The sequence below is a fragment of the Peptoniphilus sp. Marseille-Q6390 genome (assembly GCF_965119475.1).
On sequence record NZ_CBCPLS010000001.1, the window covers coordinates 1 to 113,776 of the forward strand.

At 35.8% G+C, this 113,776-nt stretch carries 117 protein-coding genes, 1 tRNA gene, 1 other RNA gene and 2 other annotated features; of the genes, 88 read left to right on the forward strand and 31 right to left on the reverse strand.

Translation table 11 applies throughout. The features are described from left to right. The 14 genes from dnaA to ACWPVO_RS00070 all read left to right on the forward strand — a co-directional run. Positions 1-1,350: chromosomal replication initiator protein DnaA (gene dnaA, locus ACWPVO_RS00005; RefSeq protein WP_454205703.1), on the forward strand; the 1,350-nt coding region annotated here is incomplete at its 5' end. Positions 1,351-1,498: 148 nt separating this feature from the next. Then, a complete protein-coding gene (dnaN, locus tag ACWPVO_RS00010; RefSeq protein WP_005955101.1) occupies positions 1,499-2,593 on the forward strand; it encodes a DNA polymerase III subunit beta in 1,095 nt (364 codons plus the stop codon). Between the two features lie 2 nt (positions 2,594-2,595). Then, a complete protein-coding gene (gene yaaA / locus ACWPVO_RS00015) occupies positions 2,596-2,808 on the forward strand; it encodes a S4 domain-containing protein YaaA (RefSeq protein ID WP_005955359.1) in 213 nt (70 codons plus the stop codon). Further along, positions 2,805-3,878 (forward strand): DNA replication/repair protein RecF, encoded by a 1,074-nt coding sequence (recF, locus tag ACWPVO_RS00020; RefSeq protein WP_454205706.1) that lies wholly within the window; start codon positions 2,805-2,807, stop codon positions 3,876-3,878. The genes yaaA and recF overlap by 4 nt, the downstream gene beginning before the upstream one ends. Before the next feature lie 16 nt (positions 3,879-3,894). Continuing rightward, a complete protein-coding gene (gene gyrB, locus ACWPVO_RS00025; RefSeq protein ID WP_148464937.1) occupies positions 3,895-5,808 on the forward strand; it encodes a DNA topoisomerase (ATP-hydrolyzing) subunit B in 1,914 nt (637 codons plus the stop codon). A 9-nt stretch (positions 5,809-5,817) separates the two neighbouring features. Beyond that, positions 5,818-8,247 (forward strand): DNA gyrase subunit A, encoded by a 2,430-nt coding sequence (gyrA, locus tag ACWPVO_RS00030; protein ID WP_148464936.1) that lies wholly within the window; start codon positions 5,818-5,820, stop codon positions 8,245-8,247. An 8-nt stretch (positions 8,248-8,255) separates the two neighbouring features. Further along, complete coding sequence (locus tag ACWPVO_RS00035) at positions 8,256-8,567, forward strand: STAS domain-containing protein (RefSeq protein WP_454205708.1); 312 nt, start codon at positions 8,256-8,258, stop codon at positions 8,565-8,567. 1 nt (position 8,568) lies between these two features. Next, complete coding sequence (locus ACWPVO_RS00040) at positions 8,569-8,919, forward strand: ATP-binding protein (RefSeq protein ID WP_005955138.1); 351 nt, start codon at positions 8,569-8,571, stop codon at positions 8,917-8,919. A 9-nt stretch (positions 8,920-8,928) separates the two neighbouring features. Continuing rightward, positions 8,929-9,714, forward strand: coding sequence for a SigB/SigF/SigG family RNA polymerase sigma factor (locus tag ACWPVO_RS00045; protein WP_005955284.1), 786 nt, complete (start codon positions 8,929-8,931; stop codon positions 9,712-9,714). Then, the gene (locus ACWPVO_RS00050; protein WP_250342614.1) at positions 9,714-10,385 is read left to right on the forward strand and encodes a transporter associated domain-containing protein; all 672 of its coding nucleotides are present in this window, start codon (positions 9,714-9,716) and stop codon (positions 10,383-10,385) included. Before ACWPVO_RS00045 ends, ACWPVO_RS00050 begins: the two co-directional genes overlap by 1 nt. 200 nt (positions 10,386-10,585) lie before the next feature. Next, positions 10,586-12,073: a glycerol kinase GlpK gene (glpK, locus tag ACWPVO_RS00055; RefSeq protein ID WP_454205712.1), complete on the forward strand. Its 1,488-nt coding sequence runs from the start codon at positions 10,586-10,588 to the stop codon at positions 12,071-12,073. A 367-nt stretch (positions 12,074-12,440) separates the two neighbouring features. Beyond that, positions 12,441-12,665: a binding site (T-box leader), on the forward strand. A gap of 48 nt (positions 12,666-12,713) precedes the next feature. Further along, positions 12,714-13,865, forward strand: a complete 1,152-nt coding sequence (locus tag ACWPVO_RS00060; protein WP_454205714.1) for a YkvI family membrane protein — start codon at positions 12,714-12,716, stop codon at positions 13,863-13,865. A 16-nt stretch (positions 13,866-13,881) separates the two neighbouring features. Continuing rightward, the gene (locus tag ACWPVO_RS00065; RefSeq protein ID WP_412428194.1) at positions 13,882-14,973 is read left to right on the forward strand and encodes an iron-containing alcohol dehydrogenase family protein; all 1,092 of its coding nucleotides are present in this window, start codon (positions 13,882-13,884) and stop codon (positions 14,971-14,973) included. 196 nt (positions 14,974-15,169) lie between these two features. Further along, positions 15,170-15,392 (forward strand) — a binding site (T-box leader). A gap of 42 nt (positions 15,393-15,434) precedes the next feature. Then, positions 15,435-16,529, forward strand: coding sequence for an iron-containing alcohol dehydrogenase family protein (locus tag ACWPVO_RS00070; protein ID WP_454205716.1), 1,095 nt, complete (start codon positions 15,435-15,437; stop codon positions 16,527-16,529). Between the two features lie 78 nt (positions 16,530-16,607). Here ACWPVO_RS00070 and ACWPVO_RS00075 read toward each other — a convergent pair whose 3' ends face one another. Genes ACWPVO_RS00075 through ACWPVO_RS00085 form a run of 3 tightly spaced genes read right to left on the reverse strand, consistent with a single transcriptional unit; the run spans position 16,608 to position 18,670 of the window. Further along, positions 16,608-17,549, reverse strand: a complete 942-nt coding sequence (locus tag ACWPVO_RS00075) for a DUF4234 domain-containing protein (protein ID WP_454205718.1) — start codon at positions 17,547-17,549, stop codon at positions 16,608-16,610. Between the two features lie 53 nt (positions 17,550-17,602). Next, positions 17,603-18,259 carry a zinc ribbon domain-containing protein gene (locus ACWPVO_RS00080; protein ID WP_270675831.1) on the reverse strand — a complete coding sequence of 219 codons (657 nt, stop codon included), beginning with the start codon at positions 18,257-18,259 and terminating at the stop codon, positions 17,603-17,605. 3 nt (positions 18,260-18,262) lie between these two features. Further along, complete coding sequence (locus ACWPVO_RS00085; protein ID WP_005955180.1) at positions 18,263-18,670, reverse strand: DUF2752 domain-containing protein; 408 nt, start codon at positions 18,668-18,670, stop codon at positions 18,263-18,265. Positions 18,671-18,842: 172 nt separating this feature from the next. On the opposite strand from ACWPVO_RS00085, the gene ACWPVO_RS00090 reads away from it, so the two are divergent. Together ACWPVO_RS00090 and ACWPVO_RS00095 are read left to right on the forward strand one after the other, a co-directional pair. After that, positions 18,843-20,087, forward strand: coding sequence for an L-cysteine desulfidase family protein (locus tag ACWPVO_RS00090; RefSeq protein ID WP_454205721.1), 1,245 nt, complete (start codon positions 18,843-18,845; stop codon positions 20,085-20,087). Between the two features lie 53 nt (positions 20,088-20,140). Continuing rightward, complete coding sequence (locus ACWPVO_RS00095; protein WP_454205723.1) at positions 20,141-20,419, forward strand: hypothetical protein; 279 nt, start codon at positions 20,141-20,143, stop codon at positions 20,417-20,419. A 70-nt stretch (positions 20,420-20,489) separates the two neighbouring features. Here the strand turns inward: ACWPVO_RS00095 and ACWPVO_RS00100 are convergent, their stop codons facing one another. Further along, on the reverse strand, positions 20,490-21,923 hold the full coding sequence (locus ACWPVO_RS00100) for a TraB/GumN family protein (RefSeq protein WP_454205725.1): 1,434 nt from the start codon (positions 21,921-21,923) through the stop codon (positions 20,490-20,492). Beyond that, a complete protein-coding gene (locus ACWPVO_RS00105) occupies positions 21,924-23,003 on the reverse strand; it encodes a pyridoxal phosphate-dependent aminotransferase (RefSeq protein WP_454205727.1) in 1,080 nt (359 codons plus the stop codon). 87 nt (positions 23,004-23,090) lie between these two features. On the opposite strand from ACWPVO_RS00105, the gene ACWPVO_RS00110 reads away from it, so the two are divergent. The 6 genes from ACWPVO_RS00110 (at position 23,091) to ACWPVO_RS00135 (ending at position 29,695) form a co-directional block, all read left to right on the forward strand. Then, positions 23,091-24,089 carry a threonine aldolase family protein gene (locus tag ACWPVO_RS00110; RefSeq protein WP_454205729.1) on the forward strand — a complete coding sequence of 333 codons (999 nt, stop codon included), beginning with the start codon at positions 23,091-23,093 and terminating at the stop codon, positions 24,087-24,089. An 8-nt stretch (positions 24,090-24,097) separates the two neighbouring features. Further along, positions 24,098-24,733, forward strand: coding sequence for a hemerythrin domain-containing protein (locus ACWPVO_RS00115; protein WP_412277070.1), 636 nt, complete (start codon positions 24,098-24,100; stop codon positions 24,731-24,733). Between the two features lie 228 nt (positions 24,734-24,961). Further along, a complete protein-coding gene (locus tag ACWPVO_RS00120) occupies positions 24,962-26,005 on the forward strand; it encodes a Fic family protein (protein ID WP_454205731.1) in 1,044 nt (347 codons plus the stop codon). 202 nt (positions 26,006-26,207) lie between these two features. Further along, a complete protein-coding gene (locus tag ACWPVO_RS00125) occupies positions 26,208-28,961 on the forward strand; it encodes a heavy metal translocating P-type ATPase (RefSeq protein ID WP_454205733.1) in 2,754 nt (917 codons plus the stop codon). Further along, positions 28,958-29,227, forward strand: a complete 270-nt coding sequence (locus ACWPVO_RS00130; RefSeq protein ID WP_005955077.1) for a metal-sensing transcriptional repressor — start codon at positions 28,958-28,960, stop codon at positions 29,225-29,227. The genes ACWPVO_RS00125 and ACWPVO_RS00130 overlap by 4 nt, the downstream gene beginning before the upstream one ends. A 6-nt stretch (positions 29,228-29,233) precedes the next feature. Next, complete coding sequence (locus ACWPVO_RS00135) at positions 29,234-29,695, forward strand: hypothetical protein (RefSeq protein ID WP_454205736.1); 462 nt, start codon at positions 29,234-29,236, stop codon at positions 29,693-29,695. A gap of 50 nt (positions 29,696-29,745) precedes the next feature. Here the strand turns inward: ACWPVO_RS00135 and ACWPVO_RS00140 are convergent, their stop codons facing one another. Both ACWPVO_RS00140 and ACWPVO_RS00145 read right to left on the reverse strand, forming a co-directional pair. Further along, complete coding sequence (locus tag ACWPVO_RS00140; protein ID WP_454205738.1) at positions 29,746-31,146, reverse strand: phospholipase D family protein; 1,401 nt, start codon at positions 31,144-31,146, stop codon at positions 29,746-29,748. A gap of 21 nt (positions 31,147-31,167) precedes the next feature. Next, positions 31,168-31,584 (reverse strand): hypothetical protein, encoded by a 417-nt coding sequence (locus tag ACWPVO_RS00145; protein ID WP_454205740.1) that lies wholly within the window; start codon positions 31,582-31,584, stop codon positions 31,168-31,170. Between the two features lie 108 nt (positions 31,585-31,692). On the opposite strand from ACWPVO_RS00145, the gene ACWPVO_RS00150 reads away from it, so the two are divergent. The 3 genes from ACWPVO_RS00150 to ACWPVO_RS00160 are packed head-to-tail and all read left to right on the forward strand — an operon-like array spanning position 31,693 to position 33,561. Further along, entirely contained in the window at positions 31,693-32,082 is a 390-nt protein-coding gene (locus ACWPVO_RS00150; protein WP_057257277.1) for a GntR family transcriptional regulator, read from the forward strand. Further along, a complete protein-coding gene (locus ACWPVO_RS00155; protein ID WP_005955407.1) occupies positions 32,072-32,914 on the forward strand; it encodes an ABC transporter ATP-binding protein in 843 nt (280 codons plus the stop codon). The genes ACWPVO_RS00150 and ACWPVO_RS00155 overlap by 11 nt, the downstream gene beginning before the upstream one ends. Then, positions 32,911-33,561, forward strand: a complete 651-nt coding sequence (locus ACWPVO_RS00160) for an ABC-2 transporter permease (protein WP_454205742.1) — start codon at positions 32,911-32,913, stop codon at positions 33,559-33,561. Before ACWPVO_RS00155 ends, ACWPVO_RS00160 begins: the two co-directional genes overlap by 4 nt. A 51-nt stretch (positions 33,562-33,612) precedes the next feature. On the opposite strand, the gene ACWPVO_RS00165 is transcribed toward ACWPVO_RS00160, so the two are convergent. After that, on the reverse strand, positions 33,613-35,457 hold the full coding sequence (locus ACWPVO_RS00165; RefSeq protein ID WP_454205744.1) for an ABC transporter ATP-binding protein: 1,845 nt from the start codon (positions 35,455-35,457) through the stop codon (positions 33,613-33,615). After that, positions 35,444-37,180: an ABC transporter ATP-binding protein gene (locus tag ACWPVO_RS00170; RefSeq protein ID WP_454205746.1), complete on the reverse strand. Its 1,737-nt coding sequence runs from the start codon at positions 37,178-37,180 to the stop codon at positions 35,444-35,446. Before ACWPVO_RS00170 ends, ACWPVO_RS00165 begins: the two co-directional genes overlap by 14 nt. A 163-nt stretch (positions 37,181-37,343) precedes the next feature. Between ACWPVO_RS00170 and ACWPVO_RS00175 the strand changes: the two genes are divergently transcribed. Both ACWPVO_RS00175 and ACWPVO_RS00180 read left to right on the forward strand, forming a co-directional pair. Continuing rightward, positions 37,344-37,583 (forward strand): CDIF630_02480 family spore surface protein, encoded by a 240-nt coding sequence (locus ACWPVO_RS00175; RefSeq protein ID WP_454205748.1) that lies wholly within the window; start codon positions 37,344-37,346, stop codon positions 37,581-37,583. Positions 37,584-37,634: 51 nt separating this feature from the next. Continuing rightward, positions 37,635-38,186 carry a phosphatase PAP2 family protein gene (locus ACWPVO_RS00180; protein ID WP_250342592.1) on the forward strand — a complete coding sequence of 184 codons (552 nt, stop codon included), beginning with the start codon at positions 37,635-37,637 and terminating at the stop codon, positions 38,184-38,186. Here the strand turns inward: ACWPVO_RS00180 and ACWPVO_RS00185 are convergent. Further along, entirely contained in the window at positions 38,160-38,612 is a 453-nt protein-coding gene (locus ACWPVO_RS00185) for a nucleoside deaminase (RefSeq protein ID WP_005955110.1), read from the reverse strand. The two genes, ACWPVO_RS00180 and ACWPVO_RS00185, sit on opposite strands and share 27 nt — an antisense overlap. A 237-nt stretch (positions 38,613-38,849) precedes the next feature. Here ACWPVO_RS00185 and ACWPVO_RS00190 point away from each other — a divergent pair, with 237 nt between their 5' ends. Further along, a complete protein-coding gene (locus tag ACWPVO_RS00190; protein WP_454205751.1) occupies positions 38,850-39,728 on the forward strand; it encodes a DegV family protein in 879 nt (292 codons plus the stop codon). 85 nt (positions 39,729-39,813) lie between these two features. Here ACWPVO_RS00190 and ACWPVO_RS00195 read toward each other — a convergent pair whose 3' ends face one another. After that, positions 39,814-41,148 carry an MATE family efflux transporter gene (locus tag ACWPVO_RS00195; protein WP_454205753.1) on the reverse strand — a complete coding sequence of 445 codons (1,335 nt, stop codon included), beginning with the start codon at positions 41,146-41,148 and terminating at the stop codon, positions 39,814-39,816. Positions 41,149-41,279: 131 nt separating this feature from the next. Between ACWPVO_RS00195 and ACWPVO_RS00200 the strand changes: the two genes are divergently transcribed. Continuing rightward, positions 41,280-42,014: a gamma-glutamyl-gamma-aminobutyrate hydrolase family protein gene (locus ACWPVO_RS00200; RefSeq protein WP_412428227.1), complete on the forward strand. Its 735-nt coding sequence runs from the start codon at positions 41,280-41,282 to the stop codon at positions 42,012-42,014. 478 nt (positions 42,015-42,492) lie between these two features. On the opposite strand, the gene ACWPVO_RS00205 is transcribed toward ACWPVO_RS00200, so the two are convergent. Then, positions 42,493-43,587: a hypothetical protein gene (locus ACWPVO_RS00205; protein ID WP_454205755.1), complete on the reverse strand. Its 1,095-nt coding sequence runs from the start codon at positions 43,585-43,587 to the stop codon at positions 42,493-42,495. 115 nt (positions 43,588-43,702) lie between these two features. On the opposite strand from ACWPVO_RS00205, the gene ACWPVO_RS00210 reads away from it, so the two are divergent. The 12 genes from ACWPVO_RS00210 (at position 43,703) to ACWPVO_RS00265 (ending at position 53,607) form a co-directional block, all read left to right on the forward strand. Next, positions 43,703-43,972, forward strand: a complete 270-nt coding sequence (locus ACWPVO_RS00210) for an ACT domain-containing protein (protein WP_060799906.1) — start codon at positions 43,703-43,705, stop codon at positions 43,970-43,972. Positions 43,973-43,981: 9 nt separating this feature from the next. Continuing rightward, on the forward strand, positions 43,982-45,337 hold the full coding sequence (locus ACWPVO_RS00215; RefSeq protein ID WP_454205757.1) for a DUF711 family protein: 1,356 nt from the start codon (positions 43,982-43,984) through the stop codon (positions 45,335-45,337). A gap of 36 nt (positions 45,338-45,373) precedes the next feature. Continuing rightward, positions 45,374-46,771: an APC family permease gene (locus ACWPVO_RS00220; protein WP_454205759.1), complete on the forward strand. Its 1,398-nt coding sequence runs from the start codon at positions 45,374-45,376 to the stop codon at positions 46,769-46,771. 1 nt (position 46,772) lies between these two features. Next, entirely contained in the window at positions 46,773-48,398 is a 1,626-nt protein-coding gene (locus tag ACWPVO_RS00225) for an amidohydrolase (protein WP_454205761.1), read from the forward strand. Between the two features lie 6 nt (positions 48,399-48,404). Further along, the gene (locus tag ACWPVO_RS00230) at positions 48,405-48,893 is read left to right on the forward strand and encodes a GAF domain-containing protein (RefSeq protein ID WP_454205763.1); all 489 of its coding nucleotides are present in this window, start codon (positions 48,405-48,407) and stop codon (positions 48,891-48,893) included. A 142-nt stretch (positions 48,894-49,035) separates the two neighbouring features. Further along, on the forward strand, positions 49,036-49,521 hold the full coding sequence (locus ACWPVO_RS00235) for a hypothetical protein (protein WP_060799901.1): 486 nt from the start codon (positions 49,036-49,038) through the stop codon (positions 49,519-49,521). Between the two features lie 169 nt (positions 49,522-49,690). Beyond that, positions 49,691-49,837, forward strand: a complete 147-nt coding sequence (locus tag ACWPVO_RS00240; RefSeq protein WP_454205765.1) for a hypothetical protein — start codon at positions 49,691-49,693, stop codon at positions 49,835-49,837. 64 nt (positions 49,838-49,901) lie between these two features. After that, positions 49,902-50,561 carry an ABC transporter ATP-binding protein gene (locus tag ACWPVO_RS00245; RefSeq protein WP_412594196.1) on the forward strand — a complete coding sequence of 220 codons (660 nt, stop codon included), beginning with the start codon at positions 49,902-49,904 and terminating at the stop codon, positions 50,559-50,561. Continuing rightward, complete coding sequence (locus ACWPVO_RS00250; protein WP_454205768.1) at positions 50,558-51,259, forward strand: hypothetical protein; 702 nt, start codon at positions 50,558-50,560, stop codon at positions 51,257-51,259. The genes ACWPVO_RS00245 and ACWPVO_RS00250 overlap by 4 nt, the downstream gene beginning before the upstream one ends. After that, the gene (locus ACWPVO_RS00255) at positions 51,250-51,882 is read left to right on the forward strand and encodes a hypothetical protein (protein ID WP_454205770.1); all 633 of its coding nucleotides are present in this window, start codon (positions 51,250-51,252) and stop codon (positions 51,880-51,882) included. The genes ACWPVO_RS00250 and ACWPVO_RS00255 overlap by 10 nt, the downstream gene beginning before the upstream one ends. Further along, positions 51,882-53,042, forward strand: a complete 1,161-nt coding sequence (locus ACWPVO_RS00260) for a hypothetical protein (protein ID WP_454205772.1) — start codon at positions 51,882-51,884, stop codon at positions 53,040-53,042. The genes ACWPVO_RS00255 and ACWPVO_RS00260 overlap by 1 nt, the downstream gene beginning before the upstream one ends. Beyond that, positions 53,020-53,607, forward strand: a complete 588-nt coding sequence (locus ACWPVO_RS00265; RefSeq protein WP_195444566.1) for a response regulator transcription factor — start codon at positions 53,020-53,022, stop codon at positions 53,605-53,607. The genes ACWPVO_RS00260 and ACWPVO_RS00265 overlap by 23 nt, the downstream gene beginning before the upstream one ends. Positions 53,608-53,645: 38 nt before the next feature. On the opposite strand, the gene ACWPVO_RS00270 is transcribed toward ACWPVO_RS00265, so the two are convergent. After that, complete coding sequence (locus tag ACWPVO_RS00270; protein WP_454205774.1) at positions 53,646-54,191, reverse strand: nitroreductase family protein; 546 nt, start codon at positions 54,189-54,191, stop codon at positions 53,646-53,648. Position 54,192: 1 nt separating this feature from the next. Beyond that, a complete protein-coding gene (locus ACWPVO_RS00275) occupies positions 54,193-54,882 on the reverse strand; it encodes a DUF188 domain-containing protein (protein WP_454205776.1) in 690 nt (229 codons plus the stop codon). Positions 54,883-54,979: 97 nt separating this feature from the next. Between ACWPVO_RS00275 and ACWPVO_RS00280 the strand changes: the two genes are divergently transcribed. Beyond that, positions 54,980-56,131 (forward strand): LCP family protein, encoded by a 1,152-nt coding sequence (locus ACWPVO_RS00280; protein ID WP_454205778.1) that lies wholly within the window; start codon positions 54,980-54,982, stop codon positions 56,129-56,131. 26 nt (positions 56,132-56,157) lie between these two features. Continuing rightward, positions 56,158-56,301 carry a hypothetical protein gene (locus tag ACWPVO_RS00285; protein ID WP_454205780.1) on the forward strand — a complete coding sequence of 48 codons (144 nt, stop codon included), beginning with the start codon at positions 56,158-56,160 and terminating at the stop codon, positions 56,299-56,301. Between the two features lie 57 nt (positions 56,302-56,358). Here ACWPVO_RS00285 and pepT read toward each other — a convergent pair whose 3' ends face one another. Together pepT and ACWPVO_RS00295 are read right to left on the reverse strand one after the other, a co-directional pair. Further along, entirely contained in the window at positions 56,359-57,567 is a 1,209-nt protein-coding gene (pepT, locus tag ACWPVO_RS00290; protein ID WP_454205782.1) for a peptidase T, read from the reverse strand. 63 nt (positions 57,568-57,630) lie between these two features. Then, the gene (locus ACWPVO_RS00295) at positions 57,631-58,104 is read right to left on the reverse strand and encodes a methylglyoxal synthase (RefSeq protein ID WP_454205784.1); all 474 of its coding nucleotides are present in this window, start codon (positions 58,102-58,104) and stop codon (positions 57,631-57,633) included. 114 nt (positions 58,105-58,218) lie between these two features. Here ACWPVO_RS00295 and rpsF point away from each other — a divergent pair, with 114 nt between their 5' ends. The 7 genes from rpsF to ACWPVO_RS00330 all read left to right on the forward strand — a co-directional run bounded on the left by rpsF (position 58,219) and on the right by ACWPVO_RS00330 (position 62,463). After that, positions 58,219-58,503: a 30S ribosomal protein S6 gene (rpsF, locus tag ACWPVO_RS00300; protein ID WP_195444575.1), complete on the forward strand. Its 285-nt coding sequence runs from the start codon at positions 58,219-58,221 to the stop codon at positions 58,501-58,503. Positions 58,504-58,512: 9 nt separating this feature from the next. Continuing rightward, complete coding sequence (locus tag ACWPVO_RS00305) at positions 58,513-59,049, forward strand: single-stranded DNA-binding protein (protein ID WP_060799888.1); 537 nt, start codon at positions 58,513-58,515, stop codon at positions 59,047-59,049. A gap of 11 nt (positions 59,050-59,060) precedes the next feature. Continuing rightward, positions 59,061-59,285: a 30S ribosomal protein S18 gene (gene rpsR / locus ACWPVO_RS00310; protein ID WP_005957053.1), complete on the forward strand. Its 225-nt coding sequence runs from the start codon at positions 59,061-59,063 to the stop codon at positions 59,283-59,285. A gap of 170 nt (positions 59,286-59,455) precedes the next feature. Then, positions 59,456-60,475, forward strand: coding sequence for a copper amine oxidase N-terminal domain-containing protein (locus tag ACWPVO_RS00315; protein WP_454205786.1), 1,020 nt, complete (start codon positions 59,456-59,458; stop codon positions 60,473-60,475). A gap of 135 nt (positions 60,476-60,610) precedes the next feature. Beyond that, positions 60,611-60,931 carry an ArsR/SmtB family transcription factor gene (locus ACWPVO_RS00320; protein WP_250342572.1) on the forward strand — a complete coding sequence of 107 codons (321 nt, stop codon included), beginning with the start codon at positions 60,611-60,613 and terminating at the stop codon, positions 60,929-60,931. 26 nt (positions 60,932-60,957) lie between these two features. Further along, a complete protein-coding gene (arsB, locus tag ACWPVO_RS00325; RefSeq protein ID WP_195444581.1) occupies positions 60,958-61,998 on the forward strand; it encodes an ACR3 family arsenite efflux transporter in 1,041 nt (346 codons plus the stop codon). Between the two features lie 51 nt (positions 61,999-62,049). Next, positions 62,050-62,463: an arsenate reductase ArsC gene (locus ACWPVO_RS00330; protein ID WP_454205789.1), complete on the forward strand. Its 414-nt coding sequence runs from the start codon at positions 62,050-62,052 to the stop codon at positions 62,461-62,463. Between the two features lie 17 nt (positions 62,464-62,480). On the opposite strand, the gene ACWPVO_RS00335 is transcribed toward ACWPVO_RS00330, so the two are convergent. The 4 genes from ACWPVO_RS00335 to ACWPVO_RS00350 all read right to left on the reverse strand — a co-directional run bounded on the left by ACWPVO_RS00335 (position 62,481) and on the right by ACWPVO_RS00350 (position 66,976). Next, positions 62,481-62,726 carry a hypothetical protein gene (locus ACWPVO_RS00335; protein WP_454205791.1) on the reverse strand — a complete coding sequence of 82 codons (246 nt, stop codon included), beginning with the start codon at positions 62,724-62,726 and terminating at the stop codon, positions 62,481-62,483. Positions 62,727-62,829: 103 nt separating this feature from the next. Next, complete coding sequence (locus ACWPVO_RS00340) at positions 62,830-64,137, reverse strand: YjiH family protein (RefSeq protein ID WP_454205793.1); 1,308 nt, start codon at positions 64,135-64,137, stop codon at positions 62,830-62,832. 221 nt (positions 64,138-64,358) lie between these two features. After that, positions 64,359-66,068, reverse strand: coding sequence for a hypothetical protein (locus ACWPVO_RS00345; protein ID WP_454205795.1), 1,710 nt, complete (start codon positions 66,066-66,068; stop codon positions 64,359-64,361). Further along, positions 66,068-66,976: an FUSC family protein gene (locus tag ACWPVO_RS00350; protein WP_454205797.1), complete on the reverse strand. Its 909-nt coding sequence runs from the start codon at positions 66,974-66,976 to the stop codon at positions 66,068-66,070. The genes ACWPVO_RS00345 and ACWPVO_RS00350 overlap by 1 nt, the downstream gene beginning before the upstream one ends. Before the next feature lie 172 nt (positions 66,977-67,148). Here ACWPVO_RS00350 and hpf point away from each other — a divergent pair, with 172 nt between their 5' ends. Continuing rightward, positions 67,149-67,676, forward strand: coding sequence for a ribosome hibernation-promoting factor, HPF/YfiA family (gene hpf, locus ACWPVO_RS00355; RefSeq protein WP_412621985.1), 528 nt, complete (start codon positions 67,149-67,151; stop codon positions 67,674-67,676). Positions 67,677-67,782: 106 nt separating this feature from the next. Here hpf and ACWPVO_RS00360 read toward each other — a convergent pair whose 3' ends face one another. The 3 genes from ACWPVO_RS00360 to ACWPVO_RS00370 form a co-directional block, all read right to left on the reverse strand. Continuing rightward, positions 67,783-69,237: a carbon starvation CstA family protein gene (locus ACWPVO_RS00360; protein ID WP_454205799.1), complete on the reverse strand. Its 1,455-nt coding sequence runs from the start codon at positions 69,235-69,237 to the stop codon at positions 67,783-67,785. Positions 69,238-69,847: 610 nt separating this feature from the next. Then, complete coding sequence (locus ACWPVO_RS00365) at positions 69,848-70,168, reverse strand: hypothetical protein (RefSeq protein WP_413013068.1); 321 nt, start codon at positions 70,166-70,168, stop codon at positions 69,848-69,850. Positions 70,169-70,353: 185 nt separating this feature from the next. Then, positions 70,354-70,430 (reverse strand) — tRNA-Pro (locus ACWPVO_RS00370). 188 nt (positions 70,431-70,618) lie between these two features. On the opposite strand from ACWPVO_RS00370, the gene ACWPVO_RS00375 reads away from it, so the two are divergent. From ACWPVO_RS00375 to ssrA, 3 genes are all read left to right on the forward strand, one after another. Then, positions 70,619-71,257: an HAD family hydrolase gene (locus ACWPVO_RS00375; protein WP_285071915.1), complete on the forward strand. Its 639-nt coding sequence runs from the start codon at positions 70,619-70,621 to the stop codon at positions 71,255-71,257. Next, a complete protein-coding gene (locus tag ACWPVO_RS00380) occupies positions 71,254-71,904 on the forward strand; it encodes a VanZ family protein (protein ID WP_285071914.1) in 651 nt (216 codons plus the stop codon). Before ACWPVO_RS00375 ends, ACWPVO_RS00380 begins: the two co-directional genes overlap by 4 nt. 24 nt (positions 71,905-71,928) lie before the next feature. Then, positions 71,929-72,272: a transfer-messenger RNA gene (gene ssrA, locus ACWPVO_RS00385) on the forward strand. Between the two features lie 176 nt (positions 72,273-72,448). Here ssrA and ACWPVO_RS00390 read toward each other — a convergent pair. Beyond that, the gene (locus ACWPVO_RS00390; RefSeq protein WP_454205802.1) at positions 72,449-72,865 is read right to left on the reverse strand and encodes a hypothetical protein; all 417 of its coding nucleotides are present in this window, start codon (positions 72,863-72,865) and stop codon (positions 72,449-72,451) included. Positions 72,866-72,912: 47 nt separating this feature from the next. On the opposite strand from ACWPVO_RS00390, the gene ACWPVO_RS00395 reads away from it, so the two are divergent. The 7 genes from ACWPVO_RS00395 to ACWPVO_RS00425 all read left to right on the forward strand — a co-directional run bounded on the left by ACWPVO_RS00395 (position 72,913) and on the right by ACWPVO_RS00425 (position 78,785). After that, entirely contained in the window at positions 72,913-73,908 is a 996-nt protein-coding gene (locus ACWPVO_RS00395; protein ID WP_082705769.1) for an MBL fold metallo-hydrolase, read from the forward strand. Between the two features lie 95 nt (positions 73,909-74,003). Beyond that, entirely contained in the window at positions 74,004-74,978 is a 975-nt protein-coding gene (gene folP / locus ACWPVO_RS00400; RefSeq protein WP_454205804.1) for a dihydropteroate synthase, read from the forward strand. A 55-nt stretch (positions 74,979-75,033) separates the two neighbouring features. Beyond that, positions 75,034-76,005 carry a phosphate acetyltransferase gene (gene pta, locus ACWPVO_RS00405; protein ID WP_454205806.1) on the forward strand — a complete coding sequence of 324 codons (972 nt, stop codon included), beginning with the start codon at positions 75,034-75,036 and terminating at the stop codon, positions 76,003-76,005. Positions 76,006-76,089: 84 nt separating this feature from the next. Next, positions 76,090-77,349: an erythromycin esterase family protein gene (locus ACWPVO_RS00410; protein ID WP_454205808.1), complete on the forward strand. Its 1,260-nt coding sequence runs from the start codon at positions 76,090-76,092 to the stop codon at positions 77,347-77,349. A gap of 74 nt (positions 77,350-77,423) precedes the next feature. Then, positions 77,424-77,648, forward strand: a complete 225-nt coding sequence (gene relB / locus ACWPVO_RS00415) for a type II toxin-antitoxin system RelB family antitoxin (RefSeq protein WP_412594220.1) — start codon at positions 77,424-77,426, stop codon at positions 77,646-77,648. Between the two features lies 1 nt (position 77,649). Next, positions 77,650-77,913: a type II toxin-antitoxin system RelE family toxin gene (locus ACWPVO_RS00420; RefSeq protein WP_454205810.1), complete on the forward strand. Its 264-nt coding sequence runs from the start codon at positions 77,650-77,652 to the stop codon at positions 77,911-77,913. An 89-nt stretch (positions 77,914-78,002) separates the two neighbouring features. Further along, complete coding sequence (locus tag ACWPVO_RS00425; protein ID WP_454205812.1) at positions 78,003-78,785, forward strand: ADP-ribosylglycohydrolase family protein; 783 nt, start codon at positions 78,003-78,005, stop codon at positions 78,783-78,785. Positions 78,786-78,875: 90 nt separating this feature from the next. Here the strand turns inward: ACWPVO_RS00425 and ACWPVO_RS00430 are convergent, their stop codons facing one another. Both ACWPVO_RS00430 and ACWPVO_RS00435 read right to left on the reverse strand, forming a co-directional pair. Next, complete coding sequence (locus tag ACWPVO_RS00430) at positions 78,876-79,433, reverse strand: chromate transporter (RefSeq protein ID WP_285073606.1); 558 nt, start codon at positions 79,431-79,433, stop codon at positions 78,876-78,878. Beyond that, positions 79,426-79,986 (reverse strand): chromate transporter, encoded by a 561-nt coding sequence (locus tag ACWPVO_RS00435; RefSeq protein WP_060799868.1) that lies wholly within the window; start codon positions 79,984-79,986, stop codon positions 79,426-79,428. Before ACWPVO_RS00435 ends, ACWPVO_RS00430 begins: the two co-directional genes overlap by 8 nt. A 78-nt stretch (positions 79,987-80,064) precedes the next feature. Here ACWPVO_RS00435 and proC point away from each other — a divergent pair, with 78 nt between their 5' ends. The 8 genes from proC to ACWPVO_RS00475 all read left to right on the forward strand — a co-directional run bounded on the left by proC (position 80,065) and on the right by ACWPVO_RS00475 (position 88,524). After that, entirely contained in the window at positions 80,065-80,829 is a 765-nt protein-coding gene (gene proC, locus ACWPVO_RS00440; RefSeq protein ID WP_060799867.1) for a pyrroline-5-carboxylate reductase, read from the forward strand. A 9-nt stretch (positions 80,830-80,838) separates the two neighbouring features. After that, entirely contained in the window at positions 80,839-81,405 is a 567-nt protein-coding gene (locus ACWPVO_RS00445; protein ID WP_005957083.1) for a DJ-1 family glyoxalase III, read from the forward strand. Positions 81,406-81,598: 193 nt separating this feature from the next. Further along, positions 81,599-82,747 (forward strand): cation diffusion facilitator family transporter, encoded by a 1,149-nt coding sequence (locus ACWPVO_RS00450; protein ID WP_454205816.1) that lies wholly within the window; start codon positions 81,599-81,601, stop codon positions 82,745-82,747. A gap of 9 nt (positions 82,748-82,756) precedes the next feature. After that, positions 82,757-84,157: a Trk system potassium transporter TrkA gene (gene trkA / locus ACWPVO_RS00455; RefSeq protein WP_454205818.1), complete on the forward strand. Its 1,401-nt coding sequence runs from the start codon at positions 82,757-82,759 to the stop codon at positions 84,155-84,157. Then, a complete protein-coding gene (locus ACWPVO_RS00460) occupies positions 84,147-85,601 on the forward strand; it encodes a TrkH family potassium uptake protein (protein ID WP_060799864.1) in 1,455 nt (484 codons plus the stop codon). The genes trkA and ACWPVO_RS00460 overlap by 11 nt, the downstream gene beginning before the upstream one ends. Further along, positions 85,601-86,968 (forward strand): NAD-binding protein, encoded by a 1,368-nt coding sequence (locus ACWPVO_RS00465; protein WP_282924854.1) that lies wholly within the window; start codon positions 85,601-85,603, stop codon positions 86,966-86,968. The genes ACWPVO_RS00460 and ACWPVO_RS00465 overlap by 1 nt, the downstream gene beginning before the upstream one ends. Before the next feature lie 3 nt (positions 86,969-86,971). Further along, complete coding sequence (locus tag ACWPVO_RS00470; RefSeq protein WP_454205821.1) at positions 86,972-87,643, forward strand: uracil-DNA glycosylase; 672 nt, start codon at positions 86,972-86,974, stop codon at positions 87,641-87,643. A 107-nt stretch (positions 87,644-87,750) separates the two neighbouring features. After that, complete coding sequence (locus ACWPVO_RS00475) at positions 87,751-88,524, forward strand: prolyl oligopeptidase family serine peptidase (RefSeq protein WP_454205823.1); 774 nt, start codon at positions 87,751-87,753, stop codon at positions 88,522-88,524. Positions 88,525-88,773: 249 nt separating this feature from the next. Here the strand turns inward: ACWPVO_RS00475 and rd are convergent, their stop codons facing one another. Further along, positions 88,774-88,935, reverse strand: a complete 162-nt coding sequence (rd, locus tag ACWPVO_RS00480) for a rubredoxin (RefSeq protein ID WP_005957017.1) — start codon at positions 88,933-88,935, stop codon at positions 88,774-88,776. A 164-nt stretch (positions 88,936-89,099) separates the two neighbouring features. Here rd and ACWPVO_RS00485 point away from each other — a divergent pair, with 164 nt between their 5' ends. Continuing rightward, entirely contained in the window at positions 89,100-89,492 is a 393-nt protein-coding gene (locus ACWPVO_RS00485; protein WP_040541653.1) for an ATP-binding protein, read from the forward strand. A 178-nt stretch (positions 89,493-89,670) separates the two neighbouring features. Here ACWPVO_RS00485 and pepD read toward each other — a convergent pair whose 3' ends face one another. Together pepD and tyrS are read right to left on the reverse strand one after the other, a co-directional pair. Then, positions 89,671-91,065: a beta-Ala-His dipeptidase gene (gene pepD / locus ACWPVO_RS00490; protein WP_454205826.1), complete on the reverse strand. Its 1,395-nt coding sequence runs from the start codon at positions 91,063-91,065 to the stop codon at positions 89,671-89,673. Positions 91,066-91,072: 7 nt separating this feature from the next. Next, on the reverse strand, positions 91,073-92,299 hold the full coding sequence (tyrS, locus tag ACWPVO_RS00495) for a tyrosine--tRNA ligase (protein ID WP_282924849.1): 1,227 nt from the start codon (positions 92,297-92,299) through the stop codon (positions 91,073-91,075). A gap of 200 nt (positions 92,300-92,499) precedes the next feature. Here tyrS and ACWPVO_RS00500 point away from each other — a divergent pair, with 200 nt between their 5' ends. The 12 genes from ACWPVO_RS00500 to citX all read left to right on the forward strand — a co-directional run bounded on the left by ACWPVO_RS00500 (position 92,500) and on the right by citX (position 104,088). Further along, positions 92,500-93,690, forward strand: a complete 1,191-nt coding sequence (locus ACWPVO_RS00500) for an NAD(P)H-hydrate dehydratase (protein ID WP_454205828.1) — start codon at positions 92,500-92,502, stop codon at positions 93,688-93,690. A 133-nt stretch (positions 93,691-93,823) separates the two neighbouring features. Next, positions 93,824-94,168 (forward strand): type II toxin-antitoxin system PemK/MazF family toxin, encoded by a 345-nt coding sequence (locus ACWPVO_RS00505; protein ID WP_005956990.1) that lies wholly within the window; start codon positions 93,824-93,826, stop codon positions 94,166-94,168. A 168-nt stretch (positions 94,169-94,336) separates the two neighbouring features. Next, positions 94,337-95,089 (forward strand): WecB/TagA/CpsF family glycosyltransferase, encoded by a 753-nt coding sequence (locus ACWPVO_RS00510; RefSeq protein WP_454205831.1) that lies wholly within the window; start codon positions 94,337-94,339, stop codon positions 95,087-95,089. A gap of 11 nt (positions 95,090-95,100) precedes the next feature. Further along, complete coding sequence (tkt, locus tag ACWPVO_RS00515; RefSeq protein WP_454205833.1) at positions 95,101-97,050, forward strand: transketolase; 1,950 nt, start codon at positions 95,101-95,103, stop codon at positions 97,048-97,050. A gap of 167 nt (positions 97,051-97,217) precedes the next feature. Then, positions 97,218-98,117, forward strand: coding sequence for a DMT family transporter (locus ACWPVO_RS00520; protein ID WP_454205835.1), 900 nt, complete (start codon positions 97,218-97,220; stop codon positions 98,115-98,117). An 89-nt stretch (positions 98,118-98,206) separates the two neighbouring features. Next, positions 98,207-99,286, forward strand: coding sequence for a hypothetical protein (locus ACWPVO_RS00525; protein ID WP_454205837.1), 1,080 nt, complete (start codon positions 98,207-98,209; stop codon positions 99,284-99,286). A gap of 2 nt (positions 99,287-99,288) precedes the next feature. After that, the gene (locus ACWPVO_RS00530) at positions 99,289-100,167 is read left to right on the forward strand and encodes a mechanosensitive ion channel family protein (RefSeq protein ID WP_454205839.1); all 879 of its coding nucleotides are present in this window, start codon (positions 99,289-99,291) and stop codon (positions 100,165-100,167) included. Further along, positions 100,154-100,378 (forward strand): DUF951 domain-containing protein, encoded by a 225-nt coding sequence (locus tag ACWPVO_RS00535; protein WP_195444746.1) that lies wholly within the window; start codon positions 100,154-100,156, stop codon positions 100,376-100,378. Before ACWPVO_RS00530 ends, ACWPVO_RS00535 begins: the two co-directional genes overlap by 14 nt. A gap of 1 nt (position 100,379) precedes the next feature. After that, on the forward strand, positions 100,380-101,588 hold the full coding sequence (gene ilvA, locus ACWPVO_RS00540) for a threonine ammonia-lyase (RefSeq protein WP_454205841.1): 1,209 nt from the start codon (positions 100,380-100,382) through the stop codon (positions 101,586-101,588). A 182-nt stretch (positions 101,589-101,770) separates the two neighbouring features. After that, entirely contained in the window at positions 101,771-102,595 is an 825-nt protein-coding gene (locus ACWPVO_RS00545; protein WP_454205843.1) for a triphosphoribosyl-dephospho-CoA synthase, read from the forward strand. After that, on the forward strand, positions 102,588-103,580 hold the full coding sequence (citC, locus tag ACWPVO_RS00550; RefSeq protein ID WP_454205845.1) for a [citrate (pro-3S)-lyase] ligase: 993 nt from the start codon (positions 102,588-102,590) through the stop codon (positions 103,578-103,580). Before ACWPVO_RS00545 ends, citC begins: the two co-directional genes overlap by 8 nt. After that, positions 103,567-104,088: a citrate lyase holo-[acyl-carrier protein] synthase gene (citX, locus tag ACWPVO_RS00555; RefSeq protein WP_454205847.1), complete on the forward strand. Its 522-nt coding sequence runs from the start codon at positions 103,567-103,569 to the stop codon at positions 104,086-104,088. Before citC ends, citX begins: the two co-directional genes overlap by 14 nt. A gap of 90 nt (positions 104,089-104,178) precedes the next feature. Here citX and ACWPVO_RS00560 read toward each other — a convergent pair whose 3' ends face one another. Continuing rightward, positions 104,179-105,429, reverse strand: coding sequence for a CAP and S-layer homology domain-containing protein (locus tag ACWPVO_RS00560; RefSeq protein ID WP_454205849.1), 1,251 nt, complete (start codon positions 105,427-105,429; stop codon positions 104,179-104,181). 276 nt (positions 105,430-105,705) lie between these two features. On the opposite strand from ACWPVO_RS00560, the gene ACWPVO_RS00565 reads away from it, so the two are divergent. Continuing rightward, positions 105,706-106,893, forward strand: a complete 1,188-nt coding sequence (locus ACWPVO_RS00565; RefSeq protein WP_454205851.1) for an NADP-dependent isocitrate dehydrogenase — start codon at positions 105,706-105,708, stop codon at positions 106,891-106,893. A 223-nt stretch (positions 106,894-107,116) separates the two neighbouring features. Here the strand turns inward: ACWPVO_RS00565 and ACWPVO_RS00570 are convergent, their stop codons facing one another. Then, positions 107,117-108,415, reverse strand: coding sequence for a CitMHS family transporter (locus ACWPVO_RS00570; RefSeq protein WP_454205853.1), 1,299 nt, complete (start codon positions 108,413-108,415; stop codon positions 107,117-107,119). Positions 108,416-108,542: 127 nt separating this feature from the next. On the opposite strand from ACWPVO_RS00570, the gene ACWPVO_RS00575 reads away from it, so the two are divergent. The 5 genes from ACWPVO_RS00575 (at position 108,543) to citF (ending at position 113,710) form a co-directional block, all read left to right on the forward strand. Then, positions 108,543-109,478, forward strand: coding sequence for a LysR family transcriptional regulator (locus ACWPVO_RS00575; protein ID WP_454205855.1), 936 nt, complete (start codon positions 108,543-108,545; stop codon positions 109,476-109,478). 203 nt (positions 109,479-109,681) lie between these two features. Then, the gene (locus ACWPVO_RS00580) at positions 109,682-110,971 is read left to right on the forward strand and encodes a 2-hydroxycarboxylate transporter family protein (protein ID WP_005957015.1); all 1,290 of its coding nucleotides are present in this window, start codon (positions 109,682-109,684) and stop codon (positions 110,969-110,971) included. 16 nt (positions 110,972-110,987) lie between these two features. Continuing rightward, positions 110,988-111,269 (forward strand): citrate lyase acyl carrier protein, encoded by a 282-nt coding sequence (citD, locus tag ACWPVO_RS00585; protein ID WP_282924836.1) that lies wholly within the window; start codon positions 110,988-110,990, stop codon positions 111,267-111,269. A 4-nt stretch (positions 111,270-111,273) separates the two neighbouring features. Continuing rightward, positions 111,274-112,173 carry a citrate (pro-3S)-lyase subunit beta gene (citE, locus tag ACWPVO_RS00590; RefSeq protein ID WP_412446034.1) on the forward strand — a complete coding sequence of 300 codons (900 nt, stop codon included), beginning with the start codon at positions 111,274-111,276 and terminating at the stop codon, positions 112,171-112,173. Continuing rightward, complete coding sequence (gene citF / locus ACWPVO_RS00595; RefSeq protein WP_285044035.1) at positions 112,163-113,710, forward strand: citrate lyase subunit alpha; 1,548 nt, start codon at positions 112,163-112,165, stop codon at positions 113,708-113,710. Before citE ends, citF begins: the two co-directional genes overlap by 11 nt. Positions 113,711-113,776: the final 66 nt, after the last annotated feature.

Genomic DNA, 113,776 nt, shown 5'->3' on the forward strand with positions numbered 1-113,776 from the left:
ATGGACAAGGAACTTTCCACTATGTGGGAGTCTTTCTTAAAAGAACTTGAAAAGAAATCAATGTCTCAAGTTACATACTCCACTTGGTTTTCCAGAATGCTTCCAAAATCAATTGATTATGATGAAAAGAAAATCATCATAACAGTTCCTTCACCCTTCATTAGGGACTATCTCGTAAATAACAAGAGGCACTTCGATCTTGTAGGCGAAGCTCTAAGAGAAATTACGGGAATTGATTTTAATATAAGCATAATTTCAGAAGACGAGGCAACAGATCAGAACCCTGCAGGCCTTATAAATAAGAATTTTTTAAGCATCTCGAGGTTAAATCCAAAGTACACCTTTGAAACCTTTGTAGTAGGCAAAAGCAACGAATTTGCCCATGCAGCAGCTCTGGCAGTCTCTGAAAACTACGAAAATCCGCAAAATGCCTTTTCAAATCCACTCTTCATCTATGGAGGAGTAGGACTTGGAAAAACCCATTTAATGCATGCAATTGGACATTTTGTACTAGAACAAGATCCTACTAAGAAGATTTTATACGTGACAAGTGAGCAATTTACCAACGAGCTCATAAATTCAATCCAAACTAATAAAAATGAAGAATTTAGAAACAAGTACAGGAAGGTTGACCTTCTACTAATTGACGATATCCAGTTTATAGCTGATAAGGACAGGACTCAGGAAGAATTTTTCCATACCTTTAATGAGCTCCACGAGCAAAATAAGCAAATTGTCCTAACATCTGATAAACCACCTAAGGATATTAAGAGTCTCGAAGAAAGGCTTATTTCTAGGTTTGCCTGGGGTCTTGTAGTAGATATTGGACCACCAGACCTTGAAACTAGGATTGCAATTTTGAGAAAAAAGGCAGATTCTGAAGGTTTTGAGGTATCTCAAGAGGTAATGACCTTTATAGCAGAGAATGTAAGGAGTAACATTAGGGAGCTAGAAGGGGCATTATCCAGAGTTATGGCCTATTCTAAGCTTACAGATTCAGATATTTCCGTTGAATCTGCTGCCATAGTCCTTAGGGATATCTACGAAACTAAGGCAAAAAAACAAATTACTGCAGAATATATTAAGGCAGAAGTTGCTAAAAAATACGGACTAAATCTTGATGATTTTAATTCTAGAAAAAGGACCAAGGCCATAGCCTATCCAAGACAAATAGCCATGTATATAACAAGAGAATTAACAGATCTTAGTCTTCCTAAGATAGGTGATGTCTTTGGAGGCCGTGACCACTCTACTGTTATTCATGCTTACGATAAAATAAGCAAAGATTTGGAAGAGGATCCTATATTTAAAATTGAGATTACTAATTTAATAAAAGAAATTAAATCTTAGCTGTTGATAAGTTTTTATAAGTGCCAATCTTATCCACAACTTATCAAGAATAAATTTTATTGAAACTCATAAGTTTAGGGGACTTATTAACAAATCCACAGGCTCTACTACTATTACTAATTAATATACTAATTTCTAGGAGGAAAAAATGCTAATAAAGGTTAACAGAAAAGAACTGACAAAACATATTTCCATAGTTCAAAAAGCAATTTCTCAAAGAACGACTATGCAAATACTTGAAGGTATAAAAATATCAGCTAAAAATAATAGCTTAACTCTTACTGCAACTGATACAGAAATAAGCATAAAGACAGAACTTAATGCCATTGTTGAAAGAGAAGGCGATATAGTAATAAATTCAAGACTCTTTGGCGATATTATAAGAAAACTTGAAAATGACATTATAAATATAAATGTAGAAAATTACATGATGAACCTTAAATGTGGGGATTCAATATTTAACTTATCCACACAAAAGGCTGATGAATACCCTGACCTACCTAAGGTAGAAGAAAATATTTCTATAGATATATCTGCAAAGGACTTAAAAAATATTGTAAAGAAGACTACTTTTGCGGTTTCTAATGATGAATCTAGAATTGTCTTTACAGGTGTCCTAATGGATATAAAGAAAAGCTACATTAATTTTGTTGCATTAGATGGTTTTAGGATGGCAATTCAAAGACTTGAAAAGGAAACTGGAATAGAAAATTCTATTATTATCCCTTCAAGATCCTTAAATGAACTTGTAAAGATTATTGATGATGAAGAAGATCTTAAGTTAAATATTTCAAGAAATAATATTGTCTTTAAATTCAATAATACTGTATTTTATTCAACTTTATTAAGTGGAGACTTCTTTAGCTACAGTGCTCTTCTAAGAGATGAACACAAGATTTCTACATCTGTATCAAAAAGAGAATTCCAACTTGCAGTGGAAAGGGCATCTCTTCTTGCAAGAGAAGACAGGGCTAACCTAATAAAGTTAAATGTTAAGGAAAATTACATTGATATAAAGAGTAATTCCGAAATTGGAGATGTTTTTGAAAAGGTTAAGACATCAGAACACGATGAAAGTTTAGATATTGCTTTTAATTCAAGATATATTTTAGATGGAGTTAAGATTCTTGAATCAGAAGAAATTGTCCTTAATTTCACTGACTCAGTAAACCCACTAATAATTACAGAAGCAGAAAATGATTCCTATATATATCTTGTCCTACCAGTAAGACTTGCGGGGTAATTATGGAAACTATAAAAATAAACACTGAGTTTATAAAACTAGACTCCTTCCTTAAGTTAACAAACCTTTGTGAATCAGGTGGACTTGCCAAGACCCTAATTCAAGAAGGGGAAGTTATGGTTAATGGAGAAGTAGAAACTAGGAGAGGAAAAAAATTATACAAGGGAGATAAAATTTCTTTCCAAGGAAATGACTTTATAATTGGTGAAAAATGAAACTCAAGCATCTAAGACTTTTTAATTTTAGAAATTACAAGGGTTTAGATTTTGTTCCAGGTGAAAATATAAATGTCCTTTACGGCCTTAATGCTTCGGGAAAGACCAACTTATTGGAATCTATTTACATGTCTATAAGGGCGACTTCCTTTAGGAGCTTAAAGGATTTTGATCTTATTAATATAGATGAAAATTCCTCAAGCATCATTACAAGATATATGACAGAAGACTACAAGGACGATTATAGGATTGAAATTTCAAAGTTTGAAAACAAAAAACTTTTTATAAATGACGACAAGGTAAATACTAAAGAATACAGAAAATCAAGATTCGTGGTACTTTTCAATCCTGAAGATCTAAATATAATAAAATATTCACCTAAGGAAAGAAGAAAATTCTTAGACGATTTGCTTTCAAATATTGACCTGAATTACGATTTTTATATGTACAAGTACAGGAGGCTACTCTTCGAGAGAAACAAAATTCTCAAGATGAACATGGACAGAAACCTATTAGATGTCTATGACAGAGAAATCGTAAGAAATGGGACAAAAATAATTATAATGAGGCTAAAGACTATCAAGAAGTTAAATGAAATTGCCAAAAAACATTATAAAAATTTATCGGGAGACGACTTAAATATAACCTACCTATCCACAGTCCCTGTCTTTGTTGACGAGGAAGAATTCATGGAAAATTATTTTAGAATATTAAAAGAATCTCTCCCAAAGGACCTTGAGAAAAGATATACAACAATTGGACCCCACAGGGATGACTTAGATTTTAAAATAAATAAATTTTCATCTAAGTCCTATGGGTCTCAAGGAGAACAAAGATCTATAGTCTTGAGTTTAAAATTAGCTGAAGCAGATCTCATAAGAGATTTATATAAAACAAAGCCTCTACTTTTACTTGACGATGTCTTTTCAGAAATTGACTCAAAGAGAAGTAGATACTTATTACATTCACTAAAAGATTTACAGACCTTTATCACCACAACTGAGGCAGACGAATTTTTAAAATCTGTTGATGCCAATTTTTATAGGGTGAGCCAAGGTAGAATTTTGTAAAAGAATAGGAGAAAAAATGGCAAAGGATAAAAGACACTATGACGCGTCGGATATACAGGTCTTAGAAGGACTAGATCCCGTTAGAAAAAGACCGGGTATGTATATTGGATCTACTGGACCAAGAGGTCTACACCACTTAGTTTATGAGATTGTAGACAACTCTATTGACGAGGCTCTTGCCGGTATATGTGATCATATTATTATTAAAATAAACAAGAATGGAAGCGTTGAAATAACTGATAATGGTTCAGGTATACCAGTTGATATTCATCCACAAACAGGAAAGTCTACAGTAGAAACTGTACTTACAATCCTTCACGCAGGTGGTAAGTTTGACAACTCTGCCTACAAGGTTTCTGGTGGACTTCACGGTGTTGGTGTATCTGTAGTTAACGCCCTTTCCAACAAATTAGTTGCAACTGTAAAAAGAAATGGAAAAATCTACAGACAAGAATTCGCAAGGGGAATTAGAAAAAGTGACCTTGAAGTTATTGGGGAAACTAACACAGATGAAACTGGTACAACAATTTACTTTGAACCAGATGATACAATCTTTGAAACAGTAGAATTTTCTGATGAAGTTTTAGCTAAGAGATTTAGGGAGATGGCCTTCCTAAATAAGGGAATAAAAATTGAATTTATAGATGAGAGAAAAGACCTAAAGGAAGTCTTCCATTATGAAGGCGGAATCAAATCCTTTGTTGAATTTATAAATGCAAAGAAAAAGCCAGTACATGATGAAATCATCTACATAGATGAAATTAGGGAAGAGACAGCAGTTGAAATTGCTATTCAATACACAGACTCTTATTCAGAAGTTGTGCTTTCTTTCGCAAACAATATTAATACTGAAGAAGGTGGAACCCACCTATCAGGTTTTAGGTCAGCCCTAACAAGAACCCTAAATGATTATGGTAGAAAAAATAACATTATAAAGGAAAAGGAAGAAAACCTATCTGGTGAAGACGTAAGAGAAGGTATTTCTGCAGTTATAAGTGTAAAACTACCTGATCCACAATTTGAAGGACAAACTAAGGGAAAACTTGGAAATTCAGAAACTAGAGGAATTGTAGACTCAGTTTTATCTGAAGACCTAGCAGTTTTCTTGGAAGAAAATCCAAGAGTTGGAAAACAAATCCTAGATAAGGCCCTATCTGCAAGACGTGCAAGAGAAGCAGCTAGAAAGGCAAGAGACTTAACAAGAAAGAAAAATAATCTTGAGTCTATGACTCTACCTGGTAAGCTTGCAGATTGTCAAAACGACGATCCAAAGAGAAATGAAATCTTCCTAGTCGAAGGTAATTCCGCTGGTGGTTCTGCCAAAGACGGCAGGGACTCAGCCTACCAAGCAATCCTACCTCTTAGGGGTAAGATTATGAACGTTGAAAAGGCAAGACTTGATAGGATGCTAAATTCTTCAGAAATTCGTGCCATGATAACAGCCTTTGGAACAGGTATTGGGGAAGAATTTGATTTAGAAAAATTAAGATATGACAAGATCATAATCATGACCGATGCCGACGTTGACGGTGCTCACATTATGACTCTTTTACTCACATTCTTCTTTAGATACATGAAGCCACTTATAGAAGAGGGCCACGTTTATGTTGCTCAAGCTCCACTTTATGGAATTGAAAAGGGAACTAAGATTTTAAGATATTGTCACAATGAAAAGGAACTTAGACTTGCCCTAAAGGAATACAAGGACTCTAAGGTAAACATAAAGAGGTACAAGGGTCTTGGAGAAATGGACCCAGAACAACTTTGGGAAACAACAATGAACCCAGACAACAGACTTCTTTTAAAGGTAAATATTGACGACTTAGCAGAAGCTGATGACACCTTCTCAATCCTAATGGGAACAGAAGTTGAACCAAGAAGAGACTTTATAACAGAAAATGCAGTTTACGCTGATTATATAGATGCATAGGAGTAAACCATGAGTGAAAATAATATTATAGAATCAGGAATACTTGATGTAGATATTAATAAAAAGATGAGGTCTTCTTATCTTGATTATTCAATGTCTGTAATTGTTGCAAGGGCACTTCCTGATGTACGTGATGGACTAAAACCAGTCCACAGAAGAATTTTATATGGAATGCAGGGACTTAATCTTGCATCCAATGGACCTTACAGAAAGTCAGCAAGACTTGTTGGGGATGTAATGGGTAAGTATCACCCTCATGGTGACTCATCTATTTACGAAGCAACAGTTAGACTTGCTCAAGATTTTAACACAAGATATACTCTAGTTGATGGCCAAGGTAACTTTGGTAATATTGACGGTGACGGGGCTGCGGCTATGCGTTATACAGAAGTTAGGATGACTAAGCTTGCAGAAGAAATGCTAAGGGATATAAATAAGGAAACTGTTGATTTTGTTCCAAACTTTGATGAAAACGAAAAGGAACCTACTATACTTCCAGCAAGATTCCCAAATCTTTTGGTAAATGGATCATCTGGTATTGCCGTAGGTATGGCGACAAATATGGCTCCTCACAATATGAATGAGTCCATTGACGGAATCATTGCCTACATTGACAACGATGAAATTTCAATTTCTGAACTTAACCAAATAATCAAGGGACCAGACTTTCCTACAGGTGCCCAAATTATGGGAACTGAAGGGATAAAGGAAGCCTACGAAACTGGAAGGGGAAAGATAACTGTAAGGGCAGTTGCTGAAATCAAATCCTTTAAGAACAATCGTGAAAAAATTGTAATAACAGAACTTCCTTACCAAGTTAACAAGTCTGCACTTATTATGAAAATTGCAGAACTTGCAAAGAACAAGGATATTGATGGAATTTCAAATATAACTGATGCTTCAAATAGAAAGGGCATCAACATAATTGTTGAACTAAAAAGAGATGCTAATGCAGAAGTTGTTTTAAATAAGCTTTACAAAAACACTCAAATGCAAACAACTTTTGGAATCATAAATCTTGCCTTAGTAAATGGAAGACCAGAAATCCTAAACCTAAAGCAAATTATTAGATATTATGTAGACCACCAAGTTGAAGTTGTAACTAGAAGAACAAAGTTTGACTTAGACAAGGCAGAAAAGAGAGCCCACATAGTTGAAGGTCTATTTATAGCTCTTGACAATATTGATAGGATTATAAAAATTGTTAGGGGATCTAAGGACGACAAGGAAGCAAAGGAAAAGTTCTACGAAGAATTTAAATTAACAGAAGAACAATCTCAAGCTATCTTGGACATGAGAATTAGAAGACTTACAGGACTTGAAAGAGATAGACTTGAAGCTGAATATGAAAAACTTCAAGCTGATATCAAGTGGTTTAAGGAGATCTTAGAAAATAATGATGTTCTTATGAACCTAATCAAGGAAGAACTTCTTGAAATAAAAGAAAAATATGGTGACTTAAGAAGAACTGTCATTTCACATGCTAGAACTGACATAGAGATCGAAGATATTATAAAGAAAGAGGATGTTGTTATAACTCTTACTCAATTTGGTTATATCAAGAGAATGAGTGAGGGAACTTATAAGCCACAAAAAAGAGGTGGCAGGGGAGTTTCTTCTGGCAATATGAGGGACAAGGACTTTGTCAAAGAATTATTTGTCACATCTACTCATGATATGATTTTATTCTTCACATCTCTTGGAAATGTCTTCAAGTTAAAGGCTTATGAAATTCCAGAAGACTCTAGGACATCAAGGGGTACAGCTATAATTAACCTACTTGACTTAGATGAAGATGAAAGGGTAACTTCCATAATACCTGTTAAGGAATATGACCCAGACCTTAACTTCTTAATGGTAACTGAAAAGGGACTTATTAAGAGGACACCATTTAAGGATTATAAAAATATTAGAAAATCTGGCATCATTGCTATAAAATTAAATGAAGGCGACAAATTAATCGACGTTCATTTGACTAAAGATGATGAAGATGTAATACTTGTAACTAAAAAAGGTCTATCAATTAGATTTAATGAAGAACAAGTTAGAAAATCTGGAAGAAACTCCATGGGAGTTAAGTCCATGGACCTTGATAAGGATGACATTGTAGTTTCATCTGATCTTGTAGTAGATGACAAGTACCTTCTTGTTATATCAGAAAATGGTTATGGAAAATTAACTGAAATAGATAAATACAGACCACAAAACAGGGGTGGAAAGGGACTTCTAACTTACAAGATTACTAAGAAAACTGGAGATGTTGCATCAGCTGCTGTTGTGGAAAAAGAAGACGACGTTATGATAATTGCAAATTCTGGAATTATTATAAGAATTCTAACTGAAGATATCTCAGTCCAAGGAAGAAACACATCTGGTGTTAAACTTATGAATTTGACAGATGCAAAAGTTGTAGCTGTTGCAAATTATATTGGAGACTAGGAGGCCTTATGGAATTTAAATTAGAGGCAAAAAATACTGATGAATTTTTAGTATTGTATCCAAAGGGAGAACTTGACGTTTATAATACAAAAAATTTCAAGGAAAAAACTATAAAGTTTTATGAAAAGGATAAAAAGGATATTTTATTTGATTGTAAAGAGCTAGAATACCTAGACTCAACAGGTCTTGGTTCTCTTATCTACATCCTAAAGGAAGTGGAAAAAGAAGACTATAAAATTGTAATTGAAAACCTAAATCCTTCAATAATGAAACTCTTTAAGATAACAAAACTTGAAGATATGTTTGAAATTAGGGGGTAATATGGATACTTTAAAATATCAAATACCCAATGACGCCAAATATTTTTCTACAGTTAGGCTTATGCTTTCTGGCATTTTAAATATCCTAAATAGGGACATTGAAGAAATAGAAGATATAAAAATGGCTGTGACAGAAAGTTTAAATATTTGTCACGAGTTAACTGAAGATGACCACATAGACTTGGTCTTTGAAATAGAAGAAGATAAAAACATAAGAATTTGTGTAAGTGAAATTAGCAAGGAAAAATTAGAAGCATCTGAAGACCTATCTCTTGCAAAGACTATTATAGATTGTCTTGTAGATGAATCTCATTTTGATGGAAGTAAATTTATTTTATCTAAAAAATTATAAGGGTCTGTTATGAATTTAAAAGAATACAACAATTTAGATAGAAGACTAACAAAGGAAGAGAGAAAGGACCTCTTTAAGGAATATCACGAGACAAAAGATCAAGAAATAAGAGATATCCTTATAGAGGAACACCTCTACATTGCAGAAATCCTATCTAAAAAATATACAGGCAGGGGAATAGATTATGACGACATCTACCAGGTGGCATCAATTGGTCTAATCTATGCCATTGAAAGATACGACCCTGAAAAGGGATTTGAATTTTCTTCCTTTGCCACTCCAACAATAATTGGAGAAATAAAAAAATATTTTAGGGACAATGGTTGGACTATTAGGGTCCCAAGGAGAATCCAAGAACTTTCAAAGAAAATTTCCAATGCAACTGTGAGCCTTTCACAAAAGTATCAAAAGACACCTACTATAGACGAGATTGCAGAGTATTTGGACTCAACACCAGAAGAAGTCATGGAGGCCATGGAAGCATCCAAGGTTTACACACCACAATCTCTCGATGTAACTTATGAATCTGGAGATGAAAGTGAAGTCAACCTATCTGACTTAATTGGAGTGGAAGAAGCCTACTTTGACAAGATAGAATCCAATGACTTCTTTAAGAAGGCTATGGAGAACTTAGACGAAGTTGAGAGGACTATTCTAATTGACAGATACTTTAACAAGAAGACCCAAGTTGTAATTGCAAAGAAATTAAATATTTCTCAAATGACAGTTTCAAGGATCGAGAAGAAGGTCTTGGAAAAGATGAGAAAAGAAGTCGCTAAGACTATGGAGGTATAATGAATAGAAATAGATACCTGGTTACACTTTTAAAATTAGTGAATACCTTTGAAATAGTTGTATCAGTTCTGCTAATAGCTGGCGTAATAGTTTCAGTGCCAGATATTATGAAGTATTATTTCAAGATACTTACAAGTGATGCTGGCCTATCCTATGAAATATTTCAAAATTTCCTATCCCACGTCCTCTTGCTAGTAATAGCTATAGAGTTTGTGGTACTTATGATTGCACATACAGACACCAACATCATTCACTTGATCTTACTTGTAATTTCTAGAAAGATGTTAGTTTACTCTGACAATATGCTTGATTTACTTATAGCAACTATAGCCATAGCAGTACTCTTCGCTGTTAGGAAGTTCTTGTTGACAGGGGTAAATATGGACGCAGAAGGAGAAGATAATGAATACTCTGCATCAACTCCTGTGAAGATCCTAAACAAGAGGTATGGATTTGATATTGAGGCAGGCGAGACTACAACAATTGGTGGTTACGTAGCTGGTCTTCTTATTAAGAATGCAGAAGAAGCAGAAGTTGGAGTTATTGTCGACGATGGCGAATACATCTTCCAAATTGTCAAGATGGCAAGCGGTGGCGTTATAGAAACTGTTTCTGTTGAGAGAATCGACGAAAAAGCTAAAGAAGAAGACAAAGAAAAAGAAAATAAATAAAGATAAAAGGTGTCGGCTAATCCGGCACTTTTTTTGTAGATTTTAAAAATCAAAAAAAAATAATAATTTATTAGTTAGTGTTTTTTCACTAATTAGAAATAAAAAATTGTAAATTAAAAATTGCAAGCCTATGATTCTCACATAATTTGTAAAAAGAAAGAAAAAAATATTAAAAATGTTATAATTAAATTGGTGATAAGATGAAATACATAATGGCATTTGATGCAGGTACAACATCTGCTAGAACTATAATTTTTGATAAAAAGGGAAATCCAGTTTCTGTTGCCCAAAAGGACCTTATCAAGCACTTTCCAAAACCTGGCTATGTAGAAGAAGAGCCAGACGACTTGTGGTCCAAGCAAATTGGTACAGCAGTGGAAGCCATGTCCAGGAAGGAAATCGACCCCAAGGACATAGCAGCAATTGGGATAACAAACCAAAGAGAAACAACAATTGTATGGAACAAGAAGACCATGGAGCCAGTTTACAATGCAATTGTCTGGCAGTGTAAGAGGACTTCAAAATATTGTGAAGAATTAAAGAAAAGAGGCCTGGAAGAAACTATAAGGGAAAAGACAGGTCTTGTTATTGACCCCTATTTTTCTGCCACAAAAATCAGGTGGATTTTGGAAAATGTGGAAGGAGCAAGGGAGATGGCTGAAAGGGGAGACCTCCTCTTTGGTACAGTTGAGACTTACCTCATTTATAAACTAACAGATGGAGAAGTCCACATTACTGACTACACCAATGCCTCAAGGACTATGCTCTTTAACATAAAAGAGAAGAAGTGGGACGATGAGCTTCTTGAGATTTTTGACATACCAAGGTCCATGCTTCCAGAAATAAAAAATTCTAGCCAAGTCTATGGCAAGTGCAAGTCTAAGTATCTTGGTTGCGAAATTCCTATAGCAGGGGCAATTGGCGACCAACAGTCATCACTTTTTGGTACAGCATCCTTTGAAAAGGGAATGGCAAAGTCTACCTTTGGGACAGGTGCCTTTATCCTAATGAATACAGGAGATGAACTAATTAGGTCACAAAATGGACTTGTAACAACTATAGCCTGGGCTATGGATGGGCAAATTAAATATGCTCTTGAAGGATCTATCTTTGAAGCAGGTTCATGTATAGACTTTATGCGTGACAACTTAAGGATAATTGATCAGGCAGATGACTCTGAATACATGGCAAATAAGGTGGAGGACACCAATGACTGCTATTTTATACCAGCCTTCACAGGTCTAGGTGCACCTTATTGGGATCAATATGCAAGGGGGTCTATAGTTGGCCTCACAGGGTCTGTAAATAAGTATCACATAGTAAGAGCTGCTTTAGAAGCAATAGCCTACTTATCTTGCGATGTAATAAGGGCAATGCAGGAGGATTCAAATACAAAAATCAGGTCCCTAACAGTTGACGGTGGAGTCAGCAAGAACAACTTCCTGATGAAATTTTTGTCTGACATAGTTGACGTTCACATTGAAAGGCCAAAGGTTGTAGAGTTAACTGCCCTAGGAGCCTGCTACATGGCAGGACTTGCCGTGGGATTTTGGAAGGATATTGACGAAATAAGAGAAAATAATGCCATAGATAAGTGCTTCGACCCAGAAATGGATGAGTATGAGAGAAATAAAAAAATGGCAAGATGGCACGAAGCTGTAAAATATTCTATGAATTGGGCAAAATAGTTTTGCGATTTTAAAATTAATATTTATAAGCCAGTTTTACTTTAAAAGTAGATCTGGCTTTTTGTTATTTAAATACAAAATTTTTGTATTTCTATTTGTGAACTTAGGAGTTTAAATTAATTTGAAGCAAATACTTTTATGATTTTAAAATTAAATTTATAAAATTTTTAGAAAATTAGCCTCTATACTTAGACCTTACAAAATAAAGATTTTACAGCTTTCCAGCAATGTAAACTTGTATTTATTTTAAACAATAATTTATAATATTAAAAAATTATTTAAAAATACTGTTGACTTTTTATTTTGTATTATTTAAAATACCATTTAAATTAAAAAATTCTTTTGAATCAAGAATTTAATTTTTATTTCAAATGTTTTGAAGTGGAAAAGTAAGTAAAGAATGTTTTTACAGAGAATTGCCATTAGCTGAGAGGCAAGAAATTGAATTTACCGAAAAATCCCCACTGAGCTAAAATGCTGAAATAAGTAAGTATTTTCGGGATCTCCCGTTACAGAGAAATTCATTATTGGATAAGTGCATCATTAAGATGAATTAGAGTGGTACCGCGAGTTTATTAACCTCGTCTCTTTGTATATAAAGAGACGAGGTTTTTTTATTAGGTGCCCAAGGAGGAAAAAAATGAAAAAGAAGTTAGTAAGAATGTCGCCCGCTATGTCAATAGCATTTGTACTTTTTGCATCACACGCTGGTGGTGGTTTTGCAACAGGTAACCAAGCAAATACATATTTTGTAAAGCTTGGTTGGTCTGGACTTGTGTCAGCCGTGGTTGCAATGGTCCTTTTGACTTGGACCCTCAAAGAAGCAATTGTAATGTACAACTCAAGGGGTCTAAAGTCCTACAAGGAACTTTTCGAAACCCTCTACCATCCCTTTGACAAGTTAGAACTTGTTTTTGAAGGATTTTACTACATCATGGTAGTGATGGTAATAGCAAGTACAATATCAGGATCTGCTTCAGCCCTAAAGGAATTTTTTAATTTCAATTACGGCTTGTCAGTCCTGGGAGTTAGTGTATTAACTCTTATGTTAGCAATATTTGGCGAAAGACTTGTTAGAAATGTGGGAACACTAATGGGAATGATGATACTTGTTACTTCAGTTTTAATCTATCTAGTTGGATCCTTTAAGGGAGACCTAGTTGGGGTTGTAACAAGTAACTTTGCAAAGACAGGTTTTTCAAACCTAGACAAGGCGATATTTAACGGATTTATCTATGCAGGATTTCAATGTGTGCAAATACCTTCCATGATTTCCTGTTCAAGAGTTTTAAATAGTGAGAGAGAAGTTTCAAAATCAATGAAACTATCTTGCCTAATAAACTCCTTGGCACTGGGACTTTCAGTTCTTATGCTCTTGGTTTGGAGAGGTTACTACACAGGCTTAGAAGGAGGAGAAGTTATACCAACCCTTACATCTACAAATGCCATGGGCTTTAAGTGGATGACTGCATTTTATGTGATATCTCTTGTACTTTGTCTATTGTCTTCTGGAGTTTCAATAATCTTTGGCTTTGTTTCAAGATTTGAAAATTCAAAGGCCCTAAGAAAAGTTGAATCCCTAGAACTTAGAAGATTTGGACTTGCAGTGGGAATACTTGTCCTATCAATGGCAATATCAATGGCAGGCCTTACAAATATAATAAAATATGGCTACGGTTATTGTGGCTATATAGCAATATTATTTATAGTCCTTCCTTTTACAACAGTAGGATATTACAAAAACAAAAAATATTTACAACCAGAAGTTAGAAGAGAATTTGTATTAGATTAATCAGAGGAGAAAAAAGATGAGAACAGTTAAGATGACAAATTACAGCGTATCACAAAGGGGATATGAAGGACTAGGCAAGTTAGTAGAAGAATACGGCTTCAAAAAAGTTGTCCTAGTTGGAGGTAAAAGAGCCCTTGGGGCAGTTTCACAAAAAATTAGAGATGGCTTAAAGGGTTCAAGCGTAGAAATCCTTGGCGAATTCGTTTATGGACATGAATGCACCCTAAACAACATCAATGCCCTAATGGAAAAGGAAGAAGTCCAAAAAGCAGATGTAATTTTTGCAGTAGGAGGAGGAAAGGCACTAGACACAGGAAAAGTTCTTGCAGGTTTCTTAAATAAACCTTCCATGTCCTTCCCAACAATTTGCTCCAACTGTGCAGGGGGTACTGCCATTGCAGTAGTTTATAATGATGACGGATCCTTCCTAAGATATGAATTAATCCCAGCACCAGTTCACATGTTTGTTGAAGTTGAAACAATTGCTGAAGCGCCAGAAAAATACTTCTGGGCAGGCATTGGCGATGGACTTAGCAAACAGCCAGAAGTTCTCTTTGCGACAAAGGGACTAGAGGACCTAGACTTCGTAGCTAACATGGGAGTTAGCATTGCCAAGACTTGCCAAGAGCCCTTCCTAAAATATGGCGAAGAAGGACTTAAGGACGTAAGAGAAAACAAGGCATCAAAGGCAGTAGAAGAAGTTGCAACAGATATCCTAGTTAACACTGGCTATGTATCAAACTTAACAAATGGAGATAAGTATTATTATAATTCATCTCTTGCTCATGTATTTTACAATGTATCAACATCAGTAAAAAGAGAGGGAGAATACCTTCACGGAGTTCTAGTATCCTATGGAGTTTTAGTCCTTCATGCCTACGACCACAACTATGAAGAGTTTGAAAAACTTGCAAGATTTAACAAGAAGTTAGGTCTACCAGTAACTCTTGAAGAAATTGGCTTAACAAGGGATGACGTAAGAGAAATGGCAAAGAAAGTTTATGACACAACAGAATGGCAGAAATCAGAAAAAGCTCTAAGTGAAGAAAAATTTGTAGAAGCAGCCTTCTACGCAGATGATTTTGGAAAAAAATTATTAGCAGAATAATAATTTTTAAAAATTGAAAAAGATGATGAAAAAAGACCTAGATTATGTGAAGTCTAGGTCTAATTTTTTATAAAATTTACATTCTTATATTTATGAAAAATTGTATAAAAGTCTTGTGTTTTAAAAACAATTATTATAGAATGTTTTTCATAGAAAATTAAAAAAACTTTGAAAAAGTTTAATACTTCCACAATTGTCAAAAGTTGTGAAGTGGAGTAGTAGGTGGAGAATTTTTTTACAGAGAATTGCCGTAAGCTGAGAGGCAAGAAAATGAATTTACTGAAAATGCCCACAGAACTAAGACGCTGAAATTAGTAAGTGCCTTCGGGATCTCCCGTTACAGAGAAGTTCATTATTGGATAAGTGCATCATTAAGATGAATTAGAGTGGTACCGCGAGTTTATAATCCCGTCTCTTTTTATAGAGATGGGTTTTTTTATTGGTACAAAAGGAGGAAAAAGATGAAGACAGTTAGATTACCAAATTATAGTATTTCAAGAAGAGGATATGAGGGTCTAGGACAAATAGTAGAGTCCTATGGATTTAAAAAAGTTGTCCTAGTTGGAGGTAAAAGAGCCCTTGCAGCAGTTTCACAAAAGATAAGAGATGGCCTAAAGGGTTCAAGTGTAGAAGTCCTTGGTGAATTTATTTATGGAAAGGAATGCACACTTAAAAACATTGAAGCCCTTAAAAATAAAAAAGAAGTGTTAGAGGCAGATGTAATTTTTGGAATTGGTGGGGGCAAGGCCCTTGATACAGTAAAAGTCCTCTCCTATTATCTTGGAAAATCCTGTATCTCATTTCCTACAATTTGTTCCAACTGCGCAGGTGGAACAGCCATAGCAGTTGTTTATAATGACAATGGGTCCTTTTTAAAGTACGAACCAACACCAGCTGCAGTCCATATTTTTGTGGAAACAGAAACTATAGCCCAGGCACCAGAAGAATATTTTTGGGCAGGAATTGGGGATGGAATTAGCAAGAAGGCTGAGGTCTTATTTGCATCACAAAATGATGATCCCATTGATTTTGTAGCCACAATGGGCCTTAGTTTAGCAGGTTCATCCCAAGATACCCTAATAAAATATGGTGAAGAAGGTCTAAGGGATGTTAGGAATAAGGAAGTTTCAAGGTCTATTGAATCTATTGCAAGTGAAATTTTAATAAACACAGGCTATATTTCCAACTTAACTAATGGGGAAGATTATTATTATAATTCTTCTCTTGCTCATGTATTTTTTAATCTCTCAACCCTAATAGAAAGAGAAGGAGAATACCTTCATGGTTACCTGGTTTCCTTTGGAGTCTTAGTCCTCCATGCTTACGACAAAAACTATGAAGAATTAGAAAAAATTGCTAGATTTAACAAAAAACTTGACCTTGCATTGTGCTTGGAAGACTTGGGTCTTAAGAGAGAAGATGTTTTTACTATGGGAGACCACATTGAAGAAACCCTTGAATGGAAGAGGTCTAGTGTAGCCTTGACTAGAGATAAGTTTATAGAAGCCTGCTTCTATGCAGATGAATTTGGCAAAAAAATAAAAGAAGAAAATTAATTTATTTTATAAATTTATTAGCCTCATAAAAAAAGACCTAGAATTTAATCTAGGTCTAATTTTTTATTAACTTATAAATTAATTGGCATTAGCATATTCCATGTTGTAAGCCTTACAAATTAGGTTTAAATTTTTGATGAAAATATACCAAGCAACAAAGAAACCTAAACCGCAGAAGATTGATCCAATGAGAAGCCATAATAAGAAGGAAGATCCGTTGTCTTGGGTGTACCTATTGTATCTTGGGGCATTGGATTGAATCCTATTCATTACATTAAAATCCCAGAATAAACAATAGATGTTACAAGTTATTATTCCCAAGAAAAAGAATTTCATAAGGCCACTTGTTTCTTCTCCGTCACCATTACAAACTATATTTAAGCTATCTGAAATCTTGTAGACAAAATACAATTGATAAAATCCACAAGTTATAAAGGATAGTAGTACATATAATGGAAAAGACCAGTCGTCTTTTACATAGCCCCTAAAGGGAGCTGGACCAAGATTTCCTCCATAATTATTGTAAGCATTGTAGGAGCCTGCATTATTATAGTTGTTATAGTTATTATTAAACTTGTTGCTATTATTGTTGTTATAAGTATTTTGATTTTTATAACTTTCAAACTTTTGAGCCTTTTTGGCTTCAGATTTTTCTTGGAAATCACTCTTGCTCTTGTCAAATATTGAAATAAAAACATTAATAGAATCGTTAAGTTCTCTTTTTAAAAATTCTACATTAGAAATATTTGAAAAATAATTATCAGGATAAATTTTTTCCTTGCTGTTTCCAATAAAATAAATAAGACCTATAACTATAAGTGCAACAATAACTAGGTAAAAATTACCATAGAAGCCACCGTAATAGAAAATCTTGGAAATTATGAATAAAAATACATTTGTAATTAATAAAAATATACCTGAAATTAAAAGGCCGTTAAATAATTCCTTGTTCCTGCCAGTGTTCCAATTTTTAAAAATTGAAAAGAGGGAGAAGGTCATAAAAACTAAGGATATAGCCATGCCTCCTAGGAAGGGCAGACTAAATAAAAAATATAAAAAATTTAGAAATCTCATTATAAAATACCTCCTATAAATGAGAATAAAAATCCAAAGAAAGCAAGGATTGTTGTTACAGAGGCAATACCTGTTACAATCATAAAGACTAGAGCAATTATTTTTACAGGACTTAAGCCTGCCTCTGGCTTATAATTTTCTTTTTTATTATAAGTGAAGTCTTCCTTATAAGTTTTTTCTTCCTTTACTCTTTGCTTTTGTGAAGAATCTTCTTTTAAATCTTCACTTGGTCTTATTATCTCCTTATGAACTTCAAGCTTTGGAGGATTCTTGTCCTCTTCTCTATCTAAGATCTCTGGAACTTTTACAGTTTCATCAAGAGGGGCATCTAAGATTTTTGGAGCCTCAACTATTTCAACTTTTTCAACTTTTTCTTCCTTAAATAATTCTTCTTTTTGCGATTCTCTTGAAAGACTCAAGTCTTCCTTAATCTCTTCAGCAATTTCTTCTTTAACTTTCTCGCTTTCAGAAGGCTTTTCTTCAAATTCCTCAGGTACTAGGTCCATGGGATCCTCATCAATTATTGGAGGCTTAAACTCCTTTAAATTTTCCTTTTTGGCCTCAAGTTTGTCGGGATCTACTGGGACAGGAGCACCGCATTGGTCGCAGAACTTCATATGCTCGTCCAGCCTGTTGCCACACTTAATACAAAACATAAGTCACCTCATCAATTCTTTCAAAAAATTAAAAATCTTGTAGAAGATGGATTCATAGGGTCTAAAAACAACGATGGTGTCATTTGGGTCCATCATCCTAAAAACATAAACAATTAAAAACACAAGAACAAAGAAAATCTCTAGTCCTCTTAAAAATTTTTTTGAGAACTTGTCCCTAAATATATAAATAATAAGTCCAAGGGCTGGGAGAACAAATAGGGGATGATAATAATAGGCAGACTTGAAGTCCAATCTTAGGAGACTAAGATAAGCCCTAGTCATACCACAACCTGGGCAAGACACTCCAGTTATAAATTTAATTGGGCAAGTTATGCCAAAAACTTGTAGAATTCCATATATAAGAATTACCAGTATTATGAAAACAAGTAAGCTATTTTTATTTCTCTTCACTGCGATATTTCCTTTGTATAAAATGTTTTCCTAATTGATATTATACACAAATAAAATTATAAAATCTATTTCTTAGTATTATAGGTAAAAATTTAAAAGTATATATTTAATAATAGGAAAAGCTTATTTCATTTTGTTATAATGAATATAGAGAAAAAATAAGGAGATTTTTATGGACTATAATAAATATTTAAGGGAAAAAATGGTACCAGCCTTTGGCTGTACTGAGCCCATAGCCTTGGCTTTTGCAGCAAGTCGTGCAAGATTCATCCTAGGAGAAGACCCAGAGAGAATCACAGCCAGGTTATCGGGCAATATTATAAAAAATGTAAATAGCGTCAAGGTACCAGGTACTGATGGGAGAAAGGGGATTGAAATTTCTCTTGCAGCTGGAGCCTTCTTAGGGGATTATACAAAAAAACTTGAAGTCTTATCTGATGTAGACAAGTCAAAGCTTGAATACTTAGACGATTTAATAAAAAAAGGACTATGCGACATAGAACTTCTTCATGAGAAGAAGGGTCTTTATATTGACGTATCCATGGAAAAAGGAGAAAAAACTTCTCATGTAGTGATCAAGGACTTCCACACAAATATTATTTTTGAAAGTCTAAATGATGAAATTCTTTTTGAAAAAAAGGAAGAAGAGCTTGAGGAAGAAGATAAGATTGACCTATCTTTTGACAAGATTTATGACTTTGCAAAAAATGGAAATTATGATGACATTATTGATGTTTTGGACAAGGAAATTGAGTACAACTACGCCATTGCCAAGGAGGGAATCGAAAATCCTTGGGGTGCAAATATTGGCAAGATGGTCCTTGAAGAAGCAGGAGACAAGTATTCTGAAAAGCTTGTAGCTTACGCAGCTGCAGGGTCAGATGCCCGTATGTCTGGCTGTGAAAAGCCTGTTGTCATCAATTCTGGATCAGGCAACCAAGGTATTACAGTTTCTGTCCCAATAATTATTTATGCCAAAGACCACGACATTCCAAAAGACAAACTTTACAGGGCGCTAATCTTTGCTAACCTAATTGGTCTTTATATCAAGGAAGGAATTGGCGAACTTTCTGCCTACTGCGGAGTTGTGTCTGCAGGCTGTGCTTCAGTTTGTGGTCTTGCCTTTATGAAAGATGAGGACAAGGATATAATCAAGGAAACTTTAACCAATGCTCTTGCAACAAATTCTGGCCTAATTTGTGACGGTGCCAAAGAATCCTGTGCCATAAAAATTGCATCAAGTCTAAAGATGGGCTTCTTGGCATATAAACAAGCCAAGGAAGGCAATTCTTTTAAGGCAGGCGACGGAATCGTCAAGGGCGACATAGACGAGATGATAAAAACTGTGGGCCACATTGCCATGGAAGGGATGAGGGAGACAGACGAAGTTATCTTGAGAGAGATGATTGGCAAATAAATTTTTATAAGATAATAAAAACTTATTTTATACTATGAAGGGATGACTAGGTTATGGCTACTGCCATTGATAATTTTTTAATGGAAATAGAAGAAGATTTAAAAAACTTTAGGAATGGTGATGCAGTTAGAAGCACAGGAAGAGCTGAGAATTTTCTTTTGGATCATGCTGATGAGATTGAAAAAGAAAGTGAGGAGATTTTCGATCTTGCTTTTGATGTTCAAACAGAATTTGCTGAACTAGAGTCAGGTGCAGATAATAGAAAAAGACTGGCTGAGATAAGAAGGCTCTATAAAAAGATAAAAAGCATCCAAGAATCAATTGAAGATTAAGATTAAATTTTATAAAAATTCACACAAAAAGACGAAGTCTCATGACCTCGTCTTATTTTTTTAGAAATTTTTATTTTTCAATTACTTCATAGCCCATATTTTTCAAAATTCCTGTCACAGAATTTTCTGGTACAAGGTGGGCTGATCCAACTAGGATGAAGTAGGTGTTTTTGCCATCTTTCTTTAACATGGCGTCAATTTTTTTGGCCATATTTTTGTCCCTTTCACTTAAGAGGGCCTCGTTAAACTTTTCTGAAGCTTCATCACCAGACCTTGAAAGGATTTTTTTCATCTTGTCCCTGTCGCCAGCTGACCACGCAAGGAGCATCTTGTCCACTCCCTCATTTATATTCTTGTAACCATTTCGTTCAATCTCGCTAGTCACAGATTCAATCATCTTTATATAGGCATCTTGGTCAAAGTTTGCAAGGAGATTTGCTTGAAACTCCATGGACTCAAGCTCCCCAATTTCAATTTTATTTAAGAGACTCATGGCAACAAAGTAGGATTCAACTCCAAAGGAAGCCTTAGGAGCATCAAGCCTTGGGTCAAGAGATAGGGTGTTGTAAACTGCCCATGGCTTAAGCTTAATTAGCTTGTCTTCAGTTAAGCCAAAGCCCTTGAAGATTCTTAGGACTCTTGCGTAGAGTTCATCGCCTAGGTCATCTTTTAGGTTTTTTCCATCCTTGTAATAGAGTTTTTCTTCCATCTTCTTAGCTTCTTTTTTGTTTGTAGTGTCAATTTCCATAAAGAGCTTGTCGGAAGACTTTAGGGCATTTAAAATTTCATCATCAATAGGATAAATCCAGTCTCTGCCCACGTGGATAGATCCCAGCATGTAAATTTTATTCCCCTTGTTGTTAACTTCATAGAAGAAGCCCTTAGAAGTCTTGCCCTCATCTTGGAGGACCTTATTAACAGCCCTCTTGTAGAGGCAAATCATCTCCTGGAAGGGGATTTTTTCCTTTAAGTATTTTTCGTCAGCTGGGCCCAAGAATATTTTAGAATCTCTCAGGTCCTTTATATCAAAGGCATTTTTATTTAAAAGTTTTGAAATTGAATTTAAGACTTCAAGGCGACTTAGGTCCTTGAAGGCAAAGTCTCCACCAGTTTTTAGTCCACTTTTTTCAAGCTTATCTTTAGAAAGCTTGTAAGTTTCTCTTGCATCTTCAAGAGCCACAGCTTTTCTAAAGTCCCTTCCTTCATAAAAGGTCTTGGCAGGTAGGATTCCCATAAATTGGGCATCGCTAAGGTCCTTAACAGCCCAAGATGAGTAGGAAGGCGATGGATTTTTCTTGGAATCTGATTTTGATTTGACCTCGTGGGCCTCCTCAATTTTTTTGTCCAAGGTATTTTGTGGATTTTTATCTTCTGCATTTGCCTTAACTTCTTCCACCTTTATCTCAACTACTTGAGGAGCAAGTTTCTCATCAGCTGCAAGGGTTGGACTTATTAAAAGTGGTATAAGACCAAGGCTTAAAAGTAGATTTTTTATTTTTTTCATTTATTTCACCTCTTGGTAAATTTCCCTTAGGTTTTCTATTAGTCTTTCATTGGCATCATCATCTAAGATGCAAAATCTAAAATATGATTTGTCTAAATTTTTAAAAGTTTCGCAGTTTCTAACTACAAGACCCTTTTTCATGAGTTTCTCACGAAGGATCCTTGCGTCAGGTCCCCTTAAAATCTTTACCAAAATAAAATTGCCATAGGATTCGAAGGGCCTTAGGCCTTTGATCTCTGCAAGTTCTTTATAAAGACCTTCCCTGCGAGTCCTTATAAAGTCGTGGACTTCTCTCATATAGGCTTCATCGGAGAACATGACCTTGCCGCAGATTTCTGCCACAGAATTAATCTGCCAGAGGACTTCCTTGTCCTTGAAAAACTTCAAAAGTCCATGATTTGATGTGAGTCCATAGCCAAGTCTTATGCCAGGAAGGGCAAAGAACTTAGAAGTCCCCCTCACGACGATTAACTTGTCGTAGGACTTTGTCAAAGATGATGAGGAAAAAGTCTCCATGTCTGTGAACTCAATATAAGTTTCGTCCACCAAGACGGTGGCTTCAGTTTCCTTCAAAATTCTTTCTATTTCAGATCTTTTTAAGATTGTTCCCGTAGGATTGTTGGGATTAGCGAAAATTAAAAACTCAATATTTTTTTGATTTATTGTTTTTATAAGTTCATCAAGATCTATTCTAAAATCATTTTTTTCTTCTAAATTGTATTCAATTATGTAGGAAGAAATTTTCCTTAACTCACTCTCATACTCAGAGTAACAAGGCGATAGGATCATAGAAGTTTTTGGAGCAAAATAGTGAATTGCATCCCTTAAAATCTCTGTAGACCCAAGTCCCAGTACAATATTTTTATCATCACAAGATGCGTAAGAAGAAATAGCTCTTCTTAAGTCCACATAGTCCACATCGGGATAAGTTGAAAGTAAATTTAAGTTTTCTTTAAGACTTTCAAGGGCCCTCTTAGATGGTCCCAGTGGATTTATATTGGAAGAAAAATCCCTAATGTCTTCAATTTTTATGCCTTCGACCTTCGCAATTTCAAAAACATTTGCGCCGTGACTATTCATTATAACACCTCATTTCCTATTGTACCCTATTTGGTAAAAAATTACATATATTATATAATAAGGGGTAAGAAGAGGGTGAGGTGGCTTATGAATAATTTTAGAAATGACTACAGTGATTTTGGATCCAAGGAAATCTACCAAGAGATAGAGAGGATTTTTGATAAAAAAGTTTCGGGCTATGGGACTGATGAAATATCAAATGAAGCTAGAGACTTAATTTTAAGAGAAATTGGAAGAGAAGCAGACATTGAGTTTGTGTCTGGAGGGACTGCTACAAATATTTTGGCAACGACCTTTGGTCTAAGACCCTATGAGGCAGTTTTATCTGCATCGACTGGCCACATAACCCACCACGAGACTGGGTCTATCGAAGCCACAGGACACAAGGTTGTGACGCTAGAGACATCTGATGGCAAGTTAAGGGCTGATGAAATTAGACAAATTATCGATGACCAGCCAGGAGAAATTGATGTAAGGATAAAAGTTGTCTACATTTCTCAAACTACTGAAGTGGGAACAGTTTATACAATAGATGAAATCAAAGAAATTTATGAAGTCTGCCAGGAAAAAAATTTGTATCTTTATATTGATGGGGCAAGAATTGCCCATGCCATGGCTGTAAATTCTAGTAGCTTATCTGACTACGCCAAGTATTCTCATATTTTTTCCATTGGTGGAACAAAAAACGGGGCAATCTTTGGTGAAGCCCTAGTGATTTTAGATGAAAACTTGAAAAAAGATTTTAGGTATTACTTGAAACAAAGGGGAGCCATGATGGCAAAGTCCTTCTTAATTGGCTTGTCCTTCAAGGTTTTATTCCAAGATGGACTTTATTATGAAAATGCCAAGAGGGCCTATGACATGTCAAGACTTTTAGTTGAAGGTCTAAAGGACCTGGGAAGGGACCCAGTCTTTGCTGAATCCAACCAAGTTTTTATAAAATTTAGCCCAGAAGAAATTGAAAAATTGAAAGAAGAAAATATTTTTGAAATAGAAAATGCCAAGGAGTCTATTATTAGACTTGTGACAAATTACAGGACAAGTGAAGAGGAAGTAAGAGGATTTTTAAATTCTATAAATAATTAGGAGGAATTATGTTAGAAAGAAATATGACAGTTGAAGCTGCAGTAATGGAAAACCCAAAAGTCTTAAAGGAAATCCAAAAGCTTGGGGGAGAATACGACTTTATAGCTATGGAAAGCCTTGAAGATGCCCTAAAGTCTCTAGGAGAAAACTATGACCTATTTATCAAAAAAGTTGAAGGTCAAGCTGACTTCAAGGACATGGACAGGGTTAGGAAGATGTCTAAGGAAGAGATAATCAACTACATTGTAGAAGAAATTCATCCACAAGAACTTGCTACAACAGAAAAAATTGACGAAATCTTTAGGGGAGCAATTAAAAAATACTACAGGGAAAGAGGAGAGCAACTCTTCGTAATATATGAAGTCCTTCTTCTTATCAAGGCAGAACTCGTTTCACACTTTTCCAGCGAAGAAGAGTATGAATTCAAAGATGCCCTTGCAGGCAAGAAGGTTGACTTTGAAAACCTACTTGCAGAACACGAAAAGACTATTGGTCTCTTTGACAGGCTCAAGTACCTAACTCGTGACTACAAGATGAACGCAGAAGAGCCAGAAATCAAGGAGCTCAACAAGCTTATGGGAGAACTTGACGAGGATATGAGAAGACACATCTATATAGAAAACGAAATTCTATTTAAGATGTAAGTCTTGGGAAGTATAAGATTTAAAAAAATAAATAGGAGTAGCACTGGGGAGTGTAAAAATATTTAAAAGTAAAATGGTTTAGCTTTGGCTAGACCATTTTTTATTGTTCCGATGAAGGCTTTATATTATTCCTTTTGCATTGATATCCTTCCGTAGGATAAAATTTCCCCATAAAAAAATTTTTTTCGCATAAAACATGGTATAATTTATGCGAATGGAGAGGTTTTTATGCGTAAATTTGATTACAGTTTATTGAAAGAAAAAAAATGGGATGCCGAAATCTTAAATTATATTTCACAAATTAGCGAGTATAAGGGAAGGCAAGAATTATACTTAAGTCAGAAGCCCACAGTTCTCGATAATCTAGTAGAACTTGCTATTATACAGAGTACCCAAAGTTCTAATGAAATTGAGGGAATAAGAACTACTGATTCCAGAATAAAGGACTTAGTTAAGAAAAAAGTTGCTCCCCAAAATAGAGATGAAGAAGAAATACTAGGTTACAAGGAAGTTCTCTCTACAATTCATGAATCTTTTGATTATATCCCAATAAATTCAAAAATAATTTTGCAACTTCATAGAGACCTCTACAAATTTTCAAATAAATCAATTGGTGGAAAATATAAAAATTCGCAAAATTATATTTCAGAAACAAAAAAAGATGGGGAGACTATAGTTAGGTTTAAGCCTCTTGACCCTTTTGAAACTCCACAAGCAATTGAAAAAATATGTCAAGAGTACAATAGAGAAATTGACGAGGGAGAAATAAGCCCTCTCATATTAATTCCAATTTTCATCCACGACTTCTTGTGCATTCACCCCTTCAACGATGGGAATGGAAGGATGTCAAGGCTTTTAACAACTTTGTTGTTATACAAATTAGGATATGTTGTAGGGAGATATATAAGTCTTGAAGAAAAAATAGAAAAAACTAAGACAAATTACTATCTTGCCCTGGAAAAAAGTGGTGTAAATTGGTATGAAAATAGTGAAGATACAACATATTTTATAAAATATATTTTGGCTATTATACTTGCTGCCTATAGAGATTTTGAAGACAGAGTAAATATTTTCGACACAAAGCTATCAGCACTTGATCAAGTTTTAAATGCTATTGATAAAAAAATTGGAAAATTTACCAAGAGTGAAATAATGGAGCTTGCTCCAGAAATTAGTAAGTCCTCTGTAGAAAAATCTCTAAAAGAATTATTAGAAAAAGATATAATTGAGAGACATGGTATTGGAAAGGCAACCTATTATACAAAAAAATAATTTATTTAGGATAAGATTAAACTCTTATCCTTTTTTTATTTATTAGAAAACTTATCCCATAAAAATAAATTTTGCTCATAAAAAGAAGAAAAATTATGTGATTTTTAAGTATATTAAGAAGTCATATCAAAAACTTGTAAAAAAATTCTCTTAGTGTTAAGATAAAAATAGAGAACACCCCTAGGGGGGTATGGGAGGTAATATGGAAAAGAAATTTGATGTCAGGGGGATGACTTGTTCTGCTTGCGTCGCCAATGTAACCAAGGCTGTAGAAAAGCTTGATGGCGTAAGCAATGCCAACGTCAACCTCATGACCAACTCAATGAAGGTTAATTTTGATGAAAATAAAATAAATGATGAAGAAATTATAAGAGCTGTGGAAAAAATTGGCTATGGTGCAAGTCCAGCTGGAGAAAAAATAAAAAGCCAGGATGGACCAGTGGATGACAGGGAGAGAGCTCTTAAGAATAGGCTAATCTCTTCTAGCATCTTTATGCTAATCCTCATGTATATTGCCATGGGTCACATGGTCCACTTGCCAACTCCAGGGGTCTTTCATGGAAGAGAAGGGGCAGTAATTTTTGCCTTTTCGCAATTTCTCTTGGCCCTTCCAGTTGTTTACATCAACAGGGACTTTTACATCTCTGGATTTAAGGGCCTCAAGAACAGGGCACCCAACATGGACAGCCTTGTTGCCATTGGGTCCTTGGCAGCCCTTGTCTATGGAATCTTTGCCATTTACATGATGGCTTATGGATTTGGCCAAGGAGACATGGAGCTTGTAGATGCCTACAGGCACAATCTCTACTTTGAGTCATCAGCCATGATCTTGACCCTTATAACTGTTGGGAAATACTTGGAAGAAAAATCTAAGAACAAGACAAGGTCATCTCTTGCAAAGTTAATGGACCTTGCCCCAAAGATGGCAACAGTTATAGAAGATGGCAAGGAAGTCGTAAAAAATATTGAAGATGTAAGGGTTGGAGATATTTTACTAGTAAGGCCTGGAGAATCTGTGGCAGTTGATGGCAAGGTCATAGAAGGTGCATCGTCCCTTGATGAATCGGCAGTTACTGGCGAGTCTATCCCAGTCCAAAAGTCTGTGGGCGACAGGGTAATCTCGGCTTCCATTAACACAACGGGATCCTTTAAGTTCCAAGCAGAAAAAGTCGGCGAGGACACAACAATATCTCAAATTATAAAGTTGGTGGACGAGGCTAACCAGTCCAAGGCTCCTATAGCCAAGTTGGCAGATGAAATTGCGGGAGTTTTTGTTCCAGCAGTCCTACTTATAGCTGCTGCAACTTTTGGTATCTGGATGGCACTTGGCTACGGATTTGAAAATGCCCTTAACTTTGCAATTTCTGTCCTAGTTATTTCTTGTCCTTGTGCCTTGGGACTTGCAACTCCAGTTTCAATAATGGTGGCAACAGGCAAGTCTGCTGACTTTGGACTTCTATTTAAGAATGCGGAAGTATTAGAAAATCTCCACAAGATCGATGTCATTGTAATGGATAAGACTGGTACTATTACAGAAGGCAAGCCAATCCTAACAGATATTGTGACAGATCTAGACCAAGCTGAATTCTTAAAAATTGCTGGGTCACTAGAAAAAAATTCTCAACATCCACTGGCTTCTGCAATTTTAAATTATGCTGTAGAAAAGAATATAGACTTAGAAGAAATCACTAACTTCAATTCAGTTAGTGGCAGGGGCCTAAATGGAGAGGTCGCTGGTAAAAAGTATCTTGCTGGGAATCTTGAATACATGCTTGAAGAAAAGATCGACCTAAGAGGCTTTAAGGCTAAGGCAGAAGAACTTGCAGGAGAGGGCAAGACTTCCATGTACTTTGCCAATGAAAATGAAGTCATGGGGATAATTTCTGTCAAGGACCTACCTAAGAAGTCATCAAAGGATGCAATTAGGCTCCTAAGAGGCATGGGCAAGAAAATTATTATGCTAACTGGAGACAATGAAAAAACTGCAGAAGCAATCGCCAAGGAAATTGGAGTTGACGAAACCCTTGCAGGTCTTCTTCCACAAGATAAGAACAAGGAAATCGACAAAATTCAAAAATCTGGCAAGAAGGTCCTTATGATTGGGGACGGAATCAACGATGCCCCATCCCTTGCCAAGGCAGACATAGGCATGGCAATAGGTCATGGGACAGATGTGGCAATTGAGTCATCAGACGTTGTCCTAATGAGGTCTGACCTCTTAGATGTTGTTTCAGCTCTTGAACTTTCCAAGGCAACAATAAAAAATATAAAGGAAAATTTATTCTGGGCATTTTTCTACAACACAATAGGAATTCCTCTTGCTGCAGGACTTTTGTTCCCAGCCTTTGGGATAAAACTTTCCCCAATGTTTGCAGCCTTTGCCATGAGTATGTCATCGGTATTTGTTGTCAACAATGCCTTGAGGTTAAGAAGATTTAAGCCAAGGGGAGTGAAAAGATCCTTGGAAGAATCAAACTTTTCAAGCAAAAAAGAAAATGTAGATAAGCAAAAAGATTTGGAAAAAAGTGAAAAAATTACTAGAATAGAAGTAGAAGGCATGATGTGTGGCCACTGCGAGAAGAGGGTTGCCGATGCCCTAGAAAAAACTGGCAAGGCAAAAAATATTCTGGCAAGCCACGAAAACTCTTCTGTAGAATTTATAGACCAAGGTCTAAGTCCAGAAGAAATAAAAAATGCCATTGAAGATGCAGGTTATAAAATTATTAAAAATAAAGGAGAAGATAGTATGGAAAAGATTTTAAATGTTGAAGGAATGTCTTGCAAACACTGTGTAGCATCAGTAAGGAAAGCTCTTGAAGGTCTTGATGGAGTAAGAGAAGCTGATGTAAGCCTTGATGACAAGAAGGCAAGGGTAGAACTTGACAAGGACCTTGCAGATGAAGTCCTTGTTAAGGCAGTTGAAGATGCTGGTTTTTCTGCAAAAATAGAAAAATGAGAGCAGACAAGGAAGTCCAACTTAGGAAATTAAAGACTGTCAGGGGACAAATTGATGGCTTGATAAAAATGGTTGAAGAGGACAGGTACTGCCTAGACGTATCCAACCAGCTCATGGCATCAATCTCCATCCTAAAAAACATCAACAAGGATGTCCTGACAGCCCACCTAAGGGGGTGTGTCAAAGACTCCTACTCCAAGAGCCAGGAAGAAATTGACGAGAAAATCGAAGAGATTAATACAATAATAAACAAGTTGTCAAAGTAGGTTTTTATGAAATTTAAAAAAATATTTTATTTGTTTGTGGTCTTAATTTTTCTAACAGCTTGCAAGAAGGACGAAAGTCATGAGATAAAATTTTCCACTGGAGAAGTTTATAAATTTGAATCTTTAAGCGTGGAAGTAATTGCAGATGAAGAAAAAATGACTACAAGAGAGATTTTTTCTTCTGAAAACAATGAAGAAAAGTTAGGAGAGATAATAAGTCTCTTGGGAAACTGTAAAGTTGTGGACCAGAGATATTCCTATGCTTCAATCCCAGGTTATAAAAGTTTATTAATCAATTTTCACAATAAAGATGAGGAAGATACAATTTATATGTACGACTCAGAAAGAGATAGAGATACCAATAAATTTCACTATTCTTTCTATGGAAAGCTTGGCAACCAAGAAGGTCCTACACTCTTATCAGATAAGGATTTAATTTCGGAGATAAAGTATATAATAGACAAATAAAAAAATCACGGTAGAAATATTTTTACCGTGATTTTTTAATATTTAAAATTTTACCAGGTGCAGAGGCCTGTCTTTTCTTGTATCTTCCAGAGGATTCTCATGAAAAATCTACTTTCATAAAAGTCTTCGATAGGAAGAGTGTAATCTCCGCCCTTATTATTCCAAATTCTTGCGTAGTAGTCCTTCATCTCCTTTGCCATAGGAGAATCTTTTTCCATTTCAATAGCAAGGTTGGTCTCAAGGTTAAAGTTATCCAAGTTTCTCCTTGTGTAGTTGGCTGATCCAAGTATGGCAAGGGGGTTCCTGTCCTTGAAGTCGAAGTAAATAAATTTTGTGTGGAACTGCTCGCCAGATGTTTGGTACCAGCGAATATTTATGTCTGGATAGTCTTCCTTTAATTCGCTTAGGGCAGGTCTATTGGGTGATCCATTTTTCTCAAGACCAAAGGCATCCTTGTTGAGGTCTGCAATGATTTTTACATCGACGCCACGCTTAGAAGCCTCGCCTAGCTCTCTTAAAATCCTAAATTCTGAAAGATAAAAGATTCCAAGATTTATCTCGTCACCCTTCTTTGTTTCCTTAATATTTTTTGAAATTTCATCATAAATTTTTCCTTCAGTGATGACCTTTAACTTGTAGGGAGAAGTGACTTCTTCTGCCTTAAAGTTTTCTATTACACTAGGTAATTTGTCAAAAAATATAGATTCAGACTTAATTAAATCCTCCATAGACTTGCCACGAAAGACCATTGCCACGTTGGAATGGTGGGCTGATGGATCGTGGGGGTTTGCCGATGCAACTAGGGCTTCCTTTTCTGAAATCAAAACCTTCCTGTGGTTGCCCTTGAAGTTGGCAAGTTTTAAAATTGACCTAATATTTACCTTGTCGGCATCCTTGTCAAAAAAGTTTTTGATCCAGCCGCCACCAGATGTCCCAAACCACTGGAGGTAGGCCCTGTAAAAGCCAGAGACTAGGGCATTGGAGTCACGCATCTTATTTAAGTCAGTAACTACCACATCAATTCCATTTTCACGAAGCCTCTTTAGATTATCTTCTTCATAAGCCCCGTAAAAATTATTTATGGGGTCTGTGACAAATAAAATTGGCATGGCAGGATTTTCTTTCTTCTTTGCAATTAAGAGGTCCGTCATCTCTTCCACTTGATTTGGGAAATTCATTGTATCAGGGAACTCGTCGTTAAAGAGGAAGAAGTCCACCATTAGAAAGTCCTTGGAATTTTTAATAAGGTCCATCTCACGCTTAAAGATCCTCTTCTCGTGAAGTCTCTTTCCATCCTTTAAGTAGGTCAAGTCATACAAAAATTCGCAGTCGGCATCATTAAAGTCAGATGACAGGTTGGTGCCAGGTGGATTTTTTGTATTTAAGCTGTATATAATTGGAATAATAATAAGTAGTAAAATAAGTATCATAATTTTCTTTTTCTTTTTCAAAATCTTCTCCAAAAATTAAAATCAGTTTGTGGGAATTAGGTCTTGGACCCTCGTCCCAGTACTTCCATAATCTCTATCAAATTTAATATTATATTTTCCTGTATGAGGATATCTAAGATAATAAAAAATTTCATCACCGTTTCTCAAATTTTCATTTTTGCTCCACTCAATGCTTGGATTATGAAGAATCTTTTCTATATCTTCCCTGTCCTTCTCATTTTTTAAACTTACAATTTTTGGATATTCAAGGATTTTTATCTCAGCCTTGCCAGATCCATCGTAGCCAGTGAAGTGAAACTGCACTGTGAGAGGGTCCATAGTCACATAGGCGTCAGGCTTTCTTAGCTTTAAATGATAAAAGCAAGTGGAAAATATTATTAAGATTGCAAAAATTATAAAAGCCATATTCTTTTTATTTCTTAAGTCCTTCTTAGCCATCAATAAGCCCTCCTTTTCCCCTATTATATCAAAAATATTTATAAAAAAATTAAAATAATTGACAAGTGTTATAGACTGTTATATAGTGTTATGTAACAAGGAGGCAAAATGAAAATTATTTTAATAAATGGATCCTCAATTCCTCTTTATGAACAGATAAAGAATGCTATAAAAGAAAACATTTTAAAAAACAAGGTTGGAGAAGGAGAACAGCTTCCTTCTGTAAGGACTCTTTCCAAGGACTTAAAGGTAAGCATCTTGACAGTAAAAAAGGCCTACGACGAACTAGAAGAAGAAGGATTTGTTGAGTCTAGGCAGGGACTTGGAACATTTGTGGCCAGTAAGGACTCAGAGGTCAAGAGAGAAGAATTACAAAAGGAATTGGAAAATCACTTGCAAGAAGCCATAAAATTATCAGCCGATTTAGATTTAGACAAGGAAACAATTTTGGAATTATTTGAATTTTTATACAAGGAGGGTTTGGACTATGACGAATAAAATTGAAGTTAAAAATTTAAAAAAGACCTATGACAATTTTGTCTTGGGAAAAAATTCCTTTGAAATAAAAAAGGGATATATCACTGGATTTATTGGAAAAAATGGAATGGGAAAGACAACAACTATAAAATCTCTCTTGTCCTTAATAAATTATGATGGAGAAGTATTTGTGGACGGAGAAGATGCAAGGAATTTAAATTATCTTCAAGATGTGGGGATAATTATGGACGATTCCTTCTTGTCAAAAGACTGGAAAATTTCCATGGTCAATGAGGCAATGAAGTGTGGCTATGAAAATTGGCAGGAAGATAAATTTTTTTCATATATCAAAAATTTTGGCATTGAAAAAAATAAAAAAGTTAAAGAGCTTTCTCGTGGAATGAAAATAAAGCTTATGTTTTCTATAGCCCTTTCTCACCAGGCAAATCTCTTGATTTTAGATGAGCCAACAAGTGGACTTGACCCAAGTATGAGAGATGAACTAACAGATATTTTAAAAGACTTTGTAGAAGATGAAAATAACACAGTGCTTTTTTCCACACATATCACTGAAGACTTGGACAGGATTGCCGATTATATAATTTTTATCGACCAAGGAAAGATTGTCGAAAATTCTAGTAAAGAAGATTTTCTGGAAAAATATTTTGTTTTAAAGGGAGGGGAAGAAGATAGAGAACTTTTAAAAGATTTTGATCTTCTTGGCATAAAATCTTCAGACATTTCCTTTGAAGCCCTTGTAAAAAATATAGATAGAGAAAAAATTCCAGATGAATTAATTCTTGAAAATCCAGATATAAATAAAATTTTAGTTTTATATGGGAGGAAGAAATGAAGGACATTAAAAAAATTATGAGGCTGGATTATATTTCAATTAAGCCCTATTTCACAATAAAAAATCTTTTAATAATGCTTATACTCTATTTAGTTTACTTTTTTATGACGAAAAATCCACTAATAGCAATCTCAATGCCCCTATTGTTTGCCATGATGTATTCCTCTTATCCTTTTCTTGTGGGAGACGAAGCTGGTATAGATTCACTTTACAAAATTTTTGGCATAAAGGGAGATAAAGTTGTGAAAGGAAGATATGCCTTTGCCTTAATTTTATTTATGGCAGCTATAATTATAGGACTAATATTTTCAATTGTAGCATCATTTTTTGTGAAATTTGATATAAAAATTGTCCTTCCAATTGTCGGGTCTTTCTTTATAGTTTTTGTTTTTTTGATTTCTATGCAGTATCCCCTTTACTTTAAGTATGGATACAAAAAGGCAAAGACACTTTCAGCTATTAGTTTTGTGGTAATTGCTCTAATTTCTTTGTTAAGTACGACCTTCAGAAATTATTTAAAAGATCTACTTAATTTAATGACAAATAATAAATTAATAAGCCTTTTAATTATCCTATTTATAATTTTTACAATAATTTCTATTTCGATAAAGCTTTCAGAAAAATTTTATAAAAATAGAGATTTCTAAAAAAAAATAAGGTGTTGGAAAAAATCCAGCACCTTTTTGTTTTGTAAAACTTTATTCGTCGAAGCCACCTGTGTAGAGCTTGTAATAAATTCCCTTTTGTTCAAGTAGGTCAGCATGATCGCCTCTTTCGACTATCTCACCATTTTCCAATACGATAATTACGTCTGAGTTCATAATTGTTGAGAGCCTGTGGGCAATTACAAAGCTTGTTCTCCCCTTCATGATTTGGTCCATACCCTCTTGGACAATTTTTTCTGTACGAGAGTCAATTGATGATGTTGCCTCATCTAGGATCATAACTGGTGGATTGTAGATTTCAGCTCTTGCAATAGAAAGAAGCTGCATTTGTCCTTCGGATAGTTCGCCACCTGAGCCACTTATTATGGTGTCGTAGCCATCCTTTAGGTTCTTGATAAAGTCGTGGGCCTTGGTCCTCTTTGCTACTGCAAGGGTCTTATCCATGTCAACATCTTCCACAGAGTAATTTATATTTTCTGCAATAGTACCTGTAAAGAGGTGGGTATCTTGGAGGACCATGCCAAGGGATGAACGAAGGTGGTCCTTCCTAATCCTCCTAATGTCTATGCCATCAAAGGTAATTTCGCCCCTGTCGATTTCATAAAACCTATTTATGAGGTTGGTAATAGTTGTCTTGCCGGCACCTGTTGCTCCAACAAAGGCAACCTTTTGGCCTGGTTTTGCATAGAGATTTATATTTTTTAGGATTTTATTTTTTCCATCGTAGGAGAAGTCAACATTTTTAAAACGAATGTCTCCCAAGAGTTCTCTGTACTCATCAGTCTTTAGGTCATGCCAATAATATTTTTCTTCTCCGTCGACAACTTTTACAACTTTTTCAACTTCGCCAGAGTAGTTTTCTGGCTCAACTTCAAGGAAGTCAAAAATTCTTCTGGCACCTGCTATGGCAAGGACTACAGAGTTTATGTTGCCACCAATTTGTCCCATGGGACCTGTAAGAGTCCTTGAAAGTTGTAGGAAGGAAGCAACAACACCAACTGTTATCCCAAAGCCACCATGAACTGCCATAAGGCCACCGATTAGGGCAAAGAGAATATATTGGAAGTTTCCAATTCCAAAAATTATTGGGAAGAGGAAGAGGCCCAGCCTGTTGGCGATCATGGTATTTTCCATGAGTTCTTCGTTAATTAGCCTAAAGTCTTCTCTTGAAGCTTCCTCGTGGTTGAAGACCTTTACAACTCTTAGGCCGTCAATCATCTCTTCGATGTAGCCATTAGTCTTGGCAAGAGATTTTTGCTGGTTCAAGAAGAAGTGAGAGGACTTGCCCCCAATTGTATTCATGGTAAAAATCATAAGTCCCACTGTCAAAATTATTATAAGTGACAAGAAGAAGGATTGTGAAAACATGGCGATTAGGACCATGATAATTGTCATGGCAGATGACACAAAGGATGGGAAGGACTGGGCTATCATTTCCCCAAGGGCCCTGACATCATTTGTGTAGTAGGACATTATGTCTCCGTGACTATTTTGGTCGAAGTAGGAGACAGGTAGGGCCTGCATCTTCTTAAACATAGTCTTTCTCATTTCCCCAAGAGTTGATTCAGATATTGCAACCATAAGTCTTGAGTAGGTGAAGGAGCAGATAACTCCAATTGCCAAAAATATTCCCATCTTAATTAGCATGGATAACAAGTTAGAGAAGTCCGGGTTTGAACTATTTACCAAGGGCATAATGTAGTCGTCAATTAAAAACCTCATAAAAAGTGACACAGAAATTGTGGCAAGAGATGAAATTATTACCATGAGAGCAACTCCTAGGAGCTTAAACTTATGCCTTTTAAAGATAAAGGAGAATAATTTTTTTGCTGCCTGCTTGTTTTCTGGAGATGTAATTTTTGTCTTATTCTTCTGCATCAAAATCACCGTCACTTTCTTGAGTTTCGTTAATTTCCCTATAGATTGGACTCTTTTCTATAAGTTCTTCATGTCTTCCAATAGATTCAATTTCTCCAAGGTCAAGGACTAGGGTGTAGTCAGTGTTCTTTAGGGACTTGATCTTTTGTGAAATCAAAATCTTTGTCATATCTGGTCTTAATTTATTCAAGGAAGAAATTATTTTCTCTTCAGTCTTGTTGTCGAGGGCAGAAGTTGAGTCGTCCATAATCAAAATCTTTGGATTTTTTAGGATTGACCTGGCAATAGAAATTCTTTGCCTTTGACCACCAGAGAAGTTAGTCCCACCCCTTTGGACCTTCATGTCCAGGTCTTTTTCAGGGTCAATGAAGTCATCACAAGATGCAATGTAGAGGGCTTCTTTTAGTTCTTCATCAGTAAGGTCGTCGCCAGCCCACTTTAGATTTTCACGAAGGGTACCTGTGAAGAGTTGGTTTTTTTGTAGGACCACAGAGACTTGGTCACGAAGGGCAGGAAGGTCATAGTCGCGAAGGTCTTCTCCTCCAACATAGACAGTCCCACTTGTTGGGTCAAAAAGTCTTGCAATTAGGCTAATAAGTGTGGACTTACCAGATCCTGTTGGACCAATCATACCCACATAGTCGCCAGAATTTATCTTTAGATTAATATTTTTTAGGACAGACTTGTCTAGGTCGCCAGAGTAGGAGAAAAAGACATCGTCAAAGATAATTTCTCCATTATTTACTTCCTTAATAGGGTCATCTGGGCTAACAATAGAAGGTCTAGTTGCAATAACTTCATTTATACGTCTTATGGAGTTTCTCGCAATTGTAATCTGAACGAGAATCATTGACAACATAAGAAGTGAAATTTGAATTTGAATTGCGTAAGTCACAAGACCTGTCAAGGCTCCAGTTGTCATCTTGCCAGCCACAATGAAGTGACTTCCCAACCAGGCAATTAAAATTGCCATGAGATAGGTTGAAAAATTCATAAGTGGGTTTGCAAAGGCAAGGAGCTTGGATGCCTTGATGTAATTATTTTGAAGGTCGTTAGAAACTTCATTAAACTTTTTGATTTCCTTATCTTCTTTTACAAAGGACTTAACCACACGGATGGCAGATAAGTTTTCCGACACGTCGGTGTTAAGCTTGTCTGTAATCTTAAAAACTTTTTCAAAAATTGGATAGGCTCCCTTTATAATAAGTCCCATCCCAATGCCAATGAGGGGAATAATAATTACAAAAGTTGGAGCCAGGTCCCTTGAAAGTCTAAAGGACATGATAAAGCAAAAGATAAGAGTAAGGGGGGAACGAATTGCCATCCTTATAGTCATTTGGAAGGCCATTTGCACAGCTTGGACATCAGTTGTCATACGAGTGATAAGAGAACCTGACTTAAACTTTTCCATGTTATCAAAGGAAAAGTCTGTTATGTTTTTAAACATAGAAGCCCTCATATTTTTTGCAAGACCACTTGATGCCTTTGTGGCAAGATAGCCCGAGATCACTCCTGTGGCAAGGGAGATTCCTGCTGCTATAAATAAAATTATTCCGTATCTAATTATATTGTGAGAGGAATTTATCAAGATCCCCTGGTCTATTATCTTTGTCATGAAGAAGGGGATTGATGCATTCATCAAGACCTCTAGCAAAACAAAAAAAGGCGAGAGCACTGCATACTTTTTATACTCGCCTAGATTATCGAAAACAACTTTTAACATATAACACTTCCTAATACATATTTAACATTAAACAATTACCCAAAAATTAAAAGCTAAAGCTAAATTAAAATTTTAAACTTAAAATTTTTAAGAAACTCTTATTAATTTGTAATTATTAGAAATTTGTAATACTATATAAGTATCAAACAAATGGAGGGATAACATGACAGACAATAAAAAAGAAAAAGATTTAATTGAAAACTCAAAAACTCTTTCTGATGCAAAGAAGAAAGAAATGAAAGCTAATATGGACCAACAAAAAGAAATCAAACCTGAAGATAGACCAGATTCTGACCTATATGCAAAGACTGAAGGACAAGATCCTGAAACAGGAATTGAAATTCCAACAGAAGAATCAGTTGAAGAAGCAAAAGAATGGGTTGACAACGAAAACAGAATGTAATTTCATGGCCTAGTGATAGGCCTTTTTTTGTAAAAAATTATAGGAGTTTTAATGGATAGCAAATTTTTAAACTGGCTCCTTGGCATAAGGAACGAAGTCTTAAATAGGTATATGATTGCCATAACCCACCTGGGAACTGGGGGAGCAATTTGGCTTTTTACAGTTTACATCCTCTTCTACCTGGGCTTTAGGATTGAGAGCATAAATGTAATACTTGCCCTAATCTTTAACGGCATAGTTTGCAATCTTTTATTAAAGAATATTTTAAAGAGAAAGAGACCCTCTTGGATAACAAAGGTGGAACTCCTTATAAAGGATCCCACAGACTTTTCTTTTCCATCAGGTCACGCATCATCATCCTTTGCTGCAGCAGTAACAATTTACTTCTACTTCAGGGGGATGGGGATCTTCTTCCTTGTGATAGCAGCCCTAATTGCTTTTTCAAGGATCTACCACTTCGTTCACTATCCCAGCGACGTAATCATAGGGGCAATTATTGGAATACTTATCGCCCTTGCCACAAAGAACTATTACGACAAATTTTTATTAGACTTTATGCAAGTAAATCTACCCTTCTTATTTGGACCTCTTCCTAAGGTCTGAGAAAAAGCCAGTGATTAAACTTGCACATTCTCTTTCCAAGATACCATACTCATAATTAATCCTGTGATTAGTTATGAGTTTTTCTATTTTTTGGTGAGAAACCACAGCGCCAAACCTCTTGTTGCGAGCCCCAAAATATAAATTTTTTATGCGAGCATTTAAAATTGCACCAACACACATTAGGCAGGGCTCAAGAGTAACGTAGATGTCGCAGCCTTCAAGATGATAAGAATTTAGGTGCCTTGCTGCCATAGATATTGCCATTATCTCTGCGTGAGCTGTGGGATTCTTTAAGTCCTCTTTTTTATTGTAACCATATCCAATTATTTTATTATTTTTAACAACGACACATCCAATGGGCACGTCATCTGATAAGAGAGACCTGCGACCATAGCGGAGGGCCTCTTTCATAAATTTAATTTCCATAAAATTATTATATCAAATTAAAGAAAAATTTAAGTTGATTGTAGTTAGATTTATTCCAATAAAATAATATATGAAAAATTAAGCCTATGTTATAATATTAAAAGTAATAATATTTTCTTAAAAATAAAGATATAAAGGAAATTATATTTAAAAACTTAGCAAAAAAAGATTTAGAATATTTATTCGAAATAAAATTATTTTTGAAATATAAGAGCTGGAAACCAGCAGGAGGGACAAATGACTTTTAAAATAATATCCGACTCCTCATGTGATTTAGATAAAGAAACTTTAAACAACTTAGACGTAAAAGTTTTGAGAATAAAGGGAACTGATGAAAAGGGCGAAGACCTTCCAGAGGACCTTACTAACAAAGAAATCTATAAGAGGATGAGAGAGGGCGCATTTTTTAAGACAAGCCAGTTAACTTATTATGACTACTTCAAGAAGTTTGAAGAATTTGCAAAGGAAGGCAAAGACATCATTGCCCTAACCCTATCTTCAGGCCTAAGTGGTACCTATCAAAATGCCTGCATGGCAAAAAGAGAAATTGAAGAAAAGTATGACATAAGAGTTGAAGTAGTTGATTCACTTGCAGCTTCAGTTGGTTTTGGACAAATAACTTACTTTGCTGGACTAGCTGCCAAAAATGGAGCGACTTATGATGAAGTCCTAGACCTACTTAAATTTTTGGTGGAAAAAACTAAGCACATCTTCACAGTTTACGACCTCAAATATCTTTACGAGGGAGGAAGAGTTTCAAAGACCAAGGCAAAAATCTCAAGCGTATTAAACATTCTTCCAATACTAGAAGTAGACCAAGAGGGAAAACTCTTTGTATCAGAAATGGTTCGTGGCAAGAACAAGTCCTACAAGAAGATGATGGAGATGATAGAAGAAAGAACAACATCAGATGGATCTGATACTGTCTTTCCAGTATATGCTGACGACATAAAAGTCCTTGATCCACTTATAAAAAAATTAGAAGAGAGGGGACACCACAAGTTCCTTCCTCTTGAAATAGGACAAACTATAGCAGCCCACGTTGGACCAGACATCTTTGGCCTAGCCTACCTTTCTGAAAACATACCAGAGAAATTTAAAAAGTTTTTAGGTTGAGATAAGCATTAAAAACTAAAGACGAAAAAATAATAAAAATTTGCAAAAAAAGAGGAAGTCGCGTGACTTCCTTTTTTAATATTTATCATTCGTATCCTTCTTTAAGTCTTAAAGCAGACTTATCTAGCATCTTCTTTAGGGAGTAGAGGGCAATGACAAACACCACTAGCTCTGACACTCCTGCTCCAAAGAAGAGGAATCTCACTCCAAAGAGGTGGACCATTAAATAAATGGAGATGAATAGGGATACTGATCCCCTCAAAATATTTATGATAATGGAATACTGAGGCTCTCCAATGGCTGATGATAAGGATGCAATAAACAAGTTTTGACCTGCTAATAAATACATAAGGGCGTAGATCCTCATTGGTCTTATGGAGGAAGAAATCATATTCTTGTTCTCTAAGAACATATTGAAGAGGCTTTCTGCCCCAAAGTAGGCAATGGAATACATAATTACAGAAATTATAAAGACGAAGATAAAGCTCATCCTAATAATTTTTATAGACTTATCCCTTTCCCTGGATCCGTGATAGTAGGAGAGAAGGGGTAGGGTCCCGTGGCAAACTCCTTGGAAGGTTGAGTTGGCAAAGAGGGACATGTAGTTTATAACTGCGTAGGCAGAAAGGTATTCAGGTGAAAGATATTTTATTATAAAGAGGTTAAAGATAAAGACAAAAGTTGCTGTGTTTAGCTCAGAGATAAATTCTCCAAATCCATAGATAACAGTCGTCTTTAGATAATGAAGGACTTCTTTAAATTCCATTTTTATCTTTACAAAACGAAGGTAACCCTTGGCAGCTCTGAAGTGGATAAAAAATATGAAACATGACAAGAATTGTGCAATACCTGTTGCAAGGGCAGCTCCCCTTACACCCAATTGAAACTTATCTATTAAAACATAGTCTAGGACTATATTTGTAAGGCAGGCTGAAACGGCGCCAATAATTGCAGTCTTAGGAAAGCCGTCTACCTTTACCAAGACCTCAAAGGCATAGGCGATGATGTAGAAGGGCGAAAAGAATACAATGACAGATAAGTAATCATGAGAAAGCTGAAATAAAGTTGAGTCTGCTCCCAAAAAACTTATTATTTGATTCATAAAAATTATTCCAATAAGGGCAAGTATTATTGAAAAGCTAAGGATAAATAAAATTATAAAGGTAAAGACCTTGTTGGCCTCGTCCCTGTTGCCCTTGCCCAGCTCTATTCCTATAATGGTTTGTGATCCCACACCAGTTATAATTGCAATTGCAAACAAGAAGTTCACATAGGGAACAACTATTGTTACAGCCGATAGCTCCAACTCACCGGCGAAGTTTGCAACAAAAAATCCGTCTACGATTGTGTAGATAGAAAAGACCCACATGGCAATAATTGATGGGATTACAAACTTAAAAAATTGTTTATTTAAACTCATAAAACACCTCTAACGTATTGATTATATATTAATATATTTTTTTAGGCAACGAAGCTAGACTATAAGTTATTCTATTACAATTTTTATAAGTCTTTGTTATAATGAGTTTAATAAATAGAGGGAGGAAGATTATGAAACCAATTATAGGAATTTCTGTTAACTCACTAAGAGATATTTCTCAAAATGACGTTGGACAAATTGGAGTAGAAGGTCAAGACTGGCAACTTATAGCAGCAGATTATATTAGGGCAGTTGAAAGGAATGGCGGGATTCCAATTTTAATTCCAAACATAAAGACTATGGAAGACATGAGAATAGTTTTAGATAAGATTGACGGCCTACTTTTATCAGGTGGTCACGATGTAAATCCAAGGACTTACAACGAGAGAAACTCTGGCAAGGCTGGCAAGTTCGACAACATAAGAGACCACGAAGAAATCTTTATGACAGAATATGCCCTTGAAAAGGACATCCCCTTCTTGGGAATTTGTAGGGGACTTCAAATCTTAAACGTTACACTTGGGGGAACTATCCACCAAGACCTACCATCAGCAGGTTTCCCAGCTCACTCAATGAGTAATTCGCTAAGAAACGAACCATCACATGAGCTTAAGGTCTTAGAAGACACTCCACTTTTTGATATTTTTAAAAGAGAAGAAATCTGGACTAACTCCTACCACCACCAAGGCATAAACGAACTTGGTAGGGGACTAAAGAAGGCAGCCCTATCAGAAGAAGGCCTAATAGAAGCAGTTTACTTAGAGGACAAAAAATTTGCCCTTGCAGTCCAATGGCACCCAGAAATGATGTACGACGACAAGGAAATGAATATGATTTTTGAAAAATTTATTGAAGCTTGCAAGTGAGTTTATAAATTTTTGATATTTTTTTGTTATTAAATTAATTAACGCAATCTAGAATTATGATTTTATTTTATAAAAGTTTTATATGTAAATTGTAATTAATACAGATTCATATTATTTCAAACGAGATCTTATTCTATAAAAAAATAAAAATAAAAGACAGCCGTAAAAAATCCAATTGTTTGAGCGAAGCGAGTGACATTACCTAACCCATTTTGTTTAAAAAATGGTGTTAGGTAAGTTCGCAAATTGAAGCTTGCGATAATTTGTGTACCTTTTTTATTTAGGCTGTCTTATTTTTATTTTGTAATGGAAGGCCCCTGCCAGGCCGTTGGGATTGGGGGGAGGTTTTAGGAGGGGGAAAGAGTCATTCCAAGGACCCCTGCGTGCCCGAATGGGTATTACTCCCCCTCCTAATAATAAAAAAACATATTATTGAATAAAAAAATCCTAGATTTTTATTTATTTTTTTAAATTATTTTTATTCAAAATAATCAATTATGCCATTTACAGCGATGCCAGTGGCCTTGTGATAAACTACTCCCTCACAATAGGTCCAGTTTTCTTTTCCTACTTTCTCCTTTGCTTCTTCGTAGTCTTTTTTCTTGGCTATTTCTATTGTACCTGGAATATGGTTTGGTCCCTTTTCGATGTAGACTACATCTTTTTCATAGCCAGGAATATCTTCAAGCTTGTGGGTGAAGTCCTTTAGGCCCTCTTCCTGAGCCTTGTAAAATAATTCTTCCATTAAACTATCATAATTTTCTTTTACTTCATCAGCAAACATCAACTTGCCAGAGATGTCATCGTCACCCCTAGCCATTTTTTGAATAGAAGGTCCATAGCCTGCCCCATCCATAGCTTCAATCTTTTCATCAAAGACAAAATTTTTATCTTGATCTAAGACATAGCGAAGTTCCATAGGACTAGTGTAGCCAGATTCGCTATTAAAAATTCCATTCTTGTAGGAATAATTTTGATTAACTACAGTCGCAAGAAAAATTAATTTGCCATCTTCAAAGAAGTCCTTAACTAGATGAGTGTAATAAACTTGGTAGTCGCCTGGATTCTTCATAGTTTCAATATTTTGGACTTGATTTGAAAGTAGAAGGCCTAGGGCCTTGTCCCTTAAATTTTCTTCTGAATTTATAATTACTGAAGAGATTTTTTTGATTTCTTCATTTCTATATATTCCATCTTCTTTTTTCCTGGAGAGCTTTATCTTCCTTGAAGGATTGGAAATTATTATATCTCCCGAGATATTTTCACTTTTATTCACACTTTCATCTGTAAGTTCAGAATTTTTTAAAACTCTCATATAGTCGAAAGTGCTGAATTCTCCCACAATCTCTGAAGCTTGAGTTTTTTCTTTTTTATTTTCCCTATATATGTATAATTTTGAAATTTTATCCCTGGCTAACTCTTCCTTATATCTCAAATCTTTTCTAAATTTTTCTGACTCTTCTATTTTCTTTTTTTCAGCTATTTTTTCTTCATTGGAAATTTTATTTTTATTACATCCTGTAAAAAATATAATTGCAATTAATGAAATAACAATAAATTTAAATTTCTTCATGTCTACCTCCTTTAAGTAGATATTATAATAAAGTTAGGTTAAATACAACAAGAAATGGGGTCTTAGAGTCTTAAATTATGGTATAATAGTTGTAATTTTATTTAAGGGGGAAATTATGAGAGCCGTTATAACTGTAATAGGTAGTGACAAGATAGGTATTGTATATGAAGTAGTAAAGAAGATGGTGGAATTTGACTTAAACATTGTTGATATCACTCAAACAATTTTAGATGATTACTTCACAATGATTGTTATTGTTGATTTAACTAAGATGAACGTTGAATTCCAAGAAGTTGTTGACGCTTATGAAGAACTTGGCAAGGAACTAGACCTTTCTATAAGAGTTCAACACCAAGGTATCTTTGACAAGATGCACCAAATTTAAGGAGCAGACATGGATAGACAAAGAATTTTAGAAACTGTAAGAATGCTGGACCAAGAGAACCTTGACATTAGGACAGTTACTCTTGGGATTTCGCTACTAGATTGCATAGACAAGGACGGGGATACTGCCCGCAAGAAGATCTACGACAAGATAACAAAGTATGGCAAGCACCTTGTTGAATATGCAAACGAAGTTGGTCACAAGTATGGTGTTGAAATTGTAAATAAGAGGGTTTCTGTTACACCAATTGCCCTAATCGCTGGTGCAACTGATGATAAAGACTACATAGAATTTGCAAAGACTCTTGATGCTGCTGCAAAGGAAATTGGCGTAGACTTCATCGGTGGTTACTCTGCCCTAGTTCATGGAGAAATGACTCCTGCTGATGAAATTTTAATAAACTCAATTCCTGCTGCCCTTGCTGAAACAGAAAAAGTTTGCTCTTCAGTAAATGTTGGTACAACAAAAAATGGTCTCAACATGGATGCAGTTAAGCTAATGGGAGAAAAAATTGTAGAAGCTGCAAACTTAACTAAAGACGCAGACTCCATTGGTTGTGCTAAGCTTGTTGTTTTTGCCAACGCAGTTGAGGACAATCCCTTTATGGCAGGTGCCTTCCACGGAGTTGGAATGGGCGATGTAGTCCTTCACGTTGGAGTTTCTGGTCCTGGTGTTGTTAAGTATGCCCTAGAAAAGGTTAGGGGAGAAAGCTTCCACGTTGTTTCAGAAACTATAAAGAAGACAGCCTTTAAGATTACAAGACTTGGAGAATTAATTGGTACTGAAGTTGCCCAAAAAATTGGAGTTCCCTTTGGAACAATCGACTTATCCCTTGCTCCAACTCCAGCAATAGGAGATTCCGTTGCAAGAATCCTAGAAGAAATTGGAGTTGAATTTGCAGGTGGTCACGGAACTACTGCAGCCCTTGCCATGTTAAATGACGCTGTCAAAAAGGGTGGCATCATGGCATCTGACCACGTTGGTGGCCTATCTGGTGCCTTCATACCAGTGAGTGAAGACGAAGGAATGATTGAAGCTGCAAGAAATGGTCACATTGGCCTTGATAAGCTTGAAGCCATGACTTGCGTTTGCTCTGTTGGACTTGACATGATTGCAATCCCAGGAGACACAAAGGCAACTACTATTGCTGCAATTATTGCTGACGAAGCCATGATTGGAATTATTAACCAAAAGACTACAGCTGCTAGACTTATACCTGTTATTGGCAAAGGTGTTGGCGACGAGGCAACCTTTGGTGGCCTATTAGGATCTGCTCCTATTGTCCCAGTTCATCCAGGCAGTGCTGACAGGTTTGCAAACCGTGGTGGATATATACCAGCCCCAGTTCACAGCTTTAAAAACTAAAAATTAATAAGAGAAGAAAAAAGAAAGAGGTGTGTTATGAATAATAATTCAAAGGACATTGAAAAATTAACCACAGAGACCACTGAGTTTAATAGAGAAATTGGTGTCTTTGGTGGCGTAAGTATTATTGGTGGGATCATGATAGGATCAGGTATCTTCTATCTTGGCTCCTATGTTCTACAAAGGACGGGCATGAACTCTGGTCTTGCCCTTATCTGTTGGATTATTGGTGGACTTATCACCCTATTTGGTGGTCTTTGCTATGCAGAACTTGGTACTGCCATGCCAAAGGCTGGGGGAAGAATTGTCTACTTAAACGAAGCCTACCACCCAATAGTTGGATTTATTTCTGGCTTTACTGACTGGTTAGTTGGTGGACCAGGTTCCGTTGCCGCAGTTGCCATTGCCTTGATGTCAGTTTTCAAAAGTTTCTTTGAAATTTCTGACTTTGGAATTAAGATGGCAGCCATAACTTTGATAATTATTTTAACTATCTATAACATGCTTGGCGTTAAAGCTTCAGCAATTTTACAAAACCTATCCATGGTTGCAAAGCTTGTTCCCATTGGATTAGTAATGATAGCAGCCCTCTTTGTAGGTAAGGTTAGCCCAGACTTAAGTCTTGGAACAGCTTTTGAATACTCAAGGACAAGTGGAACAAATATCTTTGGCATGATAGCCATAGCTGTTGTTGCAACTCTTTGGGCCTACGAAGGATGGACTAACTTGAACACAGTTGCAGAAGAGATAAAGGAGCCTCACAAGAACCTACCTCTTGCCCTAATAGTTGGTATTGGTGGTATCACAGTTCTTTACACTCTATTTAACTTTGCAATAATGAAGGTTATACCTCACGAAGAAATCGTGTCAATGATAGATTCTGGCGACTTATATCTTGGAACAGAAGTTGCCAAGAGAGTATTTGGTCACGCAGGAGTAATAATTGTTAGTGCCGGCATGATTCTTGCCATGTTTGGAACTCTTAACGGACTTATTCTTGCTCAACCAAGGATGTACTATGCCATGGCAGTTGAAGGTCACTTCTTCAAGTCCTTTGCAAAACTTCATCCAAAGTATAAGGTTCCAACTGCCCCAATGATTGTACAATGTGTATTCTCTTGCCTACTTGTGCTTTCATCAAACCTTGACCAACTTACTAACATGGTTGTAATCACTGGAATGATTTTCTCAGTTCTTACAATTTTATGTGTTCCAATCCTTAGGAAAAAATATCCAAAGATTGAAAGGCCTTACAAGGTTTGGTTCTACCCTGTGTCTGTAGTTATTACAGCCCTAATTTTTGCAGGACTTGTTATCCAAGGTGCAATTGAAGATCCAATCACAGGACTTACTGGACTTATAGTCCCAATCCTTGGTGCAATCACTTATATGATTTTTGATGCTAAACTTAAAAGAGAGAAAAATGAGGGATAAGATGAAAAAATTATTTTACAACGGAAAAGTTTATGTCAATAGAGATGAATTTCAAGAGGCGATCTACCTTGAAGGAGAATTTATAAAAGAAGTTGGAAAAACAGAGGACCTTGTAAAAAAATATGACCAAACTGACGTAGAAAAAGTTGACCTTGAGGGCAGGACAGTTATACCTGGCCTCAACGACTCCCACCTTCACTTTATGCAATTTGGCGAAAGCATGAACCAAGTTGACATCGAAGGAGTTGAATCCATTGAAGAAATGATTGAAAGATGTAAACTTTTTATGGAGAAAAATCCTAAGAGATGCCAAAAGGGAATCCATGCCCTTGGTTGGAACCAAGACTTCTTTAAGGGAGACAAGAGGATACCAAATCGCTTTGACTTAGATAAAATTTCTACAGAAATTCCTATAGTTCTTGAAAGAGTTTGCGGCCACATAGTTTCATCAAACACCAAGGTTATAGAAATCCTTGGACTTACAAAGGACAGCCCACAATATCCCGACGGCGAATTTTTAATTGGCGATGACGGATATCCTAGTGGGGTCTACACAGCCAATGCCTGCAACTTTGCCAAGGATGTAATACCTGACTTCACTCTCGAAGAAAGACGTGAAATGCTAATAGAAACTATGGACTACGCAGTATCTTGTGGACTTACATCAGTTCAATCCAATGATGTTGGTACAACTTTTATGAATGGACCTGTGGCCTTTAAACTTTTAAAGGATATCTACAAGGAAAATAAAAAAATTAGATACAGACACCAAGTTTGCTTTAACGACTTTGGAGAATTTGAAAAATATTTGTCTGACGGAGAATACTCTAATAAGGACAAGGAATATGACACAAATTATTTAAAGCTTGGACCCTTGAAGTTATTTAAGGACGGGTCCCTTGGTGCAAGGACAGCCCTAATGCGTAATGGCTATAATGATGACAAGGACAATCACGGACTTCCTTGGATCAAGGACGAAGAGATGAGAAAGTATGTCAAGCTTGCATCAGAAAACGACCTTCAAGTTATAACTCATGTTATTGGGGACAAGGCCATTGAAGATACAGTTAAGTGTTATGAAGATTCCTTTGTCGATGGAGAAAACAAACTTCGCCACACTCTCGTTCACTGCCAAATCACTGATAGAGAATTAGTTGAAAGAATTGCAAGAGATGACATTTGTGTAATGGCACAACCAATCTTCTTGGACTACGATATGAAGGTTGTGGAAGACAGGTGTGGCAAAGAACTTGCATCAACATCCTATGCCTTCAAGAGCCTAAAGGACCTTGGTGCTCACGTTGCCTATGGAACTGATGCCCCAGTTGAAAACCTAAATCCCTTCCCAAATATTTACATGGCAGTAACTCGTAAGGACAAGAAGGGAAATCCTGAAGGAGGATTTTATCCTAAGGAGTGCGTAGATATCTACGAGGCCATTGATGCCTACACAGTAGAATCTGCTTATGTAGAATTCCAAGAAGACATCAAGGGAAGGATCAAAAAAGATTTCTTGGCTGACTTTGTAGTTTTAGACGAGGACATCTTTACAATTGACCCAATGGATATCAAGGACATTAAACCAAGGATGACAGTGGTTGGCGGAAATGTAGTTTATAAAAGATGAGGAAATATGACTTTAGAAATTAAGGGAATAGAAAATCTAAACAATAAGGAAAGACTTGACTATATGGTGGACTTTGGTAAAGCCACAATAAAAACTGAGGCCGACATGATAGCCATGATGGCAAACATCTCTTCCATAATATTTAATGTGGTGGAAGACTTAAACTGGGCAGGATTTTATCTTGTAAGAGAAGATGAATTAGTCCTAGGACCCTTCCAAGGTCTACCTGCCTGCACAAGACTTGCTGAGGAAGGAGTTTGCGTGGCAGCCTGGAAGGATAAAAAAGTTATGAGGATAGAAAATGTTCACGACTTTAAAGGTCACGTTGCCTGCGACTCGGCATCTAATTCAGAATTAGTCTTGCCTCTTATTGTGAATAATGAAGTCATTGGAGTCCTGGACCTAGACTCACCAAGCCTAGGTCGCTTTACAAGTCTTGAAGAAGAAAAATTTAAAGAGCTTGTAAGGTCCATGGAAGAAGAATTATCTAAATAAATTAGAGGAGGTTAAGCCTCCTCTTTTTTATTATAAAATTGTAAGTCTTTTTTTGATTTCTTGTATGAATTATTTAGAAGATTTGTAATTTTTACTTGCTATACTTAGGGCATAAAAATTATTAAAGATAAGGAGTAAAAAAATGAAAAGAAATCTTAAAAGAAAAATAAGTTCAATTGTTTTAGTAGGAGTATTAGCTTTAGGATTAGCTGCTTGCAGTAAAGCAAATGCAGCAGACTATTCAACAGGAATGGTATCCTATGAAGAAATCCAAAATGAATTTGCCCAAACTTGCAAAAATCTTACTTGGCCAGAAGGATACGAAGTGCCAAAAGAAATCGACGAGAAGAAAGACGGCTCAGTCTACCAAAAAGGATTTGGAAACACAAGAGCAAGTATGTATTGGGAAGCTGCTTGGGAAAAGGAATGGTTAAATACCTACAAAACTGATCCGGAAAGAGCCGAAAAAGCCTTAAGAGAATTAGAAAAAGCAAAGAAAATGCCTTATATGTCAGAAGCCTCTTGTGATGATGCAACAAGAGAATATTTCGCTAAAATGTTAGAAAAAGCTAAGAAGGGCGACCCAACAGGTATTGAAGAAAATATCAAATTAAATGCACCTGAATAAGATCTATATTTACTCGTCAATTGAATAATTAGAAAGTTAACCCCCAAAAAATTCTTTTGGGGGTTTAATTTTACAAGCAAATATAAAAACAGTATAATCGAAAATAAATAAAGATTTGCAGTTATTACTCATGAACTTATGACCATAAAAAATTAGAATGGAGTTAGAAATGAAACACTTTAGATTATCAGACATTATTATTTTTGTTGGAATTTATATTTTTGCAAGTTCTCTTGATGATAAAGACAAGAAGAAAAAATACTTGGGCATCATCCTAATATTTTTGGGATCCATCTTAAAGTTTTTGAATTATTAAAATTAAAAAATAAAGCTTAATAAAAAAATAAAATCACAGGAGACTTGCAAGCTAAGGAGGCAATATGAAAGACATAATCATTGTTGAAAATATTGAGAAGGCCTTTAAGGACAAGGAAGTCTTTTGTGATTTTTCTTTGTCTATAAGGGAAAAGACAGTCCACGCCCTTGTAGGGCCCAATGGATCTGGCAAGACAAGTCTCTTGAGGATCCTGACAGGAATTTACAAGTGCAAGGGCCATGTGGAAGTCAAGGGATCCTATGCCATGCTCCTTGAAAATGACTACCTCTATGAGGACAAGACTGGGATAGAAAATATAAATATTTATTCTCTCTACTTTAATTTTAGCAAGGAGGGCTACAAGGCCTACGCTGACATCTTGGGCATCACTGAGGACCTAGATAGGAAGGTGTCAACTTACTCCAAGGGGATGAAGAGGAAGCTATCTCTTCTCATCATTGTCCTAATGGATAGGGACATCATCTTCTTAGACGAAGTCACTTCGGGAGTTGATCCCCTATCTCGAGTTGAAATTAGAAAAATTATAAAAATTTTAAAGGACCAAGGCAAGACCATAGTCATAACTTCTCACGACTTGTCAGAGATTGAAAAAGTTGCAGACCTTGTGACCATGATTAAGGATGGAAAAATTTTATTCACCAAGGAAGTTTCTCAGCTTGGAGAAGGTCTTGAAGACTTATTTATTGAGGAGGGATCAAAATGAAAGACAAGGCTTTAAACAAGGCATCCAGATATCTAATCTTTAGGGACAAGGAAGTTATCATCAACACAGTTTTATTTCTTGTCATCACCTTTGCCTACCTTATCGGTCTTTACAAATTTCTTTTTGCGTACAAGGGAGAGGATTTTATCATCCTCATGACCTACGCCCTCATACTTGGTTTTGGGATAATTGGGTCCAACACCATCCTTGTGAATTTAAGTCTCAGGGACAAGCTAAGTGGAAGGCTGGAGTTTTTGCTTGGGACTGGACTTGACGTTAGAGAAATCATCAAGGCTTACTCCATAGAAAATTGGAGGATTTCATCTATTTCTTCCTTTGTAATTTTTTTTGGAACTTATGTAATTTGTAACTTGGGCAAGTCCTTTGTCGCCCTCTACCTTTCATGCATAGGCCTTCATTATTTTTTGATCTTGACCCTTAATGTCATGGCAATGTATAGGAAGAATTTTAAGTTTTTCAAAAATATAGTTTTCTTTAGCACAAGTCTTGGCATTTATCTCTTGGGAAATTTTTCTGGAAGGATTTTAAATTTCCTAGGCTCTATAAACTTGGACTTAAATATCTTTTTAATTCTTGTAAATGTAATTCTCGGACTTGGTTTAGGTGCCTATTCCCTTTACCAATATAGGAAGATGAATAACGAGAGGGTCATGGAGGTGAGCGCTCTTTGGTCTTAAAATTAATTGGTCTCGACCTAAAGAAGAGCTTGGACAAGAATGCCCTCTTAATGGGATTTTTTGGTCTGGTCTTTACCTTCCTTTCAAGTTTTTCTCTTGAAGAAGGCACAAGCCTATCAAGACTTATGGGGACAGAGGGTCTTGCCATCTTGTTTTTAATTTTTGCCCTTGAGTTTTCTAAGGGGACCCTCCAAGAGGACAAGGCGAGGAAGAAGATTGAGTTTGTCCTTGCCAATGGCCTTGGGATAAAGTTCCTAGTCATAAAATATTTTGGAGCCATTTACTTAGCAAGTCTTATTACACTCTTGCCAGCCTTCATATTTTTTGTCTTTAAGGCAAGGCTTGGGGTCCCTGAAATTTTTAACTTCTTACTTACATCAGGCCTCTACACAAATTTTTTAATTTTAAAAATTTTAAACACAGAGAACATGAACAAGATGGCGGGGATCCAAAACAAGATAATTCTTCTTGGCATCCTCATCTTAATGGTCTCAATCAATATTTATATTTTTACTTCTATGATAAAATTGTACTTGATAAGCAAGTTTTTAATTTTAATTGCTATAAATATTTTTGTTGCCCTTAGGACGAATAAGGAGAGAATTGGAGTGACCTACTTTTGATGGGGAAGAGAATTTTAAAAATTATAATTTGCCAATTTGCCCTAATTTTTTATTGGGCTTGGCTTTATAAAGCTGGGGACCTAATAGACAACCAGGCCCTCTTGAACCTAATGAGCTTCTTAATAATAGGGACTATTTACGGATTTATTCACACAGAGATAAGCAAGGAAGAAGACAAGAAAAGCCACGGAGCCTTTATTTTTCTTTCCTTTTTCCTTTTTGCCCTGGCCCTAAATAAAAATTTAAGTCCAATAATTTTTATGGGCCTGGGACTTGTAACCAGTCTATTTTATATTAAGAAGAACCTAAGACCTAATAGGGCTAGACACATTAGCGTCCTTCCAGTTTCAAGGAAGATGACCCAGGTGGCAAGTCTTGTCCTTCTACTCGTATTCACGGTCATAATTTATCTCCTGGACCTTGATGGGCCAGTGATCCATATTTTCTACCAAATAATATTTTTTGCCTACTGCCTCTTGTTCTTCCTCTTCTTAAAGGACAGGGAAGATGTCTATGAAGAAGTCTTTAAACTTTTTTATATGTCCGAATACCTTGGCGAGGAACGCGAGAACTTTGCAAGACTTATCCATGATGAAGTCCTCCAAGATATTTTTGCTGCTAAAAATTATTTAAGCTTGGCAGAACCGAGAGTGGACCTGGCAAGAGATATTCTTACCAACTTAAATGGAAGGCTTAGGGAGATAATGAAGTTCTATCAAACTAGGCTCTTTGAGGACTTTAGCATAGAAGAAAACATCCAAGGAGTTTTTGAAAATCTTGCCAGCCTTTATCCAGAGAAGAAAACTAAGATAGACCAAAAAATTTCTGATGGCCTAAGAGATAACACAAGCAAGGAAGAAGTTAGACTTATCTCGACAATTACCAAGGAGCTTGTCAACAACATCTACAAGCATTCAGAGGCTACCTATATTTTTTACAGGCTCTATGAAGATGAGGACTTTATACTTATGGAAGTTGAAAGCGACGGCATGAGAGAAGAAGACTTTAAAAACATCCAAGACTCCAAGAGGGGAGTCCTTCTTTTGAAGATGTTAATTAGGACAAAGGAAGGAGAAATTGCCTACGAGGACAGGGACGGAAGTCTTTACACGAGAATAAAAATAAGAAGGTACAGAGATGAAAATTCTTTTATTAGATGACCACAAAATTTTTGGCGAGAGCCTGAAAGTCCTCTTGGAAGAGAGGGGGATTTCTTGCACCTACACCAGTAGCATAAAAAATTTTTACGAAGAAGTAGAGGGAGACTACGACATCATCCTCTTGGACATAAACCTAAAGGAAGAGGAAACAGGCTTCGACATCTTAGACAGAATTCATGATAAAAATAAAAAAATTGTGATTTTGACTTCTTACGACATGATAAATTACAAGAGACTTGCTTTGGAAAAGGGTGCTATAGACTTTATAAACAAGTCCCTTGATGTGGATGAGGTCATAGAAAGACTAGAGAAGGTCTACAAGGATGAAAAAATTTCTTTTGATGATGAGGAAAAAACAATTGAGCCTCTTACAAAAAGAGAAGAAGAAATTTTGCTAGAAGTTCTAAGTGGTTTGACCAAAAAAGAAATTGCAGACAAGCTTTACATCAGCGAGAGGACCCTCTACAATCATCTTGCAAATATTTACGCAAAGCTAGGTGCCAAGAACGCTATTGAAGCCTACAAGATTGCCCTTGAGCTTGGCTACATCAGGCCCCTTATGTAAAAATAAAAAAACTAGGCCATAAAGACCTAGTCATAAATTTACTTATCTTCTGATATGATTTTATAAATTGCGTCAGAAGATTTTCTTTTTTTATCGCGAATTTTGTCATCCTTGGCGTAACCTATGGCGATGACAAGTCTAATTCTCGACCTAGTGCCAAGGTATTTTTTGAGCTTGTCTTCGTCAAACCAACCCATGATGCAAGTTGAAAGTCCAAGAGTAGTTGCTTCTGCTGTGAAGTAGGCTGCAGAAATTCCAATGTCAATGGACTTGTAGTCTTGGTCCTTGACAGAAGACCCAATCTTAGCAGTTAGGTTGTAATTTTCTTCTGTCACTATGGCAAAGGCATTTACATCCTTGGCAAAAGAATTCATTGTCCCTAGTTGCAAGTGTTCTTTAATGTTTTTTGCCTCATCTCCATACACAAGGTAATAAAAATAAGGCTGAGCATTGCAGGCAGAAGGAGCGAGCTTCATACTTTCAAGGCAGGCTTCGAGTTTTTCAACTTCAACTTCTCTGTCAGGGTCATAGGACCTGCAGGACTGTCTGACTTTTGCTAAATCTATAAAATCTTTAAACTCCATTTCATCCTCCTAAAAATTCATCCAAGTCTCCATCAAAGAAGAAAAATTCATCATCACGCATAAGGCAAGGGACCCCAACGCGATTTTCTTCTACAATCTCATCAAAGGCATCTGAGAAGTCTCTTTCCTTTAAAAATCTTTTGAGACTTGCCATAGAAGAAGTTATATCCACAATTTCACATTTGATTTCCTTCTTCTTAATTTCTTCTATTGCCGGTGGACAGTCTGGGCAAAGACTTGAAACAAAAAGTGTTAACATATTTTTTCCCTCCAAAAATTTATCTAGTGACCTATAAAAATCTTGGTCTAGCGATTTTTCCCTCTTAGGAATATTAGAGTAAATATTCCTATCTCTCATTTTCTTGTTGAAGTGACGGCTGGCAAGTAGGCTCATGATGTTATCGTCATCCACAAAGTCACCTTGAAAGTCAAGGACCCTGGCACACTTAGAAAGTCCAAGAGAGGCAAGTCCCCTGTCATTACTTATGACGAGGTCACCCTGTCTTGCGTGGTTGGCTATATAGATGTCGGCGGCTTCCTTGGATATGTCTACGTCCACGACTTGACCATAGGATGGCTTGAAGTCCTGGCTATAATTTTTTACAGTAACCAGTCTTGCCCCATATTTTTTTGAGAGATCTTCAACTATTTTTCTTATGGGCGAACCATCTGCATCTAATAATATTTTCATACTTATATTTTACCCCAAAGGGCAAGATTAGCTAGCACAATAATAAAAGTATTGAAATATTGTCTTATTTTATATAGACTTAGTTTAGGAGGTTAATATGAAATATATTTACAGAATATTTGTATTCCTTACTGTTGTACTCCTCCTTGGGGCTTTGGGACTTACCTTTATATTTGCACCAAGAGGACAAAAATTAGCTAACGAAAACAAAATTAAAAATAAAGATCAAGTGCAAGAGCCAGAAAAAATTTCTATCTTTAACGAGGATGAAGACATTGTAAACATCCTTCTAGTTGGAATTGATTCAAGCGAAGTTACTTATGAAAAGGACGAGGACTCCAAGAGGGCAGACACCATTATGCTCCTATCAATTGATCCAAAATACGACAGGGTTAGACTCCTATCCATACCTAGAGATACATACTACAAGTTAAAGGGTTATGACAACTACAGGATGAATGCAGCCTACTCTCGTGGTGGAATTGATCTACAAGTTTCCAGCGTTGAAGACTTTTTGGGTATAAAAATTTCTCACTATGTAACAGTTAACTACGAGGCAGTAAAGGAACTTGTTGATGCCATTGGTGGTGTGGAAGTTTACACTCCAGCCTACAAGTACACAGATCCTTCAACTATACCGCCTCTTGTAATTAATTTTGAAGAGGGACTTCACCTATTAAATGGAGAAGATGCAGTTAAATATCTTAGAATTAGAAAAATTTACAAGGACCAAGACCTTGACAGGATTAAGGCCCAACAAGGTTTTATAATGAAGATCTTCGACAAGATGAAGTCACCAAGGATGCTTCTTAAGCTTCCGAAATTAGTTTCCATTGCCAACAAGCACATTGAAACTGATATGAACTACGGACAACTTTCCTACCTTGCCTACTATGGTGTAACTCTTGATAGGGAAAATATAGGCATGACAACAGCACCAGGTCGCACAAAGAAAGGGTCTCCTCTTTACTTTGTTGACAAGAAGGACGCTATGTATGTTGCATCTGAACTAGAAAGACTTAGAAATAATTCTGAGGTCCAAGGAGAAGAGCCAAGGGACTACACAGAAGAAGAGCTTGCAAATATGACAGAGGCAGAGAGGGCAGAAGCTGAACAAAAGATGAGAGACAAGAAGCTTAGGGATAAGTTAAAGGAAGAGGCAATTCATGAAGACGAGCCTTCCAATGAAAATTCAAATCCTAATAAGACTTCAAAGACATCTTCAAAAACTACATCAAATAAAATTTAAAGGAACCCCGAGAGGGTTCTTTTTTTGTGACTTCTTACTACTTTATAAAAGCTTATGACCTTGTAGAAGTTTATGAATTTATAAAAGTTTACGACTTCATAAAAGTTTATGACTTTATAAAAACTCATAATTTCATAAAAACTTATAAGATCATAAGAATTCAAAAATAAAAACCTAGTACCTCATAAAAAATAAAAAAAATCACCAGTCGCCTGGTGATTAATGACTTATTCAGCCAAAATTTTTATTATATTTTTTACAACTTCCTTAGACTTTTCCATTTGGTCAAGGCTCACAAGCTCGTAGCGACCGTGGTAGTTGTAGCCGCCTGTGAAGATGTTGGGAGTTGGAAGCCCCATAAAGGAAAGCTTTGAACCGTCAGTTCCACCTCTCACTGGTCCAATCTTTGGCTCGACCCCTGCCCTTTCAAAGGCAGCCTTTGCCAAGTCGATAATTTCCATGTGGTCCTCAAGTTTTTCCCTCATGTTGTAGTATTGGTCTTTGATTTCAATTTTTATCCTATCATTGTATTTTTTATTTAAGAAGTCAGCAATTTCTTCAAATAATTTTTTCCTAGCTTCAAACTTTTCCCTTGAGTGGTCCCTGATGATGTAGGACATCCTTGTGGACTCAACAGAACCTTCCATGCTAAGAAGAAGGGAGAAGCCCTCGTAGCCTTCTGTGTATTCAGGTCTTTCGTTAACAGGGAGCATAGAATTAAATTCCATTCCTATTAGTTGAGAGTTCACCATAGTGTCCTTGGCAGAACCTGGATGAACATTTTTCCCTTGGATTTCCACCTTGCATGAAGCTGCGTTAAAGGTTTCATACTCAAGTTCGCCAAGAGGTCCACCGTCAACAGTGAAGGCAAAGTCTGCCCCAAAGTCCTTGACATTAAACTTGTCTGCCCCTCTGCCAATTTCCTCATCAGGAGTAAAGGCAATCCTTATGTCCCCATAGCTTGCATCTTTGTCCTTTAAAAGCTCTTCCACAGCAGAAACTATAATTGCAATGCCTGCCTTGTCGTCTGCCCCCAGTAGGGTATTTCCATCAGTAGTTACTATAGTTTGTCCCCTTAAGTCTTTTAAGAAAGGAAAGTCCTTCACACTTGTTGTAAAATCTTCATTTAGTTTAATATCAGCTCCGTCATAATTTTCTATAATTCTTGGCTTGACATCTTTTCCAGACATGTCGGGAGCTGTGTCCATGTGGGCAATAAAGCCCACAGTTTTCTTTGCCTTGACCCTGCCAGGGATCCTTCCATAGACGTAACCATTCCCATCAATTTCTGCTTCGATACCAAGAGAGCTTAGCTCTTCCACTAGATAATTGCCAAGGGCTAGCTGCCTCTCAGTTGATGGGCAAGTGCCTGAAGCCTCGTCGCTTGTTGTCTCAAAAGACACGTATTTTAAAAATCTATCTAACATATTTGTCATAATAACCTCCAATAAAAATATTTTATCACAAAGAAAAGCGACTGAGGGTCGCCTTAATTTTAATCAATCAAAATCATTTTTTGAAATTCTGTCTTCCACAGAATATTCATTGTCCAAAATTTCTACTTCATACTCTTCACTAAACATTGGGGATGACAAGATGTAGTCGGCAGTTGTTGCTGAAGTAGCAAGGGCAATGTTGTAGAGAGTTGAAATTCTTAAGAGGGCTTTGACGTCTGGGTCGTGAGGTTGTGCCTCAAGGGGATCCCAAAAGAAAATTAAAATATCAATTTGTGAATCTGATATCTTGGCGCCAAGTTGTTGGTCTCCACCTAGGGGACCTGACACAAGTCTTTTGACGTCGAGAGAAGTCTCGCGTGAGATAAGGGCTGCAGTTGTTCCTGTCCCAATAAACTTGTGACCTCTTAGTTCATCTTCGTGCCTCTTCACCCAATCAAGAAGTTCCTTCTTCTTGTGGTCGTGGGCAACAAGGGCGATAGTCTTTTTCTCTTTAACTTTAATAGATTTAACTTCCATAAATACCTCTTTAAATAAAATCTTGACTAAGCAATTTCTTTAATATATAATATCAAAGATTGAAATCCTTGCATAGTTTAAATACTATGCCGAAGACCATAAGGAGGTGAAAGTATGAATAAATACGAAGCGGTGATTATGTTTTATCCTGAAGTGGAAGAAGAAAAAAGAAATGCTTCCTTCGATAGACTTAAAAAAGTAATCGAAAAAGACGGAAAAATCAATAACATTGATGAATGGGGAATGAAAAAACTAGCTTACGCAATCGACTACAAAAAAGAAGCTTACTATATTTTCTATGAATTCGAAACAAAAGCAGAAGATATAGTTGAAATCAACAGAGTAGCGAAAATCATGGACCCAGTAATGAGACAAATGATTATCAAGGTTGAAGACTAAGGAGTTTTTATGAATAGTGTATGTTTAATCGGAAGATTAGCGAGAGATCCCGAACTTCGTTACGCACAAACTGGCACAGCAATGTGTCGTTTTACAGTTGCCGTAGATAGAAGATTAAGCAAGCAAAAAAGACAAGAAGCACAAGCTAACAATCAGCCAACTGCTGACTTTGTATCTTGTACAGCTTTTGGAGCTACTGCTGAGCTTATAGCAAACTATCACAAAAAAGGCAGCCAAATTGGAATCGAAGGTAGAATCCAAACTGGAAGTTACGAAAGAGATGGAAGAACAGTTTACACAACAGACGTTGTAGTAAATAATCTTACATTTATTGGATCTAGCCAAGGTGGGGGACAAGCACAAGGTGGCTTTAACCAAAACCAAGCTGGATTTAATCAAAACAACTTCCAAAACCAAGGTGGATTCAATCAAGCTGGCATGGCTAGCCCAGGACCAGTAAATTCTGCTTACGAAAATGATTTTTCAAAGAGCGATAACGATGACGATGGATTTTTCCCTGTTGATAATGACGATATTCCATTTTAAGGAGGGTAAAAATGCAAAGAAGATTTGGCAGAAGGAAAAAAGTAGATCCTTTTGAAAAAGATAAGACTAAAAAAATTGACTATAAAGATGTTGAAACACTAAGAAATTATATTTCTGACCGTGGAAAGATTCTTCCAAGAAGAATCACTGGCTTAAACGCTAAACATCAAAGAGAAATGACAGTAGCTATCAAGAGAGCAAGACAAATTGCACTTCTTCCATATAGCGCTGACTAATTAATATGATTTAAACTGTTGGGTAGTAACCCAGCAGTTTTTTTTATTGGAAATATCTAATTGGAAATTTTAAATCCTATATTTTAATTTAAATTTAATTTCTTTAATGTATAATCATACTAAAGAGACTTATTAGTAAAATATTTTAAATTTTAAAAAAGGAGGATTTTATGAAGAAGAAATTTATTTTGGGAGCATCGATCTTGGCTCTTGCTATCCCAACTTTTGTCACTGCAAATTCTAACATTAGGATTTGGATGAAGGGGGAAGTTATCAAGTCTGATGTGGCTCCCTACATTTATCAAGAGAGGACTATGGTGCCTCTTAGGGTGATTTCTGAAAATCTTGGAAAGGAAGTTACTTGGGATGGTGCCAAGAGATCTGTTAACATTAAGGATGAAAAGGGAAATGAGTTTTCTCTTATTATTGGTGGAAAGTTTATGGAAGATATTTCGGCAAATGTTGACAGGAAGATTGAACTTGATGCACCTGCTCTTATTAAAGACGACAGGACTTTTGTTCCCCTAAGGGCAATAGCTGAAGCCTTTGGCGAAAGGGTTGACTGGGACAAGGACAAGAGAGTTGTTGTAATTGGCGAGGGCTATGACACTAATAAGATAAAAGAAGAAAAGAAGGAAGTCTTAGACCCACTTGGTCTTGACTATCTTTACAATAAGGACATGGCAGGCAAGTCTGATGAAGAAAAGTCTAATTATGAAAAAAGAATGAGAGAAATGCCTTCAAAAGTTTTCAATGGATATAAGAATGGTGAGGTTGAAGGATGTCTTGCCTGGTTATCTTTTACAAAAGCTGGACAATCTTTTGATTCTGAATTAAATAAGAATCCATTTTTATATCCTAGAGAGTATGGACTTGGAATAGGTGTAACTGAAAGAGGTGAATCTATGTCAAGCTATGATGATTATGAAAAGGACGAGAAGTACAAAAGAGAACTCTTGGGTCTAGCTTCTGGTCCATGTATGGCAGGGCTTGAACATTTTGATTATTATTTAAACTTCGATGGGACTTTTAATTATTTTAGTCTTCCGCTTCACTATCAAGGTAACGCTCCTGAAATGTTAAAGGAAGTTAAGAATATTGTGGCACATCCTAAAAAGATAAAGTTTATAAAGGCTGATAAGAGTGAAATTGAAAAACTTTTAAAGACTCTTGACACGCATTACGATTAAGCTTACTAAAATATTTAAGTTATAGAGACTAGCTCAGGCTAGTCTTTTTTTATTTAAAGGCTTTTAAAAAATTTTTTTAAACAACACATAGACACACATCAATGTGTTATGTATAATATTTAGGGAGGTGGGCTTGTGTTAAATGAAAATATGGATAAATATATTGAGTTTTCTAAAAAAATAAAGATTTTGTGTGAACCAAAGAGACTTCAAATTATAGACCTTTTGTCTTGTAGAGACTTGTGTGCCTGCGAAATTTTAGAATATTTTCATATAAGTCAGCCAACTCTTTCAAGTCATATGAAAAAGTTGGAGGAAGCTAATTTTGTAGAGTCTAGAAGAGATGGGAAAAATATTTATTACAAGCTTAAAGAAGATAGTTTAAAGGATGTAAAAAATTTTATTGATGAGATATCTACAAATACTGAAGATTGTATTTGCAAGACTCAAGAATAGTTTTTATAAAAATTAGGGGGAAAGAGATGAAGAGAGAAAGAGAAGATATTAATTTTTTTCAAAGGTATTTGACCTTATGGGTATTGCTATGCATGGGAGTTGGGATTTTTTTGGGGAAATTTTTTCCGCAAATGACAAGCTTTGTATCCAGTCTACAAGTTGAGGGTATTTCTGTTCCCATAGCAATCCTTATTTGGATAATGATCTATCCCATGATGATAAAGGTAGATTTTGAAAGTATAAAAGAAGTTGGGAAAAACCCCAAAGGCTTATTTGTAACATGGGTTACTAATTGGCTTATTAAACCCTTTACTATGTTTGGGATTTCTTACTTATTTTTCTTTATAATATTTAAAAATTTGATTCCAGAAGATCTTGCCAAGGACTATCTTGCTGGAGCAGTTTTGCTTGGGGCAGCCCCATGTACTGCAATGGTATTCGTTTGGAGCACCCTTACTAAGGGAGACCCAGCCTACACTGTTGTGCAAGTTGCCACAAATGATTTAATTATACTTGTTGCATTTATTCCTATAGTGAAATTTTTGCTTGGAGTTTCTAATGTAATTGTTCCCTATAAGACCTTGCTTGTAAGTGTCTTGCTATTTGTTGCAGTGCCCTTACTTGCAGGTGTTGTTACAAGAAAATACGTTGTAGGGAAAAAAGGAAAAGATTATTTTGAAGAAGAATTTGTCAATAAATTTGACGGAATAACAACTATTGGTCTCCTACTTACACTTGTCCTAATTTTTTCTTCTCAAGCAGATGTAATTGTTGAAAACCCAGTTCACATTATTTTAATTGGGATACCTTTAATATTGCAGACAATTTTTATATTTACAATTGCTTATTTAGCTTCTAAATTCTTAAAATTACCTTTTAAGATAGCTGCGCCTGCGGGATTAATTGGAGCTTCAAACTTTTTTGAGTTAGCGGTGGCAGTTGCTGTTGCACTATTTGGTGTAGGTTCAGCGGCATCTCTTGCATGCACTGTTGGGGTTCTGACAGAGGTTCCTGTCATGTTATTTCTTGTTAATGTTGCAAATAATACTAGGAAATTTTTTCCTTAAAAGTTATAAGATTATTTAAAAATTATTTATAAGCATTTGGAGGGGAGTAAAATGAAGAAGGCAAAAGTTGCTTTTATTTGTGTCCACAATTCTTGTAGGAGTCAAATTGCAGAAGCACTAGGAAAGCTTTTGGCAGGAGATGTTTTTGAATCTTATTCTGCTGGCACAGAAACAAAGGATATAATAAATGAAGATGCAACTAGGTTGATGAAGGAAATTTATAATATTGACATGGAAATAAGTCAAAAGCCTAAAACTCTTGACAAGCTTCCTCCCATTGATATTGCCATAACAATGGGCTGTGAAGTATATTGTCCTTTTTTAGAAGCGAAATATAAGGATGATTGGGGATTAGAGGACCCATCTGGGAAGAGTGATGAAGATTTTAAAATAGTTATAGATAAAATAGAAAAGAATATAAAAAATTTAAGGGAAGATATTTTAGAGGGAAAATATAATTTTTAATAAGAGGCTAGCTTAGGCTAGTCTTTTTTTATTTGATTTTTTATAAAAGAGTAAAGACAATATCCAAGCAAAAATCCAAGAGCTTGCCTGTCCCAAAAGTCAAAATTATAATTTTTTATTTTTATTATTTCAAAGATTATTATAGAACTTGCCAAGAGATAGAAATATTTTCGATTTAAATTATTTGATTTTTCTAACTTATAGGCAAATAAAAATTCTAAGCTAATATAAAATATTGATTTTGTTAGGAATAAAAATTTCATACTATTATCAAGTTAATGATAACAAGAGTTTGTAAACTCTATGTAAAGACAAATAAAAAAGGGACCTCATGGGTCCCTCATTTCTATTATTTTATTAAAGAAATTATCTAAATACTAGATAAAGTATTGGCATTGAAATTACTATACTTAAAATAACTCTTTCGATCCAGATGATAATGTAATCTGAGAATTTTAGAGGTATTTCTGTTCCCATCATAACAGGGATTGATGCTGAGAAGAATAGGATTTCTGATACAGAAACTATAGCAACTAGCATTTTTGTTATTAGGCCAAGGCCAGCTTCTGCTACAAGTGGTGCTGGAAGAAGCATTTCTGCAATACTCATTCCAAGAGCTTGTGCAACCATAAGTGGTTCTTCCACCTTGGTGATTAGTGTAAATGGATAGAAGATGTAGCCGATGATGTCAAAGATTGGAGTGTACTCTGCAAGCAAAAGTCCAATCATACCCACGCCAAGAAGAGATGGGGCGATGTTAAGCGCCATTTTAAAACCATCGATAAAGTTGTCTTTTATAACCTTTCCTAGGGAGTCAGCGTTTTTATAAGCTGTCATACCTGCATCAAGGGCATCAGCGAAAGTAACTTTTTTCTTTTCTTCTGGTACATATTCCTTGCCTGAATAATATTCTTGTGGCTTCTTGTTAAGTGGGAAGATTCTTGCTGTGATTGCTGTTACTATGAAAGTAACAATAAGTGTAATCCAGAAGTAAGCTAGCCAGTAATCCATTAGGTCAAGGGTTTTTGCTACGATAATCATAAAAGTTGCAGAAACTGTTGAGAATCCTGTTGCTATAATTGCAGCTTCTTTCTTTGTGTAAGTGTCTTCCATGTAAACTCTGTTTGTGATTAAAAGTGCTAATGAATAAGAACCAACGAAGGATGCAACGGCATCTACTGCTGATCTACCAGGTGTTTTAAATACTGGTCTCATTACAGGTTCCATGAAAACTCCAATGAATTCCATAAGTCCAAAGCCTGTCAAGAAAGCAAGGAAGACTGAACCAATTGGCACAATTGTTGTTACAGATACCATGATTCCATTCCAAATAAGCGGAAGCATATCCTTGTCAAATATTCTTGCTGGTCCCTTATTTGTTAAATACATAAACACAAAGACAAGGGCAACTAATTTTAGTGCAAAGAAAACCATGTGAAGTTTACTTTTTTCCCATGACTTTGTCTTAATTGCATAAACTATACCAGTTATTACCATGAAAACTCCAAAGATTAAATTATAATTTGGTGCCTTCTTAACAAAAGATGTTAAGTGGTCAATAGGGATGGTGTTAGCCTCTCCAATTTTAATTGGCACGAAGAACATGAAAATTCCAAATAGTGCATATAAAACGAACATCAAGATGTCCTTCGAATTAAATTTTTTAGTTTCCATTATTATTCCTCCTTTAAAATAATAAAAGTTTATCAAATAACTATCCTTTTACTTTATTATAGCACAGCAATATTTAAGGTAAAGGTTTTCTGTGTTTTTATGAAACTTTTTATTTGTAACACTTTAGAAGGATATAAAGAATTTTTTGTTTGACTATTTAAAAAAATCACCTGTTGAATTGAGTTCAATAAAAAAGACCTGGCTAACCAGGTCCAAATTTATTATTTGAAGTCAACTTCTATGACGTTGTTGAAGTTTGCTTCTTCAGTCCTGAAGTAGTCGTAGATGTCTCTTCCAAAGTTTGTAATTTTTATTTCTGCGATTTCTTCTCTTATAATGCCAAGGTCTTCGAGTATAGTTATTAGAGATAGCTCAAAGCTTTTAAATTCATGTTCATATAATCTCGTGGTCTTGTCTTCAGCTAGGTCTTTTATCAATTCTATGACAAAGGCCTTGTACTTTTCATAGTTATTGCCAAAGGAGGACTTCAAGAAGTTCTTATTTGTTAAGGCTTCAATCCAAATTGCAAGTTTTGTAATGTCGTCAAAGACCAAGTAGTTGTCTGCTGTGTCTGTTAGATAGATTTCTTCCTTCTCGCCTTTTCCATCTATTAGGGTTAGGTATTTCTTTATCATAAAGTTGAGATAGAGTTCAATTAGGGGGAAGTGGAAATTTTTATAGGTTTTTACTTCTTTTATAGGACTGATGCCAAGGGAGTCAACAAACTCTCGTAGCTTGGCAGGGGAAAGGTCGCCAGACTTTAAGACACTTACATAATTCATGTCCAAGAACTCGATAAAGTTGTCAAAATTTTCTATAAACTTGTTAGAGAAAACGGCCTTCTTATTTTTTGCCAAGATATTTAAAATGTTGTCATCGTAATAGAAACCATCTTGGCTATTCTTTAAGAGGTCAAGATAATAAAAAATATTTTCTTGGATTTCTCTTAAATCACTTAGCATTGATCTAACAGGTCTTCCAAGTAGGGCAAGTTTTGAGTAGAAAATAATTAGGAAGTCTATAGAGTTTGCTAGCTCTTCTTGATTTAAAAACTCGCCAGACTCAGCTAGGTCCTTGAAGATCCTTTTGTAGTCAAGATCGTAGTCTCCAAAGGATTTGCCTTCTTCTGCAAGAATATTGAAGTAAATCTTCGAGAACAATCTTATAATAAATCCTATTATTATATCTTCGTTGGAGCCAGGGAATAACTTTTTGTAGTAGTCAAGGTTCTGTGCAACTCTAAGGTCCTCTGGCTCAAAGGAGTCTAGGAGTTCTTCAAACTCATAATAGGCATAATCGTCTAGGTCGGGTTCTTCCTTTAAGTTTTCGTAGGTCACTTCATAGACTGCAAGGAGATTTAAAAAGTCCCTCTTTATAAAGCCCCTATTTAATTCAAAGGGACCGAACTCTTCTTCTATGTGGTCAAATAAATTTTTCAAATTGCTTTGGAAGGCGAAGAAATATTTATCGTCCATCATTTGTACAACTTGTAGGACCATCTTTCTCTCCTCTTCGCCAAAGACCCTAACAAGCCCCTTAGTGCTTTTAAAAAGTTCAATCCCCTTATCAAGTTCTACTTCTATATATTCATCTAAGATGCAGTCATAGAATAGGTAGTGGTCATCTTTTTTTTCTATATTAAAGAGAGAAACATAGGAGTCCCTCAAGATTTTTTTCATTCTTTCTATTGTAAACTCATCAAGGCCCTGAGATTCTAAAAGATTTCTAAGAACTCTGTCAGAATTTGGATAGAAGTCTTGGAAGTCAAATAAGACAAAGGATGCAAGATCTTCGTCACTCCTACCCATGATGTAGGGGTTTTCCCTCATGGGGGCGAATTCATCTCTTTTTAGAAAGTTCCTAAAGCCAATTGTAGACTCTTTTAAAAGCTTTCTAGCTATTTCAAAAATTTCTTTTTTATCTTTTTTCATTATTTCACCTTTATATTTTCGATTTCTTCCTTAAGTTGGTCCATGTATTTTAAAATGTATTCAATGTGGTAGTTGTAGACCCTGTCCTCCACATCTAAGTCAGAGGAATATTCTTCCTCTAGGTCGTATCTCTTTAGAGCTTCTTGTGAAACTTCAAAACTAAAGTGGTCAGCATCCATATTCTCAACGACTTCAAGCCTAACAGAAATGCTTTCGATTAAAGACATAATTCTCTTCTCACGTGAAATCTTTTTGTATCTGTACTGGAAGGGGGTGTCAGCTTCCTTCTCCAAAAGTTTATAGAGCTTTGTGGCACTTGCAAGTTCTCTATTAAATTCACTTAGGTCAACTTTTTCTCCAGAAAGAATTTGTTTCAAGACCAAGTTGCTTGACCTGTAGCAGCTTCTCGCTGCAAGAATAAAATCTTCCCAGACATTGGGTGAGGATATAAAATAATTTACCAAGACTCCAACTATGATACCAATAACAGTACCAATGATACGGTTTGTTGCGTAATAAAACTTGTCGGAGTTAGAGCAAAAACTTGCCACAAAAACTATGCAGGATAACTGAGTCATGTCCTTCATCTTCACAACTACTAAGATGTAAATTGTAAGTAGAATTCCAAGGCCTGCTATTAGGGGCTCAAGATATTCCACCACAGAAATTTTTGAGAAGAAGTAGCCCACCATTACTCCAAAGACGCAGGTAAAGAGTCTCTTCTTAAAGTCTTCAAGTGACTCAGACATTGAAGGCTTCATAGTTGACACTGCGGCTATGGATACAAAGATGGCTGAGTCCAAATCTAAGAGGTAGGAAATGTAGAGACCAATGACAACTGCAAGAGCAGTCTTAAGGGTACGCATACCTATTATATACTTGTAATCAATTTTATTTTTTATCGCCATAAGATCACAACCTTTAGAAAATTAAAATTAAATTCTACAATTATTTATGCTAATTATATCAAGAGGAGGCTTAAAAGTACATTTAGGGAGTTTAGGAAAGTAATTAAATAAAATGATATATTTGTAAATTAATGGGTAAATATTAGACAAAGAAAAAAGGAGAGTGACATTTATGTTATTGAACTTTGTTGGAAAAAACATTGAACTTACAGAATCTTTGAAGGAAATTGCAGAAAAAAAATTCTCCAGATTAGACAAATATTTTTCTGAAGAAGTGGAAACAAGGATTGTTTTCTCTACGATAAAAGATGAACAAACTGTTGAAGCTACAATATTTTTACCAAAGACAATTATTAGGGCAGAAGAAACTACAGATGATATGTACTCTTCAATGGACAACGCTGTGGATGCACTTGCTAGACAAATTAGAAAACACAAGACTAGATTAAAGAGAAGATACCAAAATAACGAAACAATTAGATTTGACGAACTTATGGATAAGGAAGCTGCAAAGGACGAGCCTGAACACAAAATCGTAAAGAGAAAGAACTTCGAACTTAATCCAATGAATGAAGAAGAAGCAATTCTTCAAATGGATCTTCTAAACCACAACTTCTTTGTTTTCTTAGATGGAGATACTGATGGAGTTTCTATTGTTTATAGGAGAAAAGATGGAAACTACGGTAAGATAGAAGTTTAAAATTAAATTTAATATATAAAATTTTAGGACGCTTAGGCGTCCTTTTTTCTTTGAGTTAAAAAATTTCTTATTAAAAATAAAAAAGCTGGCAGGAGCCAGCTTCATCTTATTCTAAGTTTGTAGTTTCTATTCTAGTTTTATTTTTCTTACCAGTCTTAACAACAAAGATTGCGTAGGCAAGAGCTAGGACACCAGCTGCTGGATAGGCAATTGTAAAAGGCAAGCCAAGTCCAAGTTTTTTAACATTTATAATAAATGAGAAAACTATAAATGTGTAGAAAACTCCTGGTATCAAAGTTATTAAATAATTTTTGCCAGTGTTGATTAGATAAATTGTTGCAACTGCTAGGGCAAAGATTGCTACAAATTGGTTTGTGAATCCAAAGTATCTCCAAAGCATATTAAAACCATTTGGGTTTGACTTTGCAAAGAAGAGGATTGCTGCTGCAGGTATAAATAAAACTGCTGCAAGGCTTGCTCTTTTTGCTCCAGACCTTTGGTCTATGTTTAATTCTTCAGAGATGATTAGTCTTAGTGACCTAAAGGCAGTGTCACCAGAAGTGATAGGAAGTGCAATTACACCAAGCACTGCAAGTAGTCCTCCAATGTCTCCCATGAAGTATTTTGAAATTTCTCCAACCATTAAAGTTCCAGCTGTGTCAAGTGGAGCCCTTCCTGTTGAGAAGATTACCATGGCACCAGCTGCCCAAACCATAGCTATGAAACCTTCAGCAATCATAGTTGAGTAGAAAGTCACCTTAGCTTCAGCTTCTGACTTAACAGTTCTTGACACAAGAGTAACTTGTGAACCGTGGAAGCCTGATAGGATACCACAGGCAACTGTTATAAAGAAGGATGGGATAAACTTTTGACCAAGTGGGTGCTCAGCAAGTAGACCTGCATTGGCAAAGGCTAGGTCCCCAGAACCCTTTACAAAAATTCCAATAAATACTCCAATTGCAGAGATAATTAAGAAGGCACCAAAGAGTGGATAAATTCTTCCAATTAGCTTGTCAATAGGAAGTACAGTTGAAAGGATGTAGTAGGTAAAGATAACTGCGTAGATAATCCAAATTACATTGGAATCTACTCCAACCTTTAGGACGTCGTTGGCAATTAAATCTCCTGGAGTGTAAACAAAAACTACACCAGTTAAGAGAAGTAGGATTGCGATGACGATGTTATAAAACTTACGAACTCCGTCGCCAATATATTTACCAACAAGCTTTGGAACTTGGGATCCACCATTTCTCATGGAGATAAAGCCAGTCATGTAATCGTGGACTGCTCCTGCGAAGACACAACCTAGTGGGATTGCCAAGAAGGCAATAGGTCCAAATAAGATACCTTGAATAGGTCCAAGGATAGGTCCAGTTCCTGCAATGTTAAGTAGGTTGATAAGCCAGTTTTTCTTTTCGCTCATAACTACATAGTCTACTCCGTCAGCTTTTTTTACTGCTGGAGTTGGTCTATCGTCGGGTTGAAGTTGTTTCTCTACATATTTTGAATAGAAAAATCCTCCAACAAATAAAATAATAATTCCAATAATAAATAGTAACATAAATTCCTCCCCTTACTTTTATTATTTCCAATAAGATTATAGGGGAAGAGCCTCTCAATTACAAGAAATTGCGGTTTGGGAGTGGCTTTGTGAGGGGTTTTTTAAAAAGTTTTTGTGAAAAATTTTTACGAATTTTACAAAAGTTTATTTAAATTAGACCTAAAGATAAATATTCGAAAGTTAAAGTCTACAAAATTTATAAAAATGATGAAAAATGAAAATAAAAATTAATTTTGTTAAGCTAAGAAATTTAAAAGCTATAGATAGCTTGATGAAGTTTATTATGTAAGAATTTGCGACTTTATAGTTTTGAATTTGTTAGTAAGATATTGGTTAAAGGATAATTCTTACAAGTTAATGAAGTTTTATGAGTTTATGAAAATCTATGAGCTTATAAAGTTCTACGACTTTATGGAGTTTCATTAGCTTATAAAGTTCTACGAATTTCTAAAGTCCTACAAGCTTATAAAATCCTACGAGTTTCTAAAGTCTTATTAGTTTGTAAGTTTCTACAAGCTTATAAACTTTAATAAAGCCCTAAAAGTTTATTAAGTTCTATTAGATTAGAGATTTCAAATAAAAAAGACTGCAGATTTTCCTGCAGCCTTTATCATCTTTCAACTGAATTTATTTCGTTCTCCACATATAATTTTTTAAAACTTCCAAGACCTATTGCAGAAATAATTATTTCTGTGTCTTCACGTCCCTTGAAGAAGAGGTCAAGAGTTGGATTGTAAAAAATAGAAATGCCAGAGACCCTTACTTCCTTGTACCTGCCTGTGTCTTCACTGTCCTTTGTAGAAATATCCAAATCAAAGACAGCAAGGGAGCAGCAAGATGCCTTTGCATCAACATCGGGATTGACAAAAATTTTTTCTATATTTTTCTTTTTTAAAAAATCAAGAGCCTTGTCTCTAAAAATAAAATTCATAAAATCTCCTAAGGTAAGTCAAACTTTCCAGACAAATCTAATAAGTTTATCTCATTATACTTAATCTTATTCCAATTATAGGTCTAAGGATAAATAAGGACAAGTTAAAAATATATTGAGCAGGAAAGGTCGCTTAAGTTAAAAAAATCAAAAAAAAAGAAGGTATAAACCTTCAAATAAAAAAATGGTCGGGGTGAGAGGATTCGAACCCCCGGCCCCATGGTCCCAAACCACGTGCGCTACCAAACTGCGCTACACCCCGACGACAGATTCACAAAAGTGAAAATCTTATATTCTATTTTCGAACAAATACTATTATAACATGGAAAAAATATTTGTCAAAGCTTTTTTAAAATAAATTTACTTACTTCGCAAGCTATCTAAGTCATTATACTTGAAATCTATTAAAAATACAAATAAAATAGTATTATTATGGAAAAAGGAGGGAACATGAAGGCTATTATTTTTGATTTAGACGGAACCCTAGTTGACTCTATGGGATATTGGAGAAGTGTTTCTCGTGACTTCATGAAGACCAAGGGAATAGATATAGAAGATGCAGTTCAGCACAAGATGACAACCATGAACTTGGACGCATCCTTAAAATACATGAAGGACTACTATAAATTAGAAGAAAGTTTTGAAGAACTCTTTAGAGACTTTAGCAGGACTGTTGAAGATTTTTACAGGAATAAGGTTGAAGCTAAGGAAGGCTCTCTTGAAATTTTAAAATATTTTAAAGACAAGGGGATGAAGGTTGTAATAGGAACATCAACTGCTGATCACTTTGCCAATATAGTTATAGAAAAGTATGGCATAGATAAGTTTATTGACGGACTCTACACAGCTGACTCAGTGGGACACCTAAAGGGAGAAGAAGAATTTTATCTTTCAATTGCAGATGACCTTGGAGAAGATCCAGAAGAAATCTTTTTAGTTGACGACTCCTATCTTGCCTTAAGGACAGCTAAGAGGGCAGGTCTCATAGGCATTGGAATCTATGACGAAAATTCCAAGGACACTTGGCCAACAATTGTTGATGAAAATAAATATTCTGCAAGAAAATTAATAGAATTGAAAAAATTATGAGATTGTTTTTATTTTTTGCGGCAAGAATAATTCCTGCCTTTATAATTAGTTTTGTGGGCTTCTCTCTTATTAGAGTAAAATTTTTCGCCCACAGAAAGAAAAACTCTACAGGTTTTAGAGAATTTTTGCTCAGCCTTTTCGTAGCCTATTTAGTTTTCTTGGCAATCATGCTCTTCACACCTAATTCCTACATAGCAAGCTCTGGCATAAACCTTACAAATGAAAACTTTGACTTCGTTGGCAACTTTAAAGACAGAATAACATCAGGAGCATGGGGAGTTAACCTGGTTCCCTTTAGGACTATGAGGAACTATATAAAATACTCAGGCTTCCTTCACACACTTATAAATATTTTTGGCAATATAATAATTTTTATTCCCTTTGGAATTTTGCTGCCAGAAATTTTTCCAAAGTTTAGAAAGTTATTAAAAATTTTAGGCGGGTCCATTGCAGCATCTTTCTTTGTAGAATTTATACAATTTTTTATAGGAAGGTCAGTGGATATTGACGACTTAATATTAAATGTCTTTGGAGCCCTTATTGGCTACCTAATTTGGCAGAAAGTTCTAAGATATAAATTTGCTGAGAAGAAGAGGAAGAGAAGGAGACCAAGAGCCTCTGAAATTGACAAAGACCAGGCCATCTAGTATAATTTTAGTCTAAGTAAATATGGGGGCGAAAATGGTTTCGACGGGGATTTTGAGCTTAAAGTAGCGAGTCGTTGATGGATCACACAACGTTAAAATGGTCTATTAAAAAATAAACGACGAAAATAATTTCGCACTAGCTGCCTAATTAGGTAGCAATCCGGCCAGACACCGCGAACTGTAACCGGGTTTCAAATTAGCGGGCAAACGAACTCTGTGAGGCGTCATAGCAGAGGGGGTTTATGGCGATACCCTGTATGAGTTTGACACTCTAGTAGTACAGGGGAAAATTAAAGAGGAGTCTGCACTCGGAGAATCTTTCTGTAAGGGGTCTTCGGACGTGGGTTCGACACCCACCGCCTCCACCAAAGCAAAGTCATTCATGTGAATGGCTTTTTTATTTTTTACAAATTTATTTTAATTTTAAAAAGGACTTAAGTTATCTTAAGTCCTTTAATGGTTTATAAAATTATTTTTAACTAACTTATGATTAATTAATAATTAAATATAAGCTAGTATTTTTTATTAACAAGTTAATAATTTTTCACGAAGATTTTAATAGTCTTTCGTATTCTTCTATTAACTCCACAGGTATTACGAAGTTAAAGTAGCCGCCAGTTTTTGATAGGAAGAGATACATAAGTCCTAGGATTGTGAATTTTTTCATGTTGACGTAGACATTTTCGTCGCCGTAGTCTACTGTGCCGTTGTAAAAGTCGTAGAAGGACTTGTGCTCTTTCTCGTCAAAGGAAAGGAGTGTGTCTTTAAACTTTGATAAAATCATCTCGTGGATTGCATCTACTTCTTCTCTCTCACTTAGTCCTTCAAGTCCAAGTTCATAAGAACTTGCGATGAGCTTTCTCTGGTCCTGGTCTAAAGCTTCTACAATGGGGTATAATCTATCTATAGGCAGTTTGTTAATGCTTTCAACTTTAAATAGTTTTAATAAAAAATCGCTCATGTTTCACCTCGTATTTATTATACATGAAATGAGCAATGGGAGGAAATATGTCACAAATTAAAAAACTTTCAGATGGCGTTTATTGTAAAATTATTCCACTTAAGGGCAACCCCTTAAAAAGTATCAACATTTACATGGTTAAGTCTAAGGGCGAGGCCATGATTGTTGACACGGGCTTTAACACCGAAGAAATTAAAAGTGAGATGCTTTCTTTTATGAAGGACATGGAAGTGGACTATGACAAGACAATTTTATTCTTGACCCACCTTCATTCTGACCACACAGGTCTTGCTTCATGGTTTCATGAAGAGCTTGGCATTGAGATCTACATGGGGGATATTGACTACAGGATGATGTCTTCTATGGCTGATGCTAATTCAAAGAGATGGAAGGAAGTTATGGAGACTACTCACATCCAAGGCCTTGAAGAGGACAATTTAAAAATCGAAGAGCACTCTGGTTTTGTTTACAGACCAAGGGCAGAGTTCCCTTATGTTTCTTTTAATCCAAATTATATTTTAAAGGTGGGAGACTTTACCTTTAAAGGGATGGATTTTTCTGGTCATACTCCTGGCATGGTTGGACTTTATGAAGAAGACAGAAAAATTTTATTCTGCGGCGACCACCTCTTGGGAGATATTACTCCAAACATAACTTTTTGGAACTTTACAGTGGGCGACAGCCTTGGTAGGTATTTAATTAATATTGAAAAGCTAAGAGACCTTCCAATTGATCACTTGTATTCTTCTCACAGGGCTCTTATCGAAGATGTGCCAAAGAGGATTGACGAGTTAAAGGCTCACCACCAAGGCAGGATTGATGAAGCCTACAAGACTTTAAAGGAAAAGGGCAAGTGCACTGTTAGGGACATTGCCATGAACATGTCTTGGGACATGAGGGCAAGGGACTTTTCTGAATTTCCAAACACGCAAAAGTTTTTCGCAGCTGGCGAAGCCCATGCCCATCTTGAACACCTAAGGGCCATAGGCAAGGCTGACTTTGAGTGGTCTGATGATGGAGTTCTTTTGTACTACGCCAAGTAAAAACTATTTGCTTTAAGTAGTGACAAGTCATAAAATATCTATTGGCTAAAGAATTATAGATATTTAATTGAAAGAAATAAAATTTGGAGTGAATTATGAAAAATTTAGTTTGTAAATACAAGGATAAAGTTTTAGAATCTGGCGGAGAAACTATTCTTTGTGGAATTGTAAATGTTACACCAGACTCCTTCTCTGATGGAGGCAAGTGGTATGGCAAGGACAAGGCTGTCAATAGGGCTCTTGAACTTATAGAAGCTGGAGCTGGCATGATAGACCTTGGCGGCGAATCAACAAGACCAGGCTCACACTATGTAGAAATTCAAGAGGAAATAGAAAGAGTTGTTCCAGTTATAAGGGAATTAAAGACAAAGACTGATATTCCTCTTTCTATTGATACATGGAAGGCTGATGTTGCTGAAGCAGCAATTGAAGCAGGTGTTGACTTTGTAAATGACATCACAGGTTTTATGGGAGATCCAAGAATGGCAGAAGTAGTGGGCAAGAGTGACGTTGGTGCAATCTTGATGTTTAATCCAAAGATTGCAAGACCTAACCACAAGTCCAGTGCCAACTTTCCATCCTTTGGTGGAGAGGGAGCCTTCACTGAAGAAGAATTAAAATCCTTTGAAGACATGGATGTTGTGGAAGTTATGAAAAAATACTTGTCAAAATCTCTTGAACGTGCAGAAAAAAATGGAATTTCAAGGGAAAGAATTATGCTTGATCCAGGTATTGGCTTTGCCCTTACAAAAAAGGAAAACTTAAAGTTAATTGATAAGATTGATGTCCTAAGAGAAATGGGATGCTTCACCTTCCTTGGAGTTTCAAGAAAGAGATTTATCACAAATATTTTAAGTGAAAATAAGATTGATGCAGATGGCAACAATGAAGAAGGATTTGAAAACAGAGACGAAGCATCAGCAGCTCTCACAACTATAGGAGCTTACAAGGGTGTAGAAGTTTTAAGAGTCCACACAATGAAGCATCATCTGCTTGCAAAACTTGTTGCAGATTCAGTAAGATTAAATCAAGTTATAGAAGATGTAAGTTTTAAAGCTTATTCACTTTAAATTATTTTTCATTAGATATATAATAGTATTTGTTAATAGAAATTAGGGGGAAATTATGGCACTAATAGAAGAATTAAAAGTAAAAGTTAGAGAATCAAAACCAGAAATAGTATTTCCAGAAGGAAACGACAGAAGAATTTTAAGAGCAGCAATTAGACTTAACGACGAAGGAGACATTAAGCCAATCGTTCTTGGAGACGAAGAAGAACTTAAAGCTCTTGCAGAAAAAGAAGGCGTTAAACTTGGAAATCTTGAAATCCTTAATCCAGAAACTTATGAAGGAAAAGACGAAATGGTTAAGGCTTTCGTAGAAAGAAGAAGGGGAAAAGTTAACGAAGAACAAGCAGCAGAAATCCTAAAGGACCACAACTACTTTGGTACAATGCTTGTATATATGGAAAAAGCTAAGGGACTTGTATCAGGTGCAGCACACACAACTGCAGACACAGTAAGACCAGCTCTTCAAATCATAAAGACTAAACCAGGCTACAAGAGATGCTCAGGTGCCTTCATTATGATTAGAAATGAAGAACTTTACCTAATGGCAGACTGTGCAATTAACACAGACCTTGACGCAGAAGGCCTAGCAGAAGTTGCAGTAGTATCAAATGAAACTGCAAAACAATTTGGTATCGATCCAAAGGTAGCAATGCTTTCTTTCTCAACTCACGGATCAGCTTCTCACGAAAGAGTAACAATGGTAGCAGAAGCAGCTAAGATGGCAGCAGAAAGAAATCCAGAAATGGCAGTTGATGGAGAACTTCAATTTGACGCAGCCTTCATCGAAAGAGTTGCAAAGAAAAAAGCACCAGATTCAAAAGTAGCAGGTCACGCAAATGTATTTATCTTCCCTAACATTGAAGCAGGAAACATCGGCTATAAACTTGCACAATACTTTGGTGGATTCAAGGCAGTAGGTCCAATCCTACAAGGACTTAACGCACCAGTAAACGACCTTTCAAGAGGTTGTGTAGAAGACGAAGCTTATGCACTAGCTATCATAACAGCAGCACAAGCAGTTCTTTAATAAAAGATAGACTTAAAGACTTCCTTAGGGGAGTCTTTATTTTTATGTTTTTAATATATATAATTTGGTAGAGAAGGTGAGAAAATGATAAAGAAAATATTTAAAGGGATTTTAATTTTTTTAGTATCCATTATTATTCTTGTAGGGATTGGAGATTTTTTGTGGATTAACCTTCCAAAGTTAAGTGCAAGAAAAAATATTTCGGATATAGAAGACTATGGAAAAGCTGTGAGTGAGATAAATTTAGATGACAATGTGAAAGTTGTTGGACTAGGGGAGGCAACTCATGGAAATTCTGATTTTCAAGATTTAAAATTAGAAGTTTTAAAGACTTTAGTTGAAAAAAATAATTTAAAGAACTTTGCTATTGAAGCTGATTTTGGCGAAGGAATGATTATCAACAATTACATTCATGGAAATAAGAGAGATGAAAATATTTCAAGAATTTTTTCTTTTAATATTTACCACACAAAGAATATGAATGAACTTATAAACTATATGTTTGACTACAACCAAAAAGCAAAGGATGAGGACAAACTTTCTTTTTACGGCTTTGACATGCAAAATCCAGAAAAATCTATTGAGTTAATTTTAGATTTTTGTAAGGAAAATAATATTTTACAAGAAAAAGACTTACAAAAGGAGTTTTCTTTTATTAAAGATGAAAAATTAAAAATCTCACAGATAAAAGATAAGGAAGCTTTGTTGTTAGAGATAAAAGCTTATGCGGACGCCCTATCTTCTCCTAATGCAAAAATTCTTTCAAGAGCGATAACAAATGTATTAAATAGCATAAAATATTACGAATTAGATTTTAATGACTATGTAAAAGTAAACAATGTGAGAGATGAACTTATGGCTGGAAATGTTAAGTGGATAAGTGATTTTGAAAAATCAAAGGGAAACAACTTGCTTTTAATTTCTGGACACAATGGTCACATTGCAAAAAGTCAAAAGTTTTATGAGCCAATGGGATCTCACTTAAAGAAAATTTTTGGAGAAAAATATTTTATTATTGGAACTGACTTTTATAAGGGAATTGTAAACATAAATGTGGCTGGTCCTGATAATAAGAGGTCAAATCATGTCTTTGTATCTGCTAATCCTTTAGCTTACAGTGCGAGAAAATTTAAAGGAAAGTATTATTTGGATTTCACAAAAGTTAAAGATGGGGAAACTTTTGACCTTATAAATAAAGAAATCAACATGGTAAGTCTCGGTGAAGGATATTCTCCACTGATGAAATTCATGCCAAGGTCTTATAGGGTAAAGGAAGTTCCAAAAGATCTATATGACGCAATGATTTTTGTTTATTATGCAAAGCCAATTGCTGTTAATGATTAATATTAAGTTTATAAAAATTTATAGGCTTGAATATTGTAATACAATGTAATACAAGTACCTTAGAGGTGATGGATATGAAAACTGTATCTGTAAGACTTAACGCTGAAGAGGAAAGGGCCTTTACTGCTTATGCTGACCTTATGGGCGAACCTCTCTCTACTCTTTTTAAAAGATTGATGGAAGAGAAACTTGAAGATGAGTTCGATATGAAGGTGGCTGAAGACTTTCTTGAAAGAGAAGCTAGGGGCGAAGTTGAATATATTACTCATGAAGAGTTGATGAAGGAACTAGACTTCTGACATGTATGATTTAATTTATGATAAAAAATATTTAAAAAGTTTAAAAAAGTTAGATATACAAGCTCAAAAAATTATAACTAACTGGGTAGAAAATAATTTGCTAAATTGCCAAGAGCCTAGATTTTCCGGAAAACCCCTCGCTGGCAACTTCAAAGGGGTTTGGATATATAGGATAGGTGCCTATAGGCTACTTGCAAAAATTGACGACGACAAGTTAATAATCTTCGCCATTGATGTGGGTCACAGAAAAAATATTTATTCATAAGACTTCCTTAGGGGAGTCTTTATTTTTATGCAAAAAATAAATATAATTGATTTAACAATTTATTAAAGCAAATTAAAAAGGAGGTTTTTATGTCTAAGCTTAGGGATGGAATTTATGGACTCGCCATAGCTGATGCGCTTGGTGTTCCCTTTGAGTTTAAGGAGAGGGGGTCCTTCACTTGCACAGGCATGGTGGGTTTTGGAACTTGGAATCAAGTTGCTGGGACTTGGTCTGACGATACCAGCATGACTCTTGCAACTTGTAAGTCCATAAAGGATAAAAATAAAATAGATGTCGAAGATATTAGAAAAAATTTTGAGGCCTGGCTCTTTGAAGGAAAGTTCGCTTGTCATGGAGAAACTTTTGATGTGGGGATAACAACAAGAGATGCCCTGACAGAAGGTCATGGGATTGATGATTTTTATGCCAATGGCAATGGGTCTCTTATGAGGAGCTTACCTCTTGCCTTTACTGATGCAAGGGATGATGAGATTGAAAGTGTGTCAAGCATCACTCACGCTCACGAAATTTCTAGAAAGGCCTGCCTTGATTATGTTCATCTTGCGAGGAAGTTGATTGCTGGCAAGAAATTAGAAGAGCTTGGACTTGACCACATAAAAAACAAGCCCGAAGGCGAAATCCAGTCAACAGGTTTTGTCCTCCACACTCTAGAAGCATCTATTTGGTGTCTTTTAAATACAAATTCTTATAAGGAAGCTGTTCTAAAGGCAATAAATCTTGGCGACGACACAGACACCACTGGAGCTGTTACTGGCGGCTTGGCAGGAATTATTTATGGTTTTGATAACTTTCCAAAAGAGTGGGTGGATGAATTAAAGGGAAAAGATTTAATTGATGAGTGCTTATTTTAAAATCCATTAAATTATGAAAAAAATAAAATTTTTTAAAAGCAAATAAAGTATAAAGCAAAAACTCCCTGGAAAAAACCAAGGAGTTTTATTTTACATAAAGGTCAAAGCGTATTTGACACCAATCCCAATCACTGCACCGAGTCCTATTAGCTTAAAGAGGTCTACCTTCTTCATGTAGAGGACAAAGCCAATGACAAAGGAGATAAGGGCTGCCAGGCTCATGCCTTGGAGCTTAAGTCCTTCAGGAAAGACTGATGACTGAAAGAGTTTTAAGGTTGTTATAAAGATAAGGGACACGACTCCTGCCTTTATTCCAAGGAGGGAGTAGTCCATGATTTTAAATTTCTTGCCTTTGCTAAAGAGGAAGTAGCCAAGAATCATCATGAGGATGAACTGAGGAAGAACTAGGCCTGTTGTGGCAAGAATTGAACCCAAGATTCCGTGGACACTTTGACCAACAAAGGTTGCCGAGTTAATGGCAATGGGTCCTGGAGTCATTTGTGAAATGGAAATTAGGTCTATAAATTCCCTTGTTGAGATCCAAGCATGTTCTTCAACAACGTATTTTGAAATCAAGGGGATAACTGCGTAGCCGCCACCAAAGGCGAAGCATCCAATCTTAAAGAAAATTAAAAATAAATCAAGCATTTTTGTACCTCTCCATGACGCTAAAGTAAGAAATTCCTGCTAAGGCACAGAATAAAATGATGAATCCTGTGTTGATCTTTGTAAAGAAGGCAACTAGGAATACGAGGACAATCATAACTGCAGAGAAGCGTGGGTTGTTCTTGTAAGAAGAAAGCCCCATGCGGACCACGGTGATAAATAGGACTGCAGAGATAACTCCACTAATACCTTCTAGGGCTGCGTTAATAAAAAAGTTTGCTTTAAATTCTTGGTAGAAGTTTGAAATCACTGACAAGATTATAAGACATGGTAGGGAGGATGCCACAAGGCAAGTTATTGCTCCTAAAGGTCCTCTTAAGTAATAACCTGTTAGGACTGAGCAAGAGATTGCCATGGCCCCAGGTCCACCTTGGGATATGGCAACTATATCCATCATCTCGTCCTCGTCGATTAGTTCTAAGTCTGATACAAAAATGTCCTTTATAACAGGGACAATTGTATAGCCTCCCCCAAAGGTTATGGCATTTATTTTAAAAAAAGTTAAGAATAACTTTGCAATAGAAATTTTTTTCATGAAATCACCTTATTAAATTATAGCATAAAAATGAATTTTTAAAGAATATCGTGTATAATCTACTTAAGGAGTGATGTGATGAAGATGGGAATTATAGGCCTTGGTAACATGGGTGCTGCCATGGCACATGGTCTTTTAGATAATGATATAGAAACTTTTCTTTACGACAGAAATAAAGATAAGAGAGACGCATTTAAGTTAAAGGAAGCAGCAAGAGTAGTTGAATCAGAAGTAGATGTAGTGAAGGGGGCAGATGCAATTATACTTGCAGTTAAGCCCTACGCTTATGAAGCTTTAATCGAGACAATAAAAGATGAAGTAAAGGATAAAATAATTATTTCTATTACTTCAGCTTTTGACCTTAAAAAACTTGAGGAGTGCCTCCCAAATAAAAAACTTATGATGGCACTTCCAAATACGCCAGCAAAAATTTTAAATTCTATGACAGGAATTTGCCCTGGAAAAAATATTTCAGAAGAAGAAGTTAGTGAAATAAGAAAAATTTTATCTAGCTTTGGAGAAACTGAACTTGTTGAAGAAAAAAATATAAAAATTTATGAAGCAGTTTCAGGTTGTATGCCTGCCTATGTCTATATGTACATTGAAGCAGCAGCAGATGCAGCAGTTTCTTACGGCATGAAAAGGGACATGGCCTACAGGGTTATATCTCAAGCAGTTGCAGGATCAGCAAAAATGGTGAGAGAGTCTGGCATTCATCCAGGTGAATTAAAGGATCAAGTTACAACACCTGGAGGCACAACTATTAAGGGAGTAAAATCTTTAGAAAAGGATGGGTTTAGGTCTGCAATTATAAATGCAGTGGATTCTATTATGAACAAATAGGAGGTCATTATGAAAGATTTATTGGTATTTTTGGCAGAAGGTTTTGAAGAAATTGAAGCTCTTACAATTGTCGATGTCCTTAGGAGGGCTGACTTAAAGGTTGACACAGTTTCAGTTAAGGACAGACTTGAAGTAAAGGGAGCTCACGGTGTTACAGTTCTTGCTGATAAGGCTTTTGATGAAATTAACATCGAAGACTACAGGGCAATGTATATCCCAGGAGGTCAACCTGGTGCTACAAATCTCATGAATGACAAAAAAGTTCTTGAGTGCGCCAATGTCTTTAATGACGAAGAGAGAAAAGTAATAGCAATTTGTGCAGGCCCACAAGTTCTTGATGCAGCAGGACTTTTAAAAGATGGAAAGTTCACTTGCTACCCAGGAGTTGAAAAGAGATTAAAGGTTAAGGACCCACAAGACGCAGCAGTAGTTGTTGAAGAAAATATAATTACAGCTATGGGACCTGCTCTTGCAATCTTACTTGGAGTTAAGCTAGTTGAAGTTTTAGTATCAAAGGAAAAAGCAGAAGAAGTTGCAGAAGGTTTACTACTTCCACAACTTAAGAAATTTATTTAAAATAAGATTAGAAAATGTGCCAGATACAACTGGTGCATTTTTTATTTTTATATTTTTTGAGCTTTTCTAAAGAATATAGCTAACTTCTTTTCCTTTTATTAGGTATTCACTAGTGTTATAATGAATGTAATTTAAGAAATCTAAGTAAGTGGGCTTTTGGCCTATTTTTATTATTATAAATTATGGAGGATAAATGTTCGCAAAACTTATTTTGAAGAGGGGAGAGTCAGCCTATGGTTATGATAGGGCAAAAATCTCTAAGGAGACATCCTTTCTCGGACTTATATCAAATATACTTGTAGCTCTTTTAAAGGTAGTTTTATATATCTTTACAGGCTCAATTTCAATTTTGTCTGATGCAGTTAACAATATCACAGACTGTGTCAGCTCTATTATTTCTATTTTTGGAATAAGACTTGCTGCCAAGCCAAGAGATAAGGACCACCCTTATGGTCATGGGAGACTTGAGTATTTGATTTCTCTTGTAGTTTCTGGTATCGTACTTTCCGTTGGTTTTCAATTTTTGAAAACTTCTGTTGGAAAGATCCTTCATCCTGTTGCCATTTCCTATCCAAAGTTCACACTTGTGACTTTGATTTTAACTTTGGCAATAAAATTTTGGCAGGCTTCACTTTATTCAAAGGTTGCAAGAAAGATTGACTCTGTAACCCTAAAGGCCCAAGAGAAGGATTCACTAAGTGATACTCTTATAACTTCTGTTGTAATTATTTCAATTGTTATAGAAAAATTCACAGGCAAAATTTTGGATGGCTATGTTGGTTTAATAGTCGCCTTATTTATTTTATACACAGCTATATCACTTATATACGAGACGATTTCAATTATACTTGGACGTGGACTTAGTGACGAGACTAAGCACGAGATAAAGTCCAAGGTTTCCACATACGAGGGCATATCCAATGTCCACAATATTATGGCGACAGACTTTGGACCTGACAATATAGTTGTAATTATTGATGCAGTTTTAGATTATAATTTGAACTTAGAAGAGGCTCACAATATTGTAGACAAGGTTGAGAGGGAAGTCTCTGACTTACTTGGGATAAGGTTAATAATTCATCCAGAACCAAGAGGAAGTGGAAGCAAGATTATTAATTCTATTTCTAAAGATCTTAGAAAAATTGTGAGGGAGTCACTTAACATTTACTCCTTCCATGACATAGTCCTTGAGGACAAGAAAATTTATATAGACATTGATTACAATGCTGATTCTGTAAAGAAGAGAGAAGGAAAGGATGCTCTGAAAAAAGAGATAAGATATAAATTAAAATCCATCTACCCAGATTACGAATTTGAAATAAATTTAGATGCGATTTTTTAGGAGGAATATATGAAGGCTTTAGTTGTAGGCGCCGGAAAATTAGGATATAGACTTGCAGCTGCATTAATAGATGAAGACTATGAGGTTACTGTAGTTGACAACAATGAAGATGTAATTGAAAACATATCAAACTCATTAGATGTTTTTAGTATTTGTGCAAATGCTTTGGACTTTGGTGTCTTAGAAGAACTTGATATTTCTCTATTTGACTATGTTGTTGCAACCACAACAAATGACGAAGCTAATGTTATTCTTTGTACAATTTCCAAAAAGCTTGGTGCTAAGTATGCCATTGCAAGGGTAAGAGACCCTGAGTATAGAAAACACCTTGATTTTATATCAGAAGAACTTGAAATAGATAAGATTATAAACCCTGACAATGCAACGGCAAGATCAATTTTCAAATACTTAATGAAGAGATACCAACTTTACTCCGATGAGTTTGCTGGTGGAAAAGTATCTCTAGTTGAATTTAACATAGGTAATGACACAAGCTTTGTTAACAAAAAAATCATGGAGATTGATAGCATTAATGACCTTCTTATTGCTGCCATCTCAAGAAGTGGAGATGCCATTATCCCAAATGGTCGTACTGTCCTTGAAGAAAATGACGTGATAATCCTTGCAGGCAAGTCTGAAAACATCGAAGCCTTTGACAAGGACCACACAGGTGTAAACAGGACAAGAGCCCTTAGGAGCACCATGATTCTTGGTGGAGGAAAGACAGGCCTTTACCTTGCCATGCTTCTTTTGAAGGAAAATATAGATGTTACTATTGTTGAAATAAATAAGGAAAGATGCCTTGAGCTAAAGGACATGGTTCCAGGAGCTAATATTATAAATGGAGATGGAACAGACATTGCCATACTTGAAGAAGAAATGGTCCACACTTATGATTCCTTTGTTGCTGCAACAGGCATTGATGAGGCCAACCTCCTCATGAGTCTTGTGGCAAAGCAAAGTGGAATTTATAAGTCTGTTGCCAAGATTTCCAGGACAAATTACGACAAGGTCCTAGACAAGCTTGACATAGATGCAGTATTTAACACATCTTATATTACAGCAGCAGAAATGCTAAAGGAAATAAGGGGTAAGAGCTCCCTTGCTCTACATCTACTTTTAAATGGTCAAGTTGAATGCGTTGAGCTAATGATTAGGGCCAGCCAGCTTGTTTGTGGTCACACCCTAGAAGACATTAGCCTACCTGACGGAACACTAATTGTCTCTATCATAAGAGGTCAAAGAATGTTAGTCCCTAATGGTAAGACAGTCCTTGAGTCAGGAGATAGGATAATATTATTCTCTATGCACGAGGTTGCTCCAAGGGTTCAAAAGATTTTTTCTTCTGAGGGGAAACTAAAGGACGCAATTAATTCAATTAAGAAGCGAGGAAAGAAAGATGAACTATAAGCTTATTTCCAAATTATTAGGCTATATTTTATTAATAGAAACTGCCTTCATGGCCCCATCTCTTATACTAAGTCTAGTTGAAAGAGATGGGTCTTCCTATGGCTTTTTAATCCCAATGGCTATAGCAGTCTTTTTGGGATTAATTTTAATTAACTTAAAAATAAAGAAAAATTCTCTATCTCCAAGAGATGGAATCTTAACAGTTACAGCATCTTGGGTCTTGGTCTCCATTATAGGTGCGCTTCCACTTTGTATATCTGCAGGCATGACTTATGTTGATTCCTTCTTTGAGATTGTATCTGGATTTACAACTACTGGAGCATCAGTTATATCTGGTATAGAGTCCTTCCCAAGGTCTGTTGTCCTTTGGAGATCCATTACCCACTGGATTGGCGGTATGGGAATCTTGGTGTTTACTGTTGGACTTCTTCCCAAGCTTGGAGTTGGAGCCTTTCAAATTTTTAAGGCTGAGTCACCAGGACCAGTTGCTGGAAAAATAGAGTCTAGAATTTCTCAATCATCAAAGAGACTCTACATAATTTATCTTATTTTAACCCTAGCACTTTTTATTTTATTAAAGCTTGCTGGCATGCCAGTTTTCGATTCTCTAGTTCATACTTTTGGTGTCCTAGGAACTGGTGGATTTTCATCCTATAATGACTCACTCATGGCCTATGAAGGAAATGCAGTCCACTTTATCCTGGCATTTTTTATGTTTTTGAGTTCTACAAACTTCGTCATCTATGCCCTCCTTTCAAAAAAGAAATTCAAGGAAGTCATACAAAATGATGAATTAAAACTTTGGATACTTATAATTGTTGTAGCCATTGCATTAATAACTATTGATCTCTTCTCCAAGGGCTACTCATCACTTTTTATGGCCTTTAGAGATTCTGCCTTTCAGGTAACTTCAATTTCTTCTACATCAGGTTTTGCCAATGCAGACTATGAATTGTGGCCAAGTTTTTCAAAATTTATTTTGATAATCCTAATGATTTTTGGTGGTTGTGCAGGATCAACTGGTGGTGGAATTAAAATAGTAAGAATTTCAATTCTCTTAAAGCTAATAAAGAGAGAAATGCAAAAGGCAACGCACCCCAAGGCAGTCCTTCCTGTTATTTCAGATGGGAAGTCCTTGTCTGATGAGGTAGTCCTAAGTATAAATGCCTATCTCGGAACTTACTTTGTTATAGCAGTACTATCCACAGGTCTTGTAACCCTATCAGGAGTAGATGTTATAACAGGATTTTCTTCAGTTGCTACAACCTTATCCAACGTTGGGCCAGGCTTTGGAGACATAGGTCCTACGAAGAACTTTCATTTTTACAGCGACTTCTTCAAACTCTACTTCAGTCTGCTTATGCTTTTAGGAAGACTTGAATTCTTTACAATAATGGCACTCTTTACTAGGGGAAGACATAGAAAGGAAATTATTAAATTATAATGAAAATTTTAATTATAGGTTCAGGAAAGGTTGGTTCAACTATTGCCAAGACCTTGAGTCTTGAAAAGTTTGAAGTTGACCTAGTGGATAGGGACGAGAAAAATTTTGAAGAGATAACAAATAAGGTTAATAAAATAAGGGCAGATGTCTTGGAAGAAGACTTTGTCATAAACAATGACTTGAGCAAGTACGACTATGCTATCATTGCCACAGATAGCGACAAGACCAACCTAATCATGGCATCAATCTTCAAGGGTTTAGATGTAAAAATTATTCTACGTCTCGATGAAATGGAAAATATTTCTGAAATAGGAATTATAAAAAATTCCCTTCCTAATGTAGTAAATGTATTTAACCTAAGTCTCGAGACTGCAAAACTTGTTACAAAGTTAATTGGGTCTACAGAATACTATGAGGCTGATTACTTTGGAAAGGGAAAGATAGAAGTAACAGGCCACTACATTGACATGGACGAGGAATTTGAAAACCAAAAGATAAGGGACATTGGATCCCTTTCCACAATTCTCGTTGTTGGAATTTTAAGAGAGGGAGAACTAATAGTTCCTGATGGGGAAACAGTCCTAAAGTCTGGAGACTACATCTACCTAATGGGTCTTTCCTTCGACATAAGAAACTTCAAACATGCTCACTTTGAAATCAAGGAAAAAGAAGACCAAAGAGAAGTTGTAATTGCATCGGGTGACTACAACTTCAACAGGATTATCTCAAATCTTGAAAATATAAATTTAAAAATTCTTGAACCAGATAGGGAAAAATTTGAAAACTACAGGCGAAATATTAACAGGGCCTTTGTAGTTAATAAAAAGCTGAAAAATGACAAGATCTTTAAGGAAGAAGACATCTCTAAAGATGGTGTATTTATTTCTATGACAGAGTCTGACGAACTTAACATTGTCCTTGGACTTCTTGCAAGGAGTCATGGGATTTCAAAAAATATTGTAATTCAAAAGGACAACAACTACGACACAATCTTGGAGAGCCTGGGAATCTATAGGGTTATTGACCCCAAGGTGATTGTTGCCAATGAAATTATAAAGGCGATTAACACAGACATGAAGGTGTCCATCAACTACATGTTTGGTGGCAAGGCCCAAGTTTATGAAATAAAAATTCCAGATGACTTCGTCTACATTGGCAAGAAGCTATCAGAAATTAATCTCCACAAGGAAATTATTATCGGTGGGATAATTAGGTACGACAACTCCGCAGTTATCCCAAGGGGAAATACAAAAATTGAAAAGGGCGATAGGCTTGTAATCTTCTCAACTAATGAAAGCAGGAAGGAACTTGAAGAGTTAATCGATCCAAGCCTAAAGAAGAGTATCTTTGACTTTTTCAGGAGGTAATCGGTGAAAGAAATTTTTAAAAATGATTGGCAGGAAATTTTGGAAGAGGAGTTTGAAAAGGACTACTACAAGGACCTAAGAAAACTTTTAATCGAAGAGTACAAACATTATGAAATTTTTCCAAAGGCTCAAGATATTTTTAACGCCTTTCACTACACAGCCTACAAGGACGTCAAGGTTTTAATCTTGGGACAAGATCCCTACCACAATGTGGGTCAGGCCCATGGACTTGCCTTCTCTGTCAAAGAAGGCGTGGCAATACCACCTTCACTAAGAAATATTTATAAGGAACTTAAGTCTGACTTGGGACTTGAAATTCCAAGGACAGGTTACTTAAAAGCTTGGGCAGACCAGGGGATAATGCTCCTCAACACAACCCTAACAGTTAGGGCCCACCAACCCATGAGTCATTCAAAGATTGGTTGGGAGATTTTTACTAACGCAGTCATAGAAAAAATTAGCGAGAAGGAAGAACCGGTAGTTTTTATACTCTGGGGCAACCATGCCAAGGCCCGCAAAAAATTTATAAAGCCTGGTAACCACTTAATCATAGAAGGAGTTCATCCATCACCCCTTTCTGCATCAAGAGGATTTTTTGGTTCAAGGCCCTTCTCAAGAGCCAACGAATTTTTAAAAAATAATGGAGTCACACCTCCAACTTGGGAAGTTAAATAGAAAATACTTAAGCAAGGAAAATTTATTTCTTTGCTTTTTTTATTGGAATTAAAGTTACTCCACAAAAAATTTTTTATATCTTTGCTATAATGTAGTAGAGGTGAATTATGGAGTATTTAAAAACAAATTATTCAGATATAAAGGAAGTCATGATAGGTAAGGTGCCTGCAATAATAATTGAGCCCAAGGAAGAAACTAACAAGACTCTAGTTTTTTATCACGGCTGGGGATCAGATAATGAAAGGCAAATCTTTAGGGGAAATATTTTTGCCTCATATGGTTATAGGGTTGTTCTTCCTGAAGCAAGATACCATGGCGAGAGAAATGTAGAAAAGCTTGACCACGGGGACAAGGATCTAGAAGGTAAATATATTTTAAAAGTCATTATGCACAATATCGAGGAAGCACCTTCCATCTTTAACTACATTGAAGAAAATTATCCGGGAAATGAAATCGCAGTGGGTGGTCACTCCATGGGAGCCATAACTGCTGGAGGTCTTTATGCCTTTAAGAAGGACCTTAAGATGGCATTTATCTTCAATGGAATAAATAATTGGGAAGAGCTAGTTCGTGGAGTAAATGAACTTAAGAACCAAGACAAGATTGACGAGAGAGAATTTAGGATTAACGAATTCTTCTTAGACATGAACCCAATGGACAGTCCAGAAGCCTTTAATGATAGACCTCTTGTTCTTTATAATGGAGAAGACGACGACGTAATTGATCCAAGTGGACAAGAATCCTTTGTAAAAGAAGTTGAAAAAGTTTATGAAGACAAGAAACTCTTGGACTTCAAACTTTTTGAAATGACTGGCCACCAAGTGACAACACAAATGCTTGAAGAGGCTATAAAGTTTTCAAAGGAACTTGCAGGATTTTAATTTAGCCTTGATAAACTTAATGGAATTTAATAAGCAAGAGAAGACTTCTCATTTGAAGTCTTTTTTTATTTTTAAAATCTCTAGTCTTGTGGATAAATAAAAATAAAAAATATAAATTAAGTTGTGGATATCTATTAAAAAGTATAAAAAAGCCCACAAATGTAGATAAAAAAATAAAATTGTGGATAAAAATTTTAGATTTGTAAAAATTTGTAAAAAAAAAGAAGGCCTAAGCCTTCCTTAATATTATTATTCAACAGGTTCGAAGTCTGATTTTTCAGCTCCACAAAGTGGGCAAACCCAATCTTCTGGAAGATTTTCAAATGCAGTACCAGCTTCAACGCCGTTATCTTCGTCGCCTACTTCAGGATCATAGATATATCCGCAAAGTGTACATTCATATTTTTTCATATTATTTTTCCTCCTAATAAAATTTATGCTTTTTGCAAGCTTAATAACATTATAACAAATTGCTAAATATAATACAGTAAAATTTTAAAATTAATCTATGTCAAGCTTTTGGGGTTTAAAGGGGAGATCTATTGGGTATTTTCTTAATAGATGGAGTGAGAATTATGGATACTTTATATAGATTTAAGGGTTTTGTTAATAGCGATTTATCTCTAATAAAGAGCTTTTTGGATTCAGCCATTATGGATTTAAATCCCTATATTACTGACCAAGAAAAATTATTTGATATAAAAGTTATTTTAAATGAACTTGTCATAAATGGAGCAGTCCATGGCAATCAAGAAGACCTTAACAAGAAGGTCTGTTTAAAGTTAGTCTTAAAGGACGACTCTTTAAAAATTATTGTCTCTGACGAGGGAAGGGGCGTCGACCATGACACTTCCTTGTATGATTGCGGAGAAAAAAAGTGTAATGGCAGAGGTCTATTAATTGTTGAGGCTCTAACAGACCAGCTTATTTTAAATCAAAATGAAGTAATTGCAATTAAAAATCTTTGAAGACCTGGCGACTTATAAGTTTATACATAATTTGTTAAGACCATAGTTTATAAGTTTTTTAAAAATTTTAATTTATAGAAATATTAGAAATCCCTAGGGGTTTCTTTTTTTTATGCTCTTAAAGGACAAACTAAATCCAATAAAAAATGGCTGCCGATAGGACAGCCATAAATTATTTTTATTGAAGAGCCTTTAGAACTTTTACAAGATGGTCGTAAACTCTCTTAGTTGAAGAAATTGAAAGAGTTTCCTTTTGTGTGTGAGCTCCAACAGTGTCTGGCCCAATGGAGATAATATCAAGGTCGCTATTCTTCTTGTAGAAGACACCACATTCAAGTCCACCGTGAGTGAACTCTTCTTCCATTTCCTTGCCAGTGATTTCCTTGTAGATCTTCTTTACGATTTCTCTAAAGTCAGATTCTTTTCTGTACTCCCATTCTGGATAAGGGTTGATGAATTCTGCTTGGCAGCCATATTTTTCAACTATATCCAAGTAAATCTTTCCAAATTCTTCAGAAAGTGAAGAGGATGCAAATCTTAGTGAAACGAAAACTTCTACTGCGTCATCAACTTTTTTTGCTATTGCAAGGTTTGATGATGATTCAAGAACTTTCTTAGCTTCATTTATGAAAGTGTGTGGGCCAGTTGGAAGTTCTAACAAATAGTTTGCAAGTTTCTTTGTATCATCAGCAGTTAAAACTTTTCCATCGTGAGAAGTTTCTTTGCATTCAATAACAAGTTCTCCTGCCACGTCTTTGAATTTTTCTTTTACAAATTCGATAGCTTCTTTAAGAGCTTTTTCATCTGCTACAAGAACAAGTTTACCTTCTCTTGGGATGGCATTTTGTTTTGTTCCACAGTTGATGTCTATTAATTTTGCACCATCGATCTTATTAAGGATTTCAGCTATTACCTTAATCATGTTGCCTCTGTTGTTGGCAATTTCCATACCAGAGTGGCCACCGAGGAAGCCATGAAGGTGAAGGTCAAAAACCTTGCCAGAGTAAGCTTCTTCATTAAAGACAAATTTTGACTTTAGAAGTTTTCCACCTGCAGATGAAACTGTAAGGACACCTTCTTCTTCTGAGTCAATGTTGATTAGGTACTTGCCTTCAAGATATTTTGCTTCAAGGTCCTTTGCACCGTGCATGTCAGTTTCTTCTGATACAGTTACGATTATCTTTAATGGACCGTGTTCTTCTTCTGCAAGAGCCATTGCCATAGCAACACCTATTCCGTTGTCTGCTCCAAGAGTTGTGTCGTTAGCGTGAAGAGAATCGCCATCAACAATAAGTTCGATTGGGTCAGTTTCAAAATTGTGTTTTGAGTCCTTGCCCTTTTCACAAACCATGTCCATGTGACCTTGTAGGATAACCTTAGGTCTATCTTCCATGCCCTTTGTAGCAGGCACTTCCATAATAATGTTTAGGCTGTCATCTTGTACGACTTTGTAGCCTTTTTCTTCTCCAAACTTCTTTAGGAAGTCAGAAACTCCCTTTTCGTTACCAGATTCTCTAGGAATTTGTGATAACATTTCAAAATAATCAAAAACTTTTTTTGGTTCTAAATTCATTTTAACCTCACTTTATAATAACCTTGTGGTAAACTTTTTTACCCTTTCTAATAATAATTTCTCCGTCCTTGAAGTTGTCCTTTGTGATTTCAAGTTTAGGATCAGTTACTTTTTCATCATCAATGGAAACTCCGCCTTGAGTGATAAGTCTTCTACCTTCAGAGTTTGTCTTGATAAGTCCAAGCTCTGTCATAAGGTTTAGGATACCCACAGGTTCGTCAAACTTTGCAGCTTCAAATTCAGTTGCAGGTATGTCTTCTGATGCCTTGTCGCCACCAAATAGGGAGTGAGATGCATCAAGAGCAGCTTTAGCAGCTTCTTCTCCGTGAACGTCTTTTACAACTTCGTAAGCAAGAACTTCTTTTGCCTTATTTATTTCAGCGCCTTCTAATTTTTCGTATTCAGCAATCTTATCAAGTGGAAGCATAGTTAGAAGCTTCATGAACTTAATAACATCCCTGTCGTCACAGTTTCTTAGGTATTGGAACATTTCATAAGGTGTAGTCTTTTCTGGATCAAGCCAAATTGCTCCAGCCATAGTCTTACCCATCTTGATTCCAGCTGCAGTAGTAAGAAGTTTAAAAGTCATGGCATAAACCTTGTCACCTTCAAGCTTTCTAACAAGTTCATAACCACCAAGTATGTTGGACCATTGGTCAGATCCACCAACTTCTAGCTTACAACCATGCTTCCTGTATAGGTATAGGTAGTCGTAGGATTGCATAAGCATGTAAGAAAATTCGAAGAAAGTAAGTCCTTGTTCCATCCTGTTCTTGTAGCAATCAAATTGTAGCATCCTGTTAACAGAGAAGTGGATACCAATTTCTCTTACAAACTCTAGGAAGTTTAACTTAGTTAACCAGTCAGCGTTGTTTTCAATGTAGCCCTTGCCATCAGAAAAATCTAAGAAGCTAGAAATTTGTTCCTTAAATCTTCTTGCGTTGTAGTCAATTGTTTCCCTGTTCATAAGAGATCTCATGTCGGACTTGCCTGATGGGTCACCAATAGTTGTAGTTCCACCACCAAGTAGAGCTATAGGCACGTGACCAGCATTTTGCATGTGTTGCATAACCCTAATTTGGATAAAGTGTCCAAGAGTTAGAGAGTCAGCAGTTGCATCAAAACCAATGTAAAAAGGAACTGATTCCTTGCCAAGCATTTCTCTTAGCTCGTCTTCGTAAGTGCATTGGTCTAAGTAACCTCTCTCGCTTAAAATATCGAATACATTTTCCATAAATTCCTCCAAAAAAATAAAAAGAGCCCCGTGAACGAAAGGACGCATTCGTGGTACCACCTTTCTTCGCCGAGGCCTCAAAAATCAATAGACTCCAATATTGTAATTCAGCTTTCGCTTACTGTATATCTTCAACGTCTTATATTTATACTATTTATGTTATAATAATCGAAAATAAAATAAAAGTCAATGGTGATGAGATGCTAGGTATAGATATAGTAGAAATTTCTAGAATAAAAAAACTAATGAATGAAAATGAAAATTTTCTTCGCAAGGTTTTTAATGAAGATGAGATAGAAAGAATTAAAAAAAGAAAAAAACCCTACGAGAGGGCAGGGGGAATTTTTGCTGCCAAGGAAGCAGTGGCAAAGGCCCTTGGAACTGGAATCGGAAAAATTTCTTTCAAGGACATAAAAATAAAATACAAGGGAGATGCCCCTTACGCAGAAGTCTTTGATATGAAATTTGATTTATCTATTAGTCACGAAAGAACCTATGCAGTGGCTGTTGCAAAGTTTGATGGAGAAAACTTTATGAAAAAAAATTATGAAGAAGAAATAATTTTAGATGAAGAAATAAAATCTCTTTGGAAGGACAGGGACGACTTTGGCCACAAGGGAGACTTTGGAAAAATTGCAATCATAGGTGGGTCTATGGGTATGACTGGATCATCTTACCTTGCATCAAATGCTGCTCTAAAGGCAGGCGCAGGACTTGTCTACAATATCGTCCCAAGAGAAATATTTGACATAATGTCTATAAAATTCATTGAGCCCATAGCAAAGACCTTTGACGACCTAGAAGACATGGAAAAATTCCTTGAAGGGATTGATGCCGTAGGCATGGGACCAGGTATGGGACTAGGAGCTTATGGGCAAGAAGTTTTTGAAAAAATAATAAAAATAGAAAAAAATCTTTTAATAGATGCCGACGGCCTAAATATTTTGTCAAAAAATTTGAGTTTATTAAGAGAGAGAAAAGACTTCACGACAATTTTAACGCCACATGAGGGAGAGTTTGCAAGGTTAACAGGACTATCTCTGGATGAGATTAAAAACAATCGCAATACAGTTGCAGAAGAATTTGCAAAAAAATATAAGGTCATCCTAGTCCTAAAGGGTCACGAAACTCTTGTCACAGATGGAGAGAGAACTTACACAAATAGGACAGGCAACTCTGGCATGGCAACAGGAGGATCAGGAGACGTCTTGACAGGAATAATCTCTGCCCTAATGAAAAATTACAACTTGTTTGACGCCGCAAGGCTTGGAGTTTATATTCACGGACTCTCAGGAGACATCTACGCAAGAAAAAATTCCAAGACCAGCCTAAGAGCAAGAGACTTAATAGAAAATCTAAGCGCAGTCTTTAAACTTTTTGAAGAAAAGTAAGGCAACTTATAAGTAAAAAAGTCAAAAAAATTTTCGATTAGTGTATATAATAAGAAGAAATGTGATAGAATGTTATAAAGATTGCTCATAGATCAATCTTTAATTCTCTCTTACCTTTAAAAGGTGAAAAATTATGATGATAAAAAGAGGGGACATATTCTATGCCGACCTGTCGCCAGTTATTGGATCAGAACAGGGAGGGGTTAGGCCCGTAGTTGTTGTTCAAAATGACATTGGAAACAAATATTCGCCTACTTTAATCGTAGCTGCAATTACATCTCAACTTAACAAGGCGAAGTTACCAACCCATGTTAATGTGAAAGCTAAAGACGTTCCGTTGCCCAAGAATTCTGTAATTCTTTTGGAGCAACTGAGGACAATCGACAAAAAAAGGTTGAGAGAGAAGATCGGTAAATTCGACAAGGATGTCATAGGAGAGATTGACGCAGCAATAAAAGTTAGCTTGGCGATAAAGTAATTGGGCAACATACATATTGACTATCTCGTAAGAGGTAGTCTTTTTTTGTAGAAATTTAAAATTTATTCTTGCGAGCTTCTTGCAAATTAATTATAAAATTTATTTTTATAAAACATAAATAATAGAAAAGCTCTTGTCTATGTGATAAACTTATTAGCGGAGAGATTTATGAATAAAGTAAAAATTTTTGGAGTTGAAATTTTTAACATTGATAACTCGGAGTGCGAAAATATTTTAAGGGACTTCCTAAAGGGGAATTCGCTTAAAAAAATTTACACGCCAAATACTGAAATCGTAATGGCAGCTAAGAGGGACGAAGATCTTAAGAAGCTTGTCAACTCAGGCGACTTAGTCCTTGCTGATGGGATTGGTCTTATCTACGCATCAAGACTTAGGAAGAAGCCTTTGAAGGAAAGGGTCACAGGTTTTGACACTTCTATTCAGCTACTTGAACTTGCTGACGAGATGGGACTTAACTTATATTTTTTAGGTGGCAAGGAAGGTGTTGCAAGAGATGCAGCAGCTGCTGTCAATGAAAAGTATAAGAATCTAAAGGTTGCAGGTTTTCACAATGGATATTTCAATTCCAAGCTAGATGGCGAGAAGTCTAGCACTGAAGAAGAAATAATTAAAGAAATAAATTCCAAGGACATTGACATTGTCTTTGTAGGCTTTGGTTTTCCTCGTCAAGAAAAGTGGATTGACGCATGGAAGGATGAAATTAATGCCAAGGTCATTATTGGAAATGGTGGAGTCCTAGATATTTTATCGGGCAGGGCAAATAGGGCCCCAGATATTTTTATAAAGCTTGGTCTTGAGTGGCTCTATAGGCTTTTAAAAAATCCATCTAGGATTAAGAGGCAAATTGATTTGCCAAAGTTTTTGTTGGCGGTAATGAGAGATAAAAATTCAGTTGAGTGAGGAGAGTAATTTTGAATATCGAAAATAAAGCAGTTAATACTTTGAGAATGCTATCTGTTGATCAAATTGAAAATGCAAATTCAGGTCACCCAGGTCTACCCCTTGGTGCTGCACCAATGGCCTATGCTCTTTTTAAGAATCATCTAGTGAGAGATTCTAAGGATTTGAATTGGAAGAATAGGGATAGGTTTGTCCTTTCTGCAGGACATGGATCTGCTCTTTTGTATTCACTTTTCTACTTATTTGACTATGGTCTAAGTCTTGATGACTTAAAGAACTTTAGACAACTTGACTCGAAAACACCAGGCCATCCAGAGTACGGTCACACTAGGGGTGTTGAAGCAACTACTGGACCTCTTGGCCAAGGGATTGCCATGGCAGTTGGTATGGCTATTGCAGAAGAAAAACTTGCAGCCATTTACAACAAGGATGACTTGAAACTTGTTGACCACTATACTTATGCCCTAGTTGGTGATGGATGTTTAATGGAAGGAATTTCCAACGAAGCATCGTCACTAGCTGGCACACTTAAATTAGATAAACTAATCGTTCTTTACGATTCAAATAAAATTTCTATCGAAGGATCAACTGACCTTGCCTTCTCAGAAAATGTTTGTGACAGGTACAAGGCTCTTGGTTGGGACACTTTTGTAGTTCGTGATGGAAATGACTTAGATGAAATCAATGCAGCAATTGAAGATGCAAAAAAATCTGACAAGCCTGCACTTATTGAAGTTAAGACAAAAATTGGCTACGGATCACCTAGAGAAGACTCTGCAAAGGCTCACGGCGAACCTCTTGGCAAGGAAGACAGAAAGTCGACTCGTGAATTCTTTGGGCTTCCTGATGAAGACTTTTATGTTGATGAAGATGTGAAAGCCCACTTCCAAAAAATTGTTGAAGAAAACACTGCAAGGGTTAATGAAAAGAAAAAAATCGAAGAAGAATATGCAAAAAAATATCCTAAGGAATATGAGGATTATCTTGCTGCCTTTAACTTAGAAAAGAAGGAACTCTTAGAAGACTCCTACTACGATTCCTTTGATAAGGACATGGCAACTCGTGCAATCTCTGGCGAAGTTTTAAATAAGATTGCCAAGGACAATATCCACATCTTTGGTGGCTCAGCTGACCTTGGTCCATCAAACAAGACTATGCTAAAGGGAGAAGAATATTTCTCAGCTGACAATAGACTTGGAAGGAATATAACTTTTGGTGTTCGTGAAAATGCCATGGGTGCAATCACAAATGGAATCCTTCTTCATGGGGGCCTAAGGACTTATGCATCAACTTTCTTGGTTTTCAGTGACTACTTAAAGCCAACAATTAGACTTGCAGCCCTTATGAACCTCCCAAATGTCTACATCTTCACTCACGACTCAATTGGAGTTGGAGAAGATGGACCTACTCATCAACCAATTGAACATCTTGCAATGTTAAGGTCCATTCCAGGAATTGTTGTAATAAGACCTGCTGATGGACGTGAAACTGCAGCATCACTTAACCTTGCCTTCAATTCAAAGAACACACCTTTTGTACTTGCCCTATCAAGACAAAATCTTCCACAACTTGAAAATTCTTCAAGGGATATCTACAGGGGTGCTTATATAATCAAGAAGGAAGAGGGAGAACTTGAAAAAATTGTAATCGCTACAGGTTCAGAAGTTTCTCTTGCTCTTGAAGCAGCAGAAGGACTCAAGGGAGTTCGTGTGGTTTCAATGCCTTCTATGGAAATGTTTGATGCTCAATCCTCTGACTACAAGGAAGAAATTCTTCCATCAAATATCACTAAGAGGATTTCACTTGAAGCTCTTTCATCCTTTGGCTGGCACAAGTACATTGGCATGAAAGGTATGGCAATTTCCATTGATACCTTTGGAGCAAGTGGAAAGGGAGCTGAAGTCTTTGAAAGATTTGGTTTCACTAAAGAAAACATTAGAAGAAAAATTCAAGAATTTTAATAAAATATGAAAGAGGAGGGCGACCTCCTTTTTTAATTTAAATTTTTATTTGCATTTAATAATTAATTTTGAAAAACTTATTAAGAGCTTAAAATTATTTTTTAAATCTCATAAATAATTAAGATTTATTTTTATGAAATACAAAAATTATGAGATGGGAGGGAAAAATGAAACTTATAAAAGAAAAGAAATGGGCAATAGTATTTTCACTTTTTGCCATGCTCTTGTGGGGCTCTGCTATACCCCTAATAAAGACAACTTACATCCACGCCAACATCATGCCAGATGACACAGGTGGAAAAATTTTAATAGCAGGGATTAGGTTATTCATGGCAGGGATCTTAACCTTTATCTACTTTGGACTTTTTAATAAGGAAGAAGTTAAAAAAGAAAATATAAATATAAAACTCATCTTGGTCTTGGCACTTTTGCAAACTTGCCTCCAGTATATGTTTTACTATATTGGACTATCCAACACACTAGGTTCTCTTGCAGCAGTTATCCAGGCATCCAACGCCTTTATTACAGTTGTGATTTCTGTCCTTTTAATTAGGGAAGAGAAGTTTACCAAGAGGAAGCTAGGAGCTCTTCTAGTTGGGTCTATTGGTATTTTAATAATAAACCTAAGGGGAGGGGGAGGCTTTCACTTTAAGTTAAGTGGCGAAGGCTTTGTCCTTATAGCTACAACTTTTAATGCCCTTTCCAGTGTCCTCATAAGAAAGTATGGAAGAAATTTAAATGGCTTTCTCTTAACTGCATCACAATTTGCACTTGGAGCAACGCCACTAATAATTATTGGAGCCATCACTCACAAGTCCAATGTGAACTTTGACTTTCTTCTATTCTTAATGCTATCTTATGGAGCCTTTATATCTGCAACAGCTTTTACAATTTGGACCTTTGTCCTTCAGACTCACAGCGCAAGCGAGTTTGGAATTTATAAATTATTTATTCCAATCTTTGGAACAATTTTATCCATATTGGTCCTTGGCGAGGCTCTAACAATAAATATTGTCTTGGGACTTATCTTTGTCCTAGCAGGAGCAATAATCTTAAACAAAAAATAAATTTAAAGGGGGCCAAGAGCCCTCTTTTTTATTTCAATTCAATGCAAAAGTAAAAGTATAAATGTTATAATGAAGTCGGGAGTGGTATTTTGAAAATTAAAAAAAATCACGCAATAATTTTATTTTTGTTATTTATATTTTTAGGATTTATATATATTAACCATAAAAATTTTTCTAAGGACAGGACCATAGTAAGACTTAAGGGAGTAAGTGTTAATGAACCTATAGAGGACTTTAGCCTTGCATCTAAGTCTGTCTTTTTGTGGGCTGATCCAGTTTTATATATAACAGACAGGGAAGGAAATATTGTAAAGAAGATCCAAAGGGAAGATGAAAACATTGAGGCCTTCTTTGCCAACAACTATGCCTTCTTGTATGAAAAGGACCTTGGTAAGGTTCACATGTATTCAGAGATGGGCGAGCTCCTTTCCACAATAGATGTTAAGGGCGACATCTTTAATATAAGTTATGAGAATGCAAATATAATTTTCCACGTTGTGGATGAGAAGAATGAAATTTTATACTTAATGGGAAACGACTCAAGTCTTACTGAAATCTACAGGACTGGCAATCAAATCTTGGCCCACGATGTCCTTGACGAGAAAAATCTTTCTGTTGCAGAAATAAAAAATGAAACAACAGGCTACTCTTCTCTTATTTATAATCTAAACAAGGGAGAAAAAACTAGCCAGGCCTTAAACCACGAAGTTGTCATGTACTTAAAGAGAGACAAGAGGTCAGTCTTGGCTCTTACAGACAAAACTATTTATAGGTTTATGAATTCTGGGAAAAAATATGAGGACAGGGTACCAAATATCTCTGACATTTTAGTGGAAGGCAAGAAGACCTACCTTCTTCACTCAGGAATTATCACAGAATACAATTACATCTTAAAGCCAGGCAAGAAAAAAATAATTGCAGCTAATGTAAATAAGATGGAAAATATTTCTGGCTCAATTTATGTCTATGGACCAAGTGATGTTGGTGGAGAAATTGGAAATCCAGGAGAATTTTACACAAGACTTGGCTACTCCCTAGACAAGATTAAGATCAACGGACTTTTGATTGGGGCCTTGAGAAATGGCGACCTAAGTCTTTATTCCGTTGTGAACACAAACACAATAAGAGAAGATGATAACAAGATAGAGACAACTTATAAAGAGGTGTAAAAGTGAACATAGAAAAAAACACAGATGCTGTTGCAAGTGAAGCGGACCAGGCTCTGAGATCAACTTTTAGAGGTCTTGAATCCTGGGAGAGACTCCTTGTAGTTGCCCTTGTAGTTATTGGAACTTTTGTAATTTTAAAAATAATAGATTCCTTTATTGGAAGACAATTAAATTCAGAAAAGATAAAAGAAAAGGGATCCTACAACAGGATTGTAACTGTTACAAACTTAATCAGGCGCATCATCAAGGTAGTCTTAATTTTTATTGGAGTTACCATAGTTATGAGCGTCTTTAACATTTCTATTGCGCCAATTATTGCAACTCTTGGTGTGTTTTCGCTGGCAATAGGTGTTGGTGCCCAAAGTCTTGTTAAGGACTTTATCAATGGTTTTTTTATAATTTTTGAAGACCAATATTCTGTTGGTGATCTAGTTCAAATCGGCGACATCGAAGGAGTTGTTGAGTACTTGGGACTTAGGGTCACAAAAATTCGTGACTTTGACAAGATTCTTCACGTCATTCCCAACAGCAACATTTCAATTATTTCCAACAAGGAAAGGGCAAACATCAGGACAAAAATTGAATTTTACCTAGACAATTCTTGCGACCCAGACTTTGTGGAAGAAAAAATTAAGGCAGCTATAGAAAAGTATAGGGACCATGAGGACATGGTTATAGGACCAAACTTGTGGGGAGTTACTGAAAATGGAAGAGATGCCTACAAGATGGCCCTTGTCTATTACACAAGGCAGGGCAGACAATACGACCTTGAGTTTGCTCTTAGGTCCGAGATTTTAAAAACAATGCAGAGAGAAAATATTAAGTCTCCTATGGTTAGGAATAAGTTTATAAAAGGAGAAGATGATCATGCTTTACTATGAACTTGGCGATATAGTGACCCTAAAGAAGGGACACCCATGTGGTGAAAACAAGTGGGAAATAGCAAGAAAGGGCGCCGACATGAAATTAAAGTGCTTGGGCTGTGACAGAGTTGTTTGGATGAGCCGCATGGATTTTGAAAAGAGAGTTAGAAAAATTTTAGAAGGAGATAAATTTATAAGTATTGTCCATCATAAAAAAGAAGGTGAGTAGAATGGACGTGAAAGAAGTTTACGAAGCCAGAGAAAGACTAAGGGGTCATATCAAGGAAACTCCTGTAGTCTATGCACCAAACCTTGGAGAAGACATCTATCTAAAGGTTGAAGTCCTACAAGACACTGGATCTTTTAAACTTAGGGGAGCCTACAACAAGATTGCAACCCTATCAGATGAAGAGGCAGAAAGAGGAGTTGTAGCTTGCTCAGCAGGAAACCATGCCCAAGGTGTTGCCAAGTCAGCTAGCGAGAGAGGGATTAAGTCTGTTATCTGCATGCCATATCACGCGCCCCTATCCAAGGTCAAGGCAACAAGAAATTATGGAGCAGAAGTAGAACTTGTTAAAGATTCCTTTGACGATGCAGCAGCCTTTGCAAAAAAATTATCTGAAGAAGAAGGCTACACTTTTATTGCGCCCTTTGATGATGAAAAAATTATCGCAGGTCAGGGTACAGTTGGACTAGAAATCTTAGAAGAGCTTCCAGATGCTGACATAATAGTTGTACCAATTGGCGGTGGTGGTCTTATATCTGGAGTTGCCCTTGCAGCAAAGTCTATTAAGCCAGACATAAAGATAATTGGAGTTCAAACAAAAATTTCTCCATCAATGTATGAATCTATTAAGGAAGGTAAAATCTTAACAGTTAAGGGTGGATCAACAATTGCTGATGGAATTGCAGTTAAGACTCCAGGAGAAATTACATACGAGATGGTAAAGGAATATGTAGACGACATAGTTCTTGTAACTGAAGGAGAAATTTCTTCTGCAATCTTAACCCTTCTTGAGGACAACAAAATCATTACGGAAGGAGCAGCTGCATCCACAGTTGCAGCCCTTATGTATAGGAAGTTCAACCACAAGGGCAAAAAAGTTTGCTGCGTCCTATCTGGTGGAAACATCGACGTCACTCGAGTTTCAAAGGTTATTGAAAAGGGACTTTATAAGACCAACAGGCGAATGGAACTTAGGATTAAGTTAGATGATCAACCAGGACAACTCACTAAGATATCAGGACTTCTTGAAGAGCAAGGAGCCAACATAGTTCAAATTTATCAAAACGTAGACCTAGTTGGAGAAACAATAGACTCCATGATCGTCAGCATTATTATTGACACCAAGGACAAGGATCACCAAGGTCAAATCTTAACAGCCTTAAATCAAAACTCCTATGTTTACAAGGCGAGATACAACGACGCCCAATTTTAATTTGCTTTTATATAAGCGTAAAAATTTTTGAAATTAAAATCAAAATAAATTTAATACTTTAAAATAAAAATTGAGAGGCATAAACCTCTCTTTTTTGTTGACAAAATTAGGATGTAACTCACACAAAAATAAAAAAGTAGATGAAAGATTTTTTATTTATTATAATTGAAGTCGGAGGGATTATGTTAAATTCAGATAAAATCGCAAGACTTGCTAGTTACGCTCTCATCTACGAGGTATCCTTAAGTCCCAAGCCAGGACTTGTTAGCCTAATAGATGTGGGAGCCCATGACGACATGGACTACATGGACTTCTTAAAGTCATCCCTAGTCCTCTACGACTACTTCAAGATTTCTTATGAGCTTGGAGAAAAATCTAAGGGAGAGGACTTCTTGGAGCTTAGAGAGTACGGAAAGCTTTACGAAGACAAGATGAAGGCAGTAACTGGTGGAGCCAACACCCACAAGGGAATTATTTTTTCTCTTGGCCTTATGGTTTATGCAAGTGCAATAGAAATGAAAAAAGAAAACTTTTCTTTTGAGAAGGTAATTAACCGAGTGGCTTACCTAAATCGTGGCATAAGTGACGAATTAAAAGTTGTAAAGGCCCAGACTCATGGCGAAAAAAATTATAAAAAATATGGACTAAAGGGAATAAGGGAAGAGGCTGAAGAAGGTTTTGAGAAGGCCCTTATGGGACTTGACTTCTTAAAGGAGGCCGAGAAGAAGACAAATTTTGACTACGCCCTCACTGGCACCCTATTTTATTTCATGTCCCTTATCGAGGATTCAAACATAATCAAAAGAGGAGGGCTTGAGGGTCTAGAATTTTTAAAAGAAACTTCCAGTCGTGTCCTTGAAAATAAATTGTACGAAAATGAAGATGGAATGAAAGAAATCCAAAAAATAAATGAAGAGTACAAGAGGAGAAACCTAAGCCCAGGTGGCTGTGCTGACTTTTTGATTCTAACCTTGTATTTTTATCTCTTGGAGGGAAACATTGATTGATTATAGACAAGTTATGAAATTTGAAAAGAAGAATGTTGAGAATTTCTTGAAAGACTTTGACATAAACTATGAGAGGGACGTGGACTACACTTTTGTGGCACTTGACGGCGACAAAATTATTGGAACTGGATCTTGTGCGGGCAGGGTCCTAAAGTGCTTTGCCATTGACCCAGCTTATCAAGGCATGGGGATCACCAATGCAATAATCACAAGGCTCCTTGACCACCAATACGAAATTGGCAACAGGCATCTCTTCATCTTTACAAAGCCAAAAAACATTAAGATCTTTACAGACTTTGGCTTCTCTCTAGTCGAAGAGACAGAAGATGTTGCCCTCTTAGACAATAAGATAGAAGAACTTCACAAACTCTTAAAAAATATTGAAGACCAGAGGGAGTCTGGCGCAATTGTTATTAACGCAAACCCTATGACCAAGGGTCATCTCTATTTAATTAACGAAGCTAGAAAACAAACTGACCTCTTACACATCTTTATGGTGGAGGAGGACGGGTCCACCTTCCCTTACGACTTTAGGTACAAGATTGTGAAGGAAGAGTTGGAAAAGTATGAGGACGTCATTGTCCATCCTGGCAACGACTATATTATTTCAAAAAACACCTTCCCAACATATTTTTATAAGGACGAAAAAACAATCCTAAAGGCCTATTCAGAACTTGACACAAAAATCTTTGGAAGATACTTTGCAAAAGCCTTAAATATAAAAAAAAGATTTGTGGGAAGCGAAGACAGGGATGTTGTTACAAAAAATTACAACGAGACCATGGAGAGAATCTTGCCAGAATATGGCCTAGAGGTCGTAGAAATTCCAAGGACAAGTCTGGACAATGAAATAATTTCTGCCTCAAAAGTTAGGGCCCTTTTAAAGGAAAGAAAATTTGAAGAAGCTTATAGATTTTTGCCAGAAGCAACGATAAAAGCCCTTAAGTCAGAAGAAGGACAGAGGATAATAAATGATAGACTCTAAGATACTTGCCATGAATAGGATGTTGGAAGCCAAGGAAAAAAGATATTACAAGATCAAGGACCTGACAGAAATCTACAAGGCCCCAGTCCTTTCCTTTATGTTAAACATTCCTGGCGAAGACAAAAACTTTGAAGAAGCAGTAAGCTTTCACAAAAAATATGTAGATAAGATTAAAAATATTTTGGAAGAAAATAAAATAAAAATTTTATTTGAAGACTATCAAAATTTAGTCACAGGCATGGAGTACCTTGCTGTCCTTGATGGCGATGGATGTGTTATAAAAAAACTCATGATGGAAGTTGAAGAAGAATCCATGGGAGGAAGACTCCTTGACATCGACATCTACGACAAGGACTTCTCACAAATTTCAAGATCATCCTTGGGACTTCCAGAGAGGAAGTGCATAATTTGTGGCGACACAGCAAGGACCTGCATCAAGGAAGAAAGACACAACTTAAAGGAACTTGAAGAGAGAGTAAGAGAAATTATTAAAGAAACAATGGAATAGACCTTAAAAAATTTTTGAAATTTTGCTAAATAATCTTGCAAGAAATCATAAAAAAGTCCCCAAGAAGAAATAAATTCTTGGGGATTATTTTTATTTGTAGTCGCCTCTGAAATGAGTTGTTCCAACAAAGTAGAAAGTCCTCTTACTTTTGTCAACATTTTTTGCGTGGTCGCCAAGACGAAGCTGAAGATCTAAATATTTAAATTTTGGATTCATCATGTTGTCACGATGGCCAGGTGAATTCCACCACAAATCATATAGAGTCTTTGCCATGAACTTTTCATCAGTTAAAAATTTTCGAGTCTTAGGTGCAATATTTCCATTACTAGAAGAATTGATAATCTCAACAAGATTTTCACCGTGAGTAGTTGTAGAAATTTGAGGCTCAAGATAATCTAAAGAAGTTTGCCATGGTCGACCATCTAAGCGTCGGTGAAATTTTCCATTTACATCAATAGATCCATTTGCTACAAGCTCTTCAGAACGAATTGATGCACCCTTAGTTAAATCATCAGCCCATTCAAGTGGATCACACCCCAAGTTTTGTCTGTCAGCATTAATTAACTTTAAAAATTCTTGATGGAACAAGTCGTGGTTAAAAGTTACTCCCTTGTTAAAGGAATCTATATTTCCAATCTCACTATCAACAGCTGCCTTTTTGTTATCGGCGTTTTCTATTTTAATTTCTTTAGAAAGTTCTGCAGCTTTTTCTTTCTTGTTGTCTGGAGCCTTGGATTCAATCTTATTGATATCATCTGACATGGCGTTATAGACCATTGTAAAGACGTGACCACGAGGAGCAAATTTATTTGGCTCGGGGTTTTCAATCCCACTATTAGGTCCAATTATCCCCATGGAATTTGCCCAAGCTATCCAAGATGATGGCCAAGTAGATTCCTTCACGTCAGCAGGTGTTAGGTCCATCTTACTTGCTGCAACTAAAATTTTTAAAATCTCAGCGTAAGTGATTTGATTAGAAGGCTTGAAGGATCCATCGGGGTATCCAACAATAGCAGAGATGCCCTGTGGATTTTTTATTTGGCTGGCGTTTTCAACATAAAACTTTGCCCAATGACCCTTGCCCACATCATTAAAACTTTGCTGGTCATTTTTTTCAATAAGCTCGCCCTTTATTTTTGTAAGAATTACAGCAATTTCAGCACGAGTGATGGGCTTATCTAGTCCAAGACTGCCATCAGGATAACCAGTAATGATTCCAGCTTTTTGCAAGGTCTCAATTTTTTCGTTATTGTCACTCATACCCTTTGCCAAAAGAGCGCTAGGAGTTAAAAGACAAGAAGCCAATAAAAGAACAAATAAAAACCTACTAAACTTTTTCATAAAAACCTCCTTAATAAGTAAAAAATTAAAACTTGATAGACAAAAAAGTCTGATCAAATTGTCGTAGATGAAAATATTTATTAATTATAGTATAAGACATTTACAAATAATTTTACAGGTTAAAGTAAAGAATTCTGTAACTAAATATCTACTAAAAAGCTAAGTAGAAAACTCTCACTATCTTGTGTGCCATAGTCAAATTATATACCTAGACTTGAATTTTAATATTAGTCTTATAGATAATACTTTGATAGAATTCCAGTAGAGGTGATAATTTTGGAAAAAATTAAAATGCAAAATCCTATTGTTGATATGGACGGAGATGAGATGACAAGAGTCATCTGGAAAGATATAAAAAAAGAATTACTTGAGCCCTACATTGATTTGAAGCTTGACTACTATGACCTTTCAATGGAAAACAGAAATGATACTGATGATGAGGTCACACTTGATTCTGCTAAGGCTGTTGAGAAATACAAGGTTGGTGTAAAGTGCGCAACTATTACAGCAAATGAAGATAGGGTAAAAGAGTTTAACTTAAAGAAAATTTATCCATCGCCAAATGCAACTATAAGGGCCTACCTTGATGGGGTTATGTTTAGGGAGCCAATTACATTCGATTGCTTAGACATCTTAATACCAACGTGGAAAGAGCCAATTGCAATAGCAAGGCATTCCTTTGGGGACATTTATGTTTCAAAGTCCTTTAGCTTGAAGAAAGGAGAAGAATTAAATGTTTCGATTAATGGAGAAAATAAATATTCATATAAACCAGATTACGATGCAATATTTTTAACCCAATATAATAAGGTTGATTCAATAAAATATTTTGCCCATGAGTGCTTTAAATATGCTATTGAAAAAAAGATGAATTTAATTTTTTCAACTAAAGACACTGTTGTTCCAGGATACGATTCTGTTTTTAAAGAAATATTCAATGACACTTTTGAAGAATATAGAAAAGATTTTGATAAGAATGGAATAAATTATAATTATTATTTAATAGATAATGCCATAGCACAAATAATGAAATCAAGAGGTAACATTCTTTGGGCACTAAAAAATTATGATGGAGATGTAATGAGTGATATGATCTCAGCAGTTTATGGTTCACTATCACTGATGGAATCATCAATAATAGGAAATGGAACTTATCTTTATGAAGCAGCACATGGAACAGTAACCGACCATTACAGAAGATATCAAGAAGGAGAAATAACATCAACAAACTCAGTTGCATTAATTTTTACTTGGGCATCAGGTCTTGAAAGAAGAGGTCAACTTGATGGAAATAAAGAATTAGAAGAATTTGGAGTAAAATTAAAAAAGGCTGTTAGAGATACGATAGAAAATGGTTTTATAACTGGTGATTTAATATCAAGCTATAATAAAGAAGATTATGTAAAGGTAAATTATTTAGAATTTATTCATAAAGTTAGAGAGTTTTTGGATAAGTCTCTATAATATATAAGTGAAGGAGCAAGTTTGACTTGCTCCTATTTTGTTAATTAGATATTTGCTTCCTAGAATATTACTTGTGGAAATAAAATAATTTATGAAAGAAGAATAATTAGGATTAAAGAAACTATTGTTAGAGTAGATAACTTACGAATTAATAAATAAAAAAAGCTATTATAAAAAATTGTAGAAAAAAAGTCGGCAATAAGCCGACTTTTTAAGTTTAGTTTTATAGGTGTATAATTCCAAATATTAGACCAGCTATAACCATTAAAACGGATATAGGGTATAGGTATTTGAAAGAAAATTTTATGTGATCTTTTAGATCTAAGTCTTCAACAAGTCCAAGTGCAAGGTAAGTTGCAGGAACAAGTGGAGAGATCATAAGTGATACGTTTTTTCCTATTAACATAGCCATTGCTGTGTTGATTCCTTCTACACCAAAAGCTTTTCCAACTTCAATAATTGGTGGCATTAGTCCAAAGAAATAAGCATCGGTGCCAACTAACATTCCCATTGGAAGTGCTAAGAAACCAAAGATTAAGTGAGTAAACCTACCAAGTGCACTTGGAATAATATTAGTAAGGGTAATTGCCATTGCTTCGATCATTCCAGTTCCATCCATTATACCAACCATAATACCTGCTGATAAAATTGTTGCAGAAATAGTTAATGCAGATGCAGCGTGCTCCTTAATCTTTTCATTTTGTGCTTTAAGGTTAGGGTAGTTAATGCAAAGAGCAAGAGATAGACCAATCATAAATACATAGTAAGATTGTAGGACATCAACCATTAAAAGACCAATTACAGCGATTGTTAAAATAATATTTAATGGAAGAAGTTTTTTTAATCTAGAATCAAGCTCTTCTTTAGTTTTTTTAACTACTGAAGAGTCAATCTTTAATGTTGTGCCTGCTCCTCTCTTTTTCTCGATAGATCCAAGGATAACAGCAAGAGTAACAGTAGCAACTATACCGAAAATTTGAATTGGTATTAACTTTAACCATAAACCTGTTGCATCAACACCGAGAACTGTAGCAGCTCTTGCAACAGGTCCACCCCATGGTAAAAGGTTCATAACACCCATTGCACAAGCGGTTAAGCATAGTAAAACTTGTGGTCTAATCCCCATTCTCTTGTATATTGGGTACATTGTTGGAATAGTAATAAGTACAGTTGTAGCAGTAGCACCATCAAGGTGAGCTATTATACCTATTATTCCTGTTGCAATTGTGATTGCAATTACATTTTCTCCAGCCATAGCAACAAGTTTATCTACTATTACATCAAATACTCCAACATCACTCATAATGCAGAAGAATATAATTGAGAAAATAAATAAAATTGAGTTGTTGGAAACGGTCTTCATACCTGCGCCAATCATTTCTTTAAGATCAGCAATACTAGTTCCAATTAAAAGAGCAGCTAAACTTGGTACTAAGATAAGAACAACGATTGGACTCATTTTTCCTTTTAGTAGCAGTACAATAATTGCAAGAACTAATAAAAAACCTACTAATGATAACATAATTTACCTCCTGTTATGTAATTGACATAAAGTCTTCATATATATAAGATATTATCATACTAAAGAGGCTATATAACAAATATGAATTAAAAATATGTCATATAGATTTCAACTATGGGAGTGAAATATGAACGATAAAGAATTGCTTTACATAAAAAAAATAGCTGATACAAAATCAATCTCTAAAGCTGCTGAAGAACTTTTTATTGCCCAACCAAGTCTTAGTCAAGCTCTGCAAAGAATAGAAAAAGAATTGGGTACTCATCTTTTTATTCGTGAACCAAGGGGGATGAAGTTGACCTATGCTGGAGAGAAATATTATCTCATGGCAAAGGAAATTTTAGATATTTACAGTGATTTTAAATCTGAAATAACTCATATCAATGAACTGAAATCAGGTAGACTTGTAATTGGTATTGCAAGATATATGGGGATGAATATTCTTCCTAAAGTCCTTCCTGAATTCAATAAAAAATATCCCAACGTTGAACTTATTGTAATGGAAAGAAACACAAAAACTCTTGAGGAATTGGTTTTAAGTGGTGATGTTGACTTTGCCTTAACCCACGTTCACAAGAAGGACTTAAATGAAAAGATTCAATATAAAATTTTGAGGGAGGATCATTTTGTTTTAGTGACTCAAAAAAATTATTTAAAGAATTTTAATGGAGTAGTAATGAAGGATGGAGAAAAATTTATTGACTTGAGAGATTTAAAAGATGAGATCTTCATTAATCTTGATGCCAACCAAGGAATAAGAAAGGTTCAAAACAGAATCTATAATTCTTGCAACATAGACCCTAAGGTTGTTACTACAACGAAAAACTTTGAAACTGCTAAGAGACTAGCTGCTAAAGGTCTGGGTCTTACAATTCTTCCAAGAGATTATTTAAATATTTTTACAGAAGATAGGGACTATGACATCTACAACCTCTTAGGTACAGAGGAAAATTCTTGGTTTACTTCTATCTTAACTATTCCAGATATTTATACATCGCAAGCAAGCAAAGTATTTTTAGAAGAAGTTAATAAATTCTTGGAAGAAGAAAAATTAAATTTTTAAAAATTCCTTAGAAATTTTAAATTAAATATATAAACTGGGAAGACCTAATTTTTCAAAATATATTAGCAAAAGTAAAGCGATACCACAAATTAAATTTGTTACTATAACAATTTTATGTTTGCGCAAGATGGCGAATTCATCGGGTTAACATCTTGAATAAGAAAGCCTTTCTGGGGTATCATAGAAAAAAGGAGGTTTTTCTATTGAAGAAAAAATATTTTGGACTTAATCTTCCAATGTTATTGGTTTTATCTGCAATTGTTTTTATTGCAACATATATGGGAGTTTTGTCAAAGGATTTAGCGGGCGGAGTTGCCCTGATGTTCGCAATAGGTATTATTTTATATGAAATTGGTGAGAGGATTCCAATTTGGAACACTTATGTTGGTGGTGGACTTGTTCTTGCCTTCTTGGGTACAGCAATTTTAGTTTATCTGCATGTTATACCAGAAGAATATGTAGAACTTATTTCATCTGTTAACTCAAAGCCTATGGGAGTATTAAACTTCTTTATCATAATGCTTATCTCTGGTTCACTTCTTGGACTAAATAGAGACCTTATGATCAAGTCTTTTGCAGGATATATTCCAGCAATCCTTGGTGGAGTTTTAGGTGCTGCCATTCTTGGTATCATTGGAGGACTTTTCTTTGGAGTTTCTCCAGCAAACACTATTTTAAAATACGTTCTTCCTGTAATGGGTGGAGGTAACGGTGCAGGTGCAGTTCCACTAAGTCAAATTTATGAAAGAGTTACAGGAGATGCTGCTGCAAACTACTATGGATTTGCTATTTCAATTCTTACAATTGCAAATATCTTCGCTATTATTGCTGGTGGTATTTTAAATAAGATTGGTGAAGCAAGAAAGGGTCTTACAGGAGACAAGAAAACTCTTATGAGATCAGCTCCTGAAATTGAACAAAATGAAGAAAAATTCACAACACAATTAAAGGACTACGCTGGAGCAATCTTAATGGGTCTTACTTTCTATCAATTAGGTAGGCTTGTAGCTGATAAGATTTGGGATCCACTTGTTCCTTCAGTGCCAATTCACCCATTTGCTTTTATGATTATTATTGTTGCTCTTGCTAATGGACTTGGACTTGTTCCAGGATCACTTAGACAAGCCGCTAAGGAAGTTCAATCTTTCTTCACAAAAAACATTGTAATCTTAATTATGGTTGGTGTTGGTGTTGAAACTGACCTTAATGAACTTATAGCTGCAATTACTTTTGGTAATGTTGTTATGGCATTTTTAATTGTTGTTGGTGCTGTAATTGGTTCAGGACTTGTTGGACACCTTGTAGGATTTTTCTTTGTTGACTCTGCTGTTACAGCAGGCCTATGTATGGCAAACAGAGGTGGATCTGGTGACTTGGCAGTTCTTGGAGCAGCTGACAGAATGGATTTAATTTCTTATGCACAACTTTCATCAAGACTTGGTGGAGGTATAATACTAGTCATAGGATCAATACTCTTTGGAACGCTCATGTAGACTAGGAGGGATTTTTTTGAAACTAAAAAAAGAAGCCATGGCCGGAACTCTTGAGTCAAATGATATTTTAATCACTATTGATGACGGAGAAGGCATATCTATTGAACTGGAAAGTTCAGTAAAAAAACAATTTGGTAAACAAATTGAAAAAGTTATAAGAGAAACTTTAAAAGAATTAGATGTAGAAAATGCAAAAGTTACTGCAGTAGACAAGGGTGCCTTGGACTACACAATTAAAGCAAGAGTAGCAGCAGCATGTTTTAGAGCAGCTGAAAGCACAGAATATAATTGGAGCTGATATTTTGAAAGAGAGATTAAGAAGAACAATGATGTTTCTTCCAGGTAACAACCCTGCAAACATCACTGATGCTCACATCTATGGTCCTGATTCAATTATGATTGACCTTGAAGATGCTACGAGCATAAATCAAAAAGACGCGGCAAGATTTTTAGTTTACAATGCACTAAAAACTCTAGACTACGGAAAAACTGAAGTTGTTGTAAGAATTAACGCCCTTGATACACCTTTTGGACGTGAAGATATTAAGGCAGTTGTAAAGGCTGGGGTAGATGTTATAAGACTACCAAAGTCAGAAACTGCACAAGATGTTATAGATGTAGATGAAATAATAACAGAAGTTGAAGAAGAAATGGGTTGCCAAGGTAGAACCCTAATGATGGCAGCTATTGAATCTCCAACTGGAGTTATTAACGCAGTTGACATTGCTAAGGCATCACCAAGAATGATGGGTATTGCTCTTGGTGCAGCTGACTATGTTACTAACCTAAAGACTCAAAGGTCTAAACACGGTTGGGAACTTTTCGCAGCAAGAAGTCAAATTGTTTTAGCAGCAAGAAACGCAGGCATTGCTTGCTTCGATACAGTTAACACAAACCTTGATGACATGGATGCCTTTAGGGAAGAAGTTCAATTTATTAAGGACCTTGGATTTGATGGAAAATCTGTTATCCACCCTAAACAAATTGCAGTTGTAAATGAAGTTTACACACCAACTGAAAAAGATATTACGAAGTCACTTCGTATTATTGCAGGTTCTAAGGAAGCTGAAAGAAGAGGCTCTGGAGTTATTACTGTTGACGGCAAGATGGTTGACTATCCAGTTATTGCTGGCGCACAAAGAGTTCTAGACCTTGCAGTTGCAAGTGGAGTGCTAAAGAAGGAGGATATTGATGAACTATAATAAAAATGCAGTAGGAAGAGATATCCCTGAATACCTTGAAGGCATTGGCGAACTTGTTCCTTTCAAAGGCGAAGGTAAATATCTTAGAACTGAAAGAAAGGCTTCTCCAAAAATCAGATATGGAAATAGAAGTGAGAAAAAACTTCTAGGTTCTATTGAAGAAGCTGTTAAGAAAAGTGGACTTAAGGACGGAATGACAATTTCCTTCCACCACCACCTAAGAAATGGTGACTATGTTGTAAATATGGTTATGCAAGTTATTGCTGATATGGGCATCAAGGACCTAACACTTGCTCCATCATCACTTTCACCATGCCACGACAAACTAATTCCACTAATTGAACAAGGTGTTATCACTGGAATTCAATCATCTGGACTAAGAGGAGAACTTGGAGAAAAAATTTCACAAGGTATCCTTAAAAAACCTTGTATCATTCGTTCCCACGGTGGACGTGCAAGAGCTATCGAAGATGGAGAACTTCATATTGACGTAGCTTTCCTTGCAGCACCAGCTTGTGACGAATATGGAAACATTAATGGTCGAGAAGGAAAGGCAGCTTGTGGATCACTTGGTTATGCAATTGTTGACGCACAGTATGCTGACTGCGTAATTGCAATCACAGATAACCTTGTACCATTCCCAAATATTCCTGCTTCAATTGGCATGATGTATGTTGACTATGTTGTAGAAGTTGATGCAATTGGTGATCCAAAGGGAATTGTTTCTGGATCAATTAGATTTAACGACAACCCACGTGACCTATTAATTGCTAACAACGCAGTTAAGGCAATCAAGGCATCTGGACTTTATAAGGATGGATTTAGATTCCAAACTGGTGCAGCAGGTTCAACTCTTGCAGTAGCAAAACTTCTTCGTGAAGAAATGAAAAAAGATGGCATCAAGGCTTCAATGGCCCTTGGTGGAATCACAGGTTATATGGTAACAATGCTTGAAGAAGGTCTAATCGATGGTATCTACGATACACAATCCTTTGACCTTGACGCAGTAAGATCAATTCGTGAAAATCCAAAACACTTTGAACAAACTGCATCATCTTACGCAAACCCTAACAACCCAACTCCTGCAGTTAACACTCTAGACTTTGTATTACTTGGAGCTCTTGAAGTTGACACTGACTTCAACGTAAACGTAATGACAAGATCAGACGGAGTTATCAACCAAGCAGTTGGTGGTCACCAAGATACAGCACCAGGTGCAGAAATGTCACTTATACTTGCACCGCTTGTAAGATCAAGAAATCCAATTGTCAAAGACAAGGTTACAACAGTTTGTACACCAGGAGAATCTGTTGACGTAATCTGTACTGACTATGGTATTTCTGTAAATCCAAAGAGACAAGACTTAATCGAAAAATTCCAAAAAGCTGGAATTGAACTTAAGGACATCAAGGAACTACAAGAAATGGCAGAAAAACTTACAGGAAAACCTGAAGAAGTTGAATTCTCTGACGAAGTAGTTGCAGTTGTAGAATACAGAGATGGTTCTATAATCGATGTAATTAAGAAAGAAGCTTAAAAATAAATTCTAACTATACTAATAAAAGGGAGGCAAGAGCCTCTCTTTTTTGTGGGATTTTATAGG

What these genes read in the sequence shown, in the direction of transcription:
- citF (WP_285044035.1), top strand. Translation starts at nt 112,163, where the DNA reads ATGAACTATAATAAAAATGCAGTAGGAAGAGATATCCCTGAATACCTT.
- ACWPVO_RS00485 (WP_040541653.1), top strand. Translation starts at nt 89,100, where the DNA reads ATGGATACTTTATATAGATTTAAGGGTTTTGTTAATAGCGATTTATCT.
- ACWPVO_RS00500 (WP_454205828.1), top strand. Translation starts at nt 92,500, where the DNA reads ATGCTAGGTATAGATATAGTAGAAATTTCTAGAATAAAAAAACTAATG.
- ACWPVO_RS00145 (WP_454205740.1), bottom strand. Translation starts at nt 31,584, where the DNA reads ATGGCTAAGAAGGACTTAAGAAATAAAAAGAATATGGCTTTTATAATT.
- pepD (WP_454205826.1), bottom strand. Translation starts at nt 91,065, where the DNA reads ATGAATTTAGAACCAAAAAAAGTTTTTGATTATTTTGAAATGTTATCA.
- ACWPVO_RS00165 (WP_454205744.1), bottom strand. Translation starts at nt 35,457, where the DNA reads ATGCAGAAGAATAAGACAAAAATTACATCTCCAGAAAACAAGCAGGCA.
- ACWPVO_RS00250 (WP_454205768.1), top strand. Translation starts at nt 50,558, where the DNA reads ATGAAAGACAAGGCTTTAAACAAGGCATCCAGATATCTAATCTTTAGG.
- ACWPVO_RS00475 (WP_454205823.1), top strand. Translation starts at nt 87,751, where the DNA reads ATGGAGTATTTAAAAACAAATTATTCAGATATAAAGGAAGTCATGATA.
- rpsR (WP_005957053.1), top strand. Translation starts at nt 59,061, where the DNA reads ATGCAAAGAAGATTTGGCAGAAGGAAAAAAGTAGATCCTTTTGAAAAA.
- ACWPVO_RS00050 (WP_250342614.1), top strand. Translation starts at nt 9,714, where the DNA reads ATGAATAGAAATAGATACCTGGTTACACTTTTAAAATTAGTGAATACC.
- ACWPVO_RS00040 (WP_005955138.1), top strand. Translation starts at nt 8,569, where the DNA reads ATGGATACTTTAAAATATCAAATACCCAATGACGCCAAATATTTTTCT.
- ACWPVO_RS00425 (WP_454205812.1), top strand. Translation starts at nt 78,003, where the DNA reads ATGTCTAAGCTTAGGGATGGAATTTATGGACTCGCCATAGCTGATGCG.
- ACWPVO_RS00215 (WP_454205757.1), top strand. Translation starts at nt 43,982, where the DNA reads ATGGATAGACAAAGAATTTTAGAAACTGTAAGAATGCTGGACCAAGAG.
- folP (WP_454205804.1), top strand. Translation starts at nt 74,004, where the DNA reads ATGAAAAATTTAGTTTGTAAATACAAGGATAAAGTTTTAGAATCTGGC.
- ACWPVO_RS00110 (WP_454205729.1), top strand. Translation starts at nt 23,091, where the DNA reads ATGAATAATTTTAGAAATGACTACAGTGATTTTGGATCCAAGGAAATC.
- relB (WP_412594220.1), top strand. Translation starts at nt 77,424, where the DNA reads ATGAAAACTGTATCTGTAAGACTTAACGCTGAAGAGGAAAGGGCCTTT.
- gyrB (WP_148464937.1), top strand. Translation starts at nt 3,895, where the DNA reads ATGGCAAAGGATAAAAGACACTATGACGCGTCGGATATACAGGTCTTA.
- ACWPVO_RS00230 (WP_454205763.1), top strand. Translation starts at nt 48,405, where the DNA reads ATGACTTTAGAAATTAAGGGAATAGAAAATCTAAACAATAAGGAAAGA.
- recF (WP_454205706.1), top strand. Translation starts at nt 2,805, where the DNA reads ATGAAACTCAAGCATCTAAGACTTTTTAATTTTAGAAATTACAAGGGT.
- ACWPVO_RS00420 (WP_454205810.1), top strand. Translation starts at nt 77,650, where the DNA reads ATGTATGATTTAATTTATGATAAAAAATATTTAAAAAGTTTAAAAAAG.
- gyrA (WP_148464936.1), top strand. Translation starts at nt 5,818, where the DNA reads ATGAGTGAAAATAATATTATAGAATCAGGAATACTTGATGTAGATATT.
- ACWPVO_RS00080 (WP_270675831.1), bottom strand. Translation starts at nt 18,259, where the DNA reads ATGTTTTGTATTAAGTGTGGCAACAGGCTGGACGAGCATATGAAGTTC.
- ACWPVO_RS00535 (WP_195444746.1), top strand. Translation starts at nt 100,154, where the DNA reads ATGCTTTACTATGAACTTGGCGATATAGTGACCCTAAAGAAGGGACAC.
- ACWPVO_RS00340 (WP_454205793.1), bottom strand. Translation starts at nt 64,137, where the DNA reads ATGGAAACTAAAAAATTTAATTCGAAGGACATCTTGATGTTCGTTTTA.
- ACWPVO_RS00330 (WP_454205789.1), top strand. Translation starts at nt 62,050, where the DNA reads ATGAAGAAGGCAAAAGTTGCTTTTATTTGTGTCCACAATTCTTGTAGG.
- ACWPVO_RS00305 (WP_060799888.1), top strand. Translation starts at nt 58,513, where the DNA reads ATGAATAGTGTATGTTTAATCGGAAGATTAGCGAGAGATCCCGAACTT.
- citX (WP_454205847.1), top strand. Translation starts at nt 103,567, where the DNA reads ATGATAGACTCTAAGATACTTGCCATGAATAGGATGTTGGAAGCCAAG.
- ACWPVO_RS00460 (WP_060799864.1), top strand. Translation starts at nt 84,147, where the DNA reads ATGAACTATAAGCTTATTTCCAAATTATTAGGCTATATTTTATTAATA.
- ACWPVO_RS00335 (WP_454205791.1), bottom strand. Translation starts at nt 62,726, where the DNA reads ATGAAATTTTTATTCCTAACAAAATCAATATTTTATATTAGCTTAGAA.
- ACWPVO_RS00545 (WP_454205843.1), top strand. Translation starts at nt 101,771, where the DNA reads ATGTTAAATTCAGATAAAATCGCAAGACTTGCTAGTTACGCTCTCATC.
- tyrS (WP_282924849.1), bottom strand. Translation starts at nt 92,299, where the DNA reads ATGGAAAATGTATTCGATATTTTAAGCGAGAGAGGTTACTTAGACCAA.
- rd (WP_005957017.1), bottom strand. Translation starts at nt 88,935, where the DNA reads ATGAAAAAATATGAATGTACACTTTGCGGATATATCTATGATCCTGAA.
- ACWPVO_RS00315 (WP_454205786.1), top strand. Translation starts at nt 59,456, where the DNA reads ATGAAGAAGAAATTTATTTTGGGAGCATCGATCTTGGCTCTTGCTATC.
- ACWPVO_RS00235 (WP_060799901.1), top strand. Translation starts at nt 49,036, where the DNA reads ATGAAAAGAAATCTTAAAAGAAAAATAAGTTCAATTGTTTTAGTAGGA.
- ACWPVO_RS00245 (WP_412594196.1), top strand. Translation starts at nt 49,902, where the DNA reads ATGAAAGACATAATCATTGTTGAAAATATTGAGAAGGCCTTTAAGGAC.
- ACWPVO_RS00225 (WP_454205761.1), top strand. Translation starts at nt 46,773, where the DNA reads ATGAAAAAATTATTTTACAACGGAAAAGTTTATGTCAATAGAGATGAA.
- ACWPVO_RS00520 (WP_454205835.1), top strand. Translation starts at nt 97,218, where the DNA reads ATGAAACTTATAAAAGAAAAGAAATGGGCAATAGTATTTTCACTTTTT.
- ACWPVO_RS00170 (WP_454205746.1), bottom strand. Translation starts at nt 37,180, where the DNA reads ATGTTAAAAGTTGTTTTCGATAATCTAGGCGAGTATAAAAAGTATGCA.
- ACWPVO_RS00270 (WP_454205774.1), bottom strand. Translation starts at nt 54,191, where the DNA reads ATGGAGTTTAAAGATTTTATAGATTTAGCAAAAGTCAGACAGTCCTGC.
- ACWPVO_RS00260 (WP_454205772.1), top strand. Translation starts at nt 51,882, where the DNA reads ATGGGGAAGAGAATTTTAAAAATTATAATTTGCCAATTTGCCCTAATT.
- glpK (WP_454205712.1), top strand. Translation starts at nt 10,586, where the DNA reads ATGAAATACATAATGGCATTTGATGCAGGTACAACATCTGCTAGAACT.
- ACWPVO_RS00115 (WP_412277070.1), top strand. Translation starts at nt 24,098, where the DNA reads ATGTTAGAAAGAAATATGACAGTTGAAGCTGCAGTAATGGAAAACCCA.
- ACWPVO_RS00395 (WP_082705769.1), top strand. Translation starts at nt 72,913, where the DNA reads ATGTCACAAATTAAAAAACTTTCAGATGGCGTTTATTGTAAAATTATT.
- ACWPVO_RS00570 (WP_454205853.1), bottom strand. Translation starts at nt 108,415, where the DNA reads ATGTTATCATTAGTAGGTTTTTTATTAGTTCTTGCAATTATTGTACTG.
- ACWPVO_RS00075 (WP_454205718.1), bottom strand. Translation starts at nt 17,549, where the DNA reads ATGGCTATATCCTTAGTTTTTATGACCTTCTCCCTCTTTTCAATTTTT.
- ilvA (WP_454205841.1), top strand. Translation starts at nt 100,380, where the DNA reads ATGGACGTGAAAGAAGTTTACGAAGCCAGAGAAAGACTAAGGGGTCAT.
- ACWPVO_RS00450 (WP_454205816.1), top strand. Translation starts at nt 81,599, where the DNA reads ATGTTCGCAAAACTTATTTTGAAGAGGGGAGAGTCAGCCTATGGTTAT.
- ACWPVO_RS00105 (WP_454205727.1), bottom strand. Translation starts at nt 23,003, where the DNA reads ATGAATAGTCACGGCGCAAATGTTTTTGAAATTGCGAAGGTCGAAGGC.
- ACWPVO_RS00045 (WP_005955284.1), top strand. Translation starts at nt 8,929, where the DNA reads ATGAATTTAAAAGAATACAACAATTTAGATAGAAGACTAACAAAGGAA.
- ACWPVO_RS00200 (WP_412428227.1), top strand. Translation starts at nt 41,280, where the DNA reads ATGAAACCAATTATAGGAATTTCTGTTAACTCACTAAGAGATATTTCT.
- trkA (WP_454205818.1), top strand. Translation starts at nt 82,757, where the DNA reads ATGAAGGCTTTAGTTGTAGGCGCCGGAAAATTAGGATATAGACTTGCA.
- ACWPVO_RS00240 (WP_454205765.1), top strand. Translation starts at nt 49,691, where the DNA reads ATGAAACACTTTAGATTATCAGACATTATTATTTTTGTTGGAATTTAT.
- ACWPVO_RS00265 (WP_195444566.1), top strand. Translation starts at nt 53,020, where the DNA reads ATGAAAATTCTTTTATTAGATGACCACAAAATTTTTGGCGAGAGCCTG.
- ACWPVO_RS00095 (WP_454205723.1), top strand. Translation starts at nt 20,141, where the DNA reads ATGGCTACTGCCATTGATAATTTTTTAATGGAAATAGAAGAAGATTTA.
- ACWPVO_RS00160 (WP_454205742.1), top strand. Translation starts at nt 32,911, where the DNA reads ATGAAGGACATTAAAAAAATTATGAGGCTGGATTATATTTCAATTAAG.
- ACWPVO_RS00150 (WP_057257277.1), top strand. Translation starts at nt 31,693, where the DNA reads ATGAAAATTATTTTAATAAATGGATCCTCAATTCCTCTTTATGAACAG.
- dnaN (WP_005955101.1), top strand. Translation starts at nt 1,499, where the DNA reads ATGCTAATAAAGGTTAACAGAAAAGAACTGACAAAACATATTTCCATA.
- ACWPVO_RS00120 (WP_454205731.1), top strand. Translation starts at nt 24,962, where the DNA reads ATGCGTAAATTTGATTACAGTTTATTGAAAGAAAAAAAATGGGATGCC.
- ACWPVO_RS00280 (WP_454205778.1), top strand. Translation starts at nt 54,980, where the DNA reads ATGAAATATATTTACAGAATATTTGTATTCCTTACTGTTGTACTCCTC.
- ACWPVO_RS00035 (WP_454205708.1), top strand. Translation starts at nt 8,256, where the DNA reads ATGGAATTTAAATTAGAGGCAAAAAATACTGATGAATTTTTAGTATTG.
- ACWPVO_RS00410 (WP_454205808.1), top strand. Translation starts at nt 76,090, where the DNA reads ATGATAAAGAAAATATTTAAAGGGATTTTAATTTTTTTAGTATCCATT.
- ACWPVO_RS00155 (WP_005955407.1), top strand. Translation starts at nt 32,072, where the DNA reads ATGACGAATAAAATTGAAGTTAAAAATTTAAAAAAGACCTATGACAAT.
- ACWPVO_RS00350 (WP_454205797.1), bottom strand. Translation starts at nt 66,976, where the DNA reads ATGGCGATAAAAAATAAAATTGATTACAAGTATATAATAGGTATGCGT.
- pepT (WP_454205782.1), bottom strand. Translation starts at nt 57,567, where the DNA reads ATGACAAATATGTTAGATAGATTTTTAAAATACGTGTCTTTTGAGACA.
- ACWPVO_RS00365 (WP_413013068.1), bottom strand. Translation starts at nt 70,168, where the DNA reads ATGAATTTTATTTTTAGAGACAAGGCTCTTGATTTTTTAAAAAAGAAA.
- ACWPVO_RS00185 (WP_005955110.1), bottom strand. Translation starts at nt 38,612, where the DNA reads ATGGAAATTAAATTTATGAAAGAGGCCCTCCGCTATGGTCGCAGGTCT.
- ACWPVO_RS00445 (WP_005957083.1), top strand. Translation starts at nt 80,839, where the DNA reads ATGAAAGATTTATTGGTATTTTTGGCAGAAGGTTTTGAAGAAATTGAA.
- ACWPVO_RS00360 (WP_454205799.1), bottom strand. Translation starts at nt 69,237, where the DNA reads ATGTTACTATTTATTATTGGAATTATTATTTTATTTGTTGGAGGATTT.
- ACWPVO_RS00100 (WP_454205725.1), bottom strand. Translation starts at nt 21,923, where the DNA reads ATGAAAAAAATAAAAAATCTACTTTTAAGCCTTGGTCTTATACCACTT.
- ACWPVO_RS00205 (WP_454205755.1), bottom strand. Translation starts at nt 43,587, where the DNA reads ATGAAGAAATTTAAATTTATTGTTATTTCATTAATTGCAATTATATTT.
- ACWPVO_RS00175 (WP_454205748.1), top strand. Translation starts at nt 37,344, where the DNA reads ATGACAGACAATAAAAAAGAAAAAGATTTAATTGAAAACTCAAAAACT.
- ACWPVO_RS00275 (WP_454205776.1), bottom strand. Translation starts at nt 54,882, where the DNA reads ATGAAAATATTATTAGATGCAGATGGTTCGCCCATAAGAAAAATAGTT.
- ACWPVO_RS00195 (WP_454205753.1), bottom strand. Translation starts at nt 41,148, where the DNA reads ATGAGTTTAAATAAACAATTTTTTAAGTTTGTAATCCCATCAATTATT.
- arsB (WP_195444581.1), top strand. Translation starts at nt 60,958, where the DNA reads ATGAAGAGAGAAAGAGAAGATATTAATTTTTTTCAAAGGTATTTGACC.
- yaaA (WP_005955359.1), top strand. Translation starts at nt 2,596, where the DNA reads ATGGAAACTATAAAAATAAACACTGAGTTTATAAAACTAGACTCCTTC.
- ACWPVO_RS00090 (WP_454205721.1), top strand. Translation starts at nt 18,843, where the DNA reads ATGGACTATAATAAATATTTAAGGGAAAAAATGGTACCAGCCTTTGGC.
- ACWPVO_RS00070 (WP_454205716.1), top strand. Translation starts at nt 15,435, where the DNA reads ATGAAGACAGTTAGATTACCAAATTATAGTATTTCAAGAAGAGGATAT.
- ACWPVO_RS00220 (WP_454205759.1), top strand. Translation starts at nt 45,374, where the DNA reads ATGAATAATAATTCAAAGGACATTGAAAAATTAACCACAGAGACCACT.
- ACWPVO_RS00390 (WP_454205802.1), bottom strand. Translation starts at nt 72,865, where the DNA reads ATGAGCGATTTTTTATTAAAACTATTTAAAGTTGAAAGCATTAACAAA.
- hpf (WP_412621985.1), top strand. Translation starts at nt 67,149, where the DNA reads ATGTTATTGAACTTTGTTGGAAAAAACATTGAACTTACAGAATCTTTG.
- ACWPVO_RS00125 (WP_454205733.1), top strand. Translation starts at nt 26,208, where the DNA reads ATGGAAAAGAAATTTGATGTCAGGGGGATGACTTGTTCTGCTTGCGTC.
- ACWPVO_RS00505 (WP_005956990.1), top strand. Translation starts at nt 93,824, where the DNA reads ATGATGATAAAAAGAGGGGACATATTCTATGCCGACCTGTCGCCAGTT.
- ACWPVO_RS00060 (WP_454205714.1), top strand. Translation starts at nt 12,714, where the DNA reads ATGAAAAAGAAGTTAGTAAGAATGTCGCCCGCTATGTCAATAGCATTT.
- ACWPVO_RS00560 (WP_454205849.1), bottom strand. Translation starts at nt 105,429, where the DNA reads ATGAAAAAGTTTAGTAGGTTTTTATTTGTTCTTTTATTGGCTTCTTGT.
- pta (WP_454205806.1), top strand. Translation starts at nt 75,034, where the DNA reads ATGGCACTAATAGAAGAATTAAAAGTAAAAGTTAGAGAATCAAAACCA.
- ACWPVO_RS00135 (WP_454205736.1), top strand. Translation starts at nt 29,234, where the DNA reads ATGAAATTTAAAAAAATATTTTATTTGTTTGTGGTCTTAATTTTTCTA.
- ACWPVO_RS00345 (WP_454205795.1), bottom strand. Translation starts at nt 66,068, where the DNA reads ATGAAAAAAGATAAAAAAGAAATTTTTGAAATAGCTAGAAAGCTTTTA.
- ACWPVO_RS00465 (WP_282924854.1), top strand. Translation starts at nt 85,601, where the DNA reads ATGAAAATTTTAATTATAGGTTCAGGAAAGGTTGGTTCAACTATTGCC.
- proC (WP_060799867.1), top strand. Translation starts at nt 80,065, where the DNA reads ATGAAGATGGGAATTATAGGCCTTGGTAACATGGGTGCTGCCATGGCA.
- ACWPVO_RS00065 (WP_412428194.1), top strand. Translation starts at nt 13,882, where the DNA reads ATGAGAACAGTTAAGATGACAAATTACAGCGTATCACAAAGGGGATAT.
- ACWPVO_RS00210 (WP_060799906.1), top strand. Translation starts at nt 43,703, where the DNA reads ATGAGAGCCGTTATAACTGTAATAGGTAGTGACAAGATAGGTATTGTA.
- ACWPVO_RS00130 (WP_005955077.1), top strand. Translation starts at nt 28,958, where the DNA reads ATGAGAGCAGACAAGGAAGTCCAACTTAGGAAATTAAAGACTGTCAGG.
- ACWPVO_RS00180 (WP_250342592.1), top strand. Translation starts at nt 37,635, where the DNA reads ATGGATAGCAAATTTTTAAACTGGCTCCTTGGCATAAGGAACGAAGTC.
- ACWPVO_RS00295 (WP_454205784.1), bottom strand. Translation starts at nt 58,104, where the DNA reads ATGGAAGTTAAATCTATTAAAGTTAAAGAGAAAAAGACTATCGCCCTT.
- ACWPVO_RS00190 (WP_454205751.1), top strand. Translation starts at nt 38,850, where the DNA reads ATGACTTTTAAAATAATATCCGACTCCTCATGTGATTTAGATAAAGAA.
- ACWPVO_RS00575 (WP_454205855.1), top strand. Translation starts at nt 108,543, where the DNA reads ATGAACGATAAAGAATTGCTTTACATAAAAAAAATAGCTGATACAAAA.
- ACWPVO_RS00430 (WP_285073606.1), bottom strand. Translation starts at nt 79,433, where the DNA reads ATGCTTGATTTATTTTTAATTTTCTTTAAGATTGGATGCTTCGCCTTT.
- ACWPVO_RS00380 (WP_285071914.1), top strand. Translation starts at nt 71,254, where the DNA reads ATGAGATTGTTTTTATTTTTTGCGGCAAGAATAATTCCTGCCTTTATA.
- ACWPVO_RS00510 (WP_454205831.1), top strand. Translation starts at nt 94,337, where the DNA reads ATGAATAAAGTAAAAATTTTTGGAGTTGAAATTTTTAACATTGATAAC.
- ACWPVO_RS00435 (WP_060799868.1), bottom strand. Translation starts at nt 79,986, where the DNA reads ATGAAAAAAATTTCTATTGCAAAGTTATTCTTAACTTTTTTTAAAATA.
- rpsF (WP_195444575.1), top strand. Translation starts at nt 58,219, where the DNA reads ATGAATAAATACGAAGCGGTGATTATGTTTTATCCTGAAGTGGAAGAA.
- ACWPVO_RS00375 (WP_285071915.1), top strand. Translation starts at nt 70,619, where the DNA reads ATGAAGGCTATTATTTTTGATTTAGACGGAACCCTAGTTGACTCTATG.